The 115,343-nt window shown below is 55.4% G+C and carries 101 protein-coding genes, 1 tRNA gene and 5 pseudogenes (2 of these 107 running past the window's edge); 80 read left to right on the top strand and 27 right to left on the bottom strand.

Going from position 1 to position 115,343, the window contains the following annotated elements:
• Positions 1–277, bottom strand: partial view of a peptidoglycan DD-metalloendopeptidase family protein gene (locus tag M3A44_13000; protein ID MEQ6342528.1) — the 5' end (the start) only. 1,025 nt of this gene lie to the left of the window's left edge; only the first 277 of its 1,302 coding nucleotides appear in the window; its start codon is at positions 275–277; its stop codon lies beyond the left edge, outside the window.
• Complete coding sequence (gene gpmI, locus M3A44_12995; GenBank protein MEQ6342527.1) at positions 274–1,824, bottom strand: 2,3-bisphosphoglycerate-independent phosphoglycerate mutase; 1,551 nt, start codon at positions 1,822–1,824, stop codon at positions 274–276. The genes M3A44_13000 and gpmI overlap by 4 nt, the downstream gene beginning before the upstream one ends.
• Before the next feature lie 144 nt (positions 1,825–1,968).
• On the opposite strand from gpmI, the gene M3A44_12990 reads away from it, so the two are divergent.
• The 5 genes from M3A44_12990 to M3A44_12970 all read left to right on the top strand — a co-directional run bounded on the left by M3A44_12990 (position 1,969) and on the right by M3A44_12970 (position 5,408).
• Complete coding sequence (locus M3A44_12990; GenBank protein ID MEQ6342526.1) at positions 1,969–2,304, top strand: metalloregulator ArsR/SmtB family transcription factor; 336 nt, start codon at positions 1,969–1,971, stop codon at positions 2,302–2,304.
• Between the two features lie 48 nt (positions 2,305–2,352).
• Positions 2,353–2,778: a rhodanese-like domain-containing protein gene (locus M3A44_12985; GenBank protein MEQ6342525.1), complete on the top strand. Its 426-nt coding sequence runs from the start codon at positions 2,353–2,355 to the stop codon at positions 2,776–2,778.
• Positions 2,779–2,817: 39 nt separating this feature from the next.
• Positions 2,818–3,297: a protein-export chaperone SecB gene (gene secB, locus M3A44_12980; protein ID MEQ6342524.1), complete on the top strand. Its 480-nt coding sequence runs from the start codon at positions 2,818–2,820 to the stop codon at positions 3,295–3,297.
• 435 nt (positions 3,298–3,732) lie between these two features.
• Complete coding sequence (gpsA, locus tag M3A44_12975; GenBank protein ID MEQ6342523.1) at positions 3,733–4,746, top strand: NAD(P)H-dependent glycerol-3-phosphate dehydrogenase; 1,014 nt, start codon at positions 3,733–3,735, stop codon at positions 4,744–4,746.
• Positions 4,743–5,408, top strand: coding sequence for a nucleotidyltransferase family protein (locus M3A44_12970; protein ID MEQ6342522.1), 666 nt, complete (start codon positions 4,743–4,745; stop codon positions 5,406–5,408). Before gpsA ends, M3A44_12970 begins: the two co-directional genes overlap by 4 nt.
• 196 nt (positions 5,409–5,604) lie before the next feature.
• Here M3A44_12970 and M3A44_12965 read toward each other — a convergent pair whose 3' ends face one another.
• The 4 genes from M3A44_12965 to nikR all read right to left on the bottom strand — a co-directional run bounded on the left by M3A44_12965 (position 5,605) and on the right by nikR (position 7,859).
• Complete coding sequence (locus M3A44_12965; GenBank protein ID MEQ6342521.1) at positions 5,605–5,913, bottom strand: PadR family transcriptional regulator; 309 nt, start codon at positions 5,911–5,913, stop codon at positions 5,605–5,607.
• 374 nt (positions 5,914–6,287) lie between these two features.
• Positions 6,288–6,689: a hypothetical protein gene (locus tag M3A44_12960; protein ID MEQ6342520.1), complete on the bottom strand. Its 402-nt coding sequence runs from the start codon at positions 6,687–6,689 to the stop codon at positions 6,288–6,290.
• A 68-nt stretch (positions 6,690–6,757) separates the two neighbouring features.
• On the bottom strand, positions 6,758–7,387 hold the full coding sequence (locus M3A44_12955; protein MEQ6342519.1) for a histidine phosphatase family protein: 630 nt from the start codon (positions 7,385–7,387) through the stop codon (positions 6,758–6,760).
• Between the two features lie 10 nt (positions 7,388–7,397).
• A complete protein-coding gene (nikR, locus tag M3A44_12950; GenBank protein ID MEQ6342518.1) occupies positions 7,398–7,859 on the bottom strand; it encodes a nickel-responsive transcriptional regulator NikR in 462 nt (153 codons plus the stop codon).
• Between the two features lie 2,101 nt (positions 7,860–9,960).
• On the opposite strand from nikR, the gene M3A44_12945 reads away from it, so the two are divergent.
• The 10 genes from M3A44_12945 (at position 9,961) to M3A44_12900 (ending at position 22,260) form a co-directional block, all read left to right on the top strand.
• Positions 9,961–10,752, top strand: coding sequence for a TonB family protein (locus M3A44_12945; GenBank protein MEQ6342517.1), 792 nt, complete (start codon positions 9,961–9,963; stop codon positions 10,750–10,752).
• Between the two features lie 211 nt (positions 10,753–10,963).
• Complete coding sequence (locus tag M3A44_12940; GenBank protein MEQ6342516.1) at positions 10,964–11,680, top strand: ABC transporter ATP-binding protein; 717 nt, start codon at positions 10,964–10,966, stop codon at positions 11,678–11,680.
• The gene (locus M3A44_12935; protein MEQ6342515.1) at positions 11,677–13,161 is read left to right on the top strand and encodes a DUF3526 domain-containing protein; all 1,485 of its coding nucleotides are present in this window, start codon (positions 11,677–11,679) and stop codon (positions 13,159–13,161) included. Before M3A44_12940 ends, M3A44_12935 begins: the two co-directional genes overlap by 4 nt.
• Before the next feature lie 11 nt (positions 13,162–13,172).
• Positions 13,173–14,627 (top strand): DUF3526 domain-containing protein, encoded by a 1,455-nt coding sequence (locus M3A44_12930; GenBank protein ID MEQ6342514.1) that lies wholly within the window; start codon positions 13,173–13,175, stop codon positions 14,625–14,627.
• Between the two features lie 272 nt (positions 14,628–14,899).
• A complete protein-coding gene (locus M3A44_12925; GenBank protein ID MEQ6342513.1) occupies positions 14,900–16,066 on the top strand; it encodes an IS4 family transposase in 1,167 nt (388 codons plus the stop codon).
• 26 nt (positions 16,067–16,092) lie between these two features.
• Entirely contained in the window at positions 16,093–18,129 is a 2,037-nt protein-coding gene (locus tag M3A44_12920) for a TonB-dependent receptor (GenBank protein ID MEQ6342512.1), read from the top strand.
• A gap of 147 nt (positions 18,130–18,276) precedes the next feature.
• The gene (locus M3A44_12915; protein MEQ6342511.1) at positions 18,277–19,743 is read left to right on the top strand and encodes a Fic family protein; all 1,467 of its coding nucleotides are present in this window, start codon (positions 18,277–18,279) and stop codon (positions 19,741–19,743) included.
• 281 nt (positions 19,744–20,024) lie between these two features.
• Positions 20,025–20,327: an IS66 family insertion sequence element accessory protein TnpB gene (locus tag M3A44_12910; GenBank protein ID MEQ6342510.1), complete on the top strand. Its 303-nt coding sequence runs from the start codon at positions 20,025–20,027 to the stop codon at positions 20,325–20,327.
• A complete protein-coding gene (gene tnpB / locus M3A44_12905) occupies positions 20,294–20,665 on the top strand; it encodes an IS66 family insertion sequence element accessory protein TnpB (protein ID MEQ6342509.1) in 372 nt (123 codons plus the stop codon). The genes M3A44_12910 and tnpB overlap by 34 nt, the downstream gene beginning before the upstream one ends.
• Positions 20,666–20,745: 80 nt before the next feature.
• Positions 20,746–22,260 carry an IS66 family transposase gene (locus M3A44_12900; protein MEQ6342508.1) on the top strand — a complete coding sequence of 505 codons (1,515 nt, stop codon included), beginning with the start codon at positions 20,746–20,748 and terminating at the stop codon, positions 22,258–22,260.
• 440 nt (positions 22,261–22,700) lie between these two features.
• Here the strand turns inward: M3A44_12900 and M3A44_12895 are convergent, their stop codons facing one another.
• The 4 genes from M3A44_12895 to M3A44_12880 are packed head-to-tail and all read right to left on the bottom strand — an operon-like array spanning position 22,701 to position 26,768.
• Positions 22,701–24,794 (bottom strand): TonB-dependent receptor, encoded by a 2,094-nt coding sequence (locus M3A44_12895; protein ID MEQ6342507.1) that lies wholly within the window; start codon positions 24,792–24,794, stop codon positions 22,701–22,703.
• 39 nt (positions 24,795–24,833) lie between these two features.
• Complete coding sequence (locus M3A44_12890) at positions 24,834–25,262, bottom strand: biopolymer transporter ExbD (GenBank protein MEQ6342506.1); 429 nt, start codon at positions 25,260–25,262, stop codon at positions 24,834–24,836.
• A complete protein-coding gene (locus tag M3A44_12885; protein ID MEQ6342505.1) occupies positions 25,262–25,993 on the bottom strand; it encodes a MotA/TolQ/ExbB proton channel family protein in 732 nt (243 codons plus the stop codon). Before M3A44_12885 ends, M3A44_12890 begins: the two co-directional genes overlap by 1 nt.
• A gap of 43 nt (positions 25,994–26,036) precedes the next feature.
• On the bottom strand, positions 26,037–26,768 hold the full coding sequence (locus M3A44_12880; GenBank protein MEQ6342504.1) for an energy transducer TonB: 732 nt from the start codon (positions 26,766–26,768) through the stop codon (positions 26,037–26,039).
• Between the two features lie 228 nt (positions 26,769–26,996).
• Here M3A44_12880 and M3A44_12875 point away from each other — a divergent pair, with 228 nt between their 5' ends.
• Genes M3A44_12875 through M3A44_12865 form a run of 3 tightly spaced genes read left to right on the top strand, consistent with a single transcriptional unit; the run spans position 26,997 to position 29,704 of the window.
• Positions 26,997–27,980, top strand: coding sequence for a metal ABC transporter substrate-binding protein (locus M3A44_12875; GenBank protein ID MEQ6342503.1), 984 nt, complete (start codon positions 26,997–26,999; stop codon positions 27,978–27,980).
• Positions 27,981–27,989: 9 nt separating this feature from the next.
• A complete protein-coding gene (locus M3A44_12870) occupies positions 27,990–28,781 on the top strand; it encodes a metal ABC transporter ATP-binding protein (GenBank protein MEQ6342502.1) in 792 nt (263 codons plus the stop codon).
• Positions 28,781–29,704 carry a metal ABC transporter permease gene (locus M3A44_12865; protein ID MEQ6342501.1) on the top strand — a complete coding sequence of 308 codons (924 nt, stop codon included), beginning with the start codon at positions 28,781–28,783 and terminating at the stop codon, positions 29,702–29,704. The genes M3A44_12870 and M3A44_12865 overlap by 1 nt, the downstream gene beginning before the upstream one ends.
• A gap of 252 nt (positions 29,705–29,956) precedes the next feature.
• Here M3A44_12865 and M3A44_12860 read toward each other — a convergent pair whose 3' ends face one another.
• Genes M3A44_12860 through M3A44_12850 form a run of 3 tightly spaced genes read right to left on the bottom strand, consistent with a single transcriptional unit; the run spans position 29,957 to position 31,535 of the window.
• Positions 29,957–31,090: a fibronectin type III domain-containing protein gene (locus M3A44_12860; protein ID MEQ6342500.1), complete on the bottom strand. Its 1,134-nt coding sequence runs from the start codon at positions 31,088–31,090 to the stop codon at positions 29,957–29,959.
• 48 nt (positions 31,091–31,138) lie between these two features.
• Positions 31,139–31,282: a hypothetical protein gene (locus M3A44_12855; protein ID MEQ6342499.1), complete on the bottom strand. Its 144-nt coding sequence runs from the start codon at positions 31,280–31,282 to the stop codon at positions 31,139–31,141.
• Positions 31,257–31,535 (bottom strand): hypothetical protein, encoded by a 279-nt coding sequence (locus M3A44_12850; GenBank protein ID MEQ6342498.1) that lies wholly within the window; start codon positions 31,533–31,535, stop codon positions 31,257–31,259. Before M3A44_12850 ends, M3A44_12855 begins: the two co-directional genes overlap by 26 nt.
• Positions 31,536–32,050: 515 nt before the next feature.
• Between M3A44_12850 and M3A44_12845 the strand changes: the two genes are divergently transcribed.
• Positions 32,051–34,153: a hypothetical protein gene (locus M3A44_12845; GenBank protein ID MEQ6342497.1), complete on the top strand. Its 2,103-nt coding sequence runs from the start codon at positions 32,051–32,053 to the stop codon at positions 34,151–34,153.
• A 223-nt stretch (positions 34,154–34,376) separates the two neighbouring features.
• On the opposite strand, the gene M3A44_12840 is transcribed toward M3A44_12845, so the two are convergent.
• The 4 genes from M3A44_12840 to moaA form a co-directional block, all read right to left on the bottom strand.
• Complete coding sequence (locus tag M3A44_12840) at positions 34,377–34,883, bottom strand: molybdenum cofactor biosynthesis protein MoaE (protein ID MEQ6342496.1); 507 nt, start codon at positions 34,881–34,883, stop codon at positions 34,377–34,379.
• A 2-nt stretch (positions 34,884–34,885) separates the two neighbouring features.
• Positions 34,886–35,122: a molybdopterin converting factor subunit 1 gene (gene moaD / locus M3A44_12835; GenBank protein MEQ6342495.1), complete on the bottom strand. Its 237-nt coding sequence runs from the start codon at positions 35,120–35,122 to the stop codon at positions 34,886–34,888.
• An 18-nt stretch (positions 35,123–35,140) separates the two neighbouring features.
• Positions 35,141–35,629 carry a cyclic pyranopterin monophosphate synthase MoaC gene (gene moaC, locus M3A44_12830; protein ID MEQ6342494.1) on the bottom strand — a complete coding sequence of 163 codons (489 nt, stop codon included), beginning with the start codon at positions 35,627–35,629 and terminating at the stop codon, positions 35,141–35,143.
• Between the two features lie 98 nt (positions 35,630–35,727).
• Positions 35,728–36,816 carry a GTP 3',8-cyclase MoaA gene (gene moaA, locus M3A44_12825; protein MEQ6342493.1) on the bottom strand — a complete coding sequence of 363 codons (1,089 nt, stop codon included), beginning with the start codon at positions 36,814–36,816 and terminating at the stop codon, positions 35,728–35,730.
• A gap of 466 nt (positions 36,817–37,282) precedes the next feature.
• Here moaA and M3A44_12820 point away from each other — a divergent pair, with 466 nt between their 5' ends.
• The 7 genes from M3A44_12820 (at position 37,283) to M3A44_12790 (ending at position 43,944) form a co-directional block, all read left to right on the top strand.
• Positions 37,283–38,218 (top strand): hypothetical protein, encoded by a 936-nt coding sequence (locus tag M3A44_12820; GenBank protein MEQ6342492.1) that lies wholly within the window; start codon positions 37,283–37,285, stop codon positions 38,216–38,218.
• A 12-nt stretch (positions 38,219–38,230) separates the two neighbouring features.
• Positions 38,231–38,983 carry a molybdopterin-synthase adenylyltransferase MoeB gene (gene moeB, locus M3A44_12815; protein ID MEQ6342491.1) on the top strand — a complete coding sequence of 251 codons (753 nt, stop codon included), beginning with the start codon at positions 38,231–38,233 and terminating at the stop codon, positions 38,981–38,983.
• A gap of 126 nt (positions 38,984–39,109) precedes the next feature.
• A complete protein-coding gene (rpsU, locus tag M3A44_12810; GenBank protein ID MEQ6342490.1) occupies positions 39,110–39,325 on the top strand; it encodes a 30S ribosomal protein S21 in 216 nt (71 codons plus the stop codon).
• 60 nt (positions 39,326–39,385) lie between these two features.
• Positions 39,386–39,862: a GatB/YqeY domain-containing protein gene (locus tag M3A44_12805; GenBank protein ID MEQ6342489.1), complete on the top strand. Its 477-nt coding sequence runs from the start codon at positions 39,386–39,388 to the stop codon at positions 39,860–39,862.
• Between the two features lie 143 nt (positions 39,863–40,005).
• Positions 40,006–41,778 (top strand): DNA primase, encoded by a 1,773-nt coding sequence (gene dnaG / locus M3A44_12800; GenBank protein MEQ6342488.1) that lies wholly within the window; start codon positions 40,006–40,008, stop codon positions 41,776–41,778.
• Between the two features lie 129 nt (positions 41,779–41,907).
• The gene (rpoD, locus tag M3A44_12795; GenBank protein MEQ6342487.1) at positions 41,908–43,761 is read left to right on the top strand and encodes an RNA polymerase sigma factor RpoD; all 1,854 of its coding nucleotides are present in this window, start codon (positions 41,908–41,910) and stop codon (positions 43,759–43,761) included.
• 106 nt (positions 43,762–43,867) lie between these two features.
• Positions 43,868–43,944: transfer RNA gene (locus M3A44_12790), tRNA-Ile, on the top strand.
• Positions 43,945–44,140: 196 nt separating this feature from the next.
• Here the strand turns inward: M3A44_12790 and M3A44_12785 are convergent.
• The 4 genes and pseudogenes from M3A44_12785 to M3A44_12770 form a co-directional block, all read right to left on the bottom strand.
• A complete protein-coding gene (locus M3A44_12785; protein MEQ6342486.1) occupies positions 44,141–44,464 on the bottom strand; it encodes a tyrosine-type recombinase/integrase in 324 nt (107 codons plus the stop codon).
• A gap of 18 nt (positions 44,465–44,482) precedes the next feature.
• A complete protein-coding gene (locus M3A44_12780; protein MEQ6342485.1) occupies positions 44,483–44,650 on the bottom strand; it encodes a hypothetical protein in 168 nt (55 codons plus the stop codon).
• Entirely contained in the window at positions 44,637–44,828 is a 192-nt protein-coding gene (locus tag M3A44_12775) for a hypothetical protein (protein MEQ6342484.1), read from the bottom strand. Before M3A44_12775 ends, M3A44_12780 begins: the two co-directional genes overlap by 14 nt.
• A 226-nt stretch (positions 44,829–45,054) precedes the next feature.
• Positions 45,055–45,348, bottom strand: a pseudogene (locus M3A44_12770) (transposase).
• Between the two features lie 663 nt (positions 45,349–46,011).
• Between M3A44_12770 and M3A44_12765 the strand changes: the two are divergent.
• The gene (locus M3A44_12765; protein MEQ6342483.1) at positions 46,012–46,248 is read left to right on the top strand and encodes a DUF2934 domain-containing protein; all 237 of its coding nucleotides are present in this window, start codon (positions 46,012–46,014) and stop codon (positions 46,246–46,248) included.
• 218 nt (positions 46,249–46,466) lie between these two features.
• Positions 46,467–46,646 (top strand): CsbD family protein, encoded by a 180-nt coding sequence (locus tag M3A44_12760; protein MEQ6342482.1) that lies wholly within the window; start codon positions 46,467–46,469, stop codon positions 46,644–46,646.
• Between the two features lie 128 nt (positions 46,647–46,774).
• Here M3A44_12760 and M3A44_12755 read toward each other — a convergent pair whose 3' ends face one another.
• On the bottom strand, positions 46,775–48,949 hold the full coding sequence (locus M3A44_12755) for a neutral/alkaline non-lysosomal ceramidase N-terminal domain-containing protein (protein MEQ6342481.1): 2,175 nt from the start codon (positions 48,947–48,949) through the stop codon (positions 46,775–46,777).
• A gap of 602 nt (positions 48,950–49,551) precedes the next feature.
• Between M3A44_12755 and M3A44_12750 the strand changes: the two genes are divergently transcribed.
• The 20 genes and pseudogenes from M3A44_12750 to M3A44_12655 all read left to right on the top strand — a co-directional run bounded on the left by M3A44_12750 (position 49,552) and on the right by M3A44_12655 (position 76,327).
• Positions 49,552–51,078, top strand: a complete 1,527-nt coding sequence (locus M3A44_12750; GenBank protein MEQ6342480.1) for a DUF3943 domain-containing protein — start codon at positions 49,552–49,554, stop codon at positions 51,076–51,078.
• Between the two features lie 32 nt (positions 51,079–51,110).
• Entirely contained in the window at positions 51,111–51,656 is a 546-nt protein-coding gene (locus M3A44_12745; protein MEQ6342479.1) for a phosphatase PAP2 family protein, read from the top strand.
• A gap of 261 nt (positions 51,657–51,917) precedes the next feature.
• Positions 51,918–53,297: a cardiolipin synthase gene (gene cls, locus M3A44_12740; GenBank protein MEQ6342478.1), complete on the top strand. Its 1,380-nt coding sequence runs from the start codon at positions 51,918–51,920 to the stop codon at positions 53,295–53,297.
• 48 nt (positions 53,298–53,345) lie between these two features.
• Entirely contained in the window at positions 53,346–54,287 is a 942-nt protein-coding gene (locus tag M3A44_12735; GenBank protein ID MEQ6342477.1) for a hypothetical protein, read from the top strand.
• Positions 54,288–54,605: 318 nt separating this feature from the next.
• Positions 54,606–55,247 (top strand): DUF1003 domain-containing protein, encoded by a 642-nt coding sequence (locus M3A44_12730; GenBank protein ID MEQ6342476.1) that lies wholly within the window; start codon positions 54,606–54,608, stop codon positions 55,245–55,247.
• Positions 55,234–55,812, top strand: coding sequence for a hypothetical protein (locus M3A44_12725; protein MEQ6342475.1), 579 nt, complete (start codon positions 55,234–55,236; stop codon positions 55,810–55,812). Before M3A44_12730 ends, M3A44_12725 begins: the two co-directional genes overlap by 14 nt.
• Before the next feature lie 337 nt (positions 55,813–56,149).
• Complete coding sequence (locus M3A44_12720; GenBank protein ID MEQ6342474.1) at positions 56,150–65,125, top strand: cyclic beta 1-2 glucan synthetase; 8,976 nt, start codon at positions 56,150–56,152, stop codon at positions 65,123–65,125.
• 37 nt (positions 65,126–65,162) lie between these two features.
• On the top strand, positions 65,163–65,393 hold the full coding sequence (locus M3A44_12715; GenBank protein ID MEQ6342473.1) for a hypothetical protein: 231 nt from the start codon (positions 65,163–65,165) through the stop codon (positions 65,391–65,393).
• A gap of 44 nt (positions 65,394–65,437) precedes the next feature.
• Positions 65,438–66,850: a glucose-6-phosphate dehydrogenase gene (zwf, locus tag M3A44_12710; protein ID MEQ6342472.1), complete on the top strand. Its 1,413-nt coding sequence runs from the start codon at positions 65,438–65,440 to the stop codon at positions 66,848–66,850.
• Positions 66,847–67,005 (top strand): annotated as a pseudogene (locus M3A44_12705) (transketolase). Before zwf ends, M3A44_12705 begins: the two are co-directional and overlap by 4 nt.
• 79 nt (positions 67,006–67,084) lie before the next feature.
• A complete protein-coding gene (gene mgtA / locus M3A44_12700) occupies positions 67,085–69,712 on the top strand; it encodes a magnesium-translocating P-type ATPase (GenBank protein MEQ6342471.1) in 2,628 nt (875 codons plus the stop codon).
• Positions 69,709–69,876 carry a hypothetical protein gene (locus tag M3A44_12695; protein MEQ6342470.1) on the top strand — a complete coding sequence of 56 codons (168 nt, stop codon included), beginning with the start codon at positions 69,709–69,711 and terminating at the stop codon, positions 69,874–69,876. Before mgtA ends, M3A44_12695 begins: the two co-directional genes overlap by 4 nt.
• 64 nt (positions 69,877–69,940) lie before the next feature.
• A complete protein-coding gene (locus M3A44_12690; protein ID MEQ6342469.1) occupies positions 69,941–70,237 on the top strand; it encodes a DUF1840 domain-containing protein in 297 nt (98 codons plus the stop codon).
• Positions 70,238–70,395: 158 nt separating this feature from the next.
• Positions 70,396–70,563 (top strand): annotated as a pseudogene (locus tag M3A44_12685) (phosphoglucomutase, alpha-D-glucose phosphate-specific).
• A 205-nt stretch (positions 70,564–70,768) separates the two neighbouring features.
• Entirely contained in the window at positions 70,769–71,089 is a 321-nt protein-coding gene (locus M3A44_12680; GenBank protein ID MEQ6342468.1) for a hypothetical protein, read from the top strand.
• Positions 71,086–73,503, top strand: coding sequence for a phosphoketolase family protein (locus M3A44_12675; GenBank protein MEQ6342467.1), 2,418 nt, complete (start codon positions 71,086–71,088; stop codon positions 73,501–73,503). Before M3A44_12680 ends, M3A44_12675 begins: the two co-directional genes overlap by 4 nt.
• 57 nt (positions 73,504–73,560) lie before the next feature.
• A complete protein-coding gene (locus M3A44_12670) occupies positions 73,561–74,586 on the top strand; it encodes a fructose-bisphosphate aldolase class I (GenBank protein MEQ6342466.1) in 1,026 nt (341 codons plus the stop codon).
• 40 nt (positions 74,587–74,626) lie between these two features.
• Positions 74,627–75,127, top strand: a pseudogene (locus M3A44_12665) (polyphosphate kinase 2 family protein).
• Positions 75,128–75,140: 13 nt separating this feature from the next.
• Positions 75,141–75,503: an aquaporin gene (locus tag M3A44_12660; GenBank protein ID MEQ6342465.1), complete on the top strand. Its 363-nt coding sequence runs from the start codon at positions 75,141–75,143 to the stop codon at positions 75,501–75,503.
• A 53-nt stretch (positions 75,504–75,556) separates the two neighbouring features.
• The gene (locus M3A44_12655; GenBank protein MEQ6342464.1) at positions 75,557–76,327 is read left to right on the top strand and encodes a zinc-dependent peptidase; all 771 of its coding nucleotides are present in this window, start codon (positions 75,557–75,559) and stop codon (positions 76,325–76,327) included.
• Between the two features lie 347 nt (positions 76,328–76,674).
• On the opposite strand, the gene M3A44_12650 is transcribed toward M3A44_12655, so the two are convergent.
• Entirely contained in the window at positions 76,675–76,875 is a 201-nt protein-coding gene (locus M3A44_12650) for a hypothetical protein (GenBank protein ID MEQ6342463.1), read from the bottom strand.
• A gap of 499 nt (positions 76,876–77,374) precedes the next feature.
• Between M3A44_12650 and M3A44_12645 the strand changes: the two genes are divergently transcribed.
• From M3A44_12645 to M3A44_12610, 8 genes are all read left to right on the top strand, one after another.
• Positions 77,375–78,136, top strand: a complete 762-nt coding sequence (locus tag M3A44_12645; GenBank protein ID MEQ6342462.1) for a Crp/Fnr family transcriptional regulator — start codon at positions 77,375–77,377, stop codon at positions 78,134–78,136.
• Positions 78,137–78,521: 385 nt separating this feature from the next.
• Positions 78,522–81,077: a PAS domain S-box protein gene (locus M3A44_12640; GenBank protein MEQ6342461.1), complete on the top strand. Its 2,556-nt coding sequence runs from the start codon at positions 78,522–78,524 to the stop codon at positions 81,075–81,077.
• A 181-nt stretch (positions 81,078–81,258) separates the two neighbouring features.
• Entirely contained in the window at positions 81,259–83,571 is a 2,313-nt protein-coding gene (locus M3A44_12635) for a CHASE3 domain-containing protein (protein MEQ6342460.1), read from the top strand.
• Complete coding sequence (locus M3A44_12630) at positions 83,571–84,527, top strand: diguanylate cyclase (protein ID MEQ6342459.1); 957 nt, start codon at positions 83,571–83,573, stop codon at positions 84,525–84,527. The genes M3A44_12635 and M3A44_12630 overlap by 1 nt, the downstream gene beginning before the upstream one ends.
• 54 nt (positions 84,528–84,581) lie before the next feature.
• A complete protein-coding gene (locus tag M3A44_12625; GenBank protein ID MEQ6342458.1) occupies positions 84,582–85,430 on the top strand; it encodes a response regulator in 849 nt (282 codons plus the stop codon).
• Between the two features lie 494 nt (positions 85,431–85,924).
• The gene (locus M3A44_12620; protein MEQ6342457.1) at positions 85,925–86,302 is read left to right on the top strand and encodes a hypothetical protein; all 378 of its coding nucleotides are present in this window, start codon (positions 85,925–85,927) and stop codon (positions 86,300–86,302) included.
• Complete coding sequence (locus M3A44_12615; GenBank protein MEQ6342456.1) at positions 86,295–87,755, top strand: AAA family ATPase; 1,461 nt, start codon at positions 86,295–86,297, stop codon at positions 87,753–87,755. The genes M3A44_12620 and M3A44_12615 overlap by 8 nt, the downstream gene beginning before the upstream one ends.
• 29 nt (positions 87,756–87,784) lie before the next feature.
• A complete protein-coding gene (locus tag M3A44_12610; protein ID MEQ6342455.1) occupies positions 87,785–89,365 on the top strand; it encodes an ATP-binding protein in 1,581 nt (526 codons plus the stop codon).
• A gap of 145 nt (positions 89,366–89,510) precedes the next feature.
• Here the strand turns inward: M3A44_12610 and M3A44_12605 are convergent, their stop codons facing one another.
• On the bottom strand, positions 89,511–90,635 hold the full coding sequence (locus M3A44_12605; protein MEQ6342454.1) for an AI-2E family transporter: 1,125 nt from the start codon (positions 90,633–90,635) through the stop codon (positions 89,511–89,513).
• A 669-nt stretch (positions 90,636–91,304) separates the two neighbouring features.
• Between M3A44_12605 and M3A44_12600 the strand changes: the two genes are divergently transcribed.
• The 22 genes and pseudogenes from M3A44_12600 (at position 91,305) to M3A44_12495 (ending at position 110,177) form a co-directional block, all read left to right on the top strand.
• Positions 91,305–91,886 carry an outer membrane beta-barrel protein gene (locus M3A44_12600; protein MEQ6342453.1) on the top strand — a complete coding sequence of 194 codons (582 nt, stop codon included), beginning with the start codon at positions 91,305–91,307 and terminating at the stop codon, positions 91,884–91,886.
• Between the two features lie 158 nt (positions 91,887–92,044).
• Positions 92,045–92,593 carry a YSC84-related protein gene (locus M3A44_12595; GenBank protein MEQ6342452.1) on the top strand — a complete coding sequence of 183 codons (549 nt, stop codon included), beginning with the start codon at positions 92,045–92,047 and terminating at the stop codon, positions 92,591–92,593.
• Between the two features lie 119 nt (positions 92,594–92,712).
• Complete coding sequence (locus tag M3A44_12590) at positions 92,713–93,105, top strand: SPW repeat protein (GenBank protein MEQ6342451.1); 393 nt, start codon at positions 92,713–92,715, stop codon at positions 93,103–93,105.
• A gap of 295 nt (positions 93,106–93,400) precedes the next feature.
• Positions 93,401–94,225: an alpha/beta hydrolase gene (locus M3A44_12585; protein ID MEQ6342450.1), complete on the top strand. Its 825-nt coding sequence runs from the start codon at positions 93,401–93,403 to the stop codon at positions 94,223–94,225.
• Positions 94,226–94,373: 148 nt separating this feature from the next.
• Entirely contained in the window at positions 94,374–94,988 is a 615-nt protein-coding gene (locus M3A44_12580; protein ID MEQ6342449.1) for an undecaprenyl diphosphate synthase family protein, read from the top strand.
• Positions 94,989–95,165: 177 nt separating this feature from the next.
• A complete protein-coding gene (locus tag M3A44_12575) occupies positions 95,166–96,530 on the top strand; it encodes a cytochrome B6 (GenBank protein MEQ6342448.1) in 1,365 nt (454 codons plus the stop codon).
• A gap of 56 nt (positions 96,531–96,586) precedes the next feature.
• Positions 96,587–98,701: a site-specific recombinase gene (locus tag M3A44_12570; GenBank protein MEQ6342447.1), complete on the top strand. Its 2,115-nt coding sequence runs from the start codon at positions 96,587–96,589 to the stop codon at positions 98,699–98,701.
• Between the two features lie 1,030 nt (positions 98,702–99,731).
• Positions 99,732–101,856: pseudogene (locus tag M3A44_12565) on the top strand (EAL domain-containing protein).
• A 179-nt stretch (positions 101,857–102,035) separates the two neighbouring features.
• Positions 102,036–102,446 carry a BON domain-containing protein gene (locus tag M3A44_12560; protein ID MEQ6342446.1) on the top strand — a complete coding sequence of 137 codons (411 nt, stop codon included), beginning with the start codon at positions 102,036–102,038 and terminating at the stop codon, positions 102,444–102,446.
• 262 nt (positions 102,447–102,708) lie between these two features.
• Positions 102,709–102,879 carry a hypothetical protein gene (locus M3A44_12555; protein ID MEQ6342445.1) on the top strand — a complete coding sequence of 57 codons (171 nt, stop codon included), beginning with the start codon at positions 102,709–102,711 and terminating at the stop codon, positions 102,877–102,879.
• Positions 102,863–103,264: a DUF4398 domain-containing protein gene (locus M3A44_12550; protein ID MEQ6342444.1), complete on the top strand. Its 402-nt coding sequence runs from the start codon at positions 102,863–102,865 to the stop codon at positions 103,262–103,264. Before M3A44_12555 ends, M3A44_12550 begins: the two co-directional genes overlap by 17 nt.
• Positions 103,265–103,306: 42 nt before the next feature.
• Entirely contained in the window at positions 103,307–104,335 is a 1,029-nt protein-coding gene (locus M3A44_12545) for an OmpA family protein (GenBank protein MEQ6342443.1), read from the top strand.
• Positions 104,336–104,425: 90 nt separating this feature from the next.
• Positions 104,426–104,581 carry a DUF3309 domain-containing protein gene (locus M3A44_12540; protein ID MEQ6342442.1) on the top strand — a complete coding sequence of 52 codons (156 nt, stop codon included), beginning with the start codon at positions 104,426–104,428 and terminating at the stop codon, positions 104,579–104,581.
• Positions 104,582–104,669: 88 nt separating this feature from the next.
• On the top strand, positions 104,670–104,981 hold the full coding sequence (locus M3A44_12535; protein MEQ6342441.1) for a BON domain-containing protein: 312 nt from the start codon (positions 104,670–104,672) through the stop codon (positions 104,979–104,981).
• Between the two features lie 221 nt (positions 104,982–105,202).
• Positions 105,203–105,766, top strand: coding sequence for a bacterioferritin (locus M3A44_12530; protein ID MEQ6342440.1), 564 nt, complete (start codon positions 105,203–105,205; stop codon positions 105,764–105,766).
• Positions 105,767–105,964: 198 nt separating this feature from the next.
• On the top strand, positions 105,965–106,114 hold the full coding sequence (locus tag M3A44_12525) for a lmo0937 family membrane protein (GenBank protein ID MEQ6342439.1): 150 nt from the start codon (positions 105,965–105,967) through the stop codon (positions 106,112–106,114).
• Positions 106,115–106,251: 137 nt separating this feature from the next.
• Positions 106,252–106,401, top strand: a complete 150-nt coding sequence (locus M3A44_12520; protein ID MEQ6342438.1) for an entericidin A/B family lipoprotein — start codon at positions 106,252–106,254, stop codon at positions 106,399–106,401.
• Positions 106,402–106,622: 221 nt separating this feature from the next.
• On the top strand, positions 106,623–106,844 hold the full coding sequence (locus M3A44_12515; GenBank protein MEQ6342437.1) for a CsbD family protein: 222 nt from the start codon (positions 106,623–106,625) through the stop codon (positions 106,842–106,844).
• Positions 106,845–106,993: 149 nt separating this feature from the next.
• Positions 106,994–107,305: a DUF883 family protein gene (locus M3A44_12510; protein ID MEQ6342436.1), complete on the top strand. Its 312-nt coding sequence runs from the start codon at positions 106,994–106,996 to the stop codon at positions 107,303–107,305.
• A gap of 402 nt (positions 107,306–107,707) precedes the next feature.
• A complete protein-coding gene (locus M3A44_12505; protein ID MEQ6342435.1) occupies positions 107,708–108,031 on the top strand; it encodes a hypothetical protein in 324 nt (107 codons plus the stop codon).
• 116 nt (positions 108,032–108,147) lie between these two features.
• The gene (locus M3A44_12500) at positions 108,148–108,414 is read left to right on the top strand and encodes a hypothetical protein (protein MEQ6342434.1); all 267 of its coding nucleotides are present in this window, start codon (positions 108,148–108,150) and stop codon (positions 108,412–108,414) included.
• Between the two features lie 182 nt (positions 108,415–108,596).
• Positions 108,597–110,177 carry a peptide chain release factor 3 gene (locus M3A44_12495; GenBank protein ID MEQ6342433.1) on the top strand — a complete coding sequence of 527 codons (1,581 nt, stop codon included), beginning with the start codon at positions 108,597–108,599 and terminating at the stop codon, positions 110,175–110,177.
• 1 nt (position 110,178) lies between these two features.
• Here M3A44_12495 and M3A44_12490 read toward each other — a convergent pair whose 3' ends face one another.
• The 3 genes from M3A44_12490 to M3A44_12480 form a co-directional block, all read right to left on the bottom strand.
• Positions 110,179–110,547 carry a hypothetical protein gene (locus M3A44_12490; protein ID MEQ6342432.1) on the bottom strand — a complete coding sequence of 123 codons (369 nt, stop codon included), beginning with the start codon at positions 110,545–110,547 and terminating at the stop codon, positions 110,179–110,181.
• A gap of 83 nt (positions 110,548–110,630) precedes the next feature.
• Positions 110,631–113,447 (bottom strand): valine--tRNA ligase, encoded by a 2,817-nt coding sequence (locus tag M3A44_12485; protein ID MEQ6342431.1) that lies wholly within the window; start codon positions 113,445–113,447, stop codon positions 110,631–110,633.
• Between the two features lie 392 nt (positions 113,448–113,839).
• Complete coding sequence (locus tag M3A44_12480) at positions 113,840–114,283, bottom strand: DNA polymerase III subunit chi (GenBank protein ID MEQ6342430.1); 444 nt, start codon at positions 114,281–114,283, stop codon at positions 113,840–113,842.
• A 209-nt stretch (positions 114,284–114,492) separates the two neighbouring features.
• Here M3A44_12480 and M3A44_12475 point away from each other — a divergent pair, with 209 nt between their 5' ends.
• Both M3A44_12475 and M3A44_12470 read left to right on the top strand, forming a co-directional pair.
• The gene (locus M3A44_12475) at positions 114,493–114,756 is read left to right on the top strand and encodes a hypothetical protein (GenBank protein MEQ6342429.1); all 264 of its coding nucleotides are present in this window, start codon (positions 114,493–114,495) and stop codon (positions 114,754–114,756) included.
• A gap of 425 nt (positions 114,757–115,181) precedes the next feature.
• Positions 115,182–115,343: the start of a hypothetical protein gene (locus M3A44_12470; GenBank protein ID MEQ6342428.1), read on the top strand. 1,008 nt of this gene lie beyond the right edge of the window; 162 of the gene's 1,170 nt are visible here — the first part of the coding sequence; the start codon lies at positions 115,182–115,184; its stop codon lies off the right edge, out of view.

Raw genomic sequence — 115,343 nt, 5'->3', positions numbered from 1 at the left:
CCTGTTGCAACATTTTCAGCGAACGACTGACCTTGCCGGTCTCCATTTCGGTGACCCGTAACTGTGAACGCAACGCCGCCTGCTCACCGCGCGCCGAATCCAGCGTGGAGCGCAGGTTTTGGATCTCGCCGCGTAGTTTTTTGAGTTCGGTGGTCTTGGCTTTTGGACCGGCACTGCTGTGTTTTTTGGTGGGTTCGGCGGGTGAATTTGCCGCTACCGCGTGTTCGCCGCCCGCCCCTGCGGCGAGCAGCAATGCCAGCGTGACGCGAATCTTCAAATCAATTTCATCAGCGTCGTGCCGCTCATTTCAGTGGGTTTGTTGATGTCCATCAGGTACAACATGGTGGGCGCCACGTCTGCCAGACTGCCACGGGAGGCGGCCACTGCCGAGCGGTGGCTGACATAGACGAACGGCACCGGGTTGCTGGTGTGTGCGGTGTGCGCCTGGCCTGTGCTCTTGTCGGACATCTGCTCCGCATTGCCGTGATCGGCAGTAATCAGCATCTCGCCGCCCGCTTTCTTGATGGCGTCGTACAGCCGCCCCAAGCAGGCGTCTATCGCCTCGATGGCCTGAACGGCGGCGTCCATGCGGCCACTGTGCCCCACCATGTCTGGGTTGGCGTAGTTGCAGATAACCACATCATACTTTCCGCTTTCAATGGCTTCGATCAGCTTGTCCGTGACTTGCGATGCGTTCATTTCCGGTTGCAGATCGTAGGTTGCCACTTGAGGCGAGGGGACAAGGATACGGTCTTCTCCGGGAAAGGGTTTTTCCTCCCCGCCGTTAAAGAAAAATGTCACATGGGCATATTTTTCGGTTTCTGCGATACGCAGTTGATGCAGGCCGAGCCTGGAAATATAGGCGCCGAACACGTTTTCCAGCCGCTCTGCAGGGAAGGCCACCGGAATGGCGAAGTCCTTTTTGTATTCGGTGAGGCTGACCATCGCGCCCAGGCGTGGGGTGGCATCGCGCTCGAAGCCATTGAAATCCGGCTCGATAAAGGCCTGCATGAGTTGGCGTACCCGGTCAGCGCGGTAGTTCATGAAAATTACGCTGTCGCCATCTTCAATGGACACGGATTTTTCACCGGCGGGGACAATGGCTGTTGCCAGCGCGAACTCGTCGGTTTCGCCGCGCGCATAGGCCATTTCCAGCGCGGCGGCGGCATCTGGCGCCTGGTAGGAAGCTTTGCCTTGGGTGATAAGGTCATATGCGGCCTGGACACGAGGCCAGCGCTTGTCGCGGTCCATCGCGTAATAGCGTCCGATAACGGACGCAAAACGGCCACGCCCAACTTGGGTGAATACATTTTCCATGGCGGCGATGGAGGCAGCTGCGCTTTTCGGCGGGGTATCGCGCCCGTCGAGAAAGGCATGCAAGTAAACGCGTTGTGCGCCGCGCTCCACGGCGAGCTTGATCATGGCATAAATATGTTCTTCATGGCTGTGGACGCCGCCAGGAGAGAGCAGGCCAAGGATATGCACGGCTTTGTTGGCGGCAACCGCATCATCAACCGCGCGGGTCAGGGTCTGGTTGCTGAAGAACATGCCGCTTTTTATGGCGCGGTCGATGCGGGTCAGTTCCTGATAGACCACTCTTCCCGCACCAAGATTGAGATGGCCCACCTCGGAGTTGCCCATCTGGTCGGCGGGCAGGCCGACCGCCGTGCCCGAGCCATGTATCAGGGTGTGGGGGTAAGTGTTCCATAAATGATCCCACACCGGTTTGCGCGCGCCGAGGATAGCGTTACCTTCGGTTTTTTCACTGTAACCCCAGCCATCAAGGATAATCAGGGCCAAGGGACGGTTTTTGATGGATGGCATGGAGATATCTTCACTTAAAAGCAATGTAAGGGAGGTTTTGTCTGTTGCTTATTCAACGGACTATCATTGTATAATGTTTCGCTTGTAAAGGCACATGTTGGAGTCTGCTTTAGGGGGCTGGGTTTGCACATCTTGGCGGGCGCTATGGGCAATGTAGATAACGGGCAGCTTATCCTTCATGAAGAGGATATCGAGCAGGCATCGCGTTCACTTAAGGCGATATCCCATCCCTTGCGCCTGAAAATACTCTGCACACTGGGCGACCGGGAAATCAGCGTTCAGGATCTGGTGGAGGCGGTAGGCACATCCCAAAGCAATATCTCCCAGCACCTGGCCATTATGCGCGACAAGGGAATACTCGTGTCACGCAAGGACGCCAACCGGGTTTTTTACCGGGTTGGGGACGTCCGCACCCTGCGTCTGGTAAGCATGATGCGCGAGGTGTTTTGCGATCATCAGCCTAAAAAGAAGCGCTATTGACCTTAATTAAATAGCTGCTTTACCCTCTAATTATTTTTTGCAGGTCTCATGGAAAAGCTCGGTAGTTTTATTCTTGATCACTGGATATTGTCGTTTGCCCTGGTGTTTGTCTCAATACTGTTGGTGAGCGAGACGTTAAAACGCAGGATGCTGGGATTCAAGGAGGTGAGTCCCTCCGACGCGATTCGCCACATCAACAAGGATGATGCTGTTGTGCTGGATGTGCGCGAGGATAAGGAATACGCGGAAGGGCACATTGCCGATGCGCTGCATATCCCCGTAGGCGTTATCGATAAGCGTTTGCAAGAGCTGGAGTCCTACAAGTCCAAGCCTGTCATCGTCTATTGCCGCAGCGGCGACCGCGCAGCACGCGCCAGCGCTATTCTGCGCAAACAGGGATTTGAATCGGTTTACAAGCTTAATGGCGGGATATTGGCGTGGAAAGCCGCAAATCTCCCTGTCAGTAAAAAATAGTTTCGGCTCATTATTGATTCAGATTAAGGAAATATATCCATGTCAGACAACTCCGAAAGCCAGCAGCAGCCCACCCAGGGGCGTTTTATCATCCAGAAGATCTACGTTAAGGATCTGTCCTTCGAAACACCTAATTCCCCCCATATCTTCATGGAAAAATGGGAGCCCGAGGTGGGTTTGCAGATCGCCAATAATGGTGTTGTGCTGGGCGAGAACGTGCATGAAATAGTTTTGTCTCTCACAGTGACCGCCAAGCTGGGCGACAAGGTGGCTTATCTCGCCGAGGTGCAGCAGGCGGGTATCTTCAACGCCGAGGGTTTCAGTGATCACGACCTGGCCGGGATTGTCGGCAGCTACTGCCCGAACATACTGTTTCCCTTTGCGCGCGAGGTTGTTTCGGATCTCGTGACCAAAGGCGGTTTTCCCCAGTTGCTCTTGGCGCCTGTCAATTTTGACGCTCTGTACGCGCAGCATTTGCAGCAGCAGGGACAAGCTGGGCAGCCGCAGGTTGCGCACTAAGAACCTATTCACGATCTCGCTGAAGGGCGCATTGCGGCGTTAAAATCGAACTCAAAATGCTCACATACTTCATGTATGCTCCGCTTTTTCGTTCGATTTTGCCTTGCACTGCATCCCTTGATCGAGATCGTGAACAGGTTCTAAGCCACAACATTGGCGCTCAGCAGCGCGCTGGCCGCATACCTGGCAACGAACCTAAAAACGGCAGTTGACCGCTACCCTGGACGGCTAGCAATATGTTTTTAATAAGTTTCATCATCTCCTGCGGGTTCATCTGTTTGGTGAGGCCGCTACAGAGCGGATTGCACGGTTTTCAGTGCGCATGGCAGCGTTGCAACTCCTTGGGATGGAACAACCATTCCGCGTCGTTGCGCCTCATTGCGCCCTGCACCCCGAAAACCGCACATTCCACCCCGTCCAACTGCCGTTTTTAGGATGAATAAAGAAACCACAGCTCCTCCCATCGTTGTGCTGGGCGCCGGCTCCTGGGGCACGGCGCTTGCTATTTTGCTTGCGCGCAATGGCCAGCCTGTCTGGTTGTGGGGGCGTGACGCGCGGCACGTGGCGGAGCTGTCCGCCGCTCGCCGCAATGCACGTTTTCTGCCTGATGTTCCTTTCCCGGATTCCTTGAGTCTCACCAGCGATTTGCCGCATGTTCTCGCGGTGGCGCGGGACATTCTAATAGCCGTGCCGAGCGAAGGGTTTCGCGCCACGCTGGAGTTGGTTGGCCCTCATATTGGATCGGACACGCGCCTGGTCTGGGCTACTAAAGGGTTGGAGCCGGGCACTGGCCGGCTGTTGCACCAGGTGGTGGCTGAAGTGCTGGGCCGTGCCATTCCAACCGCAGTGATTTCCGGCCCTACCTTTGCCCATGAGGTTGCAAAGGGATTCCCTACTGCGGTTACGGTGGCCTCCACCTCCGGGGAATTCGCCGCGCATCTGGTGGCAAGGCTGCACAGCAGTACCTTCCGCGCCTATACGTCTAGCGATGTGATCGGTGTCGAAGTGGGCGGGGCGGTGAAGAATGTGCTGGCGATTGCGGCGGGCATTGCCGATGGCTTGGGTTTCGGCGCCAATACGCGTGCGGCGCTCATCACCCGTGGCCTGGCTGAGATGATGCGTTTGGGCGGTGCGTTGGGAGCCCAGCGTGAGACACTGATGGGGTTGGCCGGTTTGGGTGACCTCGTGCTGACCTGTACCGACAATCAATCGCGTAACCGCCGCCTGGGTCTGGCCCTGGCGCAGGGGCAGACGCTGAGCGATGCGTTGGCCGCTATCGGTCAGGCGGTTGAGGGTGTACAGTCCGCGCGTGAAGTGTTGCACGTCGCCCAGGCGCTGGATATCGAAATGCCTATTACCGAGCAGGTTTATCAGGTACTGTACGCTGGGCGCATGCCGCGCGACGCGGTGACCGCGCTGCTCAACCGTGATCAGAAGGCGGAACGATGAAAGCCATGATCCTCGCCGCGGGCCGTGGCGAGCGCATGCGCCCGTTGACGGATCATACTCCCAAACCGCTGTTAATCGCCGGTGGGCGGCGTCTCATCGAGTACCACATTGCTGCGCTGGTAAACGCGGGCATTACTGAAATCGTTATCAATCACGCCCATCTCGGTGCGCAGATCGAGGCGATACTGGGCGATGGCAGCCGCTATGGTGCGCGGATTTTTTATTCCTCAGAAGGCGAGTCCGGGCTGGAGACGGCCGGCGGGATTTTCAAAGCCCTGCCGCTGCTCGGCAATGCGCCCTTTATGGTGATCAATGGGGATATCTGGACAGATTACCCCTTGTTGCAACTTCCAAAAGAACCCAAGGGCCAGGTGCATCTGGTACTTATCGACAATCCCGCGCATCACCCGGCGGGTGACTTTGTGCTGCGCGGAGGACTGGTCTCAACTCCTGCTGCGGGCGACAAGACGCTCACATTCAGTGGTATTGGCGTGTATCGCCCGGAATTGTTCGAGGGGTGTGCCCCCGGCAAATTCCCACTCGCCCCTCTACTGCGCAAGGCGATGGAGACGAGCGATGTGACGGGCGAACATTACACGGGGCGCTGGGTGGATGTGGGCACGCCGCAGCGTCTGCGCGAGCTGGATGAGGCGTTGAGCTAGGATTTTGATGTGGCCGTCCTATGTCCAATGCCGTTGGGTCTCGGCAACCGCTCCATGCGTTGCTCTCCCTCCTGCATCCATGCTGTCGCAGCGAAATGGCCCCAATTTCTCAATGATGAGATTTTTCAGTAGATCCTATGGTTTTCCACAAGCCTGAACGCCTACTTTTTTGGGGCCGAAGGGCTGGTTTCAATGCTCATGCCAACAATCCTTGGGTTACCCATTCAAAAGCTTCGTTTGCCTTATGCAGTCCATGCCCACTGATTTTATCGAACCTCTTTCTCGGGCGTCCTTCTTCTGATGGGCATATGTTTTCCCAGCTGCTTGTTAACCAACCTGCATTTTCAAATCGAATAAGAATTGGATATAGGGTTCCTGAGGCAATGCCAGCGACCCCCATAATTTCGCTGCCGCAATACGCTTTTTCAGGATTTGCAGCAAAAGCCTGCAACACCTTCAGGCTTTGTAGGCTCAGGCGCGGTTCTTTAATGTTTTGATTACCCATAATAGGAGTTCTACATAGGGTAACGGCTTTGGTCAAGTGTAAAGGAGTCGGAGTAATTTATTTGCTCTAAGTCTAACGGTCAGGGGTGCGCCAACCTATCCGCCGCCATCTTCTTTTTATCCTGAACGTCTGCAATTTTTCAGTGACGGTCATCGGGAACTTATTGACGAACCATATATACTTCGGGATCTTGAAGTGGGCGATCTGCCCTTTGCAGTAGCAAGCATAGCGTGAGCTATGCGCATGAATTACCCGCAAAACATACAGCGCGTATCATTGGGTAATCCACACAACCTACCTTCCATAGCCTCAGGCAATAACCACACCCATTTCGTCTACATAGCACACGCTACGCTTGCTGGTGATTTGAATGCCTAACGGGCCAGTATCAGCACCAAGCTAATTGCGGCGATGGCGACTAAGAAACCGATCGCCCCGGACAGCCAAAGAAGTCGAATGCGGTTGGCTTCGACTCGCTTGATCAACTCAGTGTTTTGGTCGGCTAACGCTTTGATCAGTTCGGAGGAGGCGAGCATCTGGTTATGTAGCTCAGATGCTGTTGTTTCGATCGAGGCGATTCGGGCTTGAACCTGTGCGATAGCCTCGGCTTCTGGCGAGAGATTGGTTGGTGTTTCTTCAGCTGAAACGTGTGCAGGCGGGGTCTTTCGTGCGACAGTATTCCAGAGTTTTTTTGCGCCATCGGCAACGGCTGGAGCGTTTGATATGACGTCGGCCCAGGGGACAGTCTTTAGCAGTAAAAGCCAGCCGATAGCCATGGAAAAGTCCTTCGAAGTGGAGATGTAGCCTAACGACGCTGTAGAATACCCCGATTCTGCATGCGCCGCTAACCAAGCCCCTTGTTGGATATGTTCATATACACAAAGTTGTTCTGGCTCTTGCCGTAATCCACTCTGGAGAGCGATGCGTAATCAATCGTCAGTTGTCGATATGACTCCACTGGCATCTGGAGTGCTGCCGTCAAGCACACACGAATAGGGCCAACGTGAGAAACCACGACGATGGTTTTTCCTTTGTGCTGCTCAATAATGCCATCAATCACCGCCTTAACCCTGTCGAGAAGGTCATAGACCGATTCTCCACCCTCTGGTTTGAAGGCGCTGGGATTTTGTTTCCACTGTTGATAGAGGTCAGGATAGTTGCGCTCGATTTCATCGAAGAACAATCCCTCCCATATCCCGAAGCGTCGTTCTTTTAGTGCGGCATTCGCCTCCACTGGCGCAGCGGTAGCCTGTGCAATGGCTTGCGCCGTCGCCCAGGTGCGGTTGCTGGGGCTGGCGCAGATCAGATCGATTTTCGTGTTGCGCAATAACTCGGCGGCGTGCAGGGCTTGCTCAATGCCTGCGGCATTCAGTATGGGGTCTTCCGCATCGTCGTTGTAGATGCGGTCCAGCGGGAAATCGGTCTGGCCATGACGCACGTAAATGATACGGGTGCTTGCTTCTTTGGATCGCATAAGTTGCCAGTCAGGTGATGGGGTAGCTATGGGTATGTGCGTGAGACGAGGCGGCATGCTTTTCTTCCCTCATCTCCACTGGCACCATGTGCAACTTACCATGCCGCACGCCGCGCGCGGCGATCACGGTGTTTGCGAAAGTGCGTACTTCCAGGGTTGGGCCGCGCAGGATAGCAATCTCCAGACAGTTGTCATGATCCAGGTGTACGTGCATGCTGGACAGCGTCAGATCATGGTGCTCATGCTGCACCGACGTGATTCGGCTCGCCAGTTCACTCTCGTGGTGATTGTAGATATAGCTCAGCGTGGCGATGCAATAACCTTCTTCCCATTTCTGGAGGCGTTCGGTTTCGAGTCGCTCGCGGATCAGGTCGCGCATCGCTTCGGAACGATTTGAATATCCGCGCGCGCGGATGAACTCATCAAATTGTTTAGCGAGCGTGGTTTCTAGTGATATGGTGAGACGCTCCATGGATGCTCCCTTGTCAGCATGGTCCACCGGACGGAGGACATGGCAAGATTATAGCCTATTTTATGTTTCGTTCTGTCTGGCGAATGCCCCCCGTTTTGGTTTTGTGAAATAGGGGTGGTGTCTTGTTGGTGACGGTTCACTCTGGCGGTTTTGCGCGCCTGAAGTGTATCGGGACTTCGATCAGGGCCTCGATTGCACGACCACAGCGTCGTGCCGGTTCGAAACACCACTGATCCATAGACCATAACGCTGCGCTGTCCAGCATGGGATGGCCTGAGTTTTTTTTGATTTTCATAATTAAAGGGTTGCCTCCCACGCTTATTAAAACCTCCAGCAGTACGGTACCTTCTATGCCTCGTTCGCGGGCGGCGGCTGGGTAGAGTAGTTCTGGGTTTTTCAAGTAGGCGGCCGTGTGATTGGGTGGCGAATAATCTTCGCCTGAAGGGTCATGCCTGGTTTGCGGCGATCCTTTTAATGACACGTGTCGTCCTCGACATGACAAGTGAGGTCTTTCCTCATGGCGTGATGCTCCGTCAAATAGATGACTTTGATTCTTTCCGTTCATACGCAGAGTGCGTTGCCCGGTAGTCGTCGAAGCAGGGTTGCTATAAGTTGCAAACAAGGTTGGCGTTCTAACCAGAGGGATCTCTGGGAAAACCCAAGGCGGTCTTTTAGTGTTTGGCATATGCCGGACGAAACGCGGGTGACCTTTCCCTCCAATCACCTAGCCGGTAAATCGCTGCTGTGGTGCAAAGCGGTAGAGGCCCGAGTTTTTTCCGGTCAGGGAATGGTTGTGAAGACGGCGGGCTATTCGTGTCATTCAGTTTGGCACCAGGCTCCGGATGCGGTGTTGCCGCCGCCTGCTGAAATTCTTTGCCAAAAAATCTGAAGAAGGTTTCATCGCAAGCCATTGCCTTTTCCTCCTGTGTGTGTCGCGGAAAAAAGCCCCTTCCGTGGGGTACATGCATCTCTCGGCCCTGAGAGATTGGGGGATGCTGACAAAGTATGAAAATATTTAATTTCTTCATACCATAATGCCCAATAAAAAGGTATCACTGCTGCGAGGCAATAATTTTTTGTATGATTAAATTTAAAATCTTCATACAAAAATGTCAAGAATTTTATTTTAGGGTGGCGCTCGGCAAGACCTTGGGCCTGGGGGTTTCTATCATTAGTGGCCCACCGCCGCTGCCGAAAACGATAAGAAGTCTATTTTTTCGAAGGAAACAGGGGTTGAATGCGGGGAGCCTTCCTTCACATTTTTTCGGCGGGTTTGAAAAATTGGTTGACACTATAGTATGAAGATTTTATATTTATTCATAACTACTGGTGGTGAACAGAAAAAACCAACACGGGGTCGGTGAGGTAGTCCCGTCTACCATGTACCCCTCATAGGGCATGTGCTGAAAATAAATGTTGATGACAGGGATGTGAGGGGGGGGCGTAAAGCTAAAAATACTATGGCGGGTGTGGGTAGTCGTGCGATTGATCCGAAGAATCCAAGAGAGTGTGCGCAGGCGCTTTCCCTTCAGGGCCGTTGTCCCTCGTGCCATTGCCAGATCCACGTGTTGGAAGGGAATGCCTTTGCAGTGATAAAGGCGGCAGTGATAAAGACTGACTTGAAAGATATGGTGGCCTATGCAAAATGCCCCAAGTGTAAAGTCTGGTTGATGGTTCCTTTACGTTATGCGCCATCTTGAAAACTCCCAAATAGGTGAACGCTATTTTGTTTGGAGGGCATGTTAAATAAGGTTTCAGCGCCGATCAGTTGCGCTGGCTGAAACGGCCTTGGCAGGACGCAAGATCATGTAGTCGTGTTTTTGATTTTTTAAAAATGAATCGACGGTAAAGAAGTCTTAGCATCAAGACAAAAAAGCCGCACAGATCAAGAGAGTTTCCTCTCTACGGTCTGTGCGGCTTTTTTGTTTCCGGGGCGCGTTTGTCTGGTTAGCGATCGTGCGTTTCGGTGTATGGGTGGGGCGGGTTTAGCCGCCTTGTGTGTGTACTGTGTCTGTGAGTGATGAAAGAAACAATGTCTTTGGCGCGGATGGGATGCATTGAGCGAAGTTTTTGGGGGGCGTTCAGCGGCGGTGTGCCCAGAATGCCAAATAAGACGCTTTTTCCCCTGGGAATATCCATGCTGCTGCATGTCGTGGCAGTGCTGACGTACCTGTATTGGCCGGCAGCGACAGACAAGGCCATGAATGAAGCTGTAGAGCAAAGAATTATGATTGATCTGCTTCAGGCGGCGGCCGAACCCGTGCTGGTGCCTGTGCAAAAGACAGCTAGTGCGACAGTTGCAAACCATCAGAAGATGTCCGCTACGCCGCCGGCCATGCGAGCGTCGGCAATAAGTAGTGTGTCGGCAACATCCGAGGCCATTCCAATATCAAGGATGCCGGAGCTGGTGCCGGACGAACTGGCTGTGAAGGCGCCGGTTGCTTTGCCGCAGAAAGAGGAGGCAGCGGCGCCGGCCGTTGCGGAAGTGCAGCATCGTCCTGTTGCCGCAGCACCCTCACCGCCATCGGAGCATGGCGCCGCGCTGCCGGAGGACCCCGTGGTGATTGCGCCGCAACGCCCTGGCATGCCGGATGAGGATGGTTTGGGGGCGTTTAAAAATACCGTCATCGGACATCTGGAACGTTTTCGTAATTATCCCAGGCAGGCGATGGATCGCGGCATTAGCGGGGTTGTGTATGTGCAATTTGTGATTGATGCGGATGGGCATGTCGAGCGGGTGGACGTGGTGCCGCCACGGGAGTCGCATCCCTTATTGGAGCAAGCCGCGATGAATACGATTCGCAGGGCATCGCCGCTGCCGGGCGTGCCCGAGCGATTGAAAAAAGCAGCGCAGATTACGCTCCGTTTTGCGATGCAGTACGAATTGCACTAGCAGGAAATCGCTCTTTGCTGAAGAACATCCCATCTCTTCTGGATCGGGTGGATCTTGCATGTGGGGGCAGTTAGAAATGCGGTGAAAAATAGTCACGATGACAGTGACCCAATATTTTTTGATCACAGTGGAGAGTAAGCAACGATGAAGAAAAAAACACCGGAATGCGTATCCGGCAGGCATGAGCGGGTGCGTCGAAGGAAATACACTTATGCTTGAAGCTCGATCGCTCACCAAGATTTACCGGGATGTACCGGCGCTGGACCGGCTCGATCTTTGTGTACCGGGAGGCGAGGTATTCTGCCTGCTCGGCCCCAACGGCGCCGGCAAGACCACGACTGTCAATCTGTTCCTCAACTTTGTCGCGCCCACCTCCGGCCAGGCGCTGGTGTGTGGCATTGACGCCACCGCCGAACCGCTGGAGGCGCGTCACCGGCTCGCCTATATTCCCGAAACCGTAATGCTTTATGGCAACCTCTCGGGACTGGAAAACCTGGAGTATTTCAGCACCCTCTCTACCGGGCACCGCCGTGGCCGCGATGAATTACTGGCCTTGTTGCGCGAGGCGGGATTGCAGGAGGAGGCGCCGTTCCGGCGGGTTTCCGGTTATTCCAAGGGCATGCGGCAGAAGGTGGGCATTGCCATCGCCCTGGCCAAGGAAGCCAAGGCTTTGCTGCTCGACGAGCCGACCTCCGGCCTCGATCCGCTCGCTGCCAATGAGTTCGCGCGCCTGATCGAAAACCTGCGGCAGCGTGGCCTGGCGGTGTTGATGGTGACGCACGATCTGTTTCTCGCCAAGCAGTGCGGCACCCGCGTCGGCATCATGCAGCGTGGCCGCCTGGCGGCGGTGTTCAATACTGGCGACATCGACCATGCCGGCCTTGAGCGCGCCTACCTCGATGTTTCGCGCGCGGCGGTAGCGGCATGAATACCGTGGCTGCCGATATCGCCGTGCGCGTGGTAACTACGTCTGGGCGCTGGCGCGTCGCGCATGCCGTGGCCGTCAAGGAATTGCTCGATATCTACCGCGATGCGCGTTTCCGCTGGCTGGCGGCGCTCACGCTGCTGCTCATGGTTTGCGCGCTTATCTTCAGCGTTGACCAGGTGCAGCGCACCGACCGCGACCGCGCCGCCGCAGCGCAGGGCGACCGCCAGATCTGGACGGCCCAGGGCGCCAAAGATCCTCATGTTGCGGCGCATTTCGGGCAATACGCGTTCAAGCCGCAAAGCCCGCTGGCGCTCGCCGATCCGGGTATAGACGCCTACGTAGGCAGCGCTGTGTGGCTGGAGGCGCACAAGCAGAACGAGGTGCAGTTCCGGGCCGCGCGCGACAACCCGTTGTCGGCGCGGCTGAGCAGTCTTTCGCTGGCCTTCGTGCTGCAAGCGGTGATGCCGCTGGTCGCCATTATGCTGGGTTTTGCCGCTTTTTCGGGAGAACGCGAGCGCGGTACGCTGCGTCAGCTTTTGAGTCTGGGCATCCGGCCGATGGACTTGCTTGCGGGCAAGGGGCTGGCGGTTGTCGGCGTGCTGGTGGCGATGCTGCTGCCTGCTTTCATCGGGATACTGATCAGCTGTTTCATGTTCGCCGACTCATCAATGTTTTCGCTCGGTGATCAAGTGGCGCGTCTTGTTTGGCTGGCACTCGGTTACGTTCTCTATCTTGGCGGCTTCGCCGCGCTGGCGCTGGCGGTCTCGGCGTTGTCCCGGACTTCCCGCATGGCACTGGTCGGCCTGCTGGGCTTCTGGCTGATTAACTGTTTTCTTGTGCCGCGCCTGATGACGGACGTGGTGCGCAATACTCTGCCGTTGCCCACGGCGCTCGAGTTCCGTCAGGCCATCGCGCAAGACAAGAAAAAGACGTTCGGCCACGATGAAAGCCACCCGGCCTTCGTCGCATTCCGTGACCGGGTGCTGAAGCAGTACGGTGTGACGCGCGTCGAAGACCTGCCGGTGAATTTTCGCGGTCTGTCCCTGCGCGAGGATGACGAGAACGGTAATCGCATATTCGACCGCCACTTCGGCACCTTGCAGGAGGCTTACTACCGCCAGGATCTCTGGCGCGCAGCACCTGGTTTTGTGTTTCCGTTATTGGCGATACAACCGTATTCGATGGGATTGGCAGGGTCGGATACGCGCGGGCAGTATCATTTCACCAGTGCCGCCGAGCAGCACCGGCGCGCGATACAAGCCATCGTCAGCGACGATCTCATTCGCAACGGGCGTTACGGCGATTCCACCTATGTTGCCGGCCCCGATCTGTGGGCGCGCATTTCCGCTTTTTCCTATCGTCCGCCGCAAGCGTGGTGGGCGCTGTCGGCACAGGCAGTCAATCTTTTTGTTTTGCTGGCCTGGTGCCTCGCTGCGGGTCTCCTCGCCGTGTACGCCGTTCGGCGCCTGCGACCGGTTTAGGGGTATCACTTATGACGAACATGAATGTTTTAGTGGCGGCGATGCGGTGCGAGTGGCGCATCCTGCGCTTGGATCCGGCCCTGTGGCTGGTGCTGGCTATGATCCTGGGCATGGTTGCCTACGCCCTGTACAACGGTGAAACCTTGGTCGCGCGCCAGGCGGCCGCTGTCGCTGCCGCGAATACCGAAGAACAGGAGCGTCTTGCGAAACTGCGCAAAGGCCTGGCTGACATCCAGGCCGGCCGGGTGGCGCCTCCCGACGCGCCGTTCCGTGACCCGCGCAATGCCCTTTTCGTTGGCGGCGGATCGGCGGCGGCCAACGTGGCATTGCCGGCGCAACCCCTAGCCATCACCGCCATCGGACAAAGCGACCTTTATCCGGCAACGCTAAGGGTTTCGGCCGGGAGCAAGGACACCTTCTTTTTCGCCGATGAGATCGCCAATCCGGCTCATCTTCTCAGCGGCTCCTTCGATCTTGCCTTCGTACTGGTCTTTATCTATCCGCTGTGGATACTCGCGCTGACGTACAACCTCGTTTCCGGCGAGCGCGAGCAAGGCACCTTGGCTCTTACCGCGTCCTGCCCGGTGCAGGTGCGTACCGTGATGGCTGGCAAGCTGCTGGTACGCGCCGGGATTCCCATGCTGGTGACGGTCGCGGCGGTTTTCGCCGGCCTCGCCCTTATCGTTGGCGGCACCCTGGTGAGCGCTGTCCAGCCGCTGGCGGTATTGTCGTGGGCGATGATCGTCTATGGCGCATTTTGGGCGGTGCTGGCCGCCGCCGTGAACGGCCTGGGGCGGGACTCGGCCTATAACGCCCTGCTGCTGGTAGCAGCCTGGATCGGAGTGCTGCTGATCGTACCTTCTCTGGTCAATGCTTGGTCCGAAGCGCGCTATCCCTCGCCTTCGCGGGCTGAGATGGTGCTGGCGGTGCGCGCCGCCTCGGTCGATGCCGATCGCGAGCGTAATGCCGCCTTGGCCCGCTATCAGGATGAGCATCCGCAAGAAACAGAGTTGCAGCGTGGCAGTTACCGCGAACGCACCCTGCGCCGTCTCGCCGTACAGCTTGCCGCCACGGCGCACTCAGAAGAAATCATGGCTGCTCACGAGGCCCAAATACAGCGCCAGCATGCCTTGGCCGAGCGCCTTGCCTACGCGTCGCCGGCGCTGCTCATGCACGATGCCCTGGCGGAAATCGCCGGCACCGGACGTAGCCGCTATCGCGCATTTTTCGCCCAGGTGGATCGCTTTCACCAGGAGTGGCGCGAGTTCTTCATTTCCAGGGCACAGGCCGAGCAGATGCTGACGGCTGGCGACTACAGCCATTTCCCGCAATTCAGTTTTGCCGACAACCCCGGCACCGGGATTCTTTCCCGCGTCGCATCGGCGTTGATAGGTATCGGCGTGCCGTTCCTGTTGCTTGCCGCGATGGCCGCGCGCGGCTTGCGGCGCTGCCGGGTGGTCGGCTAGCTCAGGTTTCAGGACAGAGGAGGGGCCGCGCAATGCAACGATAGGCGATCAGGGGGGGTATGGAATTTTATGGTGGCTTGCCGGGACCACAAGAAAAGAGTCAATTTTATTTTAATGGGAGTAAAGGAGAAAAATCAGAAGTGTCCGGCAATTTCGCAAAGACGGCTATATAACATGATGATGTTGAATAGGAAAGTGTGTGTTTAGGGGTGTCACCGACTTGAACGTGAATTTTTTGGGAAACTGGGGCTTTCCCCCCAGGAGTTTCCGTCATGTATTCAGGCCAGTTGGTGTTCGCACAACTCATGGAGCATTTGCCCCTTCACACATTCCGTCGCTGCGTGCAGCGCTACCCTTCCAAATATCCCACCAAGACTTTTTCGCATCTCGATCAATTTCTCTGCATGGCGTTCGCGCAGCTGACTTACCGCGAAAGCCTGCGCGACATCGAAACCTGTCTGCGCGCCCACCAAGCCAAGCTCTATCACTTGGGCATACGAGGCAACATCGCCAAGAGCACGCTGGCCGATGCCAACGAGCAACGCGACCGTCGCATCTACGCGGATTTCGCGATGAGCTTAATCCAGACCGCCAGAAAGCTTTACGCCAGCGACAGCTTTGCGGTCGAACTGGAACAGACGGTCTACGCACTCGATACCACGACCATCGACCTGTGCTTGAGCGTCTTTCCGTGGGCACGCTTCCGCTCCACCAAAGCTGCCGTCAAGATGCATACGCTGCTCGACCTGCGCGGCAACATTCCAACCTTCATCCACATCAGCGATGGCAAGATGCACGAGGTCAATGTGCTCGATATCCTGATACCCGAAGCCGGCAGCTTTTACATCATGGATCGTGGCTTCACCGACTTCGCTCGCTGGTTCACCCTGCATCAAGCACAGGCGTTCTTTGTCATCCGTGGCAAATCCAATCTGCTCTTTCGTCGCGTCTACTCTCGCACCGTGGACAAGTCCACTGGACTGCGCTGCGACCAGACCATTGCATTGACTGCTCGCAAGGCCAGCAAGGATTACCCGCAGCACCTGCGACGCATCAAGTTCTACGATGCCGAACACGACAGGTTTCTGGTCTTTCTGACCAACAACTTCGACCTGCCTGCGCTGACCATCGCTCAGCTTTATCGTTGCCGCTGGCAGGTCGAGCTATTCTTCAAGTGGATCAAACAGCATCTTCGAATCAAGCGGTTCTATGGCACCACCGAGAATGCAGTCAAGACGCAAATATGGATCGCCATCGCGGTTTACGTCGTGGTCGCCATCGTGAAAAAGCGGCTCAATACCGAGGCTTCGCTTTACACAATCCTACAGATTTTGAGCCTGACTCTTTTCGAGAAAACGCCACTCGATCAATTACTTAAAAATGCGGAGACGCAAATGAGCATGCAGAAAGACAATAACCAATTGAATCTATTCAATTAAATTACCGGACACTTCTGGAGAAAAATATGAAAAATTATGGTTTCAAAAAATGCGCTATCGCCGCAGCGCTACTTGGGTCCGGCGTGGAAGTTCACGCCGCAGAGGCGGTCCCGCTGGGCAAGATCACCGTTAAGGGTGAGGCCATGAGGGAGTCGGATCGTTCCTTCACGGTCAACGTCATCTCAGCGGAGGACATCAAGTCGCGGCGCTGGGAAAATCCTCTGGCTATCGTCAGGGAGGCGCCCGGCGTCGAAGTGCGCTCGCTACAGGCGGGCAGTGTCGCCGATCCCATTACCATCCGCGGCATGACCAGCGGCGGCCACGGCGGCGATGTGGGCTTGTCACTTGACGGCATCACTCTGAACGAGGCCGATGGCCATGCCGATGGCTATGCCGATACCAATGTCATCATCCCGCTGGAGATCGGGAAACTGTCTTTATACAAAGGGCCGGTCTCGCCGCTGTACGGGAATTTCGCGCGCGGCGGCGTCATGGCTTTTACCACCCGCAAGGGGGGCGAATACCTGGATACCCACCTGTCGGCGGGATCGTATGGAACCTATGATGGGCAAGCGGCGTTTGGCGGCAAGACTGGCGCGGTGCAGATCAACGGTGCGCTCCAGGGCTACGAAAGCCAGGGCTGGCGTGATAACTCGCGCTTCACCAAGATGAATTCCGCGTTCCGCGCCGCCTACCAGATCAGTGACCGTTCCGAAATTGTTCTCTCGCTGCGCGGCCACGGCGCATGGTTCGAAGGGCCGGGCAACATTGGCCGCGACCAGTTCCTCGACAGTTCCCGCCGGCACCAGCAGGCCCCGAGCGTGGCCGGCCAGAATGACGGGGGCGAAAAAACCTACTCCTCGCAGCGCGTCGATTTCAATCACCTGATAAATAATGATCTCAAGCTGCTGACCTTCGTGTACAACACCAATATGGGTCTCACCCGCTTCGAGTCAAATACGCCCAATCCGCCGGCAAATCAGATCGAACGATCACACGACCGCGATGTTTTCGCCTTCGGCGCCAGCCTGAATGGTCAGAACCAGTTATTAGGTGTTCGTAACAATTGGGTGCTTGGAAGTGAACGTTATGATGAGGGCACACACGAGGATCAATGGTCGACGAATACGCGAGTGCGGGGCGTGAAACAGCGCGATCGGGACTTCAAAATCACCACCACCTCGCTGTACGGCCAGGCCGATCTCGGCATCCATCGGCTTTTTCGTCCGACACTCGGTTTTCGTTATGATAACTTCGACGGCTCGCTCAGTGATCGCCTGACGGGCACCAAAACGAACATCAACGATTTCAGCCGCATCAGCCCGAAATTTGGTATGCGGTCCGAGCTTACCGACAAATGGGAACTGCGCGCAAGCGCGGCAAACGGCTTCGCCCTGCCCAGCAGCACCCAGAAATACGACCCGAACATCAAGGTCGACGCAGTCGAGTTCTGGCAATACGAAGTCGGCATCAACGGCGCGCCCTCGCCGCGTTGGGATGTTGATGTAGCCGCTTTTCTGTTCAACAGTTCCGATGAGATTCAACAGGTTCCCGGAGTTGTTCCTCCCCGCCTCATCAACGCAGGCAAGTCGCAGCGCATCGGCCTGGAGGGTGATGTGCGCTACTATCCGGCGAGAATCAACCATCTGGAACTTTCCACGGGATTCGGTTTCTTCGACACTGAGATCAAGGAAGGCACGGATCCGGCTTTCACCGGCAAGGAACTACAGCGCGTACCCAGACACATAGCGAATTTCACCGTCAAGTACGCGCCTCCGGCCGGCTGGGGCGGGAGCCTGAGATGGCGTTCCCTGGGGCCTTACTACACCAACAACCAGAATACCGGCAAGTATGATGGATACGACATCGCCACCGCCTCGGTGTTCTACCTCGTGCGCGGCGAGAAGGGCCGCAGCGTGCGCTGGTATATGGACATAAACAACATGACCAACCAGGTGTATGCGGAGAACGTTTCCGGCGCCAACGCGCTGGGCCAACCGACGAGCTTCAACCCGCATCCTCCGGTGAACGTGATGTTCGGTGTCATGACATCCCTCATGTAAAAATTGCACCACCCCTCATCCGTCCCTTCTCCCTCAGAGAGAAGGGACGTTCTAGCAAGCTTCCGAATCATATAGCACTTTTTTACACATTTTGTATAAAATGAGTTTTCTATAACGATTTTCTACGGATTATAAGGGTTTTTTACCGTGCGATATGTTGGCTATGTGGCGCTAAAGAGGCTATATGACCTGCCTGATATCCCTCATCATGTGGTATCTCACATCGTGCAGGCAGCCCGGCGGACGGTCGACAATCAGGAATACTACCCAGCAGTATATCAACCCGAAAACTCCTTGGCGGGTCACCTTGAGTTCGCGCTCAAATATGAAGGGGTCAACCTCGCAATCCTGAGCGCACTATTTCAGGTTGTCGATGGCGCGGAGCTGATCGCCTATATCCAGTCCCGGCCAACGGGCATTCACACCCGGCGGGTTTGGTTTCTCTATGAGTTTTTGACCGGCACCCGGTTGGGTATCCCTGACCTGCAATCCACCTGTGGTTATGTCGATGCGTTGGGTCCCAATGAATATGTGACCAAAGCGGGGAAACGACTATCCCGCTACCGTGTGCGCAACAATTTACTGGGGACACAGGACTTCTGTCCAGTGGTCCGCCGGACTGAAGCGCTGCAACAATTCTCATGGGAAGCATTGAGGGATGCCGCGGAAGCGGTGGTCCGTTCCTACGATCCCGAGACGGTGAGCCGGGCAGTCAATTATCTGTATACCAAGGAGACACGCTCCTCCTTCGCCATTGAGCATGAGACGCCCACTGCCAGCAAGATGGAACGTTTTGGCCGCGCCCTGCAGTCGGTGAAGAGTTACCCTGTGCTCGACAAGCAGGCGTTATTGGATCTGCAAAGCATCGTCCTGGATGAGAAAGCGGCGGCGACCGGCTACCGCACCGAGCAGAACTATGTGGGTGAAACGCTTGGCCGCCGTGAGGTTGTGCATTTCGTTTCTCCAAAGCCGGAGGATGTGCCCTCCATGATGGCCGGATTGCTTGAATTCTGTCGCGATAGTGACGAGATCGATCCCGTTATCGCTGCGGCAGTGGCGTCATTCGGCTTTGTATTTATCCATCCGTTCGATGACGGAAACGGCCGTATCCATCGCTACATGATCCATCACTTCCTGTCCAATCACGGGGTGACACCCAAAGGAACGATCTTTCCAGTATCGGCGACCATGGTCAACAACAGGCATGAATACGACGCCTGTCTTGAGTCGTTCTCGCGCGCGACCATGCCGTTGATCGAATACCGGATGAACGAAGATTTCTCGCTCGATGTGCTCAATGAAACCGCCGATCTTTATCGCTATTTTGATGCCACGCGCATGTGCGAATACCTTTACGACTGTGTGCGCAAAACAATTGACAACGAACTCAAGGAGGAGCTGGAGACCTTGTCTGCCTTCGCGCAGGCAAGGGCGGCGCTGGATGCCGCGTTTGACCTGCCGGAGAAGCAGAAAAACCTGTTATTAAAACTATGCTGGCAGGGGAGGGGGACGCTTTCGATAACAAAGCGCACAGTGCATTTCAAGGAGTACAGCGATGGAGAGATGGCGGCGATGCTGGAAGTGATAGCCCCATTTTTTCGCCCGAGGGAGTGAGTAAGTGATGCTTCCCGTCTCTAACGACACGCCCACTACGCGAGCAGGTCAGGGTGAAACGGGCTATCACAAAATTGGCGAGAACTACAAAAATCCGTTCGTGCTGAGCTTATTGAGCATGAATGGTTTTTTATAAGCCCAGATTGTCCATTGGGCGAAATAGGGCGCACAGCGCCGTTCGTGGTGAGCTTGTCGAACCATGAACGTAAGCGGCCAGCCGTCCCACCTGTAGTTTTCCGCGAAGCCCGTGCACTCTTGCTGCTTTTTCGGAGGGACTCCAGATGGCGAAGAGGCATGGGCAGGAATTCTGGCGAGAGCATCTTGAAGCCTGGCGTCGAAGTGATCTGACGCAGAGGGAATATTGTGCGAACCAAGGATTGGGTGAGAAGGCGTTTTATCGCTGGCGGCGCAAGGAGAGGGAAGCCGTTGCATCGGCAAAGTCATCCCTCACCTTGGTGCCGGTCAGCGTGGGTGCACCGGTAACGGGGAACGTCGTACGGCTCCACAGTCCGGGCGGCTGGAGAATCGAGTTGCCGGCGGACGGGGCTCCATGGCTGGCCGACCTGTTGCGGCAACTGCCATGATCCCGGCACCGACCCAAGTCTGGCTGGTGGTCGAACCGATCGACATGCGTGCCGGCATCGATGGCCTCTCCCAGCGGGTACAAAACACGCTCGGCCGGTCCCCTTGCGACGGCACGGCCTACGCCTTCCGCAACCGACGCCAGAACCGCCTCAAGCTCCTGATCTGGGACGGTACTGGCGTCTGGCTCTGTCAGCGTCGCCTGCATCGTGGCCACTTCACCTGGCCGACATCGGACGCCACCACCTTCGCCCTCACGCCAGCACAATGGGACTGGCTGACCGCCGGTGTCGACTGGCAAAGACTCTCGGCGCCACCGCCGTCACAGTGGCAAGTGTAAGCGCGTTATTTTAGTGAATAAACAGCCTAAAACCCTTGCCGTTACTGGCTTGCGGAGCATGCCAGTGGTAAAATACAGGCATGGATTTAGCCGCCGAACTCGCCCAATTCAAGCCCGATCCCGCCTTGGCGGAATGGATAGGCAAGCTGCTCGAAAGAACCCAAAAAGATGCGCTCAAAATCCAAGCCCTGACCTTCGATCTCGCCTACTACAAGCGCATTCGCTTTGCCAGCAAGAGCGAACAGTTCTCCTTGGAGCAGCGCGAGCTGTTCGAGGAAAGCTGGAATACCGACACCAGCGCGCTGGAAGCCGAAGTGGAACAGCTGGCATCTACCCGGCAACCCAAGCGCGAACGCGCCGGTCGCCAGCCGTTGCCGGATCATCTCCCGCGCATCGAGCACCGGCATGAGCCGGAATCGTGCACCTGCGGCCAGTGCGGCAAGGATCTGGTCAAGATCGGCGAAGACATCAGCGAGCAACTGGATGTCGAGCCCGCCCGCTTCTTCGTGCATCGCCACATTCGTCCGCAGTATGCTTGCCGTGCTTGTGAGACCGTCAGTGCGGCGCCGATTCCGCCGGCGGTCATCGACGGCGGCATGGCGGCGCCGGGCTTGCTCACCTGGGTGATGGTCAGCAAATTCATGGATCACCTGCCTCTCTACCGGCTGGAGCAGATCGCGGCCCGCAGTGGGGTTACCCTGTCACGCTCCACCTTGGCCGAATGGGTAGGTCGCATTGGCGTGGCACTCCAGCCGCTGGCCGACCGGCTGGCCGAGAGACTCCGCCAGCGCACCGTCTTGCACGCCGACGAGACCCCGGTGCAGCAACTCGACCCCGGACGGGGAAAAACGCTACGCGCCTTCCTCTGGGCCTACCGAAGTTGCGATCTCGAACAGGGAGACCCCCTCGTCCTCTTCGACTACCAGACCGACCGGCGCGGCAAACATGCCAGGAACTTCCTGCAAGACTGGAAGGGTGCCCTTATGGTCGATGATTATGCCGGCTACAAAGGCCTGTTCGCCCACGCCGTGGTGGAACTGGCGTGCCTGGCCCATGCGCGGCGGAAATTCTACGATCTGCATGCCGCCCATCAGAGCCCGATTGCGGCCGAGGCATTGAAGCGCATTGCCGGACTCTACGCCATCGAAGATCAGGGCAAGACCCTGGGCATCGAGGATCGTCATGCATTACGCCAGCAACACGCCAAGCCGAAGCTGGACGAATTCCATGCCTGGCTCCAGCGCACACGGCTCACCACCGCCACGGGTAGCGGCACCGCCAAGGCCATCGACTACAGCCTCAAACGCTGGGATGCAATCAAGCGCTACCTCGGGGATGGCCGTTACCCCATCGATAACAACCCGGTGGAAAATGCTATCCGTCCTATTGCGCTTGGTAAAAAGAATTGGCTGTTCACCGGCAGTGAACGCGCGGGCCGCCGCGCCGCCGCCATCCAGAGCCTGTTCGCAACGGCGAAACTTAACGGCATCGAGCCGGCTGCCTGGCTGAAGGATACGCTGGAGAAACTGCCGACCTGGCCTAACAGCCGCATTGATGAGCTGTTGCCGTTGCGGTCTGTGCAGGCATCAGGCTGAGCTGTACAGGTGGAGCGGCTGGACGCATACCCATGAACGGCCCTTCGGCAGGCTCAGGGCGAACGGTTTTGGGGCGTGGGACAATCTGGGATAAGGCCAACCGTTGTTTATCCTATAAAAAGCAGTTAGCCACAGACGGCTGCCTGGATGCAGGAGGTAGGGCAACGCATGGAGCGGTTGCCGAGAACGCAGAGTTCACGGAGAAAAAACGATTGGCTACCGTATTGTTGCCCTCGCCCGCCCGGTGATCAGGAATAAATACGAGAACCCGTATCACCTCTGCGTTCTCTGTGGCGTGCATCTGCGGTTTTTAGCCCGAATGTTTCATAAATTCGCGTGATGATCGCGAATTTATGAAACATTCGGGTTAGGTGCGGGTTAAGCAAGTCTTCCCGAAGCATGCTCACCGGCAGTGCATTGGCCCTGCCGGTGGATAATGATTAAAAATTGCTTGTCAGGGTCACCCGGAACGAGCGCGACTCGATAGGGTGGAAGTGCTTGTCGGCTACGGGCGCCGTTTCGCTTTGCAGTTGCGATTCGTAATAGTAGTCGATGGCATTGGATCTACTGTTCAGCAAATTAAAGACCTGTAGCGCCACACGCATATTTTTGTGGAATTTGTAGCCGATCTGGCCGTTCAGCGTGGTGGTGTTGTTTGACCGCACGCTGTTGTCCTCAATCAGGGGGCGTGGGCCGAAGTGGCGCAGGGTCATGCTGCCAAAGTAGGGGCCGACGTTATCCACGAGGGCTGCCAGCGAGGCGACGCCTTCCACTGCGCCGGGAATGCGGTCTCCCTCCGGGGCATTACCCTTGAAGCGTGCCCTGGTGTAGGCGACATCCGCATCAATGGTTAACCATGGCGTGGGCGCATAGTAGTTGGCGAACTCAAAGCCAGTGCGGCGGCTGGCACGGCTCGCCTCGGTAGTTCCGGCATCGCCCAGAAACACCAATTCGGAGGCGGAGTCCAACTGAAACACGGTGAAGGTGCTTTGCAAGCCCGGTATGATGGCCGTGCGCAGCCCCAGATCGACACCCTTGGTGCGCACCAGGGGGGTGACCCTTTGAATTGGATTGCCGTCGACATCAATCGTGCTGCCGGTCTTCGGATCGACGGTAAGGGTTGTGCCGCGTGCATCATTGCTGCGGAAGCCGCCGCCGAGGTTGATGTAATACTCGGTCTTGGCCCAGGGGCCGAAAATCATACTGAGTTTGGGGTTGGTGATGCTGGCGTTTTCGGTGCCGGAGTTGGCGGTATTATTGCTGTTAACCTTGAACCGGTAGAAATCGCTGCGCAGCCCGGCCACGGTGCGGAATTTCTCCGTCCAGCGTGTACTGTTCTGAACGTAGACAGCGGCGCTGCTCTCGACGATACGGTCGCGTCGGGTGGTGTCCCATACCTGCCGTCTGATGGTGCTCAACAGGCCGTTGGAGATATTGTCGTTCTGCAGTTGCAGCCCGACGGTGTTTTCGACATCACGGCCACCCCATTGGCTCAGCCAGGCCTGGCTGATGTTCGCGGCGGACATGGTCCGCTTGTCGGGTTGGGCGAACTGGTCACCGTTTGTAGTATTGGTGAAGTAAGTGAAGTTCGAAAACAGGTTGAGATCGTGCTGTATGACATAGGCATTGGCCCGTGTGATGCCATTGCCGCTCATGCGCTGCCATGCAGTCGACAGGCTGTAGCGGGAGACATCGCCGCCACTGCTGGGATCAACCGTGCCCAGTCGCGGTATTAAACCGCTGTTCACTGCGCGCAGCGGGATCTGATCCGTGGCGTTCCATAGTCCCCGGTAGGCCATAGCGGTGACATTGAAACGGTTCTGGTCATCACCCTGGCTGTAGCGCAGCACGGTATTGAATTTGCGGTAGTCGTCGGGGTTGACCCACGGTCCGTCTTTGGCGCTTATCTCGGCTGCGTAGAGCAGGTTGCCTGCACCCAGCCTGGGAGAGTCGGCGAGCAGCAAACGCCGGTAACCGTGCTGGCCGATGCCGATGCTGGAAATGCCTCGCGGCAGGACATCAAGATAGCCTATGTTGACGCTGCCCACCGACGAAAAATCGCCTTCCTCGGCATAATAAGGCCCTTTCTTGTATTGCAGGCCGCTCGCCAGCTCCGGTATCAGAAAATTCAAATCGGTCCAGCCCTGCCCGTGTCCGTGGCTGCGCTGGTTGACCAGCATGCCATCGACGCTGGTACGCAAATCCGTGCCGTGGTCAAGATTAACGCCGCGCGCATAAAACTGATTGGCCTTGCCTTCACCGCTATGCTGGGAGACGATCAGTCCCGGCACGGTTTCCAGTAACTCTCCAGGGCGATAGACGGTGCGCGCATCCAGTTGCTTTTTGGTCACGGTGCCCTGATTTGCCGAGTCGGCGGCGCCGATCAGGTTACTTGCCCCGGATTTCACTTCCACCACATCGAGCGTCGGCACGCCGGCCGCCATGGCTAGCAATGGGCATGTAATTCCTGCCAACGTTAATGTTGCACCCCTGGCGCTACGTAACGCCCGTTGAACCCGCGAGTTTTTTTTCATTGTGTAACGCTCCCGTTGTTTGGTGTTGAAGGTGTTTTTTTATGGCGCGCCTACAGCTTCAGGCTGTGTGATGAACGAAAGTTTGGTTACTCCAGTGCTTTGAACCAAGGCCATAAGGCGCACTACATGCTGATAGGCCAGATCACCGTCGGCACGCAATTCTACCGTGGGCGGAGTATTGGCCGCGACCAGACCTTGCAACATTGATCGCAATGCCGTGTGGTCGATGGGTTTTCCATCAAGGTAGAGTTGCGCATCTTTTGTCAGGCTGAGGACGAGCGGTTTTTGAATTACCGATGATGGCTGGGCCGTAGCCTTGGGCAGGTTGAGCTTGACCTTGTGGGTCAGCAGCGGAGCGGCAATGATGAACACCACCAGCAGCACCAGCATCACGTCGACCAGTGGGGTTACGTTGATTTCGTGCATGGGTTGTGGTGCGCCGCCGCGATCGAGTTGACCGAATGCCATTATTTTTTCTCCTCGTGTGTTGCGAGCGCCCGGACAGCACGTTCAGAGGCAAGGTGAGACAACAAGTCATAGGCAAAACTATCCAGCGTATTGCTGAATACCTTCATGCGCCGCAAAAAGCTGTTGTATGCAACCACTGCCGGGACAGCGCACGCAATGCCCGCCGCCGTGGCGATCAGCGCTTCGCCAATTGGGCCGGCCACCACGTTCAGATCCGCCGATCCGCTGCCAGCGATGCCTTCCAGTGCCGACATGATGCCGATCACGGTGCCGAATAGACCGACAAACGGCGCGGTATTGCCGATGGTCGCCAATATTCCCAGGCCTGCTTCAAAGTGGGTTATCTGATCCTGGATGGCCTGACGCAAGGCGCGGGTGAGTGTGTCGGTGATGTTGTTGATGTGTTTGGCAGCATCGTTCGGATCAGTATAGTGTGATTGATAATGTTCCACCGCCTCAACGCCGGTTTTTGTCAGTTGCGCCAAGGGGCAAGCGGGCTGTGATGCGGCTGATTTTTTCAGGAATTGCACGGCATCGGCACTGTCCCAGAATTGCTTGGCGTACTCGTCGTTCGCGCGCCGGGCGCGCCATAACTCAGACCCTTTGTAGATAATCATAAACCATGTCAGTAGGGAAAGAATCAGCAGCAGGTAGAGCACGCCTGAGACCATAGGGTCGGAACTTCCCAGATGGTCTATGAAGGACATGGTTGGTTGAGGCGTACTGTTCATTATTTCTCCTGATCGGACTTGGGGGATGCGTTGGAAAGCGGGTTCAATTAGTCAAAGAATAACGTATCGGTACATTAACCGAACCGGCAACTGCGTGATCTCCCTGGCGGGCGGGTACGAATGTCCATTGCTTGACTGTCTTTATGGCGGCATCATCCAATGAAGGTGAGCCGGAACTGGTCATAATGCCTATTTTTTCGGGCAGTCCCGCCGGGCTGACCAATACCCTCAGGAGTACCGTTCCCTGCAGGCCAAGCCTCTTTGCGGCAGCAGGGTATTCGGGCGGTGGGTTGTTCAAATAAGCGGCGCCAAAACTCGGCGGTTCAATCTCGGCGACCGGCGCTACTTTGATGGGCGCCGCTTTCGGTTCCTCTGGGGCCGCAGGAGCGGGTGGCGGGGTGATTTCGGCCGGTTTTACAGGCTCCGCCACGCGCTGCTCAACCGGCATGGGCAAGGGGGTTGCCGGTCTTGTAATAGGCTCGACTGGCCGTTGCACAGGCAGAGGAGGCGTTGGCTGGATCGGCGGCTGTATCGCAGGTTGGATGCGCGGGGGAGGTGTGGGCGTCGTCACCGGTGTGGGTTTGGGTGGCGGTACGGTAAGGTTTACTTCGAGTGGAGGCGAGGGCTGCAACATGGGCCGATCACTCCACAGGCGCCACAAAACCGAAACCACGAACACATGGGCGACCAGCGTCACGAGCACGGCCACCATCACCAGGCGCGACCGCTCAGGTGATGGAAGAATGATGTGCCCATTTTGCGTCGCCAGCCCCATGTTTGATCTATGTATTAAGATTACTTTTCTCTATAATGTGAAATGTTGTCAGATTTTCATAACGAGCTACGAAAATAGCTTAAAGCCTGCCGCGTTGTGATCTGAGTATTGTATGATAAAAAAATAATTTGTCATAAATTACATCACGGCAGCCTCGCCAATGTCAATCCTGCGGGGTGCAAGTTTTGCCAGCGATGCCGATATGTTGTAAAGGATCAAGGGATACCCATGAATAAACCGCTCCGGTTTTCCGCTCTATTTTTGATGTTCCTGACGGCATTGTTTTTGTCTGGGGAGCTCTACGCCGTTGACGCAGGCAAAAAAATCAACATCGTCACCACAGTCGCCCCCATTACCAATATTGTCCGGAATGTCGGCGCGGGCTATGTCAACGTCACCGGCATCGTTCCCGACGGCACTGACTCCCACACCTTCGAGCCTGTGCCCGCAGATGCAAAAATACTGACCACTGCCGATATTATCGTCGTGAACGGGCTTGACCTTGAATTGCCCACGGTGAAACTGGCGGAAAAGGTCAAAAAAGCGCAAACACCGATTGTGCGTCTTGGCGATCGCGCGTTACGCAAGGAAGACTGGCAGTATGATTTCAGCTTCCCCCGTGAAGCGGGCCATCCCAATCCGCACCTGTGGCCGAACATCGCGCTGGCGATGCGCTATGCCGAGGCTGTCCGGGATAGTCTGGCCGCCATCGACCCGGCACGCAAGGAGGGCTATATCGCCAATGCCGCCACCTATGTGGCCAAGCTGAAAAAGCTGGATGCCGCCATTTTTGCCTGTGTCAAAACCATCCCCGAAACAAACCGAAAACTGGTCACCTATCATGATTCCTTTGCCTATTTCGCACCGCGTTATGGCATGAAAGTAATCGCTGCCATCCAGCCTTCGGACTTTTCCGAACCCAGCCCGCGCGAAGTCATCAGAATCATAAAGCAGCTCAGGCAGGAAAAGGTGCCCGCAATATTTGGTTCCGAGGTCTTCCCCAGTAAGACTCTGAAACAGATCGCACGCGAGACAGGCGTCAAGTTTATCGACCAATTGTCGGATGACGAATTGCCGGGCGCACCCACCAGCCCGAGACATTCCTTCATTGGCATGATGGCCAATAATGTCGAGATTATGACCGAGGCGCTGGGTGGCAGCCGTGGCTGTGCCGCCAATGTCGACGCGGCGAATATCGAATCGAAGATGTAAAAGGTATAAATGGAAGCTGCTGTCAGATTACGCGACGTATCGGTGGGTTATGAACGCAAAGTCGTTTTTAGCCGCCTCTCCCTGGAAATCCCCGCAGGCCAGTTTGCCGGTATTGTAGGGCCGACCGGATCGGGCAAGACCACGCTGCTAAAAACTATCCTTGGAACCCAGCCGGTGTTCTCGGGCAATGTGCGGCTGCTGGGGCTGCCCGTGGACAAGCTCCCGCCGGGGAGTATCGGCTACGTCCCCCAGCTTGAAAGTGTGGACTGGAGCTTCCCCGTCACCGTGGAGCAGGTGATCCTCATGGGGTTGTACACCAACAAGGGGATCTGGCCCTGGTCCACCCGGCAAGAGCGCAACAAGGTTCACGATCTGGCGAACCGGCTCGGCATCCACGACTGCCTGCATCACCACATCGTCAACATCTCCGGCGGGCAACGCCAGCGCGCCTTTCTGGCACGCGCCCTGATCAATAATCCCAAGCTGCTGGTGCTCGATGAGCCTACCGCCGGGGTCGATATAAAAACCCAGCACGATGTGCTGCACCTGCTGGGCGACCTGAATAAAGAAGGGATCACCATCCTTCTCACCACCCACGATCTGAATGCCGTCGCATCGCACCTGCCCTGGGTGATCTGTTTCAACAAAGGGCTGGTTGCCCAAGGCAAGCCACGCGACATTTTCACCAACGGCATACTTACCGAAACCTATGGCGGTGATATCGTGATTGTGGAGCACGGAGATCATTTCCTGATTGCCAGCGGCACGCCGTTGCATCTCGCAGAGAAAGAACAAACATGATGGATTTTTTGCTGGAGCCGCTCGCCTACGAGTTTTTCAGGAACAGTTTGTTTGCCTCCCTGATGGTGGGAGCGCTGTGCGGTCTGATCGGCGTGTACATCGTGCTGCGCGGCATGAGCTACATCGGTCACGGGCTATCCCACGCTGCCTTTGGCGGCGCCGTGGTGGGTTTTACCCTTGGACTGAATTTCTATGTCGGTGCGGGCGCAATGGGCTTGCTGGCTGCCGTTCTGATCAATCAGGTAGCGAAGGGTGGCAAGATCAAATCCGACGCTGCAATCGGCATTGTCACCACCGCCTTCTTCGCGCTGGGTATAGCCATCATCAGCCGTGTGCGCACCTTTACCCAGAGCTTCGAAGCGGCCTTGTTCGGCAATATCCTGGGTGTTACCAGCGAGGACCTAACCGTCATCGCGCTGGTCACCGCCTTCACCATGGTAACGGTATTTTTGATGTACAAGCCGCTGCTGTTCTCCACGTTCGACAACGAAGCGGCGCGCGTCTTTGGCATTAACACCGGAATAGTGCAGTTGATGTTTTCCTTCATCCTCACCCTGGCGATCATCGCCTCGATGAACATCGTCGGTGTCACCATGATCGCCGCCACCCTGGTCATTCCCGCCATCACCGCCCGCATGCTCACCGACAGTTTCAGCCGGATGATCATCTATTCCACCCTCATCGGCGCCCTCATGGGCGTGGTGGGCATGTATCTGAGCTACATCTTCAACGCCGCATCCGGTGCAACCATCGTGCTGTTCGGCGCCAGCCTGTTCTGCCTGGTGCTGCTGTTCAATTACATCAAGGAACGCTTCATCCTCCACGAACACATCCACCGCCACGGCGATGTCATCCACTCCCATCCTCACGGCCCGCGGCATGAGCAACAGGATCAGGAAGAATCCGGACAGCCGCGTCCGTAGCGTCAATCTCGTCAAGATTGCCGATATGGGGTCAATGCCGTTTAGATAGTCGATGTAGGGCGGGTTAGGCGCGGTTTTCTGCGCCGTAACCCACCAACCGTGCCGCTAGCAGCCTGTCGGACTTAGGTCGAATCTGCTGAAAAAGTGGGAGAGCGGTCCATTTTTCCGCTATTTTTCGTTAAATAGTGCCAGCTATTCTCCTCAAAATAGCGAAAAACTGTCCTCGCTCTCCCGCTTTTTCGCCACGATCCCCTAAGTCCGACAGGCTGCTAGGCACTCACAAAAAACAGTTTGTGTGCTTCGCACGCTTGGCGGGTTACGCAAAAAACGCCAACCCGCCCTACATTTATTGCCGCGACGGCGCCACCAGTAAAGCGCCGACAGTGCCAGAAGCATGGGCACGGAAGTGCTGCCGCCACCAGAGGCGGGCGCGGAAGTCGGCACGGAATCGGGTACGATCCTGGTGGCGGCGGGCGTTACGCTGTTTGAAGCACCCGAAGCCGCACTCTGGCCTACCGCGTTACTGGCTGTCACGGTGAAGGTGTAGGCCGTGCCGTTGGTCAGACCCGTCACCGTGATCGGCGCTGCTGTGGCGATGGCGGTGATGCCGCCGGGGGATGAGGTAACGGTGTAGCCGGTAATCGCCGATCCGCCGTTACTGGCCGGGGCGGTGAAGCCCACGGTGGCCTGGGCATTGCCTGCGGTGGCTGTGCCGATCACTGGCGCGCCGGGAATAGTCGATGCGCCGGGGGCGTCAACGAGGGCCAGCGAGGGTGAGAGGCGGGTGATGAAGACATCCATGTTTCCGGCATGGGTTGCCTGCGCCCCGCCAAGGGTGGCGGGGAAGGTGGCCGAGGTGGTACCGCCCACCACAACCACTTCACCGCTGGTGGGGTGAATGGCTAGGGCATTGGCGTCATCCCTCCCCGCACCGCCCAGATAGGTGGATTGCAACAGCGTCGTGAGACTGGCGTTGAAGAGGCTGACAAAGGCATCACCTCCCAATCCACGGCCCAATTCATAGGCTGGCTGCGCCCCACCGGTAGTGGCGGGGAAGTTGGTCGACTCGGTATTGCCCGCGACATACGCCTTGCCGCTGACGGGGTGGATGGCCAGGGCACTGGCGATATCCTCCCCCGCACCACCCAGATAAGTAGACTGCAACAGCGGGTCAATCACCAGCGCCTGCTCAGGGTTGTAGTCACCCACCGTAAAGCCATGGCTGTGGGTGTCGGTGTTGAGCGCGTAAGCCACTTTAATCTCGCTGCGCTTGCCGTTAGTGTCTTCCTGATAGGCAATCGGCGCGGTGTAGGTGACTGGCCCGTTGCCGGTCTGCACGATCAGTTCGCCGCGCTTGCCCAACGCGAGTTTGTTTGCACCCGCCACACGCAGGCGGATTTGTTTGGGGTCCTGGTGCGGTTTGACGGTGAAGATTTATTCGACGTTGCTGCCGGTGGCGCGTAACTCAACCTCCACACCCTTGAACACTTCGCCCAGGCGCACCCGCTCGAAACTATCGAGGGGGCCAGTATTAAGCGCCCCGGTGTGGCGACTATGACGGCTGGCCGCGCCAATCATATAACTGGCCTTTGCCTTCACCTCTATCAGCGGAACCATTCGCCTTGGGCTTGCCGGGCAGGCTGTAAACCAGCTTGCCCTCGGTGGTGACAAACAACGTTCCGGCAAAAGTGTGTGCGGCGAACGCGGCCTGTTTATCCCACTGCCCGCCGTTGGGCACAAACGGCACTTGCATGGTTGAAAGTTTGTTGGCGACTTCGCTTAACGTAGGTGGTGGAGAAGTAGATGCCGTGGCGGCGGCGAGCGGAAACAAGCAGGGTCATGAATAAAACAGCGTATCGGGAAAAGCGTGGCATGGAGCACTCCTTGTCAAATTAAACCTGTGCCTGCGTTCGGTGCGTTTTGGGGCGGTATTCTAAAAGGAAAAGGCAAATCCAGCCCACTGTTTCTCTTCCTCCACACATGTGCTTCATGGCGGTGCAGTTTGTCAAGCCTATTTTTCTGAATATCAGATGCGGAATATAAGGTCAGGAAGAAACATTCAAAATCTGTATCCGATCTGTAACGCCTCCTGAGATACGCTGTGTCCATCGAGTATTCCTCGATCATGACATGGAGCATTTTCAGCGTAAGGATGTGCAGAGCCTGCGGGATTTCAATGCCGCATCCTTCCCTCCAGGGATAAGGTTTGTGGCCATGGATGGCGTCTTTTGCGGTGGCTGAATGTGTCGGAATGGCGTGCCCGTTTGCTTGTCCATGTACGGATCTGACATCTCTATGTCTGTTCTGATGAAAAACCATCACCTCACACGTATAAGGAGTACACCAATGAATGACGAGATAAAGAAAGCTGTTCAGAAGTCCCAAACGGCATTGCAGGAAGCACATCCCAAGGAGCGTGCGGCATTCAAGCCGCTGCTGCTCTCCAACCCGAATTACTTCGGCAATCTTGCCGAAAGCACGTTCACGCCGATCCTGCCGATCTGTTGCAACACCCATTATGAGGCGCTGGGCTGCGTGGGCTATCAGCCACAGCAGGAATATCTGGAAGCTGTGGTTTATGTCTACCAGCCGTCAGGTTACGGTAGTGATGTCTGCGGCCCGGGTAGTACGGAATACGTGCGCTTTTATCTGTCCTTCGATAATGGCGCGACGTGGGACGATCAGGGCATGACCAGCTTCCAGGCCCATAACATCCCAGAAGGGACGGACGGCGGTAAACGGTTGGAATATGCGGTTTCGCTGAAGGTCGATCCCAAGCGCAAGCTGTGTTTCTTCAACCACCTGATTCTGGTGCGGGCGATCCTGTCCTGGAACAATCCACCACCAGCGAACCAGCCCAACTGGAAGCCGGTGTGGGGCAACGTGCGTCAGGAGACGATCCAGGTCGAGCCGCGCCGCTGGTTCCTTGGCTCCAAGGATTTTGTGGCGGCTAAGGTTAAATTACCGCCCAATATCGAGGAGATACTCGATCTTGAAACGCCCATCCCCACCAAGATGAAGAGCCTTGGCGCGGTGGAGCTGTCGGCGCTGTACAAGGGCAAAGGCGTGCCGGTACACCGTTTCGCCTTCAAGGAACTTTCGGCATTCGCCAGCGGGCAGACCACGCTGAGCGCCGAGGCGTTCACGAAATTTCTGCCGGGCATCCAGATCAATCCTGAGATAAACGATCTTTTGTTTCCCAAAACGGATGGTGATACCAGCTTCGAAGAGCTCAAGTGCATTGGGCTGGACCCCAACTTCCCAGATACTCTGGTGGGTGTGATCCAGGTCAAGAAACCATCGGGCTTTTCCGGTGGACCCTGCACAGATGGCAGCCGCGAGTATGTGACCTTCTGGGGTGATTTCGATGGTAATGGCAGCTTCGAAACCTGTCTTGGCACGACAAGCGTACGCGTTTATGACCTTGCCAACATCCCGCCTGAAGGCGTGTACTACGCCGTGCGCCTGCCGGTCGACCTCAATCCGTACCGCCAGCCTTGCAAGAAAGGGCCAAGAGTCGTGCGCATCCGTGCCATCCTGTCATGGAATGTTGCCGTGCCATGCGCCAATCCCAACCAGGTGCCGACGTGGGGAAATCGTGAGGAGACGCTGATTGATATAGCGCCGTCTGCTCTGGCTCCGGCCGGCAAGATCGCTATCCTTGGCGGTATCCCGGTCGGACATATCCATAACGTTACGGGTTTGACCACGGCCACCGCGGTATTCGCCACCAACAATCAGCAACCCGACTCGCTCGGCAGGCCGTGTCCTTTTGCTGGTCGCGTGACGGTGCAGGGATTGCCTATCGTGGGCTACAGCTATATCGTCGAGGTAAGCCAGGACGGCTCGCTATGGACACCGGTATTGACCGACCTGATAGTGACAGACCAGATCGGAAACACCAGCACGCATAAGGCCAATGCAGTCACCAAGCGCTTCGATTACCTTCCGTTCACCCAGAATGCGGGCATCGTGCTCGCGCAGTGGGACACAACAGGCGATACCAAGTGGTACGTCAGGCTGTCCACCTATGATGGCGGCGGTATTCTGCAAGGCACGGACACTCATGTGATCCAGCTTGACAATACCTGGCCGGAGGCGTCGATCGACATCACCATCGGCGCTGGAAACTGCGGAAAATTCCAGCCCGGCACGGTGCTTTCCGGCAACTTCATCGCACGCGACGACTATCTGGGCGGCTACATCCTGGGTGTCGAACCCGTGGTCAATGATCCCGGCGAGGCGGTACCTAGCCCAAGTTCGGGGGTTGTGCAAACCGCGCCTGCCCCCGGTGGCGATGCCTGGACGCTCGATACCACGGGCATGAAGCCCTGCGGCTATGTTATTCGCGTCGTCGCCGTGGATCGCGTTATCGTCGATAGCCAGTGGGTAGGGCACGTCAATTCGGACAGCGCCGGCTTCTGTCTGGAGGAGCCGATAGAAGGCTAAGGCTGAGATGTATCCCGTCCCGGCGCATGTAATGCGCGCCGGGACGGATTTTCATGAACGCTGAATTTCAACACAAGGAGAGTACAGCTGGCCCTCTCGCCCCCCACGAAGCGGAAGGTTAGAGAGGGAAGTCGGATGGCCACCTCCCTGCGGATGGAGCAATCCAGCGCGCCCTGGGCTGCGGCACGCAAAGCTACTTGCCTTTTCAGGGAAAGGCGCGAGTTCAGCCAGTACGGCGTATGCCTGCTGCGCTGACGGCTGCCGCCGATGCCTCGGCAGCGGGATCCTTGGTGTTGTGTTCCACCCAGCGCTCGCCTGCGGGGGTTGATTCACGCTTCCAGAATGGCGCGCGTTCTTTCAGGTAGTTGATCACGAAACGGCAGGCGTCGAAGGCGTTGGCGCGGTGGGCTGACCACACGGCGACCAGCACGATAGCGTCGGAAGGTTTGATCTCGCCGTAGCGGTGCGCCACTAGAATGTCAATCACCTCCCATTTTTCAGCGGCTTCCTGACACACCTTTTCGATATGTCGCTCAGTCATGCCCGGATAGTGATCCAGGTACATTGATGACACGCTGTGGCCGTCATTGTAGTCGCGCATGGTGCCGACGAAGGTCACGATGCCCCCGCATTTGCTGGCATCAAGTGTGGCCTGATGAGCAGCAGTGAGCTGGCAAGGATCAAAGGATTCCTCTTGGACCAGGACTGTAATGCCGGTTTTTGCGTTCATGATCAGCCTCCCGTGACAGGCGGAAAGAAGGCGACTTCGTCACCGTTTTTCACAGTTGCCGCACCGTCCGTATATTCCATGTTGACGGCGATCAGTGTGCTGCCGGGTAAATCCTGGCCGGAGGATACCTTTTTCCACAGGTCTGCAACGGTAACAGCGTCGCCATCAACTGAAACGGTTTCCTCGGCGCGGCCCATACGGTCACGCATACTGGCAAAATAGCGTATTTTGATGTTCATGTTCAGCCCTCGAATGCGTTAGCCTTGCTCGGCCCTGGTCCAGGTTCCCGATTTGCCGCCGGATTTTTCCAGCAAGCCGATGTCCTGCATCACCATGCCACGGTCTACCGCTTTGCACATGTCGTAGATGGTTAGCAAGGCGATCTGCACTGCGGCAAGCGCCTCCATTTCCACGCCGGTCTGCCCACCACAACGGACGGCCGCACGGCAATACACCGCATTTTTATCCGGCTCAGGGATCAGGTCGAGCTCGACCGCAGTCAAATTAATGGGATGGCATAATGGAATTAGATCAGGGGTTTTTTTTGCGCCCATGATGCCGGCAACACGCGCGATACCTAATACATCCCCTTTCTTGTGGGTGCCCTGCATAATCATCTCCAGGGTCTTTGGACTCATATAGATGCGGCCTTCAGTGACGGCCTCGCGCTGGGTTACGGCCTTGTCGCCAACGTCCACCATATGGGCCTCGCCCTTGGCGTTGAAATGGGTAAATTCATTTGCCATTGTGTCGTTCACCTGCTTGATATTTAATCGGAATATTCATTGCGGCGCGCGCCTTGCCGTGTGAATGAAGCAAGGCGCTGCGTATGGTATGGTCTGTTTTAGCCGCCGATCTGGGTCATGCTGCCGCGGTGCGGGGAAAGGCTGACTTTGGCGTCGGAGCGCTTTTTGGACTCGTAGCCGTCAATGGCCTTGTCGGCGAAGGCCTGGCGGAACAGCGCGATCATGTCGTCATCTGTGCCGCCTTCGCGCATGACTTCCCTGAGATTATATTCGTCATCGGAGTACAGGCAGTTGCGTATACTGCCGTCGGCGGTGACGCGGATGCGCGAGCAATTGCCGCACAGGCTGCGGGTGAAGGCGGGAATGACGGCGATTTTGCCCGCCCAGCCGGGAACCTTGAAGATGTGATGCTCGGTGCGTGTGCCCGGCGCGGGACCGACATCGGGATAAAGCGAATGAATGCGGGCAACAATGCTTTCTGCGCTGGCGAAATGGTCGCCGCTGCCCCAGATCTGCTCTGCATCGAATGGCATGAATTCAATAAAGCGCACCGTTACGGCGTGGTCCTTGGTGTAGGCGGTAAACTTTTCCAGTTCGTCTTCGTTGAAGCCACGCATCAGAACGACATTGACCTTGACGCGGGGGAATCCCATATCCAGTGCCAGCTGGATATTGTCGAGCACGGTATTGACGCCGGTACGGCGCGTGATACGCATGAAGCGGTCGGCGTCCATGCTGTCCAGGCTGAGGTTGATCCCGGTGAGTCCGGCATTCAGCAGGTCTTTGGCGTAGCGGTGCAGCAGCAGGCCGTTGGTGGTGAGATGCACACCTTTGATGCCCGGGGTTGATGCCGCGCCTGCGACGAGATCGACGATATCCTTGCGGATTGTCGGTTCACCGCCTGTAAATCGCACCTTTTTTATGCCGATCTTGGCAAGCACTGAAATAATGCGCATGGTTTCTTCGGCGTTCAGGACAGAGTCCTTGTGCTTGAACTCGACGCCTTCTTCCGGCATGCAGTACGTACAGCGCAGGTTGCATCGATCCGTGACGGCAATACGCACATAATCGAATGTGCGCCCAAAGGCGTCTTGCAGGGGTGGAAGCGAGGTCGTCTGGACGCTGGCAGGCGCCTGTGGAGCCACGCTCAAGCTGTCATTGGCAAGGATGGAGCTATTCTGGAGCACGGTTTTGTCTCCTCAGGGTTAGGTGAGTGGGTTTCGCTAGCACGCGAATAACCTAGTAATATAGTCAGATTTTAGCAACATACACGAAAGTCCTGCAATATGCCAACATGGCCACCCAAGTGTTTAGGTGATTAAATGATTGTTTAGGCAAGTTCAATGTCATTTCTTTCTTGCAAAGTCGCATCGCGTTCGTATCTAAACTTATGTATCGGCTATTCTTGTGTTATGTTTTAGTTATTTTTGTTTATTCAATAAGGATCTTGGTGAGTTTTTCTCCCCTTAAGCTCCCTTGCTTTACCCCGGCTAGGTTTTTGTACCATAAATTCATTTCATTTTATAGGCCACTGATGGTTTAATTTTTATTTTTTTGTCGCTGGCGAGCAGGATGGCACAGGTGGTTCTGGGCATTTCACCGAAAAAAACGATTATAATATAACATATTAGCTATTTTAAAGAGGGCTGTGGTATGGAAGATGCTGTTCGTTCGAGCGGATGGGTTAATAAGGGGCCTCTGGATGTTGCGCGGTCTCACCCGTCTGTGGCCGTTCATAACAATAAAATTTACACGTTTGGCGGCGGTGGCGTGAATTTCGCCAGCATGAACCTGACCCGGATGTATGATCCTGCCGCTGGGGCCTGGGAAAGGCGTGCGGACATGCCTACCTTGCGGTCGGGTACGGTGGCAGTCACGGTTGGTGATCGCATCTTTGTGATGGGCGGGGGGTTCAAACAGCCGAATGGAACGTTCAAGTTTTTGACCGATGTCGAAATTTATTACCCTGAGCGGGATGTGTGGGAACGCGGCCCTGACCTGCTGATGCCGCATGATTACCCGGCGGTGGCTTATCTCGATGGTTGTATCTATGTGATGGGCGGGCACCATCCAGGCGCCACGGAGGGTGGGCCGCAAACTGACCCAGGCTTTGATTTCTGTGAGCGTCTGGATATTGCTAAAGGGGCCTGGGAGGAGATCGCCCCCTTGCCAACGCCCAGGTTCGCGCTCACCGCCGTCGTCTCCGGAGGGAAGATATTGACGATGGGCGGGGTGGCCTTCAGCAGCAAGGGGTTCCATAACTTCGACTTCGTGGAATCTTATGACCCGGCGCAGGGCGCGTGGGTAAGAGACGCGACGCTTGTCTTGCCATGGACCGCCGCCGGTCTGGGTGCCTGCATCCTGGATGGGCAAGTCTTCATCTTTGGCGGGTACAGCGGCGATGGTATCCATGACCGTGCAGCCTATTATGATGCAGGAGCGGGTGCGTGGCATCAAGTCGGCCCCATGCCGGGCACGCTGGCGGCCATGGGGGTCGCGGTGGTAGACAAGTCGGCCTATTTGATAGGTGGATGGGCCGATAACGCGCGCGTACCGGTGGATGCTTTCTATGTCTACACGCGCAGTTAAGCGTGCTCTGTTGTGAATGATGAGCAGTTAACGCGCTACAGCCGTCATATTCTGCTGCCCCAGATCGACTTTGCGGGGCAGGAAAAATTGCTGCGCGCGCGGGTGCTGGTGATCGGCGTGGGCGGCTTGGGTTCGCCGGTGGTTATGTATCTGGCGAGCAGCGGCGTCGGCCATGTGGTGATTAGTGACGATGATCAGGTTGATCTCACCAATCTCCAGCGCCAGATTGTCCACCGCACTGCTGACGTGGGGCGCGACAAGGTCAGCTCCGCCAAGGATGCCATGCTGGCGCTCAACCCGGGCATTGAGGTCGGTGCTATCAATGCGCGCTTGGCGGGAGAGGCGTTGCGCGAGCAGGTGCGGCTTGCCGATGTGGTGGTAGACGCCAGCGACAATTTCGCCACGCGCTTTGCGCTCAATGCAGCCTGCGTGATGGAAAAGACGCCTCTCGTATCCGGTTCCGTGATCCGCATGGAAGGACAGGTAACAGTGTTTCGCGCGGATCAGCCTGACAGTCCCTGCTACCGTTGTTTATACAAAGAGGATGGGGAGGCCGCCGAGACGTGCGGCCAGAACGGCGTGTTTGCCCCCGCCGTTGGAATCATTGCCAGCATCCAGGCTGCGGAAACCCTCAAGCTGTTGCTCGGCATTGGCGATACCCTGGCTGGGCGATTGATGCTGCTTGATGCGCTGGCCATGCGCTGGCGGACGATCCGGCTATCCCAGGATCCAGATTGTCCGGTTTGTTCCGTGCGACAAGCATAAATCTTTGCATCCCTGATGTTTTGGGATTAGAATTGGCGGTTTAATCGGTCACAAGCAGGTGGCCGAGCACAGTTCTTTCCAGCTTTATGTTGATTGTTATCCATTTTTCATTTGTTGAGGTTATAGATGCCATTAGTTCGCGTAAGAGAGAATGAGCCGTTTGAAGTCGCTTTGCGTCGTTTCAAGAGAACATGTGAAAAGGCCGGCACATTGGCTGACGTCCGCGCTCGTGAGTTCTATGAAAAGCCAACCTCGGTGCGCAAGCGCAAGGCGGCGGCGGCGGTGAAGCGGCAGCTCAAGAAGTCCTCACGCGATATTACAAAACGGGTTCGCATGTACTAAGGCTTTTTTCCTGGCAGGCTACAGGGGCGGTTTCATGGCTGCTCCTGCGTGGGGGGTATTATGGCGAGCAGTGAGCAGAGCCTGAAGCAGCGCATCGAAGAAGATATGAAGTCTGCGATGCGCGCCAAGGAGAAAGAGCGGTTGGGTGTGATTCGCCTGATCCTGGCGGCGCTCAAGCAGCGCGAAGTCGACGAGCGCATCACTCTTGATGATGCGCAAGTCCTTGTCATACTTGACAAGATGATCAAGCAGCGCCGTGACTCTTTCAGTCAGTACGAGGCGGCGGGGCGCGCCGAGCTTGCCGCGCAGGAGGCTTTTGAAATAGGTCTGATCCAGGAATATCTCCCCGTTCAGCTCGGCGAGGAGGAGATCGACACCTTGATCGGCGAGGCGATAACCGCAAGCGGAGCCGCTTCTGCCAAAGACATGGGCAAGATCATGGCTGCGCTCAAGCCGCAGGTCCAGGGCCGTGCCGACATGGGCGTGGTGGGCGCCAAGATCAAAACCAGGTTGGCCGCGTTGTTTCCATCTGTTTGACAAATCAGAACAACCTCATTCGAGGTTGTTCTGATTATTGTTTTCAATCTCTCTCTCCCTCTTTAGTGTGTGCGGAATCTCTAAGTTTCTGTCAGCCTGACTTTACAGGCAGACGGCGAAGCGCTGGAGGCTTACAATAGCGCATGGCAGGCAGGATTCCCCAGCAGTTTATCGATGAATTAATGGCGCGCGTCGATATCGTCGACGTGATCGACTCGCGCGTCCCTTTACGCAAGGCCGGCAGCAACTACACGGCGCGCTGCCCGTTTCACGACGAAAAGACACCTTCCTTTACCGTCAGCCCTGAAAAACAGTTCTATCATTGCTTCGGTTGCGGTGCGCACGGCACTGCCATCGGGTTTTTGATGGAATATGAGCGCATGGATTTTGTCGAAGCAGTCCAGGATCTTGCGGCGCGCGCCGGGATGCAGGTGCCGCAAACAGCCCCGGATTCTGCTGTGGTCGCGAAGGGCAAGGATCTGTATGAATTGCTTGTCCAGGCCTCTGTTTTTTACCGGCGGCAGCTACGTGAACATTCTCAGGCGCGGCGTGCTACCGATTACTTGAAGGGGCGCGGGCTGAGTGGTGAAATCGTCGCCGAATTCGATATCGGCTTTGCCCCGCCGGGCTGGGATAACCTGCTGCGCGCGCAGGGAGGGAATCCCGCATCCCAGGCGCGTTTGGCAGAGGCGGGCTTGCTGATAGAGAAAGAGGGTGGCGGTTATTACGATCGTTTCCGCGACCGCATCATGTTTCCTATCCGTGATGCGCGTGGCCGCGTCATCGGCTTTGGCGGGCGGGTGCTGGGAGACGATACACCCAAGTATCTCAATTCGCCCGAGACGCCGGTGTTCCACAAGGGCCGTGAACTTTACGGCTTGTATGAGGCGCGCAAGGCGTCGCGCCAGCTTGACCGGCTGCTGGTGGTGGAGGGTTACATGGATGTCGTGGCGCTGGCGCAGTTCGGCGTTCGCAATGCGGTGGCAACTCTGGGCACCGCCATCACGCGCGAGCACCTTGAGCGCATCTTCCGTGTTGTCCCTGAAGTGATATTCTGTTTTGACGGTGACCGCGCCGGGCGCGATGCGGCGTGGCGGGCGGTGCAAAATGCCCTGCCGCTGATGTCCGATGGGCGTACTGCGCGCTTCATGTTCCTGCCCGAGGGGGAGGACCCCGATACGCTGGTCCGCAAAGAAGGCCAAGGGGGCTTTGAGGCGCGCATTGAGGACTCCGTCCCACTTTCGGTATTTTTTTATACCAACTTGACCAAGCAGGCCGATATATCAAGCATGGACGGACGCGCCCGGTTGGTGGAACTTGTGCGCCCCTTGTTGTCCAATGTGCCGGAGGGTGCGTTCAAGCACATGATGATGGAGCGACTGGCTGACATCGCGCGCATGGATTCGGTGGCGCTCGCGGGCATAGTGGGCAGTGGTAAGGCCCGGGCGCCGCGACGGCCCGCAACTGCACCGGTCAAGCATGTAGGCAGCCGCTCGCCGGTGCGTATGGCGATTGAGATGCTTTTGTACAAGCCCGACTTGGCGCTTCGGGCGGGTGATGCAAGGTGGCTGTCTGATCTTGATGTCCCAGGTGTGCACTTGTTGGCGGAATTGCTTGAATTATTGCATGCGCAGCCTCATTTAAATGTTGGCGCCCTGCTGGAGCGCTGGCGCGACACCAAGGAAGGCCATCATCTGGCTACGTTGGCGCAGTGGACGCCTTCAGTGTCTGAAGGCGTGGAGGCGGAGTTTAACGGCGCGCTGAGGTGCCTGCGCGAACAACGTATTGATCAGCTTGTTGAGGGCCTGTTGCGCAAGGATAAACTGGAGGGCTTGAGTGCTGAGGAGAAAAGTGATTTGGGCCGGCTGCTTGCCAGGGATGAGCGCGAGGCGGCCGGTGAAAAAACGGGTGGATGATTTTTTATTGTGCCGCGAAACCTGTGACTTTTTCAGAGGTTTCTTTGCATGACATGCAGCTTAGTGTAAGATAGAAAGTTATTTTTGCTGAGTTCAATTAACCTTAAACGTCAAGACTACTGGGTAAGTATGAATCAGGAACAGCAACAGTCACAGTTGAAATTATTGATCGCAAAAGGCAAGGAACAAGGGTTTCTTACTTACCGCGAGGTCAACGATCACCTACCGGATGAAATCGTCGATCCTGAACAGATCGAAGATATTATCGGCATGATCAATGACATGGGCATACCGGTACACGAAGTTGCGCCGGATGCCGATGCCTTGTTGCTGGCCGATACCGCCGTTGCCGCAGACGACGATGCGGCAGAAGAAGCGGCGGCGGCACTGGCGAGCGTCGATGGTGACTTCGGTCGCACCACCGACCCGGTGCGCATGTATATGCGCGAGATGGGAACAGTCGAGCTGCTTACCCGCGAGGGTGAAATCCAGATCGCCAAGCGTATTGAGGACGGTCTGGGCCAGGTGCTGTCCTCACTCGCCACGTACCCCGAGACGATTGCCGAGCTGATACGGCAGCATGACAGGGCGCAGGCCGGTGAGATTCGCCTTACCGAAGTGATACGCGGTTATATTGATCCCGCTGTGGCTGAGGGTGATCTCCCCGCCGCAGAATTTGAAAAAGAGCCCGAATTTGCCGCAGTAGCCGATATCCCTGACGATGACGAAGAGGCAACCGCGGATGTCGACGCCGAGCTGGACGAGGTTGATACCGGGCTGGATCCCGAAGAGGCGCGCGTGCGTTTTGCCAATCTGCGCGAGTTGCACGAGAAGTTCATGGCGGCTTCCGAGAAGCACGGCAGAGGTCATGCCAAGGCTATAAAATGCCGTGAAGATCTTTCCGGCGCGCTCCTGGAAATCAAGCTTGCGCCACTTCAGATTGATCGCTTGGTCAACAGGCTGCGGGAAACGATGGATCGCATCCGTGCCCATGAGCGGGTGATCATGGATATCTGCGTGGGTCAGGCGCACATGCCGCGCAAGGATTTCATTACCTCTTTCCCGGATAATGAAACGGACCTGGAGTGGTTGACGAGGCAAATCAAGGCCAAGCGTGATTATTCGCGGGTGCTTGAACAGCATGCCGAAGCTATTCTGGCTGCGCAGAACCGGCTGATCGCCATACAGGATGAATGCGGATTAGGTATTCACGAGATCAAGGATGTCAACCGCAAGATCTCCATCGGCGAAGCCAAGGCGCGGCGCGCCAAGAAGGAAATGGTCGAGGCCAATCTGCGCCTGGTGATTTCGATTGCCAAGAAATACACCAACCGTGGCTTGCAGTTCCTGGATTTGATCCAGGAAGGTAATATCGGCTTGATGAAGGCGGTGGATAAATTTGAATATCGTCGCGGTTACAAGTTCTCCACCTACGCGACATGGTGGATACGTCAGGCGATTACGCGTTCCATTGCTGATCAGGCGAGGACCATTCGTATTCCCGTGCATATGATTGAGACCATCAACAAGCTCAATCGTATCTCGCGTCAGTTATTGCAGGAGATGGGGCGCGAACCCACGCCTGAGGAGCTGGCGGTCAAGATGGAAATGCCGGAGGACAAGGTGCGCAAGGTGTTGAAAATCGCCAAAGAGCCCATCTCCATGGAGACGCCGATCGGTGACGATGAAGATTCCCATTTGGGTGACTTCATCGAAGACCCGAATGTCATGTCTCCACCGGATGCCGCCACTGTCGAGGGTCTGCGCGAAGCTACGCAGGGCGTGCTGGAAACGCTGACAGCGCGTGAAGCCAAGGTGCTGCGTATGCGCTTTGGTATTGATATGAATACCGATCATACGCTTGAGGAAGTCGGCAAGCAGTTTGACGTAACGCGCGAGCGCATTCGCCAGATCGAAGCCAAGGCATTGCGCAAGCTGCGCCATCCCAGCCGTTCCGAAAATCTGCGCAGCTTCCTGGATTAACCGGGCATATCTCATCAGGCGGTGTTATAGCTGCCTGATGAGACGGTTTTTTGTGTATCCAGGATGACGAACACCCCGCTTCAGCGGTATACTCCTTTCCTCTCAAGGGCCTGTAGCTCAGTTGGTTAGAGCAGGGGACTCATAATCCCTTGGTCCTCGGTTCGAGTCCGAGCGGGCCCACCATAAAATCAAACAGTTGCGATACTTAGCACGCTTTTTCGTTTTTGCAGTGTCAACGAAGTGTCAACCGCGAGCGGGTTGAGATTTTTGGCTTCCTGCAGGTGTTCAGGTGCCAGATGGGCATAACGCATCGTCATGGTTAAGCTGCCATGACCGAGAATACGCTATAAGGTGAGGATGTTCCCCCCCCCCCCATTCATCATGGAAATGGCTGACTAAAGGTGTGGCGCAGCACATGGGTCGACTGCCCCTTCGGCAGGATTAAGCCTGCTCGCTTTACCGCTTCTCTGAACGCCGAATTGGCATATTGAAAATATCGGATATCCGTTGATCTCTCGTCACCATACCGAAGCGACAAGTGCTCATCCAGTTCCGCGACCAGTTCATCATTGATTGGCACAGACCGGTTTTTGCCGGATTTGGTTCCTGTAAAATGAATTTGTCCGTTGCTGACTTGTGGGGCGCGTAATCCTTCTGCTTCACTCCATCGAGATCCTGTTGCCAGACAAATCCTGGCGATCAATAAGGCATCTCCATTATGTCATTTCCCCAATTCAGCCAGAAGCGTACTGATTTGCCCAAGCTTCAGGTAGGAAAGCTCACGCTCATCTATTTTAAACTGGCGCATCAACGCCAGAGGATTTTCTTTTTTCCGGTAGCCCAGCCGACGCAGCTCATTGAACACCGAGCGTAGATTAAGCATGTTCACGGTTTAAGTTGTTGATTGAGATGCCTTGATTTAGGCGCTGGGATCGATACTCTACAAACATGTTGACGTTGACGTTGAACGTATCGGCTGTTGGGTTGCCAAGCGCCCTGCACAGATTGATGAGGCGGCTATAGGTGTTTTTGGCGCGCAGGATGATGCCGTGGTGTTTCTGCCACATATCTACCAGATCAGACAGGCGCCGCTAACACTCAGAATATAAATCGCTGCGGTCATGATGTAGGGCTGTGTTACCTAGGTCCGGGTCATATGCTTTTGCCGACCTGAACTTAAGGTTCACTTCCATGCATTGATCTTATAGTTATGTCTGGAAATCTTGCTTCGCCAATAATTTTTCCAGTAGAAACAAATTAATCAGCGAGTATTTTCCAAAATGGGCATCTCCTTCACACACGTACAGACGGCTTGCCGTAAATAATGGAACTGTAAGGGGCCGGGTCAACAGTAACCGCCTGCTGGGCCAAGCGGTAAAAGAGCAGTCCGCGAGCGTTTGACCGGCGGCGGTTGAAGCGAAACGTGAATTCATCGCGGTAGCAATCAAGATGCTGTTGCTGAACACCACCCTGGAGCGTTCCAAGCAACCACCGCTTGAGCAGCGAGGCGACGTTGTGAACGCGCGGCATGATTTCGTGGGCTTGTTCGTCACCGCCGCTGATAACCGTAACACGATGCTTGTAGCCCGCAGCCGGGAGGCCGGCATAGGTTACGTCGAGCAGTCGCCTGGATCCAAACGCAGCCATGCAACGTGCCGTGTTGAACTCCCAGGTGTGGCCACGGATCGTCGCAGGCCAAGGCTCTTGCGGGCGATGGAAAACACTAAAAAATCAGAGGTCATTGAAGATCGACACCCGCACCAGCGAAAGCCAGGCCCCTGTTTATCTCCCGTTCTGCAAGACCGTGCTTATGTGAAGAAAGATTGATCTAGATCAAAGAAGCGCTGTCAGACGTGTGTTACTTTTCAAAAAGGTCGAGAAGGCAGACGGTTGGTCATATAAGGAAAGCTATCAGGTCTGATATGGTCGTCGGCTGAGCGGCGTAACCTTATTAGGAGGGAGGTATGAGGTAGAGCGCGTCCAGAAGTCGTGGGGTCTTGTATTATGGCATGCCCGCCTCAAGCACTTGCCGGGGCAGAGCGTCATGATGCAAGACGGCGACCCTATATTTCGACCCTTTATTCCGCCGTAGGCGGGACGCAGCGCCGCAGGACGCAGGGTGGAACCGGGGCAGCAATAGCTGTCGCCGGAGCAAGGTGCGAGGGTTGACTCGGATTTCCCCTCACACTTACTGAGTACGGCAACACACGCTTGCCATTTCATGATCAATTGAAATAGGAGGATAAATAGATGACTCACCATAAACACGATTCACATTATCATCCACATGGATCCGACAAAAGTTCCGAATTCGGTACCCAGATGCATACACCGACGCCGATTACTAAGGAACAACGCGAACATATGATCGCAGAAGCCGCTTATTACATGGCAGAGCACCGCCACTTCCAGGGTGGCGACCCGATGCGCGACTGGTTCCAGGCGCAGATGGAAATCGACAGCAAAATCAAAGGTGCTTCTCATTGATCGGGTAGAAACGCAGCAAACGGGTGGCATTGATCCGATATCGCCCGTTGAACTCGGCGATACATTTGAAATAAATGGCGGTTCAGCGAAAAAATCTCTGACGAGAATATCAATGAGAAGATTTCGTAAAGATCGAGCTGCAATTATGTGCTCTACCTATATGCTGTCAGGAAGAGGGGGCAATATTTTCACTTTTTCACTTATAGAGGAGAGCTACTATGAAACACAGTACTAAGGACCAGGCAGCAGGCAAGTTTCACGAAGCGAAGGGTAAGGTCAAGGAGATCGCAGGGAAACTAATTGATAATCCAGAGCTGGAAGCCGAAGGGAAAGGTGAAAATATCGTCGGCAAGGTTCAAGAAAAGATTGGCCAAGTCGAGAAGGTTGTGGGGAAGTAGGAGCGAGTGGTGAGATGCACGGGTGTGTCCTTGAACACGCGGCTGAGACTGCGTTAGATACCAGTAGCGTTAGCTCCGAAATTTCGGAGTTCAACAGCGAAAAGGAGAAAAAGCAATGAAAACATTATTCATCTTGTACCCCCAACCCCTGCTTCGTTGCACTTCTGAAGGTTTCTCTGCTGTTCATGAAAGTCATTTATTTGGAACTTGCTTGATATGCATTTAGCGCCATCCTGCGTTTCGACTACGAATCGGAGATTGTCAGTGATAGATTGATTTATGGGCGGAAGCCAGAAGGCGCACCAGCTTGAGTCTGAGTCCTTCCATTCGGCCAATGCGGTCACGATGTTAATTCCTTGGTCATCTTCTGGAATCCCGTCGATCGTTAACGGCCCCCATTTTTCTTTCGATTCTTGTATTTCGATATGCACGGAGGGCGTTGGCCTCCATCTTTCAGGTCGCGGCATAAACACCTGCGCGAGCGTTGGCGCAGATGCGCGCCAGCAGTAATGCTGCCACGCGCTAGCTAATGTGCCCCCGAGGGTGACCGTTCGCAGGGTTTTATCCAATCGTTCCGGACTAAGATTCGGAAGGTCGCTTGGAGAAAAAGTCCTGCGTATACCGGCCGCGTAGCTAAATGTGCCCGTACGAGGAATATCTGGCTCGCCGCTCTTCAGCTTCGTAGCCAGCTCCTCGGCGTATTGCATTATAAGTGGTGCGGATGCTGGCCCGTAAAGAGTAGAAGCCCCCTCATATTGTTGAGGCTGCGCATTGTACTCTTGGGGACTTGCAAAATAAGACACATATTCATTTGCAAGCCCTATGAGGATAACGTCGCTGATTTCTGGGGCAAGAATTTTTCCAACGCCTTCTCGGATACGTCTTCCCATGACAGTGGTGAATTCACCTGGAAGTGTCACGAATGCGATCGGTCCGATGCGATAAATACCCACGGGTACATCTGTAGGACCTGACAGAAATACCATTGCAGTATGGGTGATGGCATATGCAATGCCACACAACAAGCTTGGGGATTCGCCCTCCCGGCATCCCCATTTGTAGAGAAAAGTTCGACCGTCCTCAGCACCTCCCAATGCGGCTGCGCCACCGGCAGGGTGCTTGAACGTGCAGGAGTCATGTTGCTTATCATCGCCTATGCAACGATTCGCCAGAGGTCTAACATCAAAGTGGTGTCTAATGTCGCTCTTTATTGTGGTTGCTCTTTCCTGGAGGGCTACAATTTCCTCACCGAGAAGGCGACCTAGTCGTATGGCGTCGTCTCTATTTTGCACAAACCAGATTGGTGACACGTCCCCTTCCTCGCCATTAAAGATGGCGACAATCGGTTTCACAGCGGTAGAAGACTTTCGCAACCTCCGTTCGGCATAATTGGCCGCAATGCCAAAGAAGTCGCTTGAATACACGGGTAGCGAATGAGACATGGTCGTCGGATGGACGGCAACAAAGGCTGCAACGCCGATCAAGTCCCCTGAATATCGATCACTTAGTTGCAACGTACGTAGTACAGGAAAAATCGCACCGCATGCTCTAGGGTCGGGCGTTACATCGTTTGTGCAGCCTCCGCCAAGTCCCGCGTTTTCTGAGAGAATTTGTTGGGCTTCATCATTCACAAGAAACGATTCGATACTACGGTTACGCGCTATATGCTCTATACGTGATCCAGAGAATCGTAACAGTGCAGGCTGGGCGCGCTCGCAAGACTCCCGAATCGTAGTCGAAATACGCTCCGCCAGAAATTGAAACAAGTCTGGATCAAACCCGATTTTTTTCGATGCCAAGCTGTTATACAGAAATGAAGATGAATAGTTGCCCGGGCTCTGATGAGTATGAGTCGCCGCTAAAATCAGCTGATCACGACGAATGTGGCACATTGAGGGCGTTGAACCGAGAATTTCCGCTACCCGATCGCCAAGGCCAGCAGGTATTGCCCAGAGATCCGCTGATACAAATGCAAGCTTTCTTCCATCGGTCGATTCCATAAATATGCTTTTTGCATACAGACGCAACCAATGCCCCCGGGATACCTCCCCTGCAATCGAATGTCCGCCCATCGCGAAGCCCGGCGGTGGGGTAATGTCGTTTTGTGCCGCGCCGGCGCGGAAGGTGTCGGATGCTATATACGGTTCTGTGGGTGGCAATTCTCCGCGTATGGTGGCGCAGCCTGTGCAAAGCACGAAGGCGATGAGGCAAACAATGAATCTGATGCGCCCGGACATCACTGTCTTGAAGTGGTCATCACAGGAGCCGTGCCGATCACATTGATGTATCTCGTTAACATCCATGCTGTGTGTCTCTCGTGCCTGCTTCGCATCGCAACAGGTCAGCCGCACAAAACATTACGACGCAGGGTTCCCACATCCCTCCCGTTCGATTGCGCATGATTCACCCAGTTGAGCACCATAATCCAAGCACCCATACGAATTGAATCGTTTTAATTGGTTCCAAAAAACGTCCAGGGGAATAAGATTCTCTTCAACGCTCAGTGGGAAAGAACAAGAGCATGGGAAATGCTGCCTGAAATCGCATGCTGTTGCAAGCGCGCAGGATTATTGTGTAGCGAACACATAAACTGTCCGGACTTGTAGCACGTGAGTTGTGCGGTTTAATTAAGATCTAATGCTGACAGAGGCGCCGATGCAGATAATGCTTTGGTTCGTGCGGTTGAATTTCCTGTCCTTTATCCTTGTGTGCGCAAACGAACAGAAGGGGCGTACAGGTCGGCGTACAGTTGTCGACATGTCTCAGCGGATTCCAGAGATTATCGAGGGATTTGTTCTGTATTTGCTGGGATAGGCATGCATCCCCGACCTCAGGCGTCGACACTGTCGATGAATTCGGGGGGCTATGTGTTGTAAAGCGATCAAAACCCTAAAGAGAAATCGCCATGAACCCAACGCAGATTGAACACGCGAGTCGCTGGACGCCCATCAGTATTTTCCTTGCTCTCGCCCTGATGACTCCAGGTGCGGGCTTTGCCGAGGACCCGAAGCTCGACACCAAGTCGCAGAAGGCTGCGCCGACGGCATTTGCCGACGAGAAGCCGAAGCCGGTGTTGAACTGGGGTGTGGGGAACGGCAAGAGCTACCTCATCCCGGCACTGGATATCGTCGGCTTCGACTTCTTGCTGAATCAATTCAATCGGCACGCCATCGACTCCAAAACCTACGGGTCGAATTTCTCTACGTTCAAGGAGAACCTGACAGGAAGGTGGGTGTATGACACCGACCCGTTCGCCACCAACCAGTTTCTGCACCCGTATCAGGGGTCTATGTACCACGGCTTTGCGCGTTCGGCCGGCCTCGACTACTGGAGCGCACTCGGCTATACGGTTCTCGGCAGCGCGCTCTGGGAGACGGCAGGTGAGATCGACCCGCCCTCCATTAACGATCAATTCACGACCGGCTTCGGCGGAACCTTCCTGGGTGAACCGTTGTTTCGCATGGCGAGCCTTTTGCTTGAAAGCGGCGATGGCCAGCCAGGATTCTGGCGCGAACTGGGCGCGGCCGCGCTGTCGCCCTCCACTGGCTTTAACCGCCTCGCTTTTGGAAACCGCTTCAAGGGCGTGTTCCGGAGTAACAACCCAGCTGTCTATACGCGTGTACAGCTCGGCATGAACTTGAACGCGACTGTGAGCTCGAACGTGAACGTGAATCCGAACGCGGACGCGGCGGCGATTCCACAGGGCTACCAAAAAGGGGAGGCGATCGCGGACTTCACCATCGCCTACGGGCTTCCGGGCAAGCCCGGCTACACCTACACACGCCCTTTCGACTACTTCCACTTCCAAGGCACCGCCGCCAGCAGCAATATCTTCGAGAACATCATCATCCGCGGCTTGCTTTACGGAACCGACTACTCGTTAGGTGACAACCACCGCGGTGTGTGGGGGCTTTACGGTACTTACGACTACATCGCACCGCAGATCTTTCGCGTCTCCACCACGGCGGCTGGACTCGGCACCACCGCTCAATGGTGGCTCTCACGCACGGTGGCACTGCAGGGCACGGCGCTCGCCGGAGTCGGCTACGGCTCGGCCGGCACTATTCACGGCATAGGTGAACGCGACTATCACAACGGAGTCAGCCTGCAGGGCCTGGTGACGTCGCGTCTCATCCTCGCTGACAGCGCTGCTCTTGAGTTGGAGCTGCGAGATTACTACGTAAGCGACATAGCCTCCGGCGAGAGCAGCGGTTCGGAGAATATTGCCCGTGGGGTCGCCGCTCTCACCGTACGCGTGTACGACCTCCACGGCATTACGCTCAAGTACACTGCCTCGCGACGGGATGCGCAGTATCCCGGCCTGGCCGACACTCGCCAAACCGTGGGCGCCGTAAGCCTTGGTTACACCTATCTCGGGCAAACCCGGTTCGGCGCCGTGGACTGGCGGCCCAAAAGCGCTGGTGGCCCTTGAGTCCAGTTCACATCTCACCACGGAGAATATTTATGGCCAGACCCCTTCTTATGGGCGTGATTGTGGTTGCGCTTGGTCTGCACTCTGTCGTTGCCGCCGGGATCAACCCCGACCTCGTGGCGACGGATGTCTTGACGGCCGTGGTTCCGCTAACCGGCCTGGCCGTTGCCTATTTCACAGGCGATGCCGAGGGTAAGAAGGAATGGCTGCGCAACACTGGCGTGAATCTGGTGGTCACGTCGGCCCTCCGGCTCACATTTAACCAAACCAGCCTGGGTCAGCGGCCCAATGGCGGGAGCTATGGCTTTCCATCCGGGCATGAGGCACTCGTGATGTCTGGCGCAGCCTTCCTGGGCGAGCGCTACGGCTGGAAGTGGGGCATCCCAGCTTATCTCGCTGCCGCATATGTTGGTTATGTTCGAGTTCACGAAGACAAACATCACGTGCGCGATGTCATTGCCAGCGGCTTGCTATCGTATGGCGTGGCGTTGCTCACGGTCACACCGGAAAACGCGACCCACCTGGCACCAATCATCGGACCCGATGTCCTCGGCTTGCGCTGGGAGCGTTCCTTCTGATGACCCTTCGCATGCGTACTTGGTAACAGTGATTGATTGGTGCTCAACTCATGCAAGGCGCTTCTGTCAGGCTGTCATGCCACGCATGAGGTTCTCTTGCTTGCGGTCATTGCCCACGCGCGGCATGGTTCCCGTCTATTGACCGGAAATGATCGTGACGTAGTTATGGCGCTTCTTGAATACGGTCTTATCAACAAATGCACCACACCACGACTTGAAGCGGAGATGGCAGTGTTTAGCGCACCAATGAAATCACGAGGTTTGGACAAATTCTCAGAATGGCTGGCCGTAGCGATACTTGCTGCGCTTGCCGGGTGCAGTACGTTACCGACCATCGCTTCTGACCTGACAATACATCCGGCCCGGCCCATTCAACTCGAAGGTGCGCGCGGGCCTCTTTCTCCCCAGCAAAGCAAAGCGATTCTCAACCGGCTGCAGAATGGCGGTAAAGAAACCAGCATCTTTGATCGGCATCTGGCGGTCGAAGATGCTATCGTGGGAAGTCCCTTGGTGGTGGGCAACAAGGTGGCGCTGCTGCAGGACGGGCCGGCGACTTTTCAGGCCATGTTCACGGCGATTAGTAATGCCAAAGACCATATCAACATGGAAACCTACATCATCGAAGACGACGAAGTGGGAAAGCGTTTTGCGGACGCGCTCATCGAGAAACAGGCCCAGGGCGTGCCGGTCAATTTCATTTACGACAGCGTTGGAGCGATTAATGCGCCCAAGGAATTCTTCAAGCGCCTCACCGACAGCGGCATCAAAGTATTGGAGTTCAATCCTGTTAACCCGCTTACCGCCAAGAAAGGCTGGGAGTTGAACCAGCGCGATCACCGCAAGCTGTTGATCGTGGATGGCCAAGCGGCGTTCCTGGGCGGAATCAACATCAGTAGCGTTTATTCAAGCGGGTCCTTCAGTCCGCGCTCCAAGCGGCGTCCCGATGGAAGTCCACCGTGGCGCGATACGCATGTGCAGTTGGAGGGGCCCGTCGTCGGCGAATTCCAGAAACTGTTTCTCGCAACGTGGGAGAAGCAAAAGGGCGCACCGCTTGCGCCGAGCAAATTTTTCCCGCAACTTAGCAACAAGGGCAAAGAGGTGGTGCGCGCCATCGGCAGTTCGCCGGATGACCCTTATAGCCTGATCTATGCCACGCTGATTTCAGCAATCAACAGCGCCGAAACCAGTGTGCGCCTGACTAATGCTTATTTCGTCCCCGATCCGCAATTGCTCACCGCACTCAAAGATGCCGCACAGCGTGGCGTGGACGTGAAAATCATCCTGCCAAGCAACACCGATTTCTGGCTGGTGTTCCATGCCGGACGTTCTTTCTATACCACTCTTCTGCGCGCGGGGGTGAAAATCTACGAGCGGCGTGGCGCGCTGCTCCACTCCAAGACCGCACTCATTGACGGCGTATGGTCTACCATCGGCTCGACCAACCTCGATTGGCGTAGCTTCCTGCACAACGAGGAGGTGAACGCCGTCATCCTGGGCCAAGAATTCGGGGTGCAGATGCAGGCCATGTTCGAGACAGACCTCGCCTCCTCCAACCTCATCACACTTGAACAATGGCAGCAGCGATCCATCGGCCTGCGCCTGAAAGAAATGGCCGCGCGAATATGGGAATACTGGCTCTAGTAATTTTTAAAATTACGCGCAATTCGTTGCCGGAGGAACATAAAAGACATGAGACAAATTTCGAATCCAACTTTGATGTGCTGGGTGAGCAGGCTGCTTATCATCTGTCTTGCGCAGGCGGGTGTGAGTATTGCACATGCCGTCGATACAGATACGCAGTCCGCTGCCTCTCTGCGTACCAAGTATGGCGTGTTGCAAGATCAACTCCGCAATAACCCATTCCAGAAACCACTTTACCTGGACTCCAGTGAAAAACCGGATAGCGTGGCAGGCGATATGTATGCGCTCATTGACTACCCGTTTGCAACGGTAAGCACGGCCCTCAACGTTCCAACCCATTGGTGCGACATCCTCATCCTGCATCTCAACACCAAATACTGCCGCGCGTCGACAACGGGCAAGACAACCATCCTCAACGTAAGCATTGGCAAGAAATACGACCAGCCACTGGACGAAGCTTATCGAGTGGATTTTACCTACCGTGTCGCCACCAAAACCCCGAACTACCTGCGGGTGAAACTGAATGCAGACAAGGGGCCGATCAGCACGCGTAACTACAGCATCATGCTTGAGGCCATCCCGTTAAAGAATGGGCGAACTTTCATCCACCTCGGGTATTCCTATGCCTACGGTTTTGCCGGACGGCTTGCAATGCAGGCCTATCTCAGCACCGTTGGGAGCGGCAAAGTGGGATTCACTGTTTTGGACAAAAAATCCACTGGGCAGCCTGTGCATATCGGCGGAATGCGCGGCGTAGTGGAACGCAATACGATGCGCTACTACCTCGCTATTGAAGCCTTTCTCGGCGCCCTGTCCGCACCGCCTCAGGCACAGTTCGAAAAACGCCTGCTTGACTGGTTTACCGCAGTAGAGCGTTATCCGCGCCAGTTGCACGAAATGGAACAAAGCGAGTACCTCGACATGAAGCGCAAGGAGCATTTGCGACAGAAAACTGAAAACCCGGCGACAACGGCTGGCAGAAACGATTGAAATAGCTACTCCTTAGTGCGGCGCACCTCTAGCATCAGGTTACCAGTGTGCATACTCATGTGATTTTCTGTTACGGCACCTGATCGACGGATAATGGGTATCCCATTTTTCGGCGAATGCGCCACGATTCAAGTGTGCGTCCTCGTCCGTCACAGCGGCAAAAATCTGTTTGGTGTATATATCGAGGGCAGCCCGACTCTTAATCAAGTAAGTCTATGTTCGTTATCGCACAGAGCAACCTGGACTTTCAATGTAGACGCAGCCAGGTAAGTCCTTAATTCTGAGGTTTTCTGCGCAGTTATTTTTTTGAGAGTTACGATGAAAAACCCCCAAGATATGGGCAGGAAAATGGGCGTTCCGCCGGTATCCGCTTCATATACTCCAGACAAATCATCTGAATCGAAGCTTGGTCAGATCAGCCAGAATATTGAGACAATTTTGGCGTTCTATACGCGAGAAGAACAAAAGATCAGTCGTTCGCAACGGGTACTCGAAAACATTAGTGGCATTTTGGGGCAACCGCTTTATCTTGTCTCGATTTTACTGTTTGTCGCACTCTGGATGCTTGCTAACATCTTTGCGCGCCACGCTGGCATGGCGGTAATTGACCCGGCTCCGTTTTTTTGGCTGCAAGGAATGGTTAGTCTGGGGGCACTATTAACGTCGACGGCGGTTGTTATTAAACAAAACCGCTTAGCTAAACTTGAGGAAAAGCGGGCGCATCTTGACCTGCAAGTGAATTTATTGACCGAGCAAAAGGTTACGAAGCTTATCAACTTGATGGAAGAATTGAGGCGTGATTTACCTATGGTTAAAGACCGTCATGATCCTGATGCGGCGGCATTCCAACAGCCCACGAACCCGCACGTAGTGCTCGCTGCACTGGACGAGCAGCGCGAAACAGTAGAGCGATCAAAGCACGCGGAGGAAGCCGAAGAGAAGGTCGATGGGAGCAAATGATTCAAGTCTGAAGGTCAGCTCAGACCCTGATCTCGATGACGCCTGCAACGACTGCGCGATCGAGTGCGGTAACTGTTTCGTGCACATGGTCGGGCAGGACAGAAAAAATGACTATCCTGCGAGTCCGCAGCGATCTGCCGGTTGTGTGTGCCGAGGCGTGCCGTCGTTGCGTCGAGGCTTGCCGCAAGATGGCCAGTTAATCTGTAAATCGCCACCGGAACAAGCGCAATGTGAAATCGCACGGCGGCCATTTTTGAGTTCAGCAAAGCTCAGCAATAACTGTGCGTGCAATAACGCACTGAACGACCTGGGCTTTCAGTGTAGCCTCGAATCACTGGACAATGCCATCAATGCGTTAGGTGAGAAGATCGGTAGCAGCAAGAAGGCGAGTCTGATTCCTTTTGTCTCGGGAACTTCACTCGTATTCTTGGCGCTCTTGGGTGGGTTGGCGGTGTACGTGGGCGGCGCACGCGTGATGGTGGGTGTAATGCGTGTCATGTTCTGGGGTGCGCTGGCCATGGGGTTGACCGCAGGCATTGGGATGATGCTCAGTACTGTGGCGTGAACACGACCAACACTCCGGGATGTCACACAGTATGCTATTAGGGTAAACTGAGTTTAATCTACGTAAACAACATGAGATGTTGACGCGTTCGCATAACCTGGTGCCACCGTGGACCGTCGTGATCATCAAGGATATGTTCAGTCGGCTGCACAGGCGGGCGACTTCGTCCTGCCCGACCCACAGATCGTGTTGACCTAGATGCAGCCTATCTTGAAAACGGCGTGCCGGAGAAGTAATGAGACCCGGCAACTGATTTAATTCAAGTCCGACGGGCTGCTGGACCTGTTCGGAAATCTACTCGTCTGCTCTCGTCTGCTAAGGAATGCATCAGCTCTAAATGAAAACCAGCGATATTCGTTTCCTCCACTATTTGCAACAGCTGAGGGCGCACTTGCGCGACGGCACTATTCCTCTCACACACTCCTTTGATGAGCCCCCGCTGCGCTCGGAGTTGTTCAGCGCCGTTCAGATGGAACAGTATGGCAAGCGTCTCGCGGCCGTGCACAAGTTGACACAGAAACGTCCGCAGGATCAGCTTCTGACGCGCTTGGCGGTGAATGAAGCGGTCTTGATCGGCGTCTGCGGCCAGCTCACAGCGGCGGTAAAAGCGAATCAGCAGATTACGCCGGCCAGCGAATGGCTGCTCGATAATTTCTATCTGATCGAAGAGCAGATCCGTACCGCGAAGCGCCACTTGCCCAAGGGGTACAACCGGGAATTGCCGCGTTTGTTGAGCGGCCCTTCGGCCGGATTGCCGCGTGTGTACGATATTGCGCTGGAGATCATCTCGCACGGCGATGGACGGGTGTACCCGGAAAGTCTTAGCCGTTTCGTCGCGGCCTATCAGACGGTCAGCGTGCTCAAATTGGGCGAGTTATGGGCCATCCCCATCATGCTGCGGCTGGCATTAATCGAAAATCTGCGACGCGTTGCCGTTCGCATCGCCGCAGGCCGGGTGGATTGCGACCTCGCCGCTGCATGGGCGGAGAAGATGACGGCGGTCGCGGAGAAAGACCCGAAAAGTCTGGTGCTGGTAATTGCGGACATGGCGCGCTCGCACCCGCCGATGACGACCCCCTTCGTGTCGGAATTTACACGCCGGTTGCAAGGACAAAGCCTCGCCTTGGCATTGCCTCTGACCTGGATTGAGCAAGTGCTTGCTGAGTCGGGTCTAACCATTGAGCAGTTGGTACGGTCTGGAAACCAACAGCAGGCAGCCGACCAAGTTTCAATTAGCAACAGCATCGGTAGTCTACGCTTTTTGGGGGGAATGGATTGGCGCGAGTTCGTCGAAACGATGAGTATCGTCGAGCAAACGCTACGCGAAGACCCGCACGGCACCTACGGTGAGATGGATTTTGCTACCCGTGATCGCTATCGTCATGCGATTGAGAAGGTTGCGAAAACCAGCCACCTTTCCGAAGTCGAAGTCGCGCGCAGTGCGATCCAACTCGCGCAGATAGCTCAGGCGGCCAAGGCTACGCAGTCGGGTGGCGGCGAACACACGGCGCATGTCGGCTTCTATCTGATCGACCAGGGTTTGCGCGCACTCGAAACCCTGGCGCAGGTGCGGCCTTCCATTGCCGAAACGCTCACGAAAATTGGCTCCCGACGCCCATTGGGCCTGTATCTCGGCGCGATCGCGCTACTGACACTGCTGTTTAGTGTAAGCCTGCTGGCGATGGCGCAGGCCAGCGACATACCGTATTGGACGCTCGTGTTGATGGGTGTCCTCGCACTGCTGTCCACCAGTCAGTTGGCACTGGCGCTGGTGAATTGGCTGGCGACCTTATTGGCGCGCCCGCATCTGCTGCCGCGCATGGATTTCTCCACTGGCATTCCGGTGCAATCACGTACGCTGGTGGTGGTGCCGACGATGCTCACCGACTCGCAGAATGTCGACGATCTGATCGAGGCGCTGGAAGTGCGCTTCCTGGCGAATCGGGACAACAATCTGTATTTTGGCCTGTTGACAGATTTTCGAGACGCGCATGAAGAAACGCTTTTTGAGGACGAGCCGCTGCTGCAGCTGGCGGCAGCGCGCATTGAGGCGCTGAACGTAAAATATAGCGCTGCGGATAATGACATTTTTTTTCTTTTTCATCGCCCGCGTCGTTGGAATCCGCAAGCACGGATCTGGATGGGCTACGAACGTAAGCGTGGCAAGCTTTCGGACTTGAATGCGTTGCTGCGCAACGATGCCGACGAACGCTTCTCACGCATTGCCGGTGATATATCTTGCCTCGCGAACGTAAAGTACGTCATCACCCTGGACACAGATACGCAGCTTCCGCGTGATGTCGCACGGCAGATGGTGGGCACCATGGAGCATCCGCTGAACCGTGCGCGCTACGACGCACAGCGGCAGCGGGTCTGCGCAGGCTACGGCATTCTTCAGCCGCGCGTCAGCGTGAGCCTGGAAGGAGCCAACCGCTCGCGCTATGCGCGATTGCATGGCCTCGACTCCGGCATCGACCCCTATACCCGCGCCGTCTCCGACGTCTATCAAGACGTGTTCAGCGAAGGTTCGTTCATCGGCAAGGGAATCTATGAGGTGGACACGTTCGAGAAAGCATTGAATGGGCGCTTTCCCGAAAACCGGATTCTCAGTCACGACTTATTGGAAGGGTGCTACGCGCGCGCCGGCCTATTGAGCGATGTGCATTTGTATGAGAATTATCCCGCGCACTACAGCGCGGATGTGAGCCGACGACATCGCTGGATACGCGGAGACTGGCAGTTGCTGGGGTGGTTGTTGTCGCGCGTTCCCGTATCTGGCGCGCGTCGGCAAAGGAACCCGTTGTCATGGTTGTCGCAATGGAAACTCATCGACAACCTGCGGCGTAGTCTCGTGCCGATGGCATTGACGTTGCTGTTGTTGCTGGGTTGGACCCTGCTTGCATCGCCTTGGCTTTGGACTTTGGCGGTGATCGGCATCATCCTGGTTCCGCCTTTGCTCGCATCTGTTGTGGAAATATTTAACAAGCCGCGCGAGGTGCTGTTCAGGCAACATCTTGCCGCTGCATTCGATACCACCCTGCAACGCTTGACACAAGCGGTCTTTACCTTGGCGTGCCTACCCTATGAGGCCTACTTCAGCTTGGATGCGATCGTACGCACGATAGTGCGCATGTTGTTCACGCACGGACGACTGCTTGAATGGAATCCTTCGGGCGAAGCGGCGCGTAACTGCCGCACGGACTTCGCCGCCGCGTTGCGCGCGATGTGGATCGCGCCGCTGATCGCCATTACGGCAACGCTCTATCTCCTGCTGTTTAAGCCCGCAGTGCTCGCCATCGCGGCGCCTATCCTGCTGCTGTGGCTGGGTTCACCCGCGCTTGTTTGGTGGCTCAGTCAACCGCTCGTGCGCCGTGAAGCGCGGCTGACGCTGGAGCAGATCGTCTTCCTGCGCAAGATTTCGCGCAAGACCTGGGCCTTCTTCGAGACCTTTGTCGGTCCGGAAGATCATTGGCTGCCACCGGATAACTACCAGGAATATCGCGGCGCCTCGGTTGCGCATCGTACCTCGCCGACCAATATGGGCATGGCGCTACTTGCCAATTTAACCGCATACGACTTCGGCTATATCCCAGCCGGGCAACTCATCGAGCGCACGGCGAACTCACTGCGCACGATGGATGGCTTGCCACGCCACCGTGGCCACTTCTACAACTGGTACGACACTTTATCGCTAAAACCATTGCACCCGATGTATGTTTCGACAGTAGACAGCGGAAACCTCGCGGGCCATCTGCTGACCTTGCGGCCTGGCCTACTTGCGCTTGCCGACGCCCCGATCCTGGGAGTGCGGGTGTTTGACGGACTGCACGACACGCTGGCAATTCTGGTGGAGGCTGCGGCAAGCACCCCGTCGGCTCCACTCGCTCAATTGCGGGCGGATTTCGAGGCGGCCTGCGCCAGTCGGCCAAGCACGCTCGCGCAAGCATGGCTGTGCCTTGACCGGCTGGCGAGACGCGCGGCGGAGTTTGCCGATAGCCTCGATGCTGTCCCAACGGCGTCTCAAAAAAGAGGCGAGCGGATGTTGGTCGCAGGAGGAGAAAACGCAGTTGCGGCAGAAACCAAACTTCAGTTTAGTCGTAGCCAAAATGGAGTCTACAAAGAAGTCGATGAGGATTCCACGCACCACCCGACCTTGGATCACGCCAGCGCAGTGCGCTCTGAGACGGCATCCGAGAGCGATGCGCATTGGTGGGCGCGGACGCTGGCCCGGCAATGTCGCGCCGCCCTTGATGAGTTGACGTTTCTCGCGCCGTGGCTCGTGCTGCCGGCTGCGCCGAGCGGGCTTGGCGACTTCCCCACTATCGGTGCAATCCCCACGCTGTGCGAATTGGCAAGACTCGAAGAGGGAGTGCTGGCGGTCATCGAGCAGCGGTTCCTTGCGGGTGCTGCGACGCCCGCAGAATGCGAGTGGCTGCATGAGTTTCGACGTTGCATCATAGACGCCGGCCACCGCGCCACGGAGCGGATGGCGGAGATTGAACGGCTGGCCCTGCAAGCCAGTGAGTTCGCGTGCATGGAGTATGGCTTCTTATACGACAAGGCGTCACGTCTCTTGGCGATTGGCTACAACGTGGATGAGCTGCGGCGCGACTCGAGTTATTACGATCTGCTGGCTTCGGAAGCAAGATTGATCAATTTCGTCGCGATTGCGCAGGGACAAGTGCCGCAGGAGAGCTGGTTTGCCCTGGGGCGGCTGCTCACGAGTACCGGCGGCGAACCGATTCTTTTGTCGTGGAGCGGTTCGATGTTCGAATACCTGATGCCGCTGCTGGTGATGCCCACCTACGATCACACGCTGCTCGATCAAACCTATAAGGCGGCGGTGGAGCGGCAGATTGAGTATGGGCGGCAGCGCGGTGTACCGTGGGGCATGTCGGAATCCGGTTACAACCTGGTCGATGCCCATCTCAACTACCAATACCGCGCCTTTGGCGTGCCTGGCCTGGGGCTCAAACGCGGACTCGCAGATGACTTGGTAATTGCGCCGTATGCATCGGTGCTGGCGTTGATGGTGGCGCCCGAGGCGGCGTGCCTGAATATGCAGAGACTCGCCACGGCAGGGCTGGAAGGAAAATTCGGCTTGTATGAAGCTATCGATTACACGCCATCTCGTCAACGGCGCGGGGAATTGAGTGTGGTGGTGCGTTCCTACATGGCGCATCACCAGGGGATGAGCCTGCTCTCCCTGGCCTATCTTCTACTGGATCGTCCGATGCAGAAACGCTTCGAGTCGGACCCGCTGTTCCAGGCAACCATACTCCTGCTACAAGAGCGGATTCCCAAGGCCACAGCGCTCTTTCCGCACGCGGCCCAGCTCTCCGACATTCGGCCGACATCCGGTGCTCAGGAAGCATCGATTCGCGTTTTCAATAGCCCCGACACGCCGATTCCGGAAGTACAATTGTTGTCTAACGGCCGCTACCACGTAATGGTCACCAACGCCGGCGGCGGCTATAGCCGCTGGAAAGATCTTGCTGTCACGCGCTGGCGCGAAGACACGACGTGTGATCACTGGGGCACGTTCTGTTATCTGCGCGACGAAAGCAGCGGGGAAGTCTGGTCTACTGCGTATCAGCCGACACTGAAACAGCCTCAGCACTATGAGGCGATTTTTTCAGAGGGGCGCGCCGAATTTCGCCGCCGGGATTGGGTTGGCGATGGCGACTTCGAGACGTATACCGAGATTGTGGTGTCGCCGGAAGACGATATCGAGCTGCGCCGTGTCCATCTCACCAACCGCGCGCAAACACGCCGCACCATCACAGTGACGAGCTACGCGGAAGTGGTGCTTGCTGTACCTGCTACGGACGCGCTGCATCCGGCTTTCAGCAATCTCTTTGTACAGACTGAGATCATCGATCAACGCCAGGCGATACTCTGCACGCGCCGGCCACGCTCGCGTAGCGAGCAAGTGCCGTGGATGTTGCACCTGATGGCAGTGCATGGGGCAGACATCGATGAAATTTCCTATGAAACGGATCGCTTGCAATTCATCGGTCGCGGCCGCACCGCCGCCGACCCGCAAGCGCTGAGCGGCGTGGCAGCGTCCCCAGGAGCGTCCTCCGGAAGACTCTCCGGCAGCCAGGGCTCGGTGCTGGATCCGATTGTCGCTATCCGCTATGCCATCACGCTCGATCCGCAACAAACGGCCACCATCGATATGGTGACCGGCATGGCAGAAAGCCGCGATGCGGTGTTAGGCTTGGTCGAAAAATATCATGATAGACGGCTTGCGGATCGTGTTTTCGAACTGGCATGGACGCATGCCCAAGTGGTGTTGCGCCAGCTCAATGCCAGCGAGGCCGATGCGCAACTCTACGGACGCTTGGCCAATTCCGTGGTCTATGCCAACGCCTCGCTACGCGCCGATGCCGGCACTCTGATGCAGAATCGCCGTGGGCAATCCGGCTTATGGGGCTACGCCATTTCCGGCGACCTGCCTATCGTGCTGTTGCAGATTGGTGATGCGGCCAATATCGAATTGGTGCGTCAACTGGTGCAGGCGCACGCCTACTGGCGTTTAAAAGGGCTGGCGGTGGACTTGGTGATCTGGAACGAAGACCGTGTCGGTTACCGGCAACTGCTCCAGGATCAAATTATCGGCTTGATTGCAGGGGGGATCGAAGCGCATGTGATCGATCGACCGGGCGGCATTTTCGTGCGCCCCGCAGAACAGATATCGACCGAAGACCGCATTCTGTTCGAATCGGTCGCGCGCATCATTCTCAGCGACAGCCGGGGAACGCTGGTGGAGCAGATCAACCGCCGACACCTCCGGGAGGTGCGGGTGCCGCGCTTGCAGCCGACCCGCAGCCACCGCGCTGAAGTCCAGGTCAGTCCCGAGCCGAGGCGCGATCTCATCCTGCACAACGGGCTGGGTGGATTCACGCCGGACGGGCACGAGTACGTCATTACTACCACGGCCGCGCAAGTGACACCCGCGCCGTGGGTGAATGTGTTAGCGAACGCGCATTTTGGCACCGTCATTTCCGAGAACGGCCTGGCCTATACCTGGAGCGAGAACGCGCATGAGTTCCGTCTCACGCCCTGGCACAACGATCCGGTGTCGGATGCGAGCGGCGAAGCGTTTTATCTGCGCGATGAAGAGAGCGGCCATTTTTGGTCACCCACACCGCTGCCCAGCCGCGGGGCGAATGCGTATGTCAGCCGGCACGGATTCGGCTACAGCGTGTTCGAACATAACGAAGGGGGCATCGTCTCAGAGTTGTGGGTGTACGTGGCCCTGGATGCGGCGGTCAAGTTCTCGGTGTTGAAAGTGCGCAACGCCTCAGGCCGGCAGCGGCGGCTCTCCGCGACCGGCTACGTGGAATGGGTGCTGGGCGATTTGCGGTCGAAATCGACCATGCACGTGACGACTGAAGAGGATTCCGATAGCGGCGCGCTGTTTGCGCGCAACCCTTACAACACGGAATTCGCCGACCGCATTGCGTTCTTCGATGTGGATGACACAATCCGCACCATAAGCTGCGACCGCGCTGAATTCATTGGCCGTAACGGCTCGCTCAAAAATCCGGCGGCGATGGGACGCACGCGGCTTTCCGGTAAGGTGGGGGCGGCATTGGATCCTTGCGCTGCGATCCAAGTGAGCTTCGATTTGGCCGATGGGCAAGAACGCGAGATCGTCTTCCGGTTGGGTCAAGCCGGAAGACGCGGCGCCGATGACGCGCGCAATCTGGTGCGCCGTTTCCGCGGATCGGCTACCGCCCACGCTGTGCTCGAATCGGTGTGGCAGTACTGGAACCACACCCTCGGTGCGGTGCAAGTGGAAACACCCGACGCGTCGCTCAACGTACTGACCAACGGCTGGCTGGTGTACCAAACGCTCGCTTGCCGTCTATGGGCGCGCAGCGGCTATTATCAATCGGGCGGCGCCTTTGGTTTCCGCGATCAGTTGCAGGATGTGATGGCACTGATTCACGCCGAGCCGCAACGCGTGCGCGAGCAGTTGCTGTTGTGCGCGGCGCACCAGTTTGTGGAAGGCGATGTGCAGCATTGGTGGCATCCGCCGTCGAGCCGCGGCGTGCGCACCCATTGTTCCGACGATTATCTCTGGCTACCGCTGGCGGTGTGCCGCTATGTGCTTTGCACCGGCGATACCGGGGTGCTGGATGAATCCATTCCCTTCCTCGAAGGCCGTCCCGTCAACGCTGGGGAGGACTCGTATTACGATCTGCCAGGACACTCCGCCGAGTCGACCAGCGTGTACCAGCATTGTGTGCGCGCCATCCAGCACGGCTTGCGGTTTGGCGAACATGGCCTGCCGCTGATCGGTTCGGGGGACTGGAACGATGGCATGAACTTGGTGGGCTTGCATGGCAAGGGCGAAAGTGTCTGGCTCGGTTTTTTCCTATACGAAGTGCTGACGCGATTCGCTGAATTAGCGCAGCGCTTCGGCGACGTGTCCTTCGCCGAGCAGTGCCGCACCGAAGCCGCGCAACTACGCCAGCGTATCGAGGCCAACGCGTGGGATGGTGGGTGGTACCGCCGCGCTTACTTCGACGACGGCACTCCGCTGGGCTCGGCGGCCAACACCGAATGCCAGATCGATTCGATCTCGCAAAGCTGGTCGGTACTCTCCGGCGCGGGCGATGCATCGCGTTCGCGGAAGGGCATGGAGGCCGTTTATGCGCGTCTGGTACGACGCGATGATGCGCTCATTCAACTGTTGGATCCGCCATTCGACACCTCGGATATGGATCCGGGCTACATCAAAGGTTACGTTCCCGGCGTGCGCGAAAATGGTGGGCAATACACCCATGCCGCCATCTGGACTGCGATGGCATTTGCCGCCTTGGGCGACAGCCGGCGCGCGTGGGAACTCTTGATCATGATCAATCCCGTCAATCATGCAAAATCGGCGGCGGACGTGGCGATTTACAAAGTCGAACCCTACGTGGTCGCCGCCGACGTCTATGCGGTAGCACCGCATGCCGGTCGCGGCGGATGGAGTTGGTACACGGGATCGGCGGGCTGGATGTACCGGCTGATTGTGGAATCCCTGCTCGGCCTAAGACTGGAGGTGGACAAACTGCATTTCGCGCCTTGCCTACCCGCGGATTGGAAAGCGTTCAAGCTGCACTACCGGTATCGGGAGACGGTCTACCATATCGTTGTGACGCAAACGGATTTCGCCGATGCTGCGCAGAGCGACGCGATGCGCGTGATGGTGGATGGCGTCGAACGCACCGACAAAATCATTCCACTGATCGACGACCGCCAGGATCATGCGGTCGAAGTGAGAATAATGGCACCACCACCAGTTTACTCATGACAAAAAGATCAACACGACCGATGAATGGAGGCAAGTCATGAATAGAGTAGGAATAGGTGTGCCAAACGCGAATCACATCACCTTTGACGAGAGAAAACCATTTGACGAAGCAGTGGATGCATGGCCTGGTTTTCTTGGCATCGACGGCGATGCAAGACGCGCTCTAAAATCGGACTGGCGAAGTTATGCAATGGATCGACGGCTCACTTGTGTTGCGTTTGCTGCACGTTTTCTTTTGGGCTGTCAAAGCCCCGAGAAAAAAGTCTGAAGGGCATGATGAAAAAAATGGGGGACTTATAGGGACTTATAGATATGGATAATACCCATAGCCGCACGACACCGGCTGATGCTTTAGTAATCTTCGGCGCGACCGGCAACCTTGCTCACAAGATGATTTTTCCGGCGCTCTACGCGATGGCTAAACGCGGTGTTCTCAGCGTGCCGGTGATCGGCGTCGCCGCATCGAAGTGGAATCTGGCACAATTTCGCAAACAGGCGAATGACAGCATTAAGCAAGCTGGCAAGATAGACGACCGGGACGCCCTCGACCACCTTCTTTCCCTGCTCCAGTACGTGGACGGTGATTACAACGATCTGAGTACGTTCAAAACGCTCAAGCAGGCGCTGGGCGATGCCAAGCGCCCGGCGCACTACCTCGCCATCCCACCCGCGCTGTTTGCTATGGTAATAAAAGGACTTGGGGCTTCCGGCTTGGCCGATCAGGCGCGCGTCATTGTCGAAAAACCGTTCGGACGCGACCTGGCCTCCGCGCGGGAGCTCAACCGCATCGCGTTGTCGGTGTTTGCAGAAGATGCGATCTTCCGAATTGACCACTATCTCGGAAAGGAAGCAATCATGAACATCCTCTATTTCCGTTTTGCAAATTCATTCTTGGAGCCGATTTGGAATCGTAATCATGTGGCCAGCGTGCAGATCACGCTGGCCGAGGATTTCGGCGTGAAGGGTCGCGGTGCGTTTTACGAAAGTGCGGGTTGTCTGCGTGACGTTATCCAGAACCATTTATTCCAGATTGTCGCGCTGCTGGCCATGGAGCCACCGGCCTATCAGGGCTATGGCGCCGTGCATAGCGAGAAAGCCAAGGTGTTCCAGGCCATGCGTCCGCTGCAGCCGGACGACGTGTTACGCGGCCAGTACACCGGCTACCGCAAAGAGCCTGGCGTGGCGAAGGATTCAGATGTGGAAACATTCTGCGCCCTGCGGTTGTTCATCGATTCGTGGCGCTGGGAAGGGGTTCCGTGGTATCTGCGATCCGGCAAATGCCTGGCTACAACGGCGGCCGAAGTTGTCGTGGAGCTGAGGCCGCCACCGCAGCGGCTGTTCGACGATTCAGCGCCCGTGGCCGGGCGGGCCAACTATCTGCGCTTCAGGCTTTCCCCCAACGCTGCCGTCGCCCTCGCCGCGCGCGTCAAGCTCGTTGGCAAAGAGTTCATCGGCGACCAGCGCGAGCTCTATCTGCTGGATGAACAGATGGGAGAGGAAACACCCTACGAGCGGCTATTGAGTGACGCCATGGCTGGCAACGGTGCGCTGTTCACCCGTGAAGACGCGGTTGAGGCCGCCTGGGCGGTGGTCGATCCCGTACTTGAAAAGCACCACCGGGTACACGCCTACAAGCCCGGCAGTTGGGGGCCGAAACAAGCGGACGCGCTCATTGCGGCAGACGGAAGCTGGTACAACCCGATACCGGGAAAGGCGGCAAAATGACAACCGCAACGCAACTCGACCAGCTGTGCATCAATACCCTGCGCACGCTTTCCATCGGCGCCGTGCAGCAGGCGCAGTCCGGGCATCCCGGAACGCCCATGGACGCCGCGCCGGTGGCCTACTGTTTGTGGCAGCGTTTTCTGCGCTATGAGCCAACCCGTAGGGTCCCCACTGGCCGAACTTCTTATAGGCCAACGTGTGCAAAACCAGCTTTGTTCGGATTGAAGAATGACTATGGAATCATCACCTCAGCTAGCTAACACAAGCAGAGCTAATCCCGCTGGCGGGAAAGATGCGCATATTTCCGATCAATTATTGGAAAAGGGGCGCGCCGATGCCGCTACCGTTTTGCAGCAGCTTGCATCGCGCTTAGATGGCCTGACGCAGGCTGAAGCCGATACTCGCTTGAAGCAATATGGGCCGAATGCGATTGCTCGGGAGCAGCGGCAATCTGCCTTGCTGCGCCTGTTGAGCAACGTCAAGAATCCATTGGTCCTGCTGCTCGTGGCGCTGGGCGTGCTTTCTTTTCTGACTGGTGACTTGCGGGCGACGGTCGTCATTTTCGTGATGGTGATTCTCGGCATAGTTCTGCGTTTCGTGCAGGAGATGCGCGCCGATAACGCGGCCGAGAAGCTTAAGGCGATGGTCAGCAACACGGCAACGGTGGTGCGAGGCGGCAAGGAGCAGGAAGTCGCGCTGAAGATTATGGTGCCGGGCGATATCATCCGACTGGCAGCCGGTGACATGGTGCCGGCCGACGTGCGCGTGCTGTCCGCCAAGGACTTGTTTCTCAATCAGGCGGCACTTACCGGCGAATCTCTACCGGTGGAAAAAAAGGCCGACGCGGCGCTCGCAGACATTCACAACCCGCTGGAACTGGCAAGCATCTGCTTCCTGGGCACCAACGTGGAAAGCGGATCGGCAACGGCGGTGATCATTTACACCGGCGAGCAGACTTACTTGGGATCGCTAGCCGCCAGTATCGTCGGACAGCGTCAGTTGACCAGCTTCGATAAGGGCATCAACAAGTTTACCTGGCTGATGATCCTGTTCATCGCCGTGATGGTGCCGACCGTCTTTCTGCTCAACGGGCTGAGCAAACACAACTGGATGGAAGCATTTCTGTTTGCGATGGCCGTGGCAGTCGGGCTTACGCCGGAGATGCTGCCGATGATCGTCACGGTCAACCTGTCCAAGGGTGCGCTGGCGATGGCGCGCAAGAAAGTGATTGTAAAGCGCCTGAATGCCATTCAGAACTTCGGTGCGATGGATGTGCTATGCACCGACAAGACCGGCACGATTACCCAGGGCAAGATCGTGCTGGAAAAACACTTGGACGTGAACGGCGAAGACAGCGAGAAGGTGCTGCATTTTGGCTACCTGAACAGCTTTCATCATACCGGCCTGAAGAACCTGCTGGACGAGGCCATCCTCAAGCATGAGGAACTGGAACAACACCTGCAAGTGCAAGAGAAGTACCGCAAGATAGACGAGATTCCGTTCGACTTCGTGCGGCGCCGGATGTCGGTGGTGGTGGAAGATGAAAGCGGACTGAATACGCTGATCTGCAAAGGCGCGGTCGACGAAGTGCTGAGCCTGTGCACGCGGGTGGAACTGAATGGCGAGGTGATCGCGGTGCAGCCCGAACATGACACCAGACGCCGGCAGCTTGCGGACGAACTTAATGGACAGGGCTTCCGTGTCATCGCCTTGGCATATAAGCAAATGCAGGGGGCGCCGGATGAGCCGGTGTACGCGGTCAGGGATGAGTCGGACCTGATCCTGCTGGGTTTTTTGGCCTTCCTCGATCCGCCCAAGGACACCGCCGTCGAGGCCTTGAAGCGGCTGCACAGCCTAAATGTGGACGTCAAAATTCTGACCGGCGATAACGAAATCATCACCGCCTACATCTGCAAGGAAGTAGGCATGCCGGTGGAGCATCTGTTGCTCGGCTCGCAGATCGAGGCGATGAGCGATAACGAACTTGCCGATGCTGTATCAACAAGCAGCGTGTTTGCGCGGCTGGCTCCGGCGCACAAGGAGCGCATCATCCGCGCACTGCAGAGCCGCGATCACGTGGTCGGCTTTATGGGTGACGGCATCAACGACGCCCCAGCACTCAAGGCGGCCGATGTGGGTATTTCAGTGGATAGCGCAGTCGACATCGCCAAGGAGTCCTCCGACATCATCCTGCTGGAAAACAACTTGCTGATACTGGAGCAGGGCGTGCTGGAGGGGCGGCGGGTGTTCGGCAACATCATCAAGTACATCAAGATGGCGGCCAGCTCCAACTTCGGCAACATGTTCAGTGTGGTCGGGGCCAGCGTGTTTTTGCCCTTCCTGCCGATGTTGCCGATCCAGGTGTTGATCAACAATCTGCTGTACGACTTCTCGCAGACCACGATCCCCACCGACGAGGTAGACGCCGACTGGCTGATCAAGCCGCGCAAGTGGGAGATAGGCGAGATCCAGCGTTTTATCCTGTTTATCGGACCGATCAGTTCGATCTTCGATTACCTGACATTCTTCATCATGCTGTATCTTTTCAACAGCTGGCAAAACCCGGCACTGTTCCACACCGGCTGGTTCGTGGAGTCGATCTTCACCCAGACGCTGATCATCCATGTTATTCGCACCAACAAGATTCCGTTCATCGAAAGCCGGGCCAGCTGGCAGCTGATTGCCACTTCGCTGATCATCGTTGCAGTCGGCGCCTGGCTGACGGTTTCGCCGCTGGCCGACACGCTCGGCTTTGTCGTGCTGCCACCGCTGTACTGGCTGCTGCTGGCGATCATGCTGCTGTGCTATATGATCCTGACTCAGCTGGTGAAGACCTGGTTTATCCGCAGGTTTGGCGAATGATTGGGGTGGTGGAGAGCATGCATATATTCGTTACTCGGATTGCAAGTGCGTGCCATGTTGCTGTCGATCCTATGGCATCGATGAGCGCTGTCGGTAACCCTGCACTTGCCGTCATTGCCGAGCAGGTTCAGGAAAAACTGAAAAAGGTGATTGAAAGCCTGTGAGCGTATGATTTAATCGCTGTCTGCAATTCAAGTAGATGCTAATCATTCATTCGAGGAGTAACACATGTTGGTGACTTTTACGACGGATGCCTACGCCGACATAACCATGTTTGGTGATGTCGCGCTTACTATGCTGAAAATGATGGGACACAGTGCCACAGTACCCGGTGCGATTCTGGCGGCTGATGTTCCTGTTGCCCTGAATCGGTTAACAGATGCTGTCGATGCAGAAAAAGCCTTGCCGCAAGTTGAGGACAAGGATACGGATGAACCAATGGTGAGCACGGCGACTCGTGCGCTGCCTCTCATTAATCTTCTTGCTGCCGCAGCGAAGGCAAACTCTAACGTAATGTGGAAATAAATTGTCATTCGGAGTATGCCCCATATTGAAGCCAGGGAACAAGTGATGCGCCGCGTTACGAAGAAATGAAACAGGTCTGTACGAAGTCTCGCCGGCTCTGCTTTGTCGTTTCACGTACGTCAGCGTACGTGAAGCATCTGTGCACGCGAGACGCTGTGCGCAGCACCCAAGCATCAGGTAACGGCGTACTCATCGGCGGCTTGAAAGTAGTGATGGAGAGCGGCTGGTTTGCGGCACGTCCGTCCGGCACCGAAGATATCTATAAGATTTATGTGGAGAGCTTTCGTGGAGCGGATCATCTGCAGCGCATCTTGGAAGAAGCATAGGCCTCGTCTCTGTTGCGATGGCGGCGCCCACGCGGCAGCCGGAGATTGCATCCACGAAAAATTATGAGGGAAATCTCATGAGCGAACAAGCATGAATCCGACACCCGAAGGACCGCATTTTGTCCAAGGACATTGATGGATTCAATTACCTGGCCGAACTTGCTCTGGATATGCGTTCGACGTGGAGTCATGGCGCAGATGATGTGTGGCGGCAGCACTGGACGGCTGGTGGTCGTTGGGAGATGGGCAGGAACATGATAACGATCCCGCCTGGGATGCTATCGAAGTGGAAGTCCTCTATGCCCTGCTAGAACGCGCCTGCAGTGCGTGCGCGGATCTGCGCCGGGCTGGATTTCTTGGAATCGAGATTGAGGAAAAGCGTAAATTGGCGAATGTGGGCGTGATTTCCGCGCAGACCAGCCGAGTCGCTGTTCGCGCCATGCATACGGATGAGGAAGTGATGATCGCAAAATCGGTCTGCCGCGTTTTGGGTTTCCCAATTGAAAAGAAAGGAATAGGGTCATGAAGACGAAAAAGATTAAGCTCACGAACAATCCGTTGTCGCCTGATGTTCTGCGTAGGATCAACGCCTATTGGCGCGCAGCCAACTATCTGTCGGTTGGCCAGATTTATTTGTACGATAATCCTCTGCTCAAAAAACCGTTGACGCTGGATCATGTGAAGCCTCGGCTGCTGGGGCACTGGGGTACCACGCCGGGCTTGAACTTCATTTACGTTCACCTCAATCGCATCATTCAGCAATATGACCTGAGCATCATCAATGTCACAGGCCCCGGGCATGGTGGACCGGGTCTGGTGGCCAACACCTATCTGGAGGGTACTTACAGCGAGCTGTATCCGAACATTTCCCAGGACGAACAGGGCATGAAAAAGCTGTTCACCCAGTTTTCTTTTCCCGGCGGCATCCCCAGTCACGTCGCTCCGGAAACCCCGGGCTCGATTAACGAAGGCGGCGAACTCGGATATTCCCTTGCTCACGCCTATGGCGCCGCGTTCGACAATCCCGACTTGCTGGTGGCCTGCGTGGTGGGCGATGGCGAGGCGGAAACCGGCGCGCTGGCCACCAGCTGGCATTCGAACAAATTCCTCAATCCGGTTCATGATGGCGCTGTGCTGCCCATTCTGCATTTGAACGGCTACAAGATTGCCGGCCCCACCGTGCTGGCGCGCATTAGCCACGAAGAACTTGACCAGCTTTTTCGCGGTTACGGTTACACCCCGTATTTCGTCGAGGGCGACGACCCCGAGCAGATGCACCAGCTCATGGCCGCCACGCTCGATACAGTGGTCGCCGAGATCAAGCGTATCCAGCACGACGCCCGCGCCAACGGATTCAGCGAGCGGCCGCGCTGGCCGATGATCATTCTGCGCTCACCGAAGGGCTGGACCGGTCCTGAATCAGTCGATGGAAAACCGATTGAAGGGACATTCCGCGCGCATCAGGTACCTGTTACCGATTTCGAAACGAAGCCGAAGCACCTGAAGATTCTCGAACAATGGATGAAGAATTACCGCCCCGAAGAACTATTCGACGAACATGGCAGGCTCATGCCGGAACTGGCCGAACTGGCGCCGAAAGGCGAGCGGCGCATGGGGGCCAACCCGCATGCTAATGGCGGAATGCTGCTGCGCGATCTGAGCATGCCGGACTTCCGCGACTATGCGGTCGAGGTGCCGAAACCCGGCGCCGTGGTAGACGAAGCGACGCGCGTGCAGGGCCAGTTCATGCGCGACGTGTTGCAGCTCAATGCCGAGGCACGCAATTTCCGTATCTTCAGCCCGGACGAAACCGCGTCGAACCGTTGGGGCGCCGTGTTCGAAGTAACGAACCGTTGCTCGACTGCAGACATCATTTCCATCGACGAGCACGTCGCGCCCGATGGCCGGGTGATGGAGATGTTGAGCGAGCACCAGTGCGAGGGTTGGCTCGAAGGTTACCTGCTGACGGGCCGGCACGGTTTCTTCTCATGCTACGAAGCGTTTATCCATATTGTGGATTCGATGTTCAACCAGCACGCCAAGTGGCTCAAGGTATCGAGAGACATTCCATGGCGACGCCCCATCGCCTCGTTGAACTACCTGCTGTCGTCGCACGTGTGGCGGCAGGACCACAACGGATTCAGCCATCAGGATCCGGGTTTCATCGACCACGTGGTGAACAAGAAGGCGGACGTTATCCGCATCTATTTACCGCCCGACGCCAATACACTGCTGTCGATCACCGATCACTGCTTGCGCAGCCGCAATTACGTCAATGTCATCGTTGCAGGTAAACAGCCGGAACTGCAATGGCTGGATATGGAAGCAGCTATCAAGCACTGTACGGCCGGGCTCGGCATCTGGGAATGGGCCAGCAACGACGCAGGCGGTGACCCCGATGTGGTGATGGCCTGTTGCGGTGACGTGCCTACGCTGGAAACGCTAGCGGCGGTCAAGATTCTGCGGCAGTACTTTCCTGAACTGAAGATTCGCGTCATAAACGTGGTGGATTTGATGACGCTGCAGCCGCAGAGCGAACATCCTCATGGCCTTTCTGACAAGGATTTCGATGGCCTGTTCACCCAGGACAAGCCCATAGTTTTTGCCTTCCACGGCTATCCCTGGCTGATTCATCGTCTGACCTACCGCCGCACTAATCATCAGCAGATGCACGTACGCGGGTACAAGGAAAACGGCACCACCACCACCCCCTTCGACATGGTGGTGTTGAACGATCTCGACCGCTTCCACCTGGTCATCGACGTCATCGACAGGGTGCCTAGTCTGGGTTCACGCGCCGCCTATGCTAAACAATTTATGCGCGACAAACTGCTCGATCACAAGGACTACATTGAAAAAAACGGCGAAGACATGCCGGAGATTCGCAATTGGAAATGGGGTACCAAGGAAACGGGGAAGAAAGTCTCCCCGCGCAAATGAGCGGCGCTGTTGAGACGGTGAAAAATTATTCAATGAGTAATAACTGACGGAGGTTCCATGTCGATATCCATACAAGAACTGGAAAAAACGGTTGCCGACCTAACGGCGCCAGGCAGGGGAATTCTCGCGGCCGACGAGAGTACCGGCACCATCGAGAAACGCTTCAAGGCAGTGAAAGTGGCGTGCACGGAGGAGGCCCGGCGCGATTACCGCGAGTTGTTATTTTCTACGCCAGGCCTCGGTGATTTTATCAGCGGTGTCATTCTGTTCGAGGAGACACTTAAACAGAAAACCGCGGCAGGCGTGCCGGTGCCGCAGTTGCTGACAACACAAGGCATAGTGCCCGGTATCAAAGTGGATAAGGGCACTGTGCTGTTGCCTAACTTTCCCGGAGAGACAGTGACGCAGGGCTTGGACGGTCTGGCGCAGCGGCTAAGCGAATATAAACAGCTGGTTGCGCGCTTCGCCAAGTGGCGCGCGGTAATGGCTATCGGTGAGGGCATCCCAACACCGTCAGCTATTGTAGCCAATGCGCATGCCTTGGCGCGTTACGCAGCCATTTGCCAGGAGCAGGGCGTGGTGCCGATCGTCGAGCCTGAGGTATTGATGGACGGCGACCACACGTTCGAGACCTGTGCACGCGTCACTGAAGAGGTGCTGCATGCAGTGTTTCACGCGCTGCACCAGCATGGCGTCGCGCTGGAGTGCATGCTCTTGAAACCCAGCATGGTCGTCCCTGGCAGCGCATGCCCCAAGCAAGTCACACCCCAGCAGGTGGCGCAAGCAACGCTTATCTGTCTGCGGCGCACGGTGCCGGCAGCGGTGCCCGGAATCAATTTCCTCTCCGGCGGGCAGAGTGAGGCGGCGGCCACGGCCAACCTCAACGCCATAAATACCGGCGCAGAAAGGCAACCATGGGTCTTGAGCTTCTCCTACGGGCGCGCCCTCCAGGCACCCGTGCTTAAGGCATGGCGCGGCGAGACGGTGAACAAGATGATCGCACAGCAAGCGCTGTACCAGCGGGCGCGTTTGAATGGCGCGGCCAGTCAAGGTAAATACACCGCCGCGATGGAGAGCGAATGAGTTGCGGAATGGGCGTTAGCCATGCAGGTGGCGACACTATCAACAAAAACTTCTCTACGCATCCAACTGCCATGCCGTGCTGCTGATTTTTCAGGCGATGGACGCCGCCGGAAAAGACGGCGCCATCAAGCACATGATGTCCGGCGTCAACCCGCAAGGCTGTCAGGTTTTCAGTTTCAAACATCCAAGCGCCGCGGAACTGGAGCACGATTTTCTATGGCGCACCACCCAGTGTCTGCCGGAGCGCGGCCGGATCGGCATCTTCAATCGCTCCTATTACGAGGAGGTGTTGATCGTTCGCGTGCATCCGGAGATTCTGCGCAGCGAAGGCTTGCCAGGTGACCTGCTCGACGAGAAGTCTGTCTGGAAGGAACGCTATCGTTCCATCGTCGACATGGAGAACCATCTCACCCGTAACGGCACGCGGATCATCAAGTTCTTTCTTCACCTGTCCAGGGAGGAACAGCGCAAGCGCTTCCTCGATCGCATCGACGAACCGGACAAGAACTGGAAATTCAGCCTTGCCGATATTACGCAGCGGGACAGCGTTGGCGATGGAAGTGGTGTTGACAGCCGGGTTGGTGCACACGATCCTGGGCACGGCCGCGGGGGCGCGCAACATCGGCGCTAACGGCGCCATCGCTGTGGGTGGATACGTTGCTCTGGCGGGTCTTTGGGCGGCACCTATCAGCGGCGCCTCGATGAACCCGGTGCGATCATTGGCGCTGGACCTGGTGCGTGGCGACCTTGGCACGGCGTGGATCTATGTGGTGGGGCCGGTACTGGGCGCGCTGATAGGTGTCGCTTTCGAGTGGATACTAAAGGGCAAGCCCACCACTGCTGGTTCGCTTGCGGCGCAAGGTTCACTCGGCGTCGAAAATTCGACGCAGACACGCGGGGAAGGAGCGGATAAATAAGTGGAGAAAATCGAGCAGATGGAATTGGATGGTGTTGAAAAGGAATGGCTCCATTGAAACTAGATAATACGCTGTGGCGCTGGCGCATTCGGAGGATTCTGAGACGCAATCCTATACCTCACCACATCTGGCACAATGTGACGCGACACGCATTGGTGTTGAGGGAGCTTGATGCGGTGAAAATGGCGCATCTGCGCGAGTTGGCGACGTGGTTTATTGATCGGAAATCGATTATCGGCGTCCAGGGCCTGGAGGTGACGCCACCGATGCGGGTAGCGGTGGCTGCCCAGGCTTGTTTGTTGATTCTGAACCTCGGAGTCGAGTACTTCGATGGTTGGATCGAGGTCATACTCTATCCCGGTGCGTTCCGTGGCAACCACGAAAAAATGGACTCATTTGGCCTGGTTCACAATGAAGAAAGCGCTTTGAGTGGTGAGTCATGGTTGCGCGGCCCGGTGATTTTATCCTGGGATGACGTTGAACGAGATGTCTATCATGGCCGCGCCGGCTACAACGTGGTGCTGCACGAGTTCGCCCATAAGCTGGATGGTCTCAATGGGGGAACCAACGGGATGCCGCCACTGCATGGTGATATGCATCGCGAACAATGGACCGAGGCCATGAGCGCGGCCTACGATGCACTGTGCTTGCAAGTGGCAGCAGGAGAATCAGCCTTTATCAATCCTTATGCCGCCACCAGCCCGGCAGAGTTTTTCGCGGTGTTGAGCGAGTATTTTTTTACCGCACCGGACATTTTAAAAAAGGAGTGCCCCAGTGTCTATCGGCAACTGGCGTTGTTTTATCGGCAGGAGTCATTGCATTGATTCCTAATTACCCGTAAAACAGCTTGCCCCTGCTTCTGATGCTAGATTCATCCAATTGATATTCTTGCGGGAGCGCCCATGTATAAACTCAACGCCGATAGTCCCGCGAAACCACCAACCAAACCGATTGTGAGTGGCGAGCCCGGCCTTGCACCCGCGCCGCCCACCGAAACCACTTTGCCCGACGAGTCCGCGCAGTCAAGGATGTCCCGCCGAGCGGCCTCACGAGCAATGAAGCCCGCCGTCGGCTGGAGAAATCCTGCCAGAACATTGTGGTGCTTCCGGAACGGCCTGCTTGCGCCTTAGCTGAGGACGACTTAGGAGCAACGATGAACCCAAGTAATCCATTAGCCCGTCATTCCCGCGCAGGCGGGAATCCAGCAAGGGCAAACATCCCGCGAAGCGGACAAAACCGCGATGTTGTCCAGCTTCACGGGAGATTTTTTAAATGGGGTATCCACGTAAATGCGGTAAATATTATCGCGCATACAACTTATTGATAAAAGAATAAAAATTTCATTATTTTCTTGTTGTGCGGCAAGTGACATGTGGTCGTCTCGTATTGCAACTAATTGTAATTTCACGAAATTATATTTTACCAATCAAAATCACAGTATTTACGTGTATACCCCACTTTTTTAATCATCTGGATTCCCGTCTGGGCGGGAATGACGCAGTTTTGTGCTAATGGATTTTTTGGGATGAAAACAACCGTCATTCGTCATTTGATATGCGCGACTTGCTCTCCCCGTTGAGTGCCCGGGGTGTCGAGAAGCAACTCGCCAAGGTGCCGTGGGTGAAAAGCTATGTGCGGTAACACGCCTAAGAACCTGTTCACGATCTCGCTGAAGGGCGCATCGCGTCGTTGGATTTCGGCTCGGAATGCGGGGCCGGGAAGCGGCAAACTATGTGTAAACTCCGCTTCCTCGCCAAAATCCGCCTTGCGCTGCATCCCTTGATCGAGATTGTGAACAGGTTCTAAGGGTGCAAGGCGTGTATACTGTTCGTGATGTTTATGCCGCTTAGGCGATCATTCGGAGACCGCTTATGGATAGCCCGCAGAGTCCCAACCAAAACCATCTTCTCGCGGCATTGCCCACGGCTGAATTCGAGCATATCGCCCCCCATCTGGAGCTGGTCACGATGCCGCTGGGCGATGTCCTTTATGAATCCAGCGGCCAGTTGCAGCACGTATATTTTCCGACGACCGCCATCGTGTCACTGCACTACGTGATGGAGACCGGCGCTTCGTCTGAAATCGCGGGGGTGGGCAATGAGGGCGTAGTCGGCATTTCGGTGTTCATGGGGGGGGATACCACACCCAGCAGAGCCATCGTGTCTACCGGCGGTTATGGCTACCGACTGAAGGCGCGGTTGCTGATGGAGGAATTCAATCGCACCGGGGGGCGCCGCGCTGGTGTCATGCAGCATTTGTTGCTGCGCTACACCCAGGCGCTGATTACACAGATATCCCAAACGGCCGTATGCAATCGCCACCATGCGGTGGAGCAGCAACTGTGCCGCTGGCTGTTGCTGACCCTTGATCGTTTGCCCTCGGGCGAGTTGGCCATGACGCAGGAATTAATTGCCGGCATACTCGGCGTGCGGCGTGAAGGCATCACCCAGGCCGCCGGGCATTTGCAGCAAGCGGGGTGCATTCGCTATCGCCGTGGCCACATCACCGTGCTTGATCGGTCGGGCCTGGAGTCGCGCGTGTGTGAATGCTATGCAGTGGTCAAAAAAGAATTCGATCGTTTGCTGTGCGATGTACGTAATCGCCAGGAACTTCCCTCAGCCAGTCACGGTTAATTCCTCGCCCCGCTTCATGCTCCGCATAAAATCCCCGCCTTATGTGTGATAACGCACGGAGAACGGAGGGCTTGACCGCTATGATCGAGCCGTGCCTATCAGGTTGATTGCCAAAGATGGCTTGCAACGCTTACCCACGAACGGGCGGTAATGGTGCCCATAGACGGCAATGCCGTCAGGTTTTTTGCCCACAGAAGGGTCTCGCACCCCACATGCGGGCTGGGAATGCCATAAATGTGGCAGTTTACCCCTCGGCGCCTGCAAGAAAAAGTGCATGTATTTTTGTGCAGGGTGAGCGTGTAACGTATATCGTAGGTGAGGTGCAGCCTGCACCTTTCGGCTCCGCGATCCGCCAGACCCATTCGCGCTTTAATAGAGGTCGGCCATGTCCGAGACAATCCACGATTCCGTCATTCTCCACCCAGCTGTCGGCGCGGCGGAAGGCATCACCGAACTCCGGCGCCAGGAGGCCTTGCTTAAAACCGGGGCTTTGCAGAGCGCGATTTTCAACAGCGCCAATTTCTCGAGTATCGCAACTGACGCGAAGGGCGTCATTCAGATCTTCAACGTCGGCGCGGAACACATGTTGGGCTATGCGGCCGCCGACGTGATGAACAAGATCACCCCGGCCGACATTTCCGATCCTCAGGAAGTTATCGCGCGCGCCAACACGTTGAGCGTCGAGCTCGGAACAAAGATTACGCCGGGCTTCGAGGCATTGGTGTTCAAGGCCGCGCGCGGCATCGAGGACATTTACGAGCTGACCTATATCCGCAAGGACGGCAGCCGCTTCCCGGCGGTAGTGTCGGTCACGGCGCTGCGCGACGATCAAGACGCCATCATCGGCTACCTGCTGATCGGCACCGATAATACCGCGCGCAAGCAGGCCGAAGAGGCGCTGCTCAAGGCGGGGGCCCTGCAGAACGCGATTTTCAACAGCGCCAATTTCTCGAGCATTGCTACCGACGCGAAGGGCGTCATCCAGATCTTCAACGTCGGCGCGGAACGCATGCTGGGCTACACGGCCGCCGACGTGATGAACAAGATCACCCCGGCCGACATTTCCGATCCTCAGGAAGTTATCGCGCGCGCCAACACGTTGAGCGTCGAGCTCGGAACAAAGATTGCGCCGGGCTTCGATGCATTGGTGTTCAAGGCCTCACGCGGCATCGAGGATATTTACGAGCTGACCTACATCCGCAAGGATGGCAGCCGCTTCCCGGCGGTCGTGTCGGTCACGGCGCTGCGCGACGATCAAAACGCAATTATCGGCTATCTGCTGATCGGCACCGACAACACCGCGCGCAAGCAGGTCGAAGCAGAGCAGAAGCTGCTCGATCAGCGGCTGCGCGACCAGCAGTTCTACACGCGCTCGCTCATTGAATCCAACATCGACGCGCTGATGACTACCGATCCGTCCGGCATCATTACAGACGTCAACAAGCAGATGGAGGCGCTTACCGGTTGCACACGTGACGAGCTGATCGGCGCGCCGTTCAAGAATTACTTCACCGATCCGGAGCGAGCCGAGGCAGGCATCAAGCGGGTGCTGAGCGAAAAGAAGGTCACCGACTACGAGCTAACCGCGCGCGCCAGGGACGGCAAGGAAACGGTGGTGTCCTACAATGCGACCACATTCTACGATCGCGACAGGAAGCTGCAGGGCGTGTTCGCCGCTGCGCGCGACGTCACCGAACGCAAACGCCTGGATCAGGTACTGCAGGAAAAGAACGCTGAGCTGACCAACGCCAAGGCCGCGGCGGAAAAAGCCAACCTCGCGAAATCTGATTTCCTTTCCAGCATGAGCCACGAGTTGCGCTCCCCGCTCAATGCAATCCTCGGCTTCGCCCAGTTGATGGAGTCGGGTTCGCCGCTGCCAACGCCCACACAAAAGTCAAGCATCGACCAGATTCTCCAGGCGGGATGGTATCTGCTGGAGTTGATTAACGAAATCCTCGATCTCGCGTTGATCGAGTCCGGCAAACTCTCGCTGTCGCTGGAACCCATATCGCTGCCCGAAGTGCTGCTCGATTGCCAAGCCATGATCGAACCGCAGACACAAAAAAGCGGCATACGCATGAGCTTTCCTCAGTTTGATAGCCCTTACTTTGTCAATGCCGATCGGACCCGGGTGAAGCAGGTTTTCATCAATCTGCTTTCCAACGCGATCAAATACAACCGCGCGGGGGGGACGGTCGAAGTGACGTGCAGCGCGAACACAGCGGAGCGCATACGTATTAGTGTGCAGGATACCGGCGAAGGATTGTCCCCGGAAAAACTCGCACAACTGTTCCAGCCGTTCAATCGTCTCGGACAAGAGGCCAGCGCCGAGGAAGGCACCGGCATCGGCCTGGTGGTGAGCAAGCGGCTGGTCGAATTGATGGGGGGCAAAATTGGCGCGGAAAGTACCGTCGGAGTGGGCAGTGTGTTCTGGATCGAGCTGAACTCGGCGGCCGCGCTACAACTTGCTGCCGGTGCAGGCGAACCGCTTGCGCCGATTCAGGCGCGTGTTCAGCATGGCGCAGCGCTGCGCACCCTGCTGTATGTGGAAGACAACCGGGCGAACATGCAGCTGGTCGAGCAACTCATCGCGCGTCGTCCCGACATGCGCTTGTTGAGTGCGGGTGATGGCACGCGCGGCATCGCGCTGGCGCGCACTTACCAGCCGGAGGTGATCCTTATGGACATCAATCTGCCTGGCATCAGCGGTATACAGGCGCTGAAAATCCTGCGTGAAGATCCGGTAACGGCACACATCCCGGTGCTTGCCATCAGTGCCAATGCCATGCCACGCGATATTCAGAAAGGCCTGGAGGCCGGATTCTTCCGCTATCTCACCAAGCCGATCAAAGTCAACGAGTTCATGGAAGCGCTGGATGAGGCGCTTAAATTTTCCGAGATGGAAGGGGTTGCTACCCATGAAGCCGGACAAATACGATGATTAGCGAGATACCAATTCTCAACGCCCTCCAGGGGATAAGCAGCGACTCGCCCGCGTGCGGGCTTGGTCGAATGGTTAGTTGTTCCATCAGAGGTGGGGGAGAGGGTATGGGCCGGGCGGCAGGAACCCCCATCACCCGCAATGGCGTTGCCGCAACCGTTGTGCGCGGGGTAAATCTTCCTTGAAGGCCGGTTATAAAATTGGTGCCTGGCTTGCTGGAGCGGCCCTGCTGGTTGCGCTGGGGGTGGCGGTATCGCTCTGGACTTTCAAACAGGTCGAAGAAGCAGCTGGGATGCGCAAGCATAGCCGCGTTTTATTGATCCGCGCGAACAATTTTCTGTCTACATTGGTAGATTCAGAGACCGCTATGCGTGGCTATGTACTGACCGGTGACGAGGCCTTTTTGGAACCGTATCTGGCGGTGCGCGATCGCATCAGGGGCAATCTGCAAGAACTGCGTCAACTTACCTTAATTCCTACAGCCAAAAACCACCTGGACGCACTGGTTCCACTGGTCGATGCCAAACTGGCGCATATATCGCAGGCCATCGAGTTACGCCGCAACCATGACGAAACTGCCGCGGTGGCGCTTGTACGCAGTGGTCAGGGCCGGCGCTTGATGGATTCGATTCGTGCCGAGATGGGCCGCCACATCCCGCTAGAGGAAGGCATGCTGGCGCAGCGCGAAGCTGAATTCCAGTCGAGCATGCGCAATCTATTTGCCGCCATTGTTGGCGCCAGCCTGTTTACGCTGCTGTTTGCACTGGCCTTCGCTTATTCGTTCTATCGGGAAACACAACTACGGCTCAAGAATTTAGTTCATCTCGAAACACAGAAATTGCTCGAGATTCAGGAGCAGACGAACAAACAACTGCAACAGGCCAACGTCACCTTGCAGCTTAGCGAAGCACGCTATCGCACGCTCTTCGAATCAATCGACGAAGGCTTTTGCATCATCGAAATGATTTTCGACAAACACGACAAGCCAGTCGATTGGCGTTTTCTGGAAGTGAACCCCTCGTTCGAGAAACAGACCGGATTGCACGATATCGTGGGAAAACGGATGCGCGAACTGGCCCCGGATCATGAAGCGCATTGGTTTGAAACGTATGGCAAAGTCGTGCTGACGGGCGAACCGATTCGCTTTGTAAACGAAGCGAAAGCCCTGGATGACAGTTGGTTCGACCTCTACGCCTTCCGGGTTGGCGGGCGGGACAGCCGCAAAGTTGCCGTCCTTTTCACCAACATCACCGAACGCAAACGCCTGGATCAGGCGCTACAGGATCAGAACGCCGAGCTGGAGCGCGCCAGGCGATTGGCTGAAAAAGCCAACCTTGCCAAATCGGCTTTCCTGTCCAGCATGAGCCATGAACTGCGCACCCCGCTCAATGCCATCCTCGGCTTCGCCCAGTTGCTGGAGGCCGGTTCGCCGCCGCCCACGGCCGCCCAGCTTGTCAGGCTGCACCAGATTACCAAGGCGGGATGGTATCTGCTGGAGCTGATTAACGAAATTCTCGATCTCGCGGTGATCGAGTCCGGCAAGCTGTCGCTGTCGGGAGAACCGGTGTCGCTGATCGATGTCATGCGCGAATGCCAGGCCATGATCGAACCGCAGGCGCAACAACGCGGCATCCACATCAACTTTCTGCCATTCGATCCGGATTGGTATGCCAGGGCCGATCGAACGCGCGTCAAGCAGGTTCTGATCAACCTGTTGTCCAATGCGGTCAAATACAACCGCGAGCAGGGAACAGTCATGGTGAAATGCACCGCGCGCACTCCGGAACGCATCCGCATCAGCATCAAGGACAGCGGCGCGGGATTGTCTGTAGAAAAAATGGCGCAGCTATTCCAGCCATTCAATCGTCTCGGGCAGGAGGCCGGCGCCGAGGAAGGGACGGGCATCGGCCTGGCGGTCACCAAACGGCTGGTCGAACTGATGGGCGGCACCGTCGGTGTTGAAAGCACCGTCGGCGTGGGCAGCGAATTCTGGATCGAACTGATCCGGGACGTGACGCCGCAACTGGCCGCGAGACAGGCCATGCCTGCAGAACGTGTGCCGCAGACGCAGGGAAACGCGCCGCTGCGCACCCTGCTCTATGTGGAAGACAATCCGGCCAACCTGATGCTGGTCGAGCACATCATCGAGGATCACCCTCAGCTACGCATGCTGAGTGCGCGCGATGGCAATCGTGGCATCGCGCTGGCGCGCACCTATCAGCCGGAGGTGATCCTGATGGACATCAATCTGCCTGGCATCAGCGGTATCCAGGCGCTAAAAATCCTGCGTGAAGATCCGGTAACGGCACACATCCCGGTGCTTGCCATCAGTGCCAATGCCATGCCACGCGATATCGAGAAAGGCCTGGCGGCAGGATTCTTCCGCTATCTCACCAAGCCGATCAAAGTCAACGAGTTCATGGAGGCGCTGGACATGGCACTGGAGCTTGCGCAAACAGGAATGGACGGCGCAGTTGTGCCAGTACCCCTGTGATGATTAGCCCCGCCGATATTCTTAACGCCAGTATCCTGATCGTAGATGATCAGCAAGCCAATGTGCTGCTGCTGGAGCAAATGCTGCGTGAAGCCGGCTATCGGTGCATAACGTCGACGATGGATCCGCATGCCGTCTGCGCGCTGCATCGCGACAACCACTACGACCTGATTCTGCTTGATCTGCTGATGCCCGGCATGGATGGCTTCCAGGTGATGGAACGCCTAAAGGAAATCGAAACCGACGGCTACCTTCCGGTGCTCGTGATCACAGCCCAACCGGACCACATGCTGCGGGCGCTGGCCTCTGGAGCGAAGGACTTTATCAGCAAACCATTTAATCTGATGGAAGCCAATACGCGCATTCACAACATGCTGGAAGTGCGTTTGTTGTACAAGCAACTCGAGCATTACAGCCGTGCGCTGGAATCCATGGCGCTGCATGACGCGCTAACCGGGCTGCCGAATAGACGGCTTTTAATGGATAGACTCTCCCTGGCCATCGCGCATGCGCACAGGAACAAAAGTACGATGGCGGTGATGTATTTGGATTTGGATGGGTTTAAGCAGATCAATGACACATTGGGCCACGATGCGGGCGACACGCTGCTGAGGATGGTTGCCGATCGCCTGGCGGCTGTGGTGCGTCAAGAGGACACAGTGGCGCGCTTGGGTGGCGACGAATTCGTGATCGCGTTCTGGGAAGTAAACCATGCAGACGGTGTGATCAAGCTGGTGTCAAAAGTGATACAGGCCGTGTCACAACCCTATAGCATTGAAGGCCGCTGCGTGCGCATGACCGCCAGCGCCGGTGTCGGCATTTATCCCACGCATGGCGAGGAGGTGGAGACGCTGATGAAAAGCGCGGATCTGGCCTTGTATGAAGCTAAGCTCACAGGCAAGAACGATTATCGCATTGCAGTGTGCACCGACCCGTTAGCGATTGCGCGTAGTTGACATAACGGATCCTCATAAGACTGCGCCTAGCGCAAAGGAAAGAAAGTGAATAGTATGGTGAGTGCCGCTGATATTCTTAACGCCAGCATTCTGATCGTAGACGATCAGGAAGCCAATGTGCAGTTGCTGGAGCAAATGCTGCGTGAAGTCGGATATCGGCGCATAACATCGACGATGGATCCGTATACCGTCTGCGCGCTGCATCGAGCCAACCACTACGACCTGATTTTGCTTGATCTGCACATGCCCGGCATGAACGGCTTCCAGGTGATGGAAGGCCTGAAGGAAATCGAAACCAATGATTATGTTCCGATACTCGTGATTACGGCCCAACCGGGCCACAAGCTGCGGGCGCTGGCTACCGGCGCGAAGGATTTCGTCGCCAAACCGTTTGACCTGATCGAAGTCAAGACGCGTATTCACAACATGCTGGAAGTGCGGTTGCTGTACAAGCAACTCGAGCATTACAACAAAGCGCTGGAACAAACAGTGCTGAAACGCACGGCCGAACTGCGCGAAAGCGAGGCGCGCTTTCGTCGTTTGACGGAATTGGCATCCGACTGGTACTGGGAGCAGGACCAGAACGGGCATTTCACCAAGGTTTATGGCCCAGCGCTGGAGATGCTCGGCATCCCGGTCGATACCTTGCTCGGCGAAACCAAGGAAGCGCAGGTGGCGCGCTGGAATGAGGCCGAGCGCTCGGCGCTAGAAGCATACATGGCGACGCGGCAGCCGTTCCTGGATTACGTCTATAGCCGGATCGATGGCGATGGTGCGCGCCAATATTTTCAGGTGAGCGGCGAGCCGATGTTCGACGCATCCGGCCGCTTTACCGGTTATCGCGGCGTGGGCAGGGACGTTACCGGGATCATGCGCGATACCGCTCACCCGCCTGCATCATAAATGGGCGGAATGATCCACCCCAAGCACTTGCTGCGTTTCCACATAGCAAAAAAACGAAGGGTAAAAAGCGGGCTTCTATTTTGCGTTTCCCTAGACAATCACTGACGGGCACCTCTAAAAATTCAAATTTCCGTCATTCCCGCGAAGGCGGGAATCCAGCATTCTGAAACAGATGATAAATCAATAACTTCTGGATTCCCGCCTTCGCGGGAATGACGAATTATTAGAGGTGCCCTGACGATTATACTTACAATTCGCAAGGCTTTTTGGCCGTAGAGGTCATAGTCTCGCAGAAGAATGGCGCACATAAACATTGCGGCACAGGTACTGATTCAGTGTAAACTTCTTGTGTAACTGATCTAAATTCATGCCATATACATAAGGCCAGATCTAAACAGCGACTTTATTCCATTGGCGTTTCTCCATCAACCGACCGTCAGTATTTCTCTCATGGAAGCGAGTGATTTGTGCGACACCATATAATCGAAAGTCTCATGACACAGCCCCCTGAAAAAATTGAGGATGCTGCGATTATCTTATGGGAGCAGATGGCGACCCAAATCATTTCGATCGTCGGCGAAGGGGGTTTAAATTCACTTTACGCGAGAAGTGTATTTATTGCCCAGTCCACATTTCCCTGGCTTGAGGCCATCGCACTGTCACCCCAGACTGATCACCGCTTCGCGGCATTAAAAATGTGCCTTGAAGGACAACCATCTGCGCAAGCCAGCGCAGCCAACACTCTGCTACTGATTACTTTCACCGACATCGTGGCCTCATTAATTGGCGAGCAGTTAACGACCCGTATTTTACGTTCGGCATGGGGCACTGACGCCTCGCATGGGGCCGACAAGGAATTCAAACATGAGTAAAAAGGTAAGCATACGTCGTCTGCCCACAGGCGTACCGGGGCTGGACAACCTGTTGGGTGGCGGCCTGCCGGAATTCTCGTTTAACCTGATTGCGGGCACGCCGGGCAGCGGAAAAACCACGCTCGCCCACCAGATCATGTTCTCGCTGGCAAACCCGGATAATCGGGCGCTGTTTTTCACTGTGCTTGGGGAGCCGCCTTTGAAGATGCTCCGTTATCAACAACAATTTCCGTTTTTTGATATAGATAAAGTCAACGAATCGATCCGCTTCGTCAATCTCTCTGCAGATCTCCTGGACGGCGATTTTGACCGGGTATTGTCGCGTATTGCCGAAGAGGTGAAAGCGTATTCTCCCAGCTTTGTTTTTGTCGATTCGTTTCGATCCGTCGCGCAGTCGGCGAAGCAGGAAGAGCAGGGCGCTTCCGGGCTGCAACGGTTCGTGCAGCAACTGGGTATACAAATGACGAGCTGGCAAGCAACTACGTTTTTAATCGGTGAATATTTAATGCCGGAAGCGGAGTCCAGCCCGGTCTTTACTGTGGCCGATGGTATCCTCTGGTTGTCGCAAAATTTGCACCACAATTCCATGGTGCGCAAGATGCAAGTCGTCAAAATGCGTGGTCAAGCACAGGCGCCGGGTTTGCATACCTTCCGCATCAGTGATGCAGGCATTCAGGTTTTCCCGCGTGCAATTATCCAGCATGGCACAGCAATTACTTCAGCAATCAATGTATCCACTGAAAAAGAGCGTGTTTCGATGGGAACAGCTGGGCTGGATGAGATGCTGGGTGGCGGTTTGCCGGCTGGCTATTCGCTACTCGTGGTTGGGCCCTCCGGTTGCGGGAAAACCATATTGGCGACGGACTTTCTCGCCGAAGGTGTACGCAGGGGTGAACCCGGTGTGATTGCGGCGTTTGAAAAGAGCCCCAGCCAACTGCTGGGCAGTAAATTGAATGCGCTGGTCAAGGCGGGGCAGGTGGGGGTGATCGATACGCGTTCGCTGGATTTGTCGATTGATGAAACCTTGCATGATTTGATTGCCATGATTAATCGCATGCAGGCAAAGCGTGTCGTCATCGACTCATTGTCTGGATTCGAGCTGGCGCTGGCGCCCGAGTTTAGAGAAGATTTTCGCGGCTCGCTGTACCGGATGGTTGCTGAGCTGACCAACCTGGGCATGACCATATTAATGACCTCGGAACTGGAAGACCGCTACACCGATTTGCGCTTTAGCCCCTTTGGCAGTGCTTTTCTCGCCGACGCCATTATCGTGCTGCGCTATATCGAAATCGGTGGACAATTCAAACGCGTTTTCTCGGTCGTTAAGGTCCGTGACAGTGAGCACAGCAAGGAGATTCGATTGTTTAACATTACAGATGCGGGCATCATTATTGGCGAGACCTTATCTGGGTATGAAGGAATTATGTCTGGCCGGCCCACGGTCAGTCCGTAGCCAGGACGATCAGTTTTGAGAGCGCGGCAATGAGCAGCAGTGATACTGACAATGTTCCTTATACCGATGGCTCAGGCCAATCGGGTGCGGCTAGACATGTCAAAAACAGGCCTCACGTTGTCCGCGGACAAGATAGGCGACGCAGGGAGATCGATGTCGCCGATGATAGGCGTATTATAAGCCGCGAGGAGTTGGTCACTTCACGTGAAGATGCCGCGGATTTGCGTGAAGATGCTGTTCACCTGCACGAAGGGGCTGTCTCCTTGCGCGAACAGGATGTTCGCGCGGCAGAGACGATACAGGCAGCGTCCGACGACCACATGATGATGTTGCAGCACGTGAATGAGCGCTTGGTCATCACGACCATTGAAGCACAGAAACTGGCCGAACAACTTCAAGCGACTAAAGATCAGTTGGAAAGAGCCAAGTCGGTGGCAGAAACAGCTAACCTCGCCAAATCGGCTTTTTTAACGAGCATGAGCCACGAGCTGCGTACCCCGCTCAATTCCATTCTCGGTTTTGCCCAGCTGCTGGAAGCTGGCACACCGCCGCCTACGCCCACCCAGAATGCCCGGCTACAGCAGATTATCAAAGCAGGATGGTATCTTCTGGAACTGATTACCCAAATTCTCGATCTCACGAAAATAGAGTCCGGCCAGGTATCCCTGTCGCGAGAGTCGGTAGCGTTGATCGAGGTGATACGCGATTGCCAGGCCATGATCGAACCGCAGGCGCAACAACGCGGCATCCAAATCAACTTTCTGCCATTCGATCCTAATTGGCATGCCAATGTCGATCGAATCCGCGTCAAGCAGGCGCTGGTTAACCTGCTTTCGAATGCGATCAAATACAACCGAGCACAAGGAACAGTCGAAGTGAAGTGCAGCCTGAGCACTCCAGACCGCATCCGCATCAGTGTTAAAGACAGCGGTGCGGGTTTGCCTCCGGAAAAGCTGGCGCAGCTATTTCAGCCGTTCAATCGTCTCGGGCAAGAGAACGGCCCCGAGGAAGGGACAGGCATAGGCCTGGTGGTGACGAAGCAACTGGTCGAGTTGATGGGCGGTAGTGTTGGCGTTGAAAGCACTGTTGGTATGGGCAGCGAATTTTGGATTGAACTGACTGGCGACGTTATGCCGCAACTTGCCGCTGAGAGCGCTATGCCCACGCTACCGCCCCCATTAGCTCAAGTCAACATGGCGCAGTGTACCCTGCTCTATGTGGAAGACAATCCGGTTAACCTGATGCTGGTCGAGCAAATCATGGAGGCATACCCACAGATACACATGCTAAGCGCAATCGACGGATATCGTGGCATCAAACTGGCAACCACCCAACTGCCAGATGTAATTTTGATGGATGTCAATCTGCCTGATATCACCGGATTCGAAGCATTGAGAATTCTGCGTGAAGACCCCGTAACAAAGCACATCCCCATAATTGCCCTCAGTGCCAATGCCATGCAGCACGATGTCGAAAAGGGGCTAGAGACAGGATTTTTTAGTTATCTCACCAAGCCGATCAAGGTCAACGAGTTAATGGAGATGCTGCATAGGGCACTGAATTTTTCAGAAACAGGATTAGGCGATGCAACTAAGCCAGGCCCCCTGTGATGATTGGCGCTGCAGATATTTGTAACGCCAGCATTTCTATCGTAGACGACACTACCCATATGCGACATATGCAGGCATGATAATCGCACCCTAATCCCTTGCAAATTCTCGTTCGCATCCCATCCGAATAGCACAGAGATTCAGGTTACTTTCCCAGCAGTTCCCCAACAGGTTTTAAATCTTCCACATGGTCGCATACTGCCTTGATGGCCATGAGGATAGGTATGCCTAGCAGTAAACCCCACACGCCCCACAACCAACCCCAAAACAGCACGCCTGCGAAAATCACTACTGCGTTCATCTGACTTGCCCGGCTCGTGAGCCACGGTGTCAGCAAAAAACCTTCGAGACTGGTGATAGCCAGTGCGATTCCGGAGACCAAGAGCGCTGTGCTTATTGTTCCGAATTGGAGAAAAGCGACCAGAGCAGCGCCAGTGGTAAAGATTACCGCACCGAGATAGGGGATAGTATTTAATATCGCGGCGGCAATCCCCCAAATCGCGGCATGTTCCAAACCGATCCAGAGAAATGCGAGCCAGGTCGCCACCCCCACAAGAAAACTGGTGAATAGCTGTACCAGCAGATAACGTTGGATCTGGCCGGTGATTTCATCCAACACTTGGATGGTGATTTTTTTCTTGCTAAAGGTAGGGCCGCTGATCCTGACCAGCTTGCGCCGAAAACTGTCGCCTGAAACCATCAGAAAATACGCGAGAAAAAATACTATGACGGCCTGACCGGCAAACCCAGCCGCGCTCATCGTTCCGGCCCAAAGATAGTCTTGGATATTAAATTTGGATTTTTCGATTTGCACACGAATCACACCCCTCGGGGGAGTAGGAGGCGGGGTTGGCGTATCGCTCGCCGCCCGCTCCAGCTCGGTGGTGGCTTTTTGCACTTTCTCGATCGCGCTTTCGGACGTCCCGCGTTCCTTGCTCAGAGTTTGGCGGAACTTCTGCGCCGCTTCGGGCAAGGTTTCTATCGCTGCAGCGGCTTCGTCGCTGAGGGAATAAGCCAGAGAGCTTACCCCTCCCATGATACCGATCAATAACGCTGCGGCCCCGATGGCGCGGGGAATTCTCCATTTTTGCATCAAGTTAACGAGGGGGGAGAGCGCGTAGCTGATCATCACGCCAAACATCAGCGGGATGAAAAACGCACGTGCCCAATACAGCGCGAAGATGACTGCAAGCACTGTGAGCAGCGCGAGCGAAAGGCTGTGCACGTCAACCGGCATGCGGACGGTGGGCTGCTGAGCAGTATCCGGCATAGCAGTCCCCTGGCTGACCAAGGATTCTCCAGTATGATTTTCTGAGTTGGCCTGGGGTTTAGGATTCATGTGGTGCGGCTGATGAAATAGTGGTGGTGTCCATGGCGCCTTGCTCTAGGTAGGGTGGCATGGATTAACTAAGTGTAAACACACTGATGCTGGAGTCAAGCCAACACCATGCCCATCATGCGGCTATATTGGCCAAAGGTCATTGAGAGATTGTTTAGTTCATAAAGAAATAAATAATCACCAACACAATAACCGGAACACCGAGCAGCCATCCAATAAAATATTTACCCATGACATCTCTCCTTACAATCAAACTTCCATCGCGAATTCAATCAATCTCGTCAAACCCACGCGAGATATAACAGATTTAATGGTGATTATCCTCTTCTTTTTAAATGCGCTCAGTGCGCTATCGCACTTATAGGTCAGATTTTTTCGAACGCTGATAGCCGTTATAAAGAAGTATTCGATTGAGTTACGGGAAGAGACCATCTTTGCAAGTGAGTATAGCTGAAAGAACTTCTTTTTTCGGCAGATGACGCTCCTTTCGCTATGTTGCATAGCGCACAGACGAAATTTACCCATAAGTCTATCTTTGGCTTCCCGGCAAGTATTTTGCCCTGCTGTGACTCTCCATACTCTTAATTAAAAGGAATCGCCATGTTGAAGAACAAAATAAAACTTACTGCATTGTGCATGGCACTCGTCGGCACGACGGGTGCGAATGTTGCCCAAGCTGCCGAGAGCGGCGTTTATCTAGGGCTAAACGCAGGCCAAGCCGAAGCGCGTAAATATTGCAATAATATAACGAACTGCGATAGCGCTGATACCAGTGTGCGCGGCGAGGTTGGATATCAGTTCAATAATAATCTGGGCGCCGAGCTGGGCTACACCAGTTTCGGGACACTATTTAATGCCAATGATAACAACGTAAATGCCAAGCAAGATGCCAGCGCATGGACAGCCAGCGCATTGGGCACGTGGCCGGTTGCCGAACGCTTCGGCATCTTCGGCCGGCTGGGCCTTGCAAGATACAACGTTAGCAACAGCGGAACTGTCCAGGGCGTGCCGGTGGCGGACAAGAATAGCACCAAGCCCTATTTTGGCGCCGGCGTGAAGTTCGATCTTGCCAGCAATTGGATGTTGCGTGCGGAATACCAGCTCTATACTGATATTTCCGGCGTTGATGGCACGAAAGACAATGTTCAGGGCTGGTATCTGGGCGGTGTATACCGCTTCTGATCCGCGTTATGTGCGATGTCGTACAGACCTGGCCGATGATTAGACGCAGTATCTTGCACTTATGGTAGCCCTGCGAGGCGCCAAGGCGGGGCAGGAACCGTGAAGTGAACGGAACTGTCCCAAAATTTCGAAACACAATGAACATGGAGATTTAAACTATGAACTGGAAAAACCCGTTGGCTGCAATTGGCCTGATAATGCTCAGTCTGTTCGCCAATACCACGGCCTTTGCCGACAGCAAGGCAGAGATCGACGCGAATGTGAGCCAGGCCTTGAAGCAGTTCTACGCGCACAACCCGAAGCACAAGGAACTCGCAGACAAGGCGGCTGGCATGCTCGTCTTCCCGAGTATCACTAAGGGTGGTGTGGGTGTCGCTGGCGAGTTTGGCGAGGGCGTCCTGCAAGTCAAGGACATGACTATCGACTACTACAACATAAGGTCTGCGTCAGTCGGACTCACACTCGGTATTGCGAGTCGTAGCGAGATCGTTATGTTCATGACCCAGGAATCGTTCGACAAATTCAAGAATAGCAAGGGTTGGAAAATTGGCGTTGATGCAGGTGTTGCCATTGTGTCTCTGGGTGCCGGGGGTCAATACGACACCAAAACACTGCAGAAACCCATCCTCGGCTTCGTTTTCGGAGAGAAGGGCCTGATAGGTGACTTGTCACTTGAAGGTTCCAAGATCACGAAGATACAGAAGTAAGAGTATGCGTTGTAAGGCGTAATTCTCTGAAGCTCAATAAATTATCTATGTGTACGTTAACCCGAATGTTTCATAAATTCGGGTTAACTATCGATCTTAAATTTTAATGGAGATGTGTCATGAAAAAAAGATGGCAGGATATGGTAATACTGTTTCTGGGTTTTTGGTTAATCGTTTCTCCTTTTATACTTCCCCGAACCATGGGGGACTTTAAACTTTTCAATAATTCGCTGATCGTCGGCGTATTCTTGACAGTGGTGGCTATTGCAGCAATCCTTCGTCCCAACGCTTGGATAGAATTTGTCCTGGTTGCGTTGGCATCCTGGCTGATCGCCGCTTCATATCTTTTCGGCAATGGAATGCTTATAAGTGGTTCTCTTACCACGTTGGCTGGGAATCAGCTCATTGTCGGCTTATTGGTAATGGCTGCCGCAGCCTTTGGCTTATACCGCCGAAAAGCTATCCGCGATATGAGTAATAAACCAGGAGCACCTTTGACCTCCGGCAAATGAAAGATATTCCCCACCGAACCATGGATGCTTTCGATTCCTGAGGTGGGGTAGGCTAGGGTGAGTATCGCGAACCACACATTACGTCGCGCACCATAATTACGAGATTAGTCGGGTCGGCCATTATCGAGTCATACGGATTCCGACCCGATGCCTTTCATCCCTGAAAGCCTGCTTCGCGGGCATGGAAGCAGGCGCGAGTTCAAATAATTAGGCGAGGCAATTTAAATAATTCGGACACTCGGACGGACACGAAAGGTCGACGGGGACCCCCGCCGACAAAAAAAGGAGGCAAACGATGAGTACGATCACGACGAAAGACGGTACGCAGATCTATTACAAGGACTGGGGCGCAGGACAGCCTGTAGTGTTCAGCCACGGCTGGCCCCTCAGTGCGGATAGCTGGGAGGCGCAGATGCTGTTCCTGGCCGCCAACGGCTATCGCTGTATCGCCCATGACCGGCGCGGCCATGGGCGGTCGAGCCAGCCCTGGAATGGCAACAACATGGATACCTTTGCCGATGACCTCGAGGAGCTCATCAAAGCGCTCGACCTGAAGGACGCCGTTCTGATCGGCTTTTCGATGGGCGGCGGCGAAGTTGCCCGTTATATCGGCCGTCACGGCACGAAGCGGGTGGTCAAGGCCGCGCTGATTTCCGCCGTGCCGCCGCTGATGCTGAAAACTGCGGCCAATCCTGGCGGCTTGCCGCTGGAGAAGTTCGACGAGATACGCCTCGCCTCCCTGGCCGACCGCTCGCAGTTTTACAAGGATCTCGCCAGCGGTCCTTTTTTCGGGGCCAACAGGCCCGGCGCCAAGGTCTCGCAGGGCATGATCGACTCGTTCTGGCTCCAGGGCATGCAGGCCGGTCACAAGAACACCTTCGACTGCATCAAGGCGTTCTCCGAGACGGATTTCACCGAAGACCTCAAGAAGTTCGACGTGCCGACGCTGATCCTCCATGGCGACGACGACCAGATCGTGCCGATCGGCGCCGCGGCTCTCCGCTCAGCTGAGCTGGTCAAGAACGCGACCCTGAAGATCTACGCGGGCGCACCCCACGGCCTTGCGGACACGCACAAGGATCAACTCAACGATGACCTGCTAGCTTTCCTTAAGACCTGATGTCGCTTTGCCGACGAGGGTCTCCAGTATTTTAGGTCTGACGTCCATCGCAGGATGACAGAAAATTATTCATTGAACTGGCGTGCACGGATCCGAATGATAATCTTCGTATCGTATGGCCTCACATCATGTTGGAAGAAGGCTTGCAATGGTGAAAAATAATATCCCGTGTCATGTCGGCTTCATTCCCGATGGAAATCGCCGCTGGGCCGTGGATCGTGGTCTGCGCAAAGAAGCCGGATATGCTCATGGTATCAACCCAGGGTTGCAGCTGTATGAAAAATGTAAAGAATGCGGGATCAAGGAAGTTTCCATCTACGGCTTTACCCAGGACAACACCAAGCGGCCTTACATTCAGAAGCAGGCATTCAGTGAGGCCTGTGTTGCATTCGCTTTCGAGATTGTACGCCGTGGGGCGGCTCTGCTGGTTGTCGGCGATGAGACATCGACGCAATTCCCTAATGTCTTAAAAGAATTCCGGCAGCGCCAGGGTGTCGGAATGAAGGTGAATCTACTCGTCAACTATGGCTGGGAATGGGATCTGGCCGGTCTTAAAAACGGCGGCCTGCGTTCATCTGAAGTTTCACGTCTGGATTTGATTGTGCGCTGGGGAGGAGGACGCCGGTTGAGCGGTTTTCTTCCGGTGCAATCGGTTTATGCGGACTTTTATATTAGAGATGAATATTGGCCAGATTTTGATCCGCAGCATTTTGAGGACGCACTCGCCTGGTTTAAAGGCCAGGATCAGACACTCGGCGGGTAATGCGTCTGGGGAGGTCAAGGAATCGAGGGTAAATAACTTGGGCGATCACAGCAATTTCTCCATCCACTGCTTGTAGAGAGCACGACCAATAAACGGCGCGTTGCTCAGTCGAAGCATTGAGGCTGTAGAAAAACCCAAAATCGAGAACCAGGTAAACTAATTCAGAAGGAGTCAACCATGTCATATTTGTCTCGAACCCGCTGGTTTCTGGCCGCACTGCCTGCCACTGCGGTTGTCTGCTTCACACTGACAGCTTCGGCCGCCGATGAAGACTTCTCCACGCTGACAAAACGCCTTGAAGCGGAGAAATCAAAGTTCGCAGAGCGCCAACAGGCTTTGCTCGCAAAACGCTACAACCTTGCTGATCGTCCGGCCAAGGGAACAGTCATGTCGCGTGGCAAGCCGGTGCAAGAGGGCGTGCGCGTCAAGTTGGCTGATGGCATGACTTGGGAGAAACTCGCCGCCTTGTCGCCGGAGGAAGTCAAGGAAAAGCAGTTCTGGCCGGCCGGCTTTCTGCCGTTGCCGCATCCTCATCACGAAGCGGGCGGCATGATCTTTCCCAAATTTCTCATCGAGGAAACGAAGAAGCAGACCGATCGGGATCTGGCTCGCTTCGATCTCGACTTCGACTTGCCGAACCATTTCATGCCTGAGTTCCCTGCGCCAATCTATCTGACGACGCGGCCGGATCTGGGCGACGTTTCGCAAGGGAAACTGGTAACGCTCAGCAACTTCAACGCATTATTCAAAGACATCCTCAATCCCAAACAACTCGAAGGATTGCGCTTGTTGGTTACGCCGTTTCCCCAGCAGCAGTTCAATGCCACGGAAGACCGCCGTAGTTTGAAGGCCCATTCGGGCGTTGCCTGTTTCGACTGCCACGCTAACGGACATACGAACGCCTCCACTCATACGGTCGGCGACATTCGGCCCAACGAGCATCGCCATCGCATCGACACGCCATCGCTGCGCGGCGTGAATGTTCAGCGTTTATTCGGTTCACAGCGTGCCCTGAAAACAGTGGAAGATTTTACCGAGTTCGAACAGCGAGCCGCCTACTTCGACGGTATCCCGGCCGACGCGACACGCAAAGGCACCAACATTCTCGAACGCGGTAGCCAAGTGCATTTCATGGCGGAGTTTCAGGCGCTGCTCGACTTTCCGCCCGCGCCGAAGCTCAACGTCTTCGGCAAGCTCAATCCCGCCAAAGCCAGTGAGAGCGAGATACGCGGTCAGGAAATCTTTTTTGGCAAGGGTCAGTGCTCGACTTGCCATACTCCACCGTACTACACCGACAACTCCATGCACAATTTGAAGGTAGAGCGATTCTTCAAGGAGGTCACAATTAACGGCCGCAGAGCGTCAGCCGACGGCCCGATCAAGACCTTCCCGCTTCGAGGCATCAAAGATTCGCCGCCGTATCTGCACGATGATCGCCTGCTGACGCTGGAGGATACGGTGGAGTTCTTCAACCTCGTGTTGGAAGTGAAGCTGAATGAACAGGAGAAGAAGGATCTTGTAGCCTTCATGCGGGCGCTGTAGGCCGCAACGTAAGGCGGATCATCATGAGCATGCGCGTGGCGCCCCGAACTTTCCGAATGCTGGACCTGCTCGAACGTATCGCCGCTCACCCGGACACCGACGTAATTGACGGTCTGGCGGATCTCGTCCAGAAATTGCGCCCAGCGAAGCCTCATCAGATTGATCGGGCCGCCGCCAACGTCCGCACCCTCACTCAGTTGCTTCAAGGCAATCATAGTCATGCCATTGCGCTGCGTCACTATCTGTTGCGCGTGTTCTCGGCACGGCATCAGACCAACCTTTATACCGATACGGGAATCCTCTCCAGCAACGGTTTTTTCACTGAGTTGTTCCAGCGCCTCTCATATCGCATGCTGCCACCCGCAGTGGATGATCGCTATATGCGTGACTGTTTGGATCAGATACTCCCCGCAAAGACTGATTACCTGTGGATAAGCGGCGTGCCTGCGGCGGACTGGTTGGCGCTGTTCGATACCTTGGCCATCGCTGACGGGGGAGAGAATGGGGACACGTCAGCCCAACAAAAAACGATGGTGCAACTGCTGGAGTCCATCCAGACATTGTCTTACCGCATCAGTGCGATGGGGTTGGAACCTGAATTGATTCGTAACAATCCGGATCTCGAAACCTTCGAATCACCGTTTTTGATGCAAAATTTTGAGGTACACCAATACCTTAACGGCTACGCCCGATTTTTGGATGGCGACTCGACGCCGGTAGCCAACAAACCAGCCACGCCTGCCGAGGGTTATGCCCGCTTCCTGGATGGCAGCGCGGCGACGCCCGATGATGCCAAACATTTGTTGGTGATGCTGGATCAGTGCGAGATGGTCGTCACCAAAATTCGCAAAAACGCGCTGCGTCAGGGCACCAGTGTAGCGCTCACCTATTTGCTGGGACGACTCACCCAGAGCATCGACCGGTTGCGGAAACTGCTGGCGCTGATAGATGTAGCCCACGATCTGCCCAGCTCTATCCCAGAATGTGGCGAAACCACTGCACCCTCTGAGCGGAGGGGTGCAGCCTTGTCGCTAGGCCTGGAGTTGATCGAGGCCCACAACCGCAAATACGCGGTGCGTGAGCTGTTCGCCAGCAACATTGATCTGCTTGCCCGAAACATCACGGAAAATGCCAGCCGCACCGGCGAGCACTACGTCGCGGATACCCGCAGCGAGTATGCCGCGATGTTCCGCTCTGCAGCCGGCGCCGGTTTCATCATCAGCTTCATGGCGATGCTCAAGATTCTCGCATCCTACTTGCGCGCCGCACCGTTGGTGGAGGCCTTTCTGTTCAGCATGAATTATTCTCTGGGCTTCATGCTGATCCACGTGCTGCATTTCACGGTTGCAACCAAGCAGCCGGCCATGACCGCTTCCCGCATTGCCGCCGGACTACAGAGCCGCGACGGCCGAAACATCGACCTTGATAGCCTGGTTGAGCTAATAGTAAAGGTCATACGCACCCAATTCGTGGCGGTGTTAGGCAATATCATCATCGCCTTTCCGATGGCCTACCTGATTGCCTGGGGATATTTTTACCTGCAAGGCCAGCATCTGGTAACACCGGAAAAAGCTGAGCATTTGCTGCATGACATAGACCCTTTTCACAGTCTCGCACTCTTTTATGCGGCTATTGCTGGTGTGTGTTTATTTTTGTCGGGATTAATATCCGGCTATTATGATAACAAAGCAGTTTACGCTCACATTCCAGCACGTATAGCGCAGTTACGCTGGCTACATCGCTTGCTTGGCGAAGCTCGGCTAAGAAACTTTGCAGGTTATATTGAAAATAACCTGGGCGGATTAATGGGCAACTTTTACTTTGGCATACTACTCGGCAGCATGGGCACCCTGGGTTTCCTGCTCGGCCTACCCATAGATATTCGCCACATTACCTTTTCTGCCGCCAATTTCGCTATATCATTAGTCGGCTTGGAACATTATATAACATGGCAAACCGCCGTTATTTCTACCTTGGGCGTACTCAGTATTGGCGCGGTAAACCTGTTAGTTAGCTTTTCCCTGGCGCTGTTCGTGGCATTACGCGCGCGCCAAGTGCGCTTCACCAAATGGCCAACACTGCTCAAGGCATTGCTGGCACGTTTTTTGGTGGCACCTCTGGATTTTTTCGTGCCGCCAAAAAACGTTGTCGAAGATAAAGCAAAGGATTGAGTGAGACTATAGTGGACTCATCAGTCAAGACAATAATGCATCGGGTTTAAGAGGGTAACCTTTCACATGCGGCGGAAAGGTGCTACCCCGCTTTTTCTTCTATTTTTGAGTGAGTTTTTTCTGTCTCACTGAATTTGTCTACGAGATCGACAAAGCCCAAGAAGTAGTTAAATAGCCGTTGAAACAGGAAAGCCTCAACCTGCCCTCGCTATGTGTGTCAGTGCACAGAACGTCTTGTGTGAGAGGGGTATAAAGATATCAGTGGCAGTGGAAGTTTTCCTTGGAGTGGGTTTGTCTGATTTAAAATGAGCAGATTAAAGCCATAGTCGTGGAGCATCTAAAGGTGATTTCTGAACGTTGTGCATTAGTGCACACACCCGCAGGGGTTCTGTCGGTCAAAACGTCATTATTGTGATCAACTTTAAAATAAATAAACACATGAATGGCTCTAGGAGCGTGACTGTGGGAGGCCGCGACAATAGCCGTTATATCGAGATGATGGCTGTGCCTACCGTGCCTATATTTAGTTAGGCGGACGATTTACCCCCCCTTAGCCCTGCGACCCCCCTCGCAGGGCCTTTTTTTGGGCGTTATAAAACCAACGCTTTCAGTTAAACCCAAATAATCCATTAACCCATCATTTCCGAACAGGTGGGAATTTAACAAGGACGAACATCCCGCGAAGCTGACGAGACCGCGATGCTGTCCCGCTTCGCGGGAGATTTTTTAATCATCTGGATTCCCGACTGAGCGGGAACGACGCAGTTTTGTGCCAATGGATTATTTTTGTTTAACGCTGACTCTTTTTCGGTATGTATGCTACCGCACAGAACACGACAGATTTCTCATTGCACAATAATCGTGCTGGTGAGCCATGCCAAATTGATGGATGTATGTGCGGACAAGAGAGGCGGTTTATATTCGGTACCACGCATTACGCCATGACGACTGTCCGATAGCAGAACGATAATTCCTCATAATAATAAGCTCGTTGGAGGTGTATGCTTGGATCTTGTTACAAAGGAGTTTTATGAGCATGGGCAATACGGAAGAAAGGGTACTTCTCATCGAGTGTGACCCCGCTACTGCCAAGTTGGTCAGGGATGCGCTCTCTGACGCAAGATATGGTCCATTCACTATCGAATGGGTTGCAACCCTCTCCGATGGCCTCGAACGGCTCAATAGGGGAGGGATTAAGGCCGTCTTGCTCAATCTATCCCTGCCCGATAGCCAAGGTATCGAGACCTTCGATAGGTTTTATTTGATCGCGTGTGATGTCCCGATTCTGATTCTCAGTGACTTGGATCAAGAAGATATCGCACAACAAGCCGTACAGCATGGCGCGCAGGATTATTTCCTAAAAGGTCACATCGACGGTTACTCATTGTCTCACGTTCTACGCAACGTGATTGCGCGCAAGGTGGCGGAAGAGGCGCTGTTTGTCGAAAGGGAGCGCGCTCAAGTCACGCTTAATTCCATTGGCGATGCTGTAATAAGTGCCGACATCGCCAGCAATGTCACCTATCTCAATCTGGTCGCGGAGCGCATGACCGGCTGGTCGCGCGAAGAGGCGACCGGTCGGCCGGCCGCTTGCCGATGTGCTCCAGATCGTCGATAGTGTCACACGCGAACCCGCCCGCAGTCCAATAGAGCTGGCCATGCAGCGAAACAAACCCGTCAGCCTCAGCGCGAACTGCATCCTGATCAAGCGCGATGGGTTTGAATTGCCCATAGAAGATTCTGCCGCGCCCATCCACGACCGTGGTGGCCGCGTTATCGGCGCCGTGATGGTTTTCCACGATGTCAGCGAGGCGCGGGCGATGGTGCTCAAAATGTCTTATTTAGCACAACACGATTTCCTCACTGATTTGCCCAATCGCGTGCTATTAAATGATCGGCTTAAACAAGCGATTTCCGTTGTCCGTCGGCACCGCAAACAATTGGCGGTTCTGTTTCTGGATCTGGATATGTTCAAAAACATCAATGACTCATTGGGTCATCTGATTGGCGACAAATTGCTGCAGTCGGTTGCGGATCGCTTGATTACTTGTGTACGTAGTTCGGATACAGTCAGCCGCCAGGGTGGGGATGAATTCATAGTGCTGCTTTCAGACATCGAGCACGCAAAAGATGCGGCACGCCGCGCGTCAAATATCATCTCGGTGCTGGAAGATCATCATAGTATCGCGGGACACGATCTCACTATCACTATGAGCATTGGTATCAGCATCTACCCCAGTGACGGCGAGGATGCGGAAACTCTGATCAAAAATGCCGACGCCGCGATGTACCACGCCAAGCAAAATGGGCGCAACAATTACCAGTTTTTCAAGCAAGACATGAACGACCGGGTCGTCGAGCGGCAATTCCTTGAGGCCAGCCTGCGTCGTGCCATGGCAAGGCAGGAGTTTGTCTTGCATTACCAACCCAGAATCAATCTCGAAACAGGCAGGATTACCGGCGCTGAGGCACTCATCCGCTGGCTGCACCCGGTGCGCGGGCTCCTCTTACCCGAGAAGTTTGTGCCAATCGCCGAAGAGTGTGGTCTCATTGTACCGATCGGCCGGTGGGTGCTCCGCGAAGCATGCCGACAAATCTGCACTTGGGTGGAAGCTGGCCTTCGGCCACCCTCCGTGGCGATCAACATCTCTGCAGTAGAATTCCGCAGCAATGACTTTCTCGATGGCGTTCGTGACATCCTCAAAGAGACTAGCCTGGAGCCGGGTCATCTCGAGATCGAACTGACCGAAAGCGTTCTCATGCAGGATGGCGAGTCCACGATTACCGTGCTTGATGCACTCAAAGCCATGGGTGTGCGGCTTGCCATCGATGATTTCGGCACCGGCTATTCCAGTTTAAGTTACCTGAAACGCTTTCCGATCGATACCCTGAAAATCGACCAGTCATTCGTGCGCGACATCACCACTGATCCGGACGACGCTACTATAGTTAACGCCATGATCGGGATGGGTAATAATCTCAACAAACGGGTCAGCGCCGAGGGCGTTGAAACACCAGAACAGCTCACTTTCCTCCGGGCCGCGGGCTGCGGCGAGGCACAGGGTTACTATTTCAGCCGACCGTTGGTTCCGGAGGAGTACACCAAGCTACTTAGAACCGGCATATCAGAACTCTCCCGCGGTCATAATGGCTAGTCAAATGTACTTTGAGTCTAAACAATCGAACCATAAAACACCCCGCCGCGCCGCCTGTGTGGGATACCGCACAGAGCATTTCCGTCTTGTGCCGTATGCTGCATAGCACTCCGCACGCAGCTTGGACAAAGCTTGCGGATAAATTTTTAAATCACATAGTTAACATAAGGAGAGTAACGATGAATATTTCAAAAAGAGTTCTATTAGCAGGGGCGTCAATGATTCTTGTTTTTGGGATTTCCGCATGCGACAAAAAAGGTCCGGCAGAAACGGCCGGTAAGTCAATAGACCAAGCGACAGAAAAAGCCGGCGACAAAATGGACGAGACATCAAAAGATATTGGTGATCAGGGTGACAAGGCCGGTGTGGCGATTGATGACGCTGCGATCACTGCTAAAGTAAAAGCGGCCATTCTAGCGGAGCCTGGACTGAGCGTTCTTCAGATCAATGTCGACACCACGAAAGGCGTGACTACACTGAGCGGGTCGGTTGACTCGCAGCAAAGTAGTGATAGAGCCAAAGAAATAGCGGGTGCTGTGGCGGAAGTAAAGGGAGTGGAAAATCAATTGGTGGTGAAGTTAGCCAAGTAACGGCGAATTGTAACGCCCCCCCCCTTAAGGAGTAACTCATGGGAGCGAACAATGCTTATACGCAAAATCTTGGGGCTCAGGTGAAGGAATGGGACGCCCAGATTATTTTCCGTGATTGTGTTGGCACCCATTATGTCCCGTGTCGTTCGAGTGCATGGTAAGCGCCCAGGCATTACCTCTATTCATTATATGTGCGTCACCGTACAGACGGCGCTTGGTATTAGGGTCAGTCTTACCATCAAAGGTTTAGATCGACGAGAAGATGGCTGTTCAAAATCATGGTCTTGTGCCGGAATGGCATCAAGATGGCATGTCATCTCAGGTGGCACCGATCGAAGGGGTTAGTAGCCCCCGTGGTATAGATGTTCAGTTGTTGGCAATTAAACGATATTTAACTTTATTGGATGGAGATGATCATGAAGATACTTACTAACCCCAGATCGACTCGAATGATGAACTGGGTCGGCGTACCAACAGTAATCGCTGTTACTACAATCTTTATGGTTGGATGCGCAAGTATTCCAGCCCCCACAGAGCAACTCGCGGTTTCCAAGGCGGCAGTGACGAGTGCAACCAGAAGTGGCGGCAATGAGTTTGCACCGCTGGAGCTCAAATCCGCCATGGAAAAGATGGAAGGTGCAGAGCGGGCAATGGATGCGAAAGATTACCCGCTTGCTAAACGATTGGCAGAACAAGCGCAGCTTGATGCCAAGCTTGCTGAAACAAAGGCCGGTTTGGCAAAGGCGCAGAAGGCGGTCGATGATGCACAAGAATCAAATCGCGTTCTGCGTGAAGAGATTAAACGAACCACCAAGTAAGCGCGAATCACATTACCAAGAATGAACATAAAGGAATTTATTATGAAAATTAATTATATATTACCTACTATACTGTTAGCCAGTACCGCGCTTGCAGCATGCAGCATGCAGCCTGAGAAAAACGCTGTGCTGGACGATGCCCGCAGCGGCTACAGTGCGGCACAGAGCAATCCGGATGTTACCAATCTTGCTCCAGTCGAATTGCAACAGGCTGGTAAAGCGCTGGACAAAGCCAACGAAGCTCAGAGCAAGCGCGAAGACCGCGAAGTGGTCGATAATCTCGCCTACCTAGCCAAGCAACGTGTGGCGATTGCGCAGGAAACAGCCAAACAGAAAGCGGCCGAGCTGGCTGTCGCTAACGCCAGTACTGCACGCGACAAAGTCCGTCTTGAGGCACGAACGGCGGAAGCCGATGCCGCCAAACAGGGGATGGCAACTGCGCAGGAGACAGCCAAGCAGCAGGCGGTGATTTCGGAGGCGGCAGCCAATCAGGCAGCCACCGCATTAGCGGCTGCTAACGCCGATACCGAACGCGGCAAGGCCCTCCTTGAGGCTCAAACGGTGGAAGCCGATGTGGCCAAGCAACAAGCGATAACTGCGCAGCAAGGCGCAGATCAGAAAACAGCAGAATTGGCTGCCGCCAATGCCAGAGTCAGTCAGATGGAGACAGAACTTAAAGACTTGAATGCCAAGAAAACAGAGCGCGGCCTGGTTATTACTCTTGGTGACGTGTTGTTCGATACCAACAAGGCGGAGCTTAGATCGGGAGGTGTCAATAGTGTGCAGAAACTTGCCGATTTTTTCAAAGAATACCCTGAACGTAAAGCCCTGATAGAGGGTTTCACTGACAGTACGGGCAGTAGCAACCACAACCAGGATCTTTCTGATCGTCGTGCCAATGCCGTGCGCAATACTTTGATGCGCATGGGAGTCAGCGGCGACCGTGTAAGCACACGTGGTTATGGTGAGGAGTACCCTGTTGCCAGTAACGAAACTACTGCCGGTCGTCAATTGAATCGGCGCGTGGAAATTATTCTTTCCGACGACAATGGCAGCATTGCGCCGCGCTGAGCATTCGATAAAGCAGGATATCTCTTTATGAGGAAATTGTAAGAGAATAACCGTTTAACCGTTGTAGGTTACGTCATTAGGAGAAGGAAAATGTTGGGAGCCGTGTTGTTGATTATCCTGATACTGATGCTGATAGGCGCTATCCCGACTTGGCCACACAGTAAAGGATGGGGTTACGCTCCGAGCGGAACGCTAGGGCTGATATTGATAATCGTGATCGTGCTTTTACTTATGGGAAAAATATGAATGGATTAATTAATATCTTTTCATGAAAATAATCATCGGTTACGGTAATTTCTAATAATAACATCATGTAAATATGGAGATTATGGCTATGAAAATACTAAAATACATTACTGCTTTTTTCTTTGCAATCATATTGGTCTCTGCCATGGGTTGCGCATCTACGTCAACTCAGGAAGGTACTGGAGAATTCGTTGATGACACCGTTATCACCACCAAAGTAAAGGCAGCAATCTTCGGTGAACCTTCGTTGAAATCGATGGAGATCAATGTTGAAACATTTAAGGGTGTAGTTCAATTGAGTGGCTTTGTGAGTTCCGAGGCCAGCAAACAAAAAGCGATTGAGATGGCACGCACCGTCAAGGGTGTAAAATCCATCAAGGACGACATGCGGCTTAAATGAGAGATAAACCCAAATAATCCATTCGCACAAAACTGCGTCATTCCCGCGCAGGCGGGAATGACGGGCTAATGGGTTATTTGGGATAAATAGTTAGGGGCGACTCACTGTTGGATATGAAATTCAGCAGTAGTTTCTGCCTGATGCGACACGGCTCCATTTGAGATCTAGTCTGCGAACCCGCAGTTAACACATTTTTGAATAACAGATTAAAGGTGACCCCTGTGACCAAGAAATCTTTCCTGACTGACGTCCAGACCTTACGCAAGCAAGCACGTCAGCATATAGAGGAAGGCGCCGTGACGGCCGGTTATGGCGCGGACCGGGAAAAGGTGCTAAAACTACTTAACGACGCACTGGCCACCGAAATTGTGTGCGTCCTGCGTTATAGGCGCCATCACTTCATGGCAAAAGGCATTCATTCCAAGAGCATTACCGACGAGTTCCTGGTACATGCCAATGAGGAACAGGGCCATGCCGACCAGATAGCGGAACGTATCGTACAGTTGGGTGGCGAACCGGATTTTGCGCCCGAGAGCCTGGTAAGCCGCAGCCATTCGGAATACGTGGCGGGCGATTCACTGATCGATATGATCAAAGAGGATCTAGTGGCGGAACGAATCGCCATCGACAGCTATCGTGACATGATCCAGTACCTCGGCGAACAAGACCCCACGACAAGGCGAATGCTGGAAGGGATATTGGCGGTGGAAGAGCAGCACGCCGACGAGTTGGCGGACTTGCTGCAGGGCTTTCCGGCGGAATTGAAGAAAAAAAATCGCCCGTGAAATAGAGGTGAGTTCGCCTCTTATGCCGTGTCGCCGTAAAATTTCACTATTTGCGGGGTATAATTTTCACAAGGAGATAAGGAGATAAATAATGAAAAAGAAAATTCTGACCATATTGGAGACATCAGGCGGCAATGATCGCTGGCTGCCCCTCAGACTCGGATCGCCGAAAACTTATAACAGGGGAGGGTAAGAAAAATGCTCGAGACTATTGCAATTATCTTAATTGTTCTATGGCTATTTGGCTTGGTCACCGCATACACCATGGGCGGATTCATTCATATTCTTTTGGTTATAGCTATCGTGGTGATTCTGATTCGTGTTATTCAAGGTCGTCGTGTCGTGTAGCGGCCTTGGATTAACCCTATACAGCTGGACAGTGGGTGTGGACCGGCTTGTAACCCGGTCTCGATTATGGTAAACGTGCTGATGGTGGGCAGAGTGACGAGCCTTAACTTTGAATTAATTGCAGGAGGAAGTGAATCATGGCGAAAAAAATACTGGCGATAGTGTTGATGGCAGGGATATTGGGCGCCGTTACGGCGTGCAATACCGTGGCGGGCGCGGGAAAAGACATCGAACGCGGCGGCGAAAAGGTTCATGATGCGGCTAAAGATGTCCAAAAGAAAATGTAACGTTTAATTGGACGTCCGACAAGCACCTCTCTATGTGCGCTACCAGACAGAGATTATCAATATTTTTCTACAAAATGTGCTAACTCTCTCCAAAGATGCGTGTAATTGCGGTTGCGCATAGATGCTTAATAGCATTGCGAAATCTCGCGGGTATTGGTGCAGAGAAATACAGGGCTGAAATTTCATCAGCCTCCGATAGTTAATCACACGAGGGAATGAAAATGAATTGGGATCGTATCGAAGGAAATTGGAAGCAACTCAAAGGCAACGTCAAAGAGCAATGGGGCAAGCTTACTGATGATGAGATTGATGTAATTGCGGGTAAGCGTGACCAGCTCGCTGGCAAAATTCAGGAAACCTACGGCCTGTCGAAGGATGAGGCTGAGAAGCAACTCGCCTTGTGGCAGGATCGTATAAACGAAAAAAATAATTACCCCAAGTGATGTACTATGGGCACCAATAGGTGCCCATTATCCATTACATCTAAATATCCTTCACATATCTGCGAATGCGTGTGTGTATGCGAATTTTCCAGTAGGGAAAAGAAAGATCAAATCTTTTAAACCTACAAAGTAAAGCAAAGGAGTACGGCATGACTACTGAAACACAAGCTGCAAGGGATAAGCTGGTAGAGGATTTTAAGGCCGTCATACATGACGCAGAAGAGCTGCTCAATGCCACCTCCGATCAGACGGGAGATAAAATTGGTGCAGTGCGTGCGCGGGCTGAGGCAAGCTTACGGGAGGCGCGGCGCAAGCTTGGCGACATGGAGAGCAACTTAGTGGGTCGAACCAAGGCCGCGGCCAAGGCGACTGATCAGCTTGTCCATGAAAACCCCTGGCAGTCGGTTGCCCTTGCCACGGCAGTGGGCTTCCTGCTCGGTATGCTGACCAGTCGACACTAAGCGCGTGGTGAATACCGACGCAGGTGCGACGGAACCGACGCCCGGCCTGCTGGTTTCGTTGCGGCGGTTGCTGAAAACTTTTACCGAGATACTTCATACCCGGGTAGATATCCTTTCCACGGAATTGGAAGAAGAGGTTTGTAGGGTACAGCAACTGCTCGTATACGGACTGGTGTCGGTATTTTTTCTCGGATTAGGCCTGGTGCTTGTAACCTTGTTCGTTGTAATGGCCTTCTGGGAAACTAACCGGCTATATGTTCTGGCCTGCCTCGCGGTCTCTTATTTGGGAGTCGGCGCCATAGCCGCACTAGTGGTACGACACAAGATCCGGACTCGGCCACGGTTGTTTTCGACAACCCTATCCGAGTTGGATAAGGACCGTAAAAGCTTGGGATCCCAGTTATGAATGCACGTGTCGAATATCTAAGGCGACGGCGCGAGCTACTGGTATCGCAGGCCGCAGCCCAGCGCAGCGAGGTGTCCTTTGTCGCGTTGCACCTGCAAAAACGTTTGCGTCTGGTAGACACGGGGGTCGCTATCGTTCAGGCGATGCGCATCCATCCGGTACTGACGGTACTGGCGGTTGCGAGCACCACACTGCTGTTGCCCGCACCTCGGAACAAGCTATTGTTCTGGCCCAGCCGACTATTCACTGCCTGGGAATTGTTTAGCCTGACGCGCAAGCAATGGCATGCTGCCAAGAGGACGAACGCTTGGCGGAAGTGAGCATAACCATAGATACCCCATGGATACCAAAGCCATCTCTGATATCCTGATATCCCATCTGTCTGGCTATATTCTTGGTTCACCGAGAGTTTCGCGATGTTGGTGAACCTCTCGCTGTGCGGGGCATCATTGTTATCGATTGGAACTACGACGAAGATCGCAGCCGTACCGGTTTCGGTCCGGAAAACGTTTCTCGTCTGCGCCGCTTCGCGGTCGGAATACTCAAGGCATTTCAGAAACCCACTCAATCCATCGCCGAGTTGATGCGTAAACTCAGCTTCCGTACCCGCCTTGTCTTCGACTATCTGCGGATGACTCAGAACTCTGCAGTCGCGGGGCACGGGTTCCTTGAGAACAAATTTACCGTGAGTGTCGCGATGTAACTTATTGTATTGTTATGTATTGTTTGATATAGTGACTTCAATTAACGGACTCATAATCCCTTGGCCCGAGTCCGAGCGGGCCCGCCAATAAAATCGAAGAGTTGCGATAGAGTGCAGCCCTTATTGTTTTTTCAGTGCCAACATTCTGCAGCTGTCAGCTCATTCAAGCCGGTTCCGCCATAATGTCCATTATTGCCCAAGAGGCGGCGCGCCGCCGCACCTTTGCCATTATCTCTCACCCCGATGCGGGTAAGACTACTCTCACCGAGAAGCTGCTGTTGTTCGGTGGCGCTATTCAGCTTGCTGGTACGGTGAAGGGCCGCAAGGCCGCGCGCCATGCCACCTCCGACTGGATGGAGCTGGAGAAGCAGCGCGGCATCTCGGTGACATCGTCAGTGATGCAGTTCCCCTACCGGGATGCAATCATCAATCTGCTCGATACGCCTGGGCATGAAGACTTTTCCGAGGACACCTACCGCACCCTGACGGCGGTGGATTCCGCGCTGATGGTGATTGACAGTGCCAAAGGTGTTGAAGAGCGCACCATTAAACTGATAGAGGTGTGCCGCTTGCGCGATACGCCGATCATCACCTTCATCAACAAGCTCGACCGCGAAGGTCGCCCGCCCATCGATTTGCTCGACGAGGTGGAAGAGGTGCTGAAGATCCGTTGCGCGCCTATTACCTGGCCGATCGGCATGGGCAAGGGTTTCAAGGGCGTGTTCGATCTTTACCACGATTGTGTTCATCTGTTTAGTGCCAGCCACGGTGGCAAGATCAAAGAAGGCGAGGTGATCGAGGGCCTGGATAATCCGCGCCTGGATGATCTGCTCGGAAGTTTGGCGGGCGAATTCCGCGACGAGATTGAGCTGGTGCGTGGTGCGAGCAATACCTTTGATAAGCAGGCTTTTCTGGACGGCAGGCTGACTCCAGTGTTCTTCGGCTCCGCGATCAACAACTTCGGTGTTAAGGAGCTGCTGGATGCCTTTGTTGAATATGCCCCGCCGCCGTTGCCGCGTGAAACGACGACGCGCGAGGTGTCACCACTGGAGGAAAAATTCAGTGGCTTCGTATTCAAGATACAGGCCAATATGGACCCGCAGCACCGCGATCGCATCGCCTTCATGCGCATATGCTCGGGTAGCTTTGCCACGGGCATGAAAATGCGTCAGGTGCGAATTGGCCGCGATGTGCAGATTTCTAACGCTATTACCTTCATGGCACGCGAGCGTGAGCATGTCGAGGATGCTTATCCCGGTGACATTATCGGTCTGCATAATCATGGCACCATCCAGATCGGCGATACCTTTACACAGGGTGAGGATCTCAAATTTACCGGCATCCCTCACTTCGCCCCAGAGCTGTTTCGCCGTGCACGGCTACGCGATCCGCTGCGTACGAAGGCCCTGCAAAAGGGGCTGCTGCAGCTTTGCGAAGAGGGTGCGACGCAATTGTTCCGCCCGCTCAATAGCAACGACTTGATCCTGGGCGCGGTTGGCGTGCTGCAATTTGATGTGGTGGCTTACCGCCTGAAGCACGAATACGGCGTGGAGTGCAGCTTCGAAAACGTGCAGGTAGCCACCGCGCGCTGGGTCAGTTGCGACGATTCCAAAAAGCTCGAAGAATTTCGTACCAAGGCGCGCGACAACCTGGCCCTCGACGGCGCGGGTGATTTGACTTATATTGCCCCCACCCGCGTCAATCTGGAGCTGACCAAGGAGCGCTGGCCGGACATCGAGTTCCGGGCAACGCGGGAGCATTGATTTATTTGACGGTGATTTCGGTCCATTTGCCATTGATTTGACGAGCCGCGCCAGCGGCATCTCCTATTGTGTGGAGATGAATGACAATCTTCCGGTATTTGACGCCATCATAAATCCATTCGCGGGCAGAGCGTACTACGCAAAGGCCTGTCTCATCGCCGCACTGCTGTTCAACGTCAATTGGGGCTTCCAGCGCCCTTTCCACAGCAGCTTTTACCGATGCCAACTGTTTTTGATCCAGCTTGAAATTGCCCAGCCACGCTTGTGAGTTCAGGTTGATCACGTCGGTGTTGGCTGCCATCGCCTGTTCGGAAATACTGCTGGAAACGGTGGCGGCGAGGAAAACAGCGATTGCGATTAATTTTTTCATGAATTTTTTTCTCCTTTAAAATTTATTCTGAAAGTACATATGGCCTCTAACGGTTACACATCTTATATTGATGCCCCCCCGACTCACAATGCCTCTATCTTCTTCTTCTGCTCTTCCAGTTTCTCCAGCGCCGAGCGCATGTCGCTCACTCGCTGACGTTCCTTCTCTACCACATCCGCCGGAGCGCGTTCGACATAGCTAGGGTTGGCGAGTTTGATTTCGCCTCTTTCCACGTCTTTGTGGAGTTTATCCATTTCTTTGGTGAGGCGGGCGAGTTCGGCTTGTTTGTCGATCAGGCCTGCCATGGGGATGAGGAGCTTTATTTCACCAATCAATGCGGTGGCGGACTCAGGTGCTTCAGTATCGGGTTCCAGTACAGTGATGGATTCGAGTCTGGCAAGGCTTAACAGGTACGGCAGGCTGGTTACCACGCGTGACTCATCCTGTGCAGTGCAGTTTTGCAGCAGCACGGGCAGCGGTTTGCCGGGGGCGATATTCATGCCGCTACGAATTTGGCGCACGGCATTGATGAAGCTCATTACCCACTCCATTTCGGCGACGATCTCTGTGTCGATCATTTCTGGCTGCGGTATAGGGTAGGACTGCAGCATGATGGTGTCACCTTGCTGGCCTGCCAGCGGCGCAACGCGTTGCCAGATTTCCTCGGTGATAAAGGGGATCAACGGGTGCGCGAGGCGTAGCAGGGTTTCCAGTACGCGCACCAGGGTGCGGCGCGTGCCTCGTTGCGCGGCCTGTGAGCTGTTGTTGTCGGTGAGGACGGTCTTGGAAAGCTCCAGATACCAGTCGCAGTATTCGTTCCAGGTGAATTCGTAGATCGCCTGCGCGGCGAGGTCGAAGCGGTAGTTTTCAATGGCATCTATCACGGCCTGTTCTGCGTTTTGCAGGCGCGATATGATCCAGCGGTCGGCGAGGCTTAATTCCACATCGCCGCCGTTTTGTCCGGTCACTCCCGGCATCCTGCCTCCCGCGACACTAGCACATCCCTGTGCGTCGCAATCATGTCCCTCGGTGTTCATCAGCACATAGCGTGCGGCGTTCCACAGTTTGTTGCAGAAGTTGCGGTAGCCCTCGGTGCGCCCCAGGTCGAATTTGATGTCGCGTCCGGTGGAGGCGAGGCTGGCGAGGGTGAAGCGCAGTGCGTCTGTGCCATGGGCGGCGATGCCGCCGGGGAATTGCTTGCGTGTGGCCTTTTCGATCTTGGCTGCCATGCCGGGTTGCATGAGGCCGCTGGTACGCTTGGCGACCAGCGCTTCCAGATCGATGCCGTCGATGAGGTCGATAGGGTCGAGCACGTTGCCCTTCGATTTGGACATCTTCTGGCCTTCGGCGTCGCGCACCAGGCCGGTGACGTAGACCTCGCGGAACGGTACCTCGCCGGTGAATTTGAGCCCCATCATGATCATGCGCGCCACCCAGAAGAAGATGATGTCGAAGCCGGTGACCAACACATTGGTGGGATAGAAGGTCTTGAGTTCTGGGGTCTGTTCCGGCCAGCCCAGCGTGGAGAAGGGCCACAGCGCGGAGGAGAACCAGGTGTCGAGCACGTCTTCGTCTTGCTTGAGTGCAATGCTATCGTCCAGGTGGTGTTTGATGCGAACTTCCTGTTCGTTGCGGCCGACGTAGATATTGCCGTTGTCGTCATACCATGCAGGTATGCGGTGCCCCCACCAGATCTGACGCGAGATGCACCAATCTTCAATCTTGTGCATCCAGTCGAAATAGGTGCGGCTCCAATTTTCCGGGATGAAGCGTATCTCGCCGTTTTCCACGGCCTTGATGGCGGGCTCGGCAAGGGGGGCGACTTTCACATACCACTGATCGGTGAGCAAGGGCTCGATCACCGCGTGTGAACGATCACCGCGAGGTACCATGAGTTTGTGTTTGTCGATCTTTTCCAGCAGACCGGTTCTTTCTAGATCGGCAACAATGCGCTTGCGTGCCTCGAAGCGGTCGAGGCCTTGATATTGCTGCGGCGCGGCGTCATTGATGCGTGCATCAATGGTAAAGATGTTGATTTGCGGCAGGTTGTGGCGTTGCCCAACAGCGTAATCATTGAAATCATGCGCCGGAGTGATTTTCACGCAGCCAGTACCGAACGCCGGGTCAACGTATTCATCAGCGATGATGGGGATGCGACGCCCGGTGAGCGGCAGTTCAAGCTCCTTGCCGATCAGCAACCAATAGCGCTCGTCAGTGGGATGAACCGCCACCGCCGCATCGCCGAGCATGGTCTCGGGGCGGGTCGTGGCCACTACCAGGTGGCCGCTGCCATCGGCGAGCGGGTAGCGAATGTGCCACATGTGGCCGTCTTCCTCTTGGGAAACAACCTCAAGGTCGGAGACGGCGGTGTGCAGCACAGGGTCCCAGTTCACCAAGCGCTTGCCACGGTAGATCAACCCTTCTTCATGGAGGCGCACAAATACTTCGGTGACGGAATGCGACAGGCCTTCGTCCATGGTGAAGCGTTCGCGCGACCAGTCTGGAGAGGCCCCCAGGCGCCGCAGCTGGCGCGTGATGGTGCTGCCGGACTCTTCTTTCCATTGCCACACCTGTTCGATGAATGCCTCGCGCCCCAAGTCATGGCGTGTCTTGCCTTGCGCGGCGAGTTGGCGCTCCACTACCATCTGTGTGGCGATGCCGGCGTGGTCGGTACCCGCTTGCCATAATGTATTGTCGCCCTTCATGCGGTGGTAGCGGATCAGCGCGTCCATCAGCGTGTCCTGGAAGGCGTGCCCCATGTGCAGTGTGCCTGTCACATTGGGCGGCGGGATCATGATGCAATAGGATGGACCTTCACCTGATGGGGTGAAGTGGCTGCGCTCTTCCCAGGCCTGGTACCAGCGTTGTTCTATGGTGTTTGGGTTATAGCTTTTGTCCATGCTGTCTTTCTGTGGTTGTGCTGAGTTTTGGGTTTTGAAATCTTGATTTTCGGGAAGGTGTGGTTGCTGTTCTCTGATAACTGGCATCTGATCCCTTTTGTTGAGCGTCGCCTCGATAATCTCCGGCACACGCACGTTGAGGTGGGCGCGGAGGCTTTCTTTTAGTGTTGCAGTGACCTGCGGTAGCGTGGCGCGAACGGCGTTGTCCAGCGCTTCCTCGATCTGCCAGGCAAGTTCGCGCTGCAAGTCTATTGTCAGTTCATCAAGCAAAGCGGGCGAGACTGTGGGCGTGGCAGATGGGCCGGCAAGTGTCTGGCCGGGGATGACCACATCTTCAAGCAGTGGAAGATCATCATCTGCTCTGAAGGGCGCAAGAGGTGTGGGGTTTTCCGTCATGTCTCAATGCCTGGTGTTGGAACGTTATGCGACTGCAAAGCATAACCGCGATCACGATAAAAGCGGTAACGTTCTCGCGCCACCTGTTTTTGCGCATCGCTTTGATCGACGATCTCCGCGACGCGCTCGAAGCGGTCGAAAAATGACGGTACGCTGCCTGCCAGATTGATTAATACATCCGTGCCAGCCAACGGAGCTGCGTCATGGCCGATTAATACCGGTGGCGGCTCGCCGGTTGCCTCCACCAGTGCATGAGGCAGGAAGCTTCCCTGGCTGAACGTCCACAGTAAATCATCCATGTAGACGGCTTGCTCCTGGGATTCAGTGTGGATATAAACGCGATGACCCAGCCGGTAGGCCTTGTCTGCCAAGCGACAGGCGAGTAATGGCCTGCTCTGCACCTGCGCGTCGGGGAGGATATAGAAGTCGATGCGAGTCATGGTCTCAAGGCGAAGATCAATGGATAAATGCTAATCTTATCACGAAGTTGTGTGAGAGAATGGCTTGACACCCGAGGGAGTGGTAGTGTACGTTTATAAGTATTGGTGGCCAATAAATATAAAAAATTCAATAAAAACAATAAATTATAGAAGAGTTGGTGGTTGGTTTGAAGTCTGTTTCATAGCTGTCTGCCGCAGTTCGATGCGCAATGGGGTCCGCTATAATACGCTGCCTGGAATTTCAGTTTCTCATCAAAAAAGCGGCCTTTTTCGGATTGCTTGCCGTTTCCGGCAGTTGTATTGCGGCTGAGCCTTTGCCTCTAGTGGGTTTCGGTCCGGGTGTAGCTAACGTGGTTGATTACGGCCAGGTTGCCATGGGTTTTATCGAACATCGTCCTGTGTGGCGGTTTCATGGCGTCGGTAGCTGGTTCAGCCTCGAAGGCTCCGATAGACTGCAGTTTGTTGTCGGTTGATGACAAAACCGTTTATCATTGCGCCTATTCGTGTATTTTCAGAAAATAAATTATGCAGTTCCCGGAAAGTTGGCCTCCTGAATGCCCTCCCGCCAATGCGCAAGACGCGCAGGGCGAGTGTTTTCGTGTCGTCAGCAATAACCCACCGGGCGTGGATGATTTCAAGTCTTATTCTGAACGCGGCGCAGCCCCGAAGGCAAACCCGTGCAAGCGCGCTGGCTTGTCCCTATTGAGGACATTGGATGATGCCATTCACCAAACCGAGTTATTTCCGAAGCATGGCAAGCTGATTTGCCGTGGTGAACTCAATTCGGGTCACGGCAAGACGCTTCTTACCAAGGGTACACTTCCAACGCATACCACTTGGTGGCCGTATGATGGTATTGATCGGGTAGCCCCGTTCGTATGCGTAGGTGCTCAATAAAATGAATTGGACGGTAACCGCTCCACAATTTGACGTAGAAAGTTTCCAGGGAATTTCCCCGGAGGAGATTCTTTACGAGTTTGATGGGCCGCGCATTTTCACGGCGCGCAGTGTCATGGGGGAACTGCTGTTTTATTTGGCTGATGAACAGGATGGCTTGTGC

It is taken from the genome of Gammaproteobacteria bacterium (assembly GCA_040183005.1).
Taxonomy (GTDB): domain Bacteria; phylum Pseudomonadota; class Gammaproteobacteria.
The sequence above is the reverse complement of the archived record's forward strand: the minus strand, read 5'-3'. Positions and strand labels throughout refer to the sequence as shown.

What these genes read in the sequence shown, in the direction of transcription:
- gpmI (MEQ6342527.1), bottom strand. Translation starts at nt 1,824, where the DNA reads ATGCCATCCATCAAAAACCGTCCCTTGGCCCTGATTATCCTTGATGGC.
- M3A44_12990 (MEQ6342526.1), top strand. Translation starts at nt 1,969, where the DNA reads ATGGGCAATGTAGATAACGGGCAGCTTATCCTTCATGAAGAGGATATC.
- M3A44_12985 (MEQ6342525.1), top strand. Translation starts at nt 2,353, where the DNA reads ATGGAAAAGCTCGGTAGTTTTATTCTTGATCACTGGATATTGTCGTTT.
- secB (MEQ6342524.1), top strand. Translation starts at nt 2,818, where the DNA reads ATGTCAGACAACTCCGAAAGCCAGCAGCAGCCCACCCAGGGGCGTTTT.
- gpsA (MEQ6342523.1), top strand. Translation starts at nt 3,733, where the DNA reads ATGAATAAAGAAACCACAGCTCCTCCCATCGTTGTGCTGGGCGCCGGC.
- M3A44_12970 (MEQ6342522.1), top strand. Translation starts at nt 4,743, where the DNA reads ATGAAAGCCATGATCCTCGCCGCGGGCCGTGGCGAGCGCATGCGCCCG.
- M3A44_12965 (MEQ6342521.1), bottom strand. Translation starts at nt 5,913, where the DNA reads ATGGGTAATCAAAACATTAAAGAACCGCGCCTGAGCCTACAAAGCCTG.
- M3A44_12960 (MEQ6342520.1), bottom strand. Translation starts at nt 6,689, where the DNA reads ATGGCTATCGGCTGGCTTTTACTGCTAAAGACTGTCCCCTGGGCCGAC.
- M3A44_12955 (MEQ6342519.1), bottom strand. Translation starts at nt 7,387, where the DNA reads ATGCGATCCAAAGAAGCAAGCACCCGTATCATTTACGTGCGTCATGGC.
- nikR (MEQ6342518.1), bottom strand. Translation starts at nt 7,859, where the DNA reads ATGGAGCGTCTCACCATATCACTAGAAACCACGCTCGCTAAACAATTT.
- M3A44_12945 (MEQ6342517.1), top strand. Translation starts at nt 9,961, where the DNA reads ATGCCAAATAAGACGCTTTTTCCCCTGGGAATATCCATGCTGCTGCAT.
- M3A44_12940 (MEQ6342516.1), top strand. Translation starts at nt 10,964, where the DNA reads ATGCTTGAAGCTCGATCGCTCACCAAGATTTACCGGGATGTACCGGCG.
- M3A44_12935 (MEQ6342515.1), top strand. Translation starts at nt 11,677, where the DNA reads ATGAATACCGTGGCTGCCGATATCGCCGTGCGCGTGGTAACTACGTCT.
- M3A44_12930 (MEQ6342514.1), top strand. Translation starts at nt 13,173, where the DNA reads ATGACGAACATGAATGTTTTAGTGGCGGCGATGCGGTGCGAGTGGCGC.
- M3A44_12925 (MEQ6342513.1), top strand. Translation starts at nt 14,900, where the DNA reads ATGTATTCAGGCCAGTTGGTGTTCGCACAACTCATGGAGCATTTGCCC.
- M3A44_12920 (MEQ6342512.1), top strand. Translation starts at nt 16,093, where the DNA reads ATGAAAAATTATGGTTTCAAAAAATGCGCTATCGCCGCAGCGCTACTT.
- M3A44_12910 (MEQ6342510.1), top strand. Translation starts at nt 20,025, where the DNA reads ATGGCGAAGAGGCATGGGCAGGAATTCTGGCGAGAGCATCTTGAAGCC.
- tnpB (MEQ6342509.1), top strand. Translation starts at nt 20,294, where the DNA reads ATGGCTGGCCGACCTGTTGCGGCAACTGCCATGATCCCGGCACCGACC.
- M3A44_12900 (MEQ6342508.1), top strand. Translation starts at nt 20,746, where the DNA reads ATGGATTTAGCCGCCGAACTCGCCCAATTCAAGCCCGATCCCGCCTTG.
- M3A44_12895 (MEQ6342507.1), bottom strand. Translation starts at nt 24,794, where the DNA reads ATGAAAAAAAACTCGCGGGTTCAACGGGCGTTACGTAGCGCCAGGGGT.
- M3A44_12890 (MEQ6342506.1), bottom strand. Translation starts at nt 25,262, where the DNA reads ATGGCATTCGGTCAACTCGATCGCGGCGGCGCACCACAACCCATGCAC.
- M3A44_12885 (MEQ6342505.1), bottom strand. Translation starts at nt 25,993, where the DNA reads ATGAACAGTACGCCTCAACCAACCATGTCCTTCATAGACCATCTGGGA.
- M3A44_12880 (MEQ6342504.1), bottom strand. Translation starts at nt 26,768, where the DNA reads ATGGGGCTGGCGACGCAAAATGGGCACATCATTCTTCCATCACCTGAG.
- M3A44_12875 (MEQ6342503.1), top strand. Translation starts at nt 26,997, where the DNA reads ATGAATAAACCGCTCCGGTTTTCCGCTCTATTTTTGATGTTCCTGACG.
- M3A44_12870 (MEQ6342502.1), top strand. Translation starts at nt 27,990, where the DNA reads ATGGAAGCTGCTGTCAGATTACGCGACGTATCGGTGGGTTATGAACGC.
- M3A44_12865 (MEQ6342501.1), top strand. Translation starts at nt 28,781, where the DNA reads ATGGATTTTTTGCTGGAGCCGCTCGCCTACGAGTTTTTCAGGAACAGT.
- M3A44_12855 (MEQ6342499.1), bottom strand. Translation starts at nt 31,282, where the DNA reads ATGATTGGCGCGGCCAGCCGTCATAGTCGCCACACCGGGGCGCTTAAT.
- M3A44_12845 (MEQ6342497.1), top strand. Translation starts at nt 32,051, where the DNA reads ATGAATGACGAGATAAAGAAAGCTGTTCAGAAGTCCCAAACGGCATTG.
- M3A44_12840 (MEQ6342496.1), bottom strand. Translation starts at nt 34,883, where the DNA reads ATGAACGCAAAAACCGGCATTACAGTCCTGGTCCAAGAGGAATCCTTT.
- moaD (MEQ6342495.1), bottom strand. Translation starts at nt 35,122, where the DNA reads ATGAACATCAAAATACGCTATTTTGCCAGTATGCGTGACCGTATGGGC.
- moaC (MEQ6342494.1), bottom strand. Translation starts at nt 35,629, where the DNA reads ATGGCAAATGAATTTACCCATTTCAACGCCAAGGGCGAGGCCCATATG.
- M3A44_12820 (MEQ6342492.1), top strand. Translation starts at nt 37,283, where the DNA reads ATGGAAGATGCTGTTCGTTCGAGCGGATGGGTTAATAAGGGGCCTCTG.
- rpsU (MEQ6342490.1), top strand. Translation starts at nt 39,110, where the DNA reads ATGCCATTAGTTCGCGTAAGAGAGAATGAGCCGTTTGAAGTCGCTTTG.
- M3A44_12805 (MEQ6342489.1), top strand. Translation starts at nt 39,386, where the DNA reads ATGGCGAGCAGTGAGCAGAGCCTGAAGCAGCGCATCGAAGAAGATATG.
- dnaG (MEQ6342488.1), top strand. Translation starts at nt 40,006, where the DNA reads ATGGCAGGCAGGATTCCCCAGCAGTTTATCGATGAATTAATGGCGCGC.
- rpoD (MEQ6342487.1), top strand. Translation starts at nt 41,908, where the DNA reads ATGAATCAGGAACAGCAACAGTCACAGTTGAAATTATTGATCGCAAAA.
- M3A44_12775 (MEQ6342484.1), bottom strand. Translation starts at nt 44,828, where the DNA reads ATGTGGCAGAAACACCACGGCATCATCCTGCGCGCCAAAAACACCTAT.
- M3A44_12765 (MEQ6342483.1), top strand. Translation starts at nt 46,012, where the DNA reads ATGACTCACCATAAACACGATTCACATTATCATCCACATGGATCCGAC.
- M3A44_12760 (MEQ6342482.1), top strand. Translation starts at nt 46,467, where the DNA reads ATGAAACACAGTACTAAGGACCAGGCAGCAGGCAAGTTTCACGAAGCG.
- M3A44_12755 (MEQ6342481.1), bottom strand. Translation starts at nt 48,949, where the DNA reads ATGGATGTTAACGAGATACATCAATGTGATCGGCACGGCTCCTGTGAT.
- M3A44_12750 (MEQ6342480.1), top strand. Translation starts at nt 49,552, where the DNA reads ATGAACCCAACGCAGATTGAACACGCGAGTCGCTGGACGCCCATCAGT.
- M3A44_12745 (MEQ6342479.1), top strand. Translation starts at nt 51,111, where the DNA reads ATGGCCAGACCCCTTCTTATGGGCGTGATTGTGGTTGCGCTTGGTCTG.
- M3A44_12735 (MEQ6342477.1), top strand. Translation starts at nt 53,346, where the DNA reads ATGAGACAAATTTCGAATCCAACTTTGATGTGCTGGGTGAGCAGGCTG.
- M3A44_12730 (MEQ6342476.1), top strand. Translation starts at nt 54,606, where the DNA reads ATGAAAAACCCCCAAGATATGGGCAGGAAAATGGGCGTTCCGCCGGTA.
- M3A44_12725 (MEQ6342475.1), top strand. Translation starts at nt 55,234, where the DNA reads ATGGGAGCAAATGATTCAAGTCTGAAGGTCAGCTCAGACCCTGATCTC.
- M3A44_12720 (MEQ6342474.1), top strand. Translation starts at nt 56,150, where the DNA reads ATGAAAACCAGCGATATTCGTTTCCTCCACTATTTGCAACAGCTGAGG.
- M3A44_12715 (MEQ6342473.1), top strand. Translation starts at nt 65,163, where the DNA reads ATGAATAGAGTAGGAATAGGTGTGCCAAACGCGAATCACATCACCTTT.
- zwf (MEQ6342472.1), top strand. Translation starts at nt 65,438, where the DNA reads ATGGATAATACCCATAGCCGCACGACACCGGCTGATGCTTTAGTAATC.
- mgtA (MEQ6342471.1), top strand. Translation starts at nt 67,085, where the DNA reads ATGGAATCATCACCTCAGCTAGCTAACACAAGCAGAGCTAATCCCGCT.
- M3A44_12695 (MEQ6342470.1), top strand. Translation starts at nt 69,709, where the DNA reads ATGATTGGGGTGGTGGAGAGCATGCATATATTCGTTACTCGGATTGCA.
- M3A44_12690 (MEQ6342469.1), top strand. Translation starts at nt 69,941, where the DNA reads ATGTTGGTGACTTTTACGACGGATGCCTACGCCGACATAACCATGTTT.
- M3A44_12675 (MEQ6342467.1), top strand. Translation starts at nt 71,086, where the DNA reads ATGAAGACGAAAAAGATTAAGCTCACGAACAATCCGTTGTCGCCTGAT.
- M3A44_12670 (MEQ6342466.1), top strand. Translation starts at nt 73,561, where the DNA reads ATGTCGATATCCATACAAGAACTGGAAAAAACGGTTGCCGACCTAACG.
- M3A44_12660 (MEQ6342465.1), top strand. Translation starts at nt 75,141, where the DNA reads ATGGAAGTGGTGTTGACAGCCGGGTTGGTGCACACGATCCTGGGCACG.
- M3A44_12650 (MEQ6342463.1), bottom strand. Translation starts at nt 76,875, where the DNA reads ATGTCACTTGCCGCACAACAAGAAAATAATGAAATTTTTATTCTTTTA.
- M3A44_12645 (MEQ6342462.1), top strand. Translation starts at nt 77,375, where the DNA reads ATGGATAGCCCGCAGAGTCCCAACCAAAACCATCTTCTCGCGGCATTG.
- M3A44_12640 (MEQ6342461.1), top strand. Translation starts at nt 78,522, where the DNA reads ATGTCCGAGACAATCCACGATTCCGTCATTCTCCACCCAGCTGTCGGC.
- M3A44_12630 (MEQ6342459.1), top strand. Translation starts at nt 83,571, where the DNA reads ATGATTAGCCCCGCCGATATTCTTAACGCCAGTATCCTGATCGTAGAT.
- M3A44_12625 (MEQ6342458.1), top strand. Translation starts at nt 84,582, where the DNA reads ATGGTGAGTGCCGCTGATATTCTTAACGCCAGCATTCTGATCGTAGAC.
- M3A44_12620 (MEQ6342457.1), top strand. Translation starts at nt 85,925, where the DNA reads ATGACACAGCCCCCTGAAAAAATTGAGGATGCTGCGATTATCTTATGG.
- M3A44_12615 (MEQ6342456.1), top strand. Translation starts at nt 86,295, where the DNA reads ATGAGTAAAAAGGTAAGCATACGTCGTCTGCCCACAGGCGTACCGGGG.
- M3A44_12610 (MEQ6342455.1), top strand. Translation starts at nt 87,785, where the DNA reads ATGAGCAGCAGTGATACTGACAATGTTCCTTATACCGATGGCTCAGGC.
- M3A44_12605 (MEQ6342454.1), bottom strand. Translation starts at nt 90,635, where the DNA reads ATGCCGGATACTGCTCAGCAGCCCACCGTCCGCATGCCGGTTGACGTG.
- M3A44_12600 (MEQ6342453.1), top strand. Translation starts at nt 91,305, where the DNA reads ATGTTGAAGAACAAAATAAAACTTACTGCATTGTGCATGGCACTCGTC.
- M3A44_12595 (MEQ6342452.1), top strand. Translation starts at nt 92,045, where the DNA reads ATGAACTGGAAAAACCCGTTGGCTGCAATTGGCCTGATAATGCTCAGT.
- M3A44_12590 (MEQ6342451.1), top strand. Translation starts at nt 92,713, where the DNA reads ATGAAAAAAAGATGGCAGGATATGGTAATACTGTTTCTGGGTTTTTGG.
- M3A44_12585 (MEQ6342450.1), top strand. Translation starts at nt 93,401, where the DNA reads ATGAGTACGATCACGACGAAAGACGGTACGCAGATCTATTACAAGGAC.
- M3A44_12580 (MEQ6342449.1), top strand. Translation starts at nt 94,374, where the DNA reads ATGGTGAAAAATAATATCCCGTGTCATGTCGGCTTCATTCCCGATGGA.
- M3A44_12575 (MEQ6342448.1), top strand. Translation starts at nt 95,166, where the DNA reads ATGTCATATTTGTCTCGAACCCGCTGGTTTCTGGCCGCACTGCCTGCC.
- M3A44_12570 (MEQ6342447.1), top strand. Translation starts at nt 96,587, where the DNA reads ATGCTGGACCTGCTCGAACGTATCGCCGCTCACCCGGACACCGACGTA.
- M3A44_12560 (MEQ6342446.1), top strand. Translation starts at nt 102,036, where the DNA reads ATGAATATTTCAAAAAGAGTTCTATTAGCAGGGGCGTCAATGATTCTT.
- M3A44_12555 (MEQ6342445.1), top strand. Translation starts at nt 102,709, where the DNA reads ATGGCTGTTCAAAATCATGGTCTTGTGCCGGAATGGCATCAAGATGGC.
- M3A44_12550 (MEQ6342444.1), top strand. Translation starts at nt 102,863, where the DNA reads ATGAAGATACTTACTAACCCCAGATCGACTCGAATGATGAACTGGGTC.
- M3A44_12545 (MEQ6342443.1), top strand. Translation starts at nt 103,307, where the DNA reads ATGAAAATTAATTATATATTACCTACTATACTGTTAGCCAGTACCGCG.
- M3A44_12540 (MEQ6342442.1), top strand. Translation starts at nt 104,426, where the DNA reads ATGTTGGGAGCCGTGTTGTTGATTATCCTGATACTGATGCTGATAGGC.
- M3A44_12535 (MEQ6342441.1), top strand. Translation starts at nt 104,670, where the DNA reads ATGAAAATACTAAAATACATTACTGCTTTTTTCTTTGCAATCATATTG.
- M3A44_12525 (MEQ6342439.1), top strand. Translation starts at nt 105,965, where the DNA reads ATGCTCGAGACTATTGCAATTATCTTAATTGTTCTATGGCTATTTGGC.
- M3A44_12520 (MEQ6342438.1), top strand. Translation starts at nt 106,252, where the DNA reads ATGGCGAAAAAAATACTGGCGATAGTGTTGATGGCAGGGATATTGGGC.
- M3A44_12515 (MEQ6342437.1), top strand. Translation starts at nt 106,623, where the DNA reads ATGAATTGGGATCGTATCGAAGGAAATTGGAAGCAACTCAAAGGCAAC.
- M3A44_12510 (MEQ6342436.1), top strand. Translation starts at nt 106,994, where the DNA reads ATGACTACTGAAACACAAGCTGCAAGGGATAAGCTGGTAGAGGATTTT.
- M3A44_12505 (MEQ6342435.1), top strand. Translation starts at nt 107,708, where the DNA reads ATGAATGCACGTGTCGAATATCTAAGGCGACGGCGCGAGCTACTGGTA.
- M3A44_12495 (MEQ6342433.1), top strand. Translation starts at nt 108,597, where the DNA reads ATGTCCATTATTGCCCAAGAGGCGGCGCGCCGCCGCACCTTTGCCATT.
- M3A44_12490 (MEQ6342432.1), bottom strand. Translation starts at nt 110,547, where the DNA reads ATGAAAAAATTAATCGCAATCGCTGTTTTCCTCGCCGCCACCGTTTCC.
- M3A44_12485 (MEQ6342431.1), bottom strand. Translation starts at nt 113,447, where the DNA reads ATGGACAAAAGCTATAACCCAAACACCATAGAACAACGCTGGTACCAG.
- M3A44_12480 (MEQ6342430.1), bottom strand. Translation starts at nt 114,283, where the DNA reads ATGACTCGCATCGACTTCTATATCCTCCCCGACGCGCAGGTGCAGAGC.
- M3A44_12475 (MEQ6342429.1), top strand. Translation starts at nt 114,493, where the DNA reads ATGGGGTCCGCTATAATACGCTGCCTGGAATTTCAGTTTCTCATCAAA.